We start from the raw sequence: 114,199 nt of genomic DNA, 5'->3' as shown, positions 1-114,199 counted from the left end.
AGACGTCGGATGTCTCTTCGCGGCGCGAGGTACGCCCGGGGCGAGGTCGGGAGCCGACCCCGCTTCCGGCTTCCGGCTTCCGGCTTCCGGTTCCGGCTTCGGACTTGGGGCCGTGGGCTTCGGAAAACGGGGCAGCGGGGCGGGGGGCAGCGGGGAAACGGTTCGGCTATGCGGTGAGGCGCCGGAGCGAGGCGTGTCCGGGTGGGCCCCAGGTGGGCTTGCCGCCGGGGCGGCCGTGCACGCCGGCGTTGCCGATGGAGAGGCAGGCAAGGGCGCGGCCCACCGCCCAACCGCGGGCGCGTCGCAGGGTCGCGGCGTCCGGGGCCGGCCGGTAGGCGGCGTGGAAGCGGTCGGCGGCGCCGTCCGGCAGCAGAATCCACGCCGCTGCGAGGTCGACGGCCGGGTCGCCCGCGAAGAGGTCGCCGAAGTCGATCACGCCGGAGAAAGTGCCGTCCGTGGTAAGGATGTTGGCCGGATGCAGGTCGCCGTGGAGCCAGAGCGGCGGACCGTCCCACTCGGGCGCGGCGGCTGCGTCGTCCCAGACCGCGCGGACCTTGTCCGGGTCGGAGATCAGTCCCTCCTCGACGGCAGCGGCGAGCCCTCGCACGAAGCCCTCCGTGCTGTCGGCCAACGCTCCCCCGCGGCCCCGTCCGCTGGGCGCGCCCTCGGGCGCCGGACGGTGCAGGGCCGTCAGGAAGGCGGCCAGAGCGTCGGCCGCCTCCTCCCCGCGCGTGGCGGGAGCGCGGTCGGCGGGCTCGCCCGGCACCCAAGTGGTGACGATCCAGGGCCGCGGAAACCGCGCGGAGGGCTCACCGAGGCGCTGCGGAACGGGAACCCGCAGCGGAAGGCCCTCGGCGAGCGAAGGCAGCCAGGTGTACTCCTTGCGCAGCAACTCGTCCGCCGAGTCCGTCGCCCACGGCAGCCGTACGGCGAGGTCGTCACCGAGCCGCCACAGCTGGTTGTCCCAACCGCGCGCGCCGAGCCGTACCGGGTGATGGGCCAGGTCGGGGTGCTGGTCGCGGAGCAGCTCCCGGACCAGCTCCGCGGTGATCTCCGTGTCGGCGTGGGTCATGCGGGCCAACGATAGCCGGGTCCCGGTCCGCGACCGCCGGGCGCCGGCCCGGCCGCCCGACCACCCTGGTGCGTACGTACTCCGGGGGAAGCGGTGTTGGGGGTAGCGGCGTCGCGGGTGGCTTATTGGATTGCCGTCGCCGGGCCCGGTCGGATAGGAAGCGTGCATGCTACGGGGCGAAAAAGTCGGGCTCAGGGCCCGGCACGACGACGACATCCCGATCCTGCGGGCTGAGCTCTACGACGACGTGGTCAACTCCTCGCGGGCGGAAAGCGGGCCGTGGCGGCCGATCACGCCCGGCTCGAAGGACCCGCGGCTCGTGGTGGACGACACGGACCAGGGAAGCGTCCCGTTCTCCGTGGTGGAGTTGGGCGGCGGCACCTTGGTCGGCGCCGCGGCGCTGTGGGGCATCGACACCCATCACCGCTCCGCGCACATCGGCGTCGGGCTGCTGCCGTCATCGCGCGGCAAGGGCTACGGCGTCGATGTGGTCGCGACGCTGTGCCACTACGGCTTCATCGTGCGCGGCCTGCACCGGCTGCAGATCGAGACGCTGTCGGACAACACAGCGATGCTGCGCTCCGCCGAGCGCAACGGCTTCGTCCGCGAAGGAGTGCTGCGCGCCTCGGCCTGGGTGATGGGCGAGTTCCTGGACGAGGTGCTGCTCGGTCTTCTCGTCCAGGACTGGAAGCCGGACTCGCCGGGCGGCACAGCCAGGGCCTGACCGACGCACCGGTCAGCCACGGCCGTCCACCAGCGCCTGGACTCCCCGACACCTCTCCTCCGCACCGCACTTGCGGCACACCGCGCGCAGTACGTGACCGGCGTGAAAGCCCTCTGCTCTCCGTTCCCGCCCCTCACCGGGGCGGGGGCAGCGGGCGAACAGCGTTGCCACGCTGGGGCGTTCCGCCCCGAATTCCCCTCTCACTGCGCTGTGCCCGCCAACAGCCAGCGGTGGACGGGGACTTCGAGGAGGAGGCGGGTGCCGGCAGGGCGGGTGGGGGCGGCGACGTCCCAGGCGTACTTCTGCTGGAACGCGGCGACGACGCCGGGTGGGAACGGGGTGGAGATCAGCCGGGCGGTGCCCTCGGCGACGACCGGGACGCGGCCGTCCTCCAGGGCGAGGGAGACGCGCGGCTCGTGCCGGATGTTCCTGACCTTGACGGAGAAGCCGTCCGTGCCGATCCACCACCGTTCGGCCTCGTAGACGAACCAGACGGGCGTGACGTGCGAGGAGCCGTCCGGCCGTACGGTGCAGAGCCAGACGTTGCGTTCCTGGTCCAGGCGCTCGCGGACGGCCGGGCCGGGGTCGGTCGGTGGGTGAGCGTGCATCGGGCCATTGGATCAGCCGGCCGGGAGGACGGCATCGGGCGCGGGCTCGGACCAATGTCCTAGGCGGATGGGAGGATGTCACGCATGGTCTCGGTGGTGCAGAACGTGGCGATCGACTGTGCGGATGCGTACGAGCTGGCGCGGTTCTGGAGCAAGGTGACCGGGCGGCCGCTGAATCCGGAGGACCGGCCGGGCGACCCGGAGACCCAGGTGCTGCTGGCGGAGGGCCCGGTGCTGCACTTCAACCAGGTCCCGGAGCCGAAGGCGGTCAAGAACCGGCTCCATCTGTGTCTGCGCCCCGAGACCTCACGCGATCACGAGGTGGAACGGTTGCTGGGCCTCGGTGCCACCTTTGTCGCCGACCACCGCAACCCCGACGGCTCGGGGTGGGCCGTCCTCGCCGATCCCGAAGGCAACGAGTTCTGCGTCCTGCGCAGCGAGTCCGACCGAGCCGCGACGGGTTCCTGACGCTGCCCCGCCGTCCCGCCCGCCGGTTGCGTACGGCGGCAGCCGGTCGTGGGCTCCTCGTTCGGGACGCCGCCGGCGAGTTCCGCGGAGGTCTCAGCCGAGCTCGGTACGGATTCCCTGCGCTGCTGCCCATCGCCCGGAACGGCATCCATCGGGGTGGACGAGCCATGCAATGGAATGGGCAACGGAGTCCGGGGATCAGGCGATGGTGACATGGACACCGTTTCGCAGAAGTCAGCAGGCCACGACGAAGAGAAATCCCGGACAGACCATCAGCCTCGCTCAGGCGGTCCAACGGAATCAGGAACTGACCGAGCTCCCGGACGCCTACCAGCGCGACCGGGGCCTTACGCAGGCACGGCTGGCAATGGCCTACGCAGGAATCCGGGAGTACGACGAAGCCGCCGAACATGCCGCTTCATCGCTCAGCGTTGCGCGTGGTTCAGGCTCGGCGCGTACGATGCACGAGACCGTATCCGCGATCAACGCACTCGGGGCAGTCCATGCCTCGCCTGCCGTAACTGAACTGTTTGACGCAATGGGAGAAGATCCGGAGTTGTGGCGCGGTGAACACTCATGAGTTGGCAGCCATGCGGCGTGCCATTGCGATTTCCGCTCAGGGCTTGGGATCGACCAGTCCGAATCCGCCGGTTGGATGCGTCATCCTCGACCGCGAGGGACGAACGGTCGGCGAGGGATACCACGTCCACAAGGGGAATTCGCATGCGGAGGTAAATGCACTCACCGCCGCCGGGAGACACGCCGCGGGCGGAACGGCGCTGGTGACACTGGAGCCGTGCAATCACTACGGCCGGACGCCACCCTGTCGGGAAGCATTGATCCATGCGAACGTGGCCAGAGTTCTGATCGCTGTCATGGACCCCACTTCACGCGGTGAAGGTGGCGCCGCCCTCCTGCGCGAAGCAGGCGTCCAGGTGGAAACCAATATTCTTGAAGATGAAGCGCTGATTGTTCTGGGCCCCTGGCTGGCCGCACTGAACAGGGGCCGACCATTCGTGACATGGGTGTACACGGCCGGCTCGGATGGCCTGCCGAACTCGAACAATGAACGTGATGTGGCATTCGATGAAATGCGAGCACTCCGGGAATCATATGATCTTGTGGTCGGCGATGATGGGAGAATAGCAGAAGGAAGTCCAGCGGGACACGGCGAGGATTTCCGAACTCCTGTCGACTGGCCAAGCCGCGGCGCCGTCGACATATTGGGGGCTTTGGGCGAGACAGGAGCGCGGTCCCTGCTGGTTCACGGCGCGTCCGAACATGCGACCGCCTTCAACGCAGCGGGCGCCGTGGACCAGGTGATTGTCTACCTGCCCAGCACAGCACCCTCGTGGTCTCCCGAATGCGGCCACCTCACCGCTGTCCCAGAGGGCTACCGGATATCCGACGTCACTCGCCGGGGAAACCATGTGCGCGTAGTCGGGCGAAGGGTCTGACGATTTCCAGTCGACGCCGCCGACACGTTTCCGGGCGTGGTTCCAGTCGGCGAATTCAAGGAGTCGACCCGCCCGTAGCACGCCTTCCGCCCCAGTCGCGGCGCGAGTGCTTCCCTCCCTGCCGCGCTGGAGAGCCGGAGCGAGGGGGCACCCCGGTCGGCTCGTCCCCGCCGCGAGGCTTGACGCGCTCCGCTGCTCAACCGCCCGGCTGATGCTCCGTCGCAGTACGCCCGTACCCCGACGCCCCGTTGCGCTGCACCGCCGTCGACGGCAACCGGCTCCCCTGGTTCGCGCCCAACACAGAGGTCGCCGGCTCGCCAACCTGCCCCCACCCACGAAGTTCCGCACCCCGCAAGCACGGAGTCTCCATCAGCGAACCGACGAGGGCTCATGAAGGATCGAGGCTAGGACAAACCTAGGACGAGTCCAGGACTCGTGAAGCTAGCTTCGCCTCACACCGGATCGACTCCGGTGATCCGCGGGGCGGGTCACCGTGAAGGGAGCGCGATGAACAGAAGGTCACAGGTGGCAGCCGCGGTGGGTGTCATCGCTCTCGTGGGGGTCGGCGTGGGGACGACGCCGGCCGGTGCCGCCGATCACGGTGCGGCAGCGTCACACGCCCCGCCCACCATTACCGTGTCTCCGGAGATGGCCGCCGCAGCAAAAGCCGCCGCTGCCGCCGGGACGAACTACATCGGCAACGACAGCCTCCTCGGCCTCGGTGTCATGCACATCCAGGACGGTGTCTACACCCAGGGCTCCTACGACGCCGTCCTGCCGGCGGATTCGTACACGAATGGTGTGTTCGGATGGGCCAACGCGGCCGGCTGGTACCTGGGCCCGGGCTACTGCTCCGCGCAGCTCCGGTCGGACGACGGCGGGGTCACCTGGCACCCGCAGAATCCCAACCTCGGCCCGGGGCAGCACTTCATCGGCTCCACCACGGACTACGTCGTCGCGATGTACCGCTGCTGAGCTGAGCCGTGTGCGCTGAAATCTCCGCGGACGCAGAGCCGTTGCGCTCGCGGGAGCGCCTCCTGGTCGTGCTTGTCGGCGTCCGGACGGCGTTTCGGTCGGGGGGCTTCCCTCGGCGCCGGTGCCCAGGTGCGGGCCCTGCGGGGCCGGCTCCTAACGGGGGGCACTTGTCGCCGCGCCGCCGGGGAGCAAGCCCCCGACCGAGCTCTCCTTGCTGGTGCCCCCGGAAAGGGAATGCCCGGCGCGCACGTGAACGGCAGACTGGCCCGATGACCGCGACGGATGCCAAACCCGAACTCCACCTCTACCTCCAGTCCGCCCGGGACGCCCTGTTGTGGAAGATCGAGGGCCTGTCCGAGTACGACGCCCGCCGCCCGTTGACGCCGACGGGCACCAATCTCCTGGGCCTGGTCAAACACGTGACCGCCGCGGAGTCGGGCTACCTCGGTGACACCTTCGGGCGGCCGTCCGGCACGCTCGCGCCCTGGATGGACGAGAACGCCGAGCCCACGGACGACATGTGGGCCACCGCCGAGGAGTCACGCGCGCTCATCGTGGACAACTACCGCCGGGCGTGGGCGCACGCCGACGCGACGATCGAGGCGCTGCCGCTGGACACGGTCGGCACGGTCCCGTGGTGGCCGGAGGGCCGTGGCGAGATCACGCTGCACCATGCCGTGGTCCGCGTGATCTCCGACACCCACCGGCACGCCGGCCACGCCGACATCCTCCGCGAACTCCTGGACGGCAGCGTGGGGATGGCCGCGAACAACCTCGACGTGCCCCAGAACGAACCGGCTTGGTGGGAACGCCACCGAAACCGCCTGGAACAGGCCGCGGTCCAGGCCGCGGCCCAGGCCGAAGCCGCACAGGCCCCCTCCCCCACGTCCCCCACCGGCCCTGTGGCGTAAGGCCGTTGGGGATCGAGAACCCCAACACGGATTACCCGCGCCTCAGTCCGCGTCCCCGAGGTCCGTCCCGGAGAGCAGGAGCAGGTCCAGGAGGCGATCCAGGTCCCGCTCTCCGGGCTCGCCGCCGAGCACCGGGCCCAGCGCGACGAGGGCGCCGCGCAGCCGCTCCCGTACGAGCGCGACGTCCAACCGGTGCTTCGCGGCGAGCCGTTGCGTCACCTTCCGCGCCCGCGGCGAGCGCAGCAACCGGTCCGCGAACTCCGCCGGCACCGGCGCCCCCGTACCGCCGCCCCCGCCCCCGCCGACACGCGCACCCGCACCGCCGCCCCCGCTCTCGTCGATCAGGGCCAGCTCCAGCCGGGCACCGAGCGCCCCCGCCAACTGGTGCAAGGCCGCCATCGTCGGATTGCCGCGCCCGTTCTCCAAGTTGGCGATGTACGGCACCGACAGGCCGGCGTCCATCGCCACGGACGCGATCGTCCGTCCCGCGGCCTTCCGTCGGGCCCGCAGCCCCCGCCCCAGCTCGATCCCGTCCATGCCGACCCCACGAACTATTCCATCAGAACACTGTTGCCAAGAAGTATCCTAGCGAAATACATTGCCGGGCGTGAACCCGCCCGCCACGCCCGAAAAGCCCGACCGGCCCGCCACATCCGCCACCCCCGAGACACCCATCCTCACGCACCCCGGATTCCGCCTGCTGTGGGCCAGCGGCACCATCTCCGGCCTGGGCTCCTGGCTGCTCGTCGTCGCCCTCCCCTTCCGGGTCTTCCAGCTCACCGGCTCACCCGCGGCCACCGGGCTCACCCTCGCGCTGGAATCCCTCCCGGCACTGCTGATCGGCCCCTGGGCCGGCGCGCTGCTCGACCGCCGGCACCTGGCCCGCGCGATGTGGCAGGCCGACCTGGCGAGCGCCGCGGCCGTCGCGCTGATCCTTCCGGCCGGCGGTGCGGGACGCCTCTGGCTGATCTACCTGGCCGTGCTCGGCGAGAGCCTCGCGACCACCGTCTTCCGACCGGCCGCCCGCGCCCTGACCCCCGCCGTCATGGGCACCGGCCCCGAACTCAACGCCGCGAACTCCCTCACCGCGCTCACCGGCAGCGTGCTCCGGCTGGCCGCGCCGCCCCTCGGCGCCCTCCTGCTGGCCGGCCCCGGCATCACCGCGGTGCTGCTCATCGACATCGCCAGCTATCTGGCGTCGGCCTGCCTCATCGCGAGGCTCAGCCGCCGCATCCCCGCACCCGTCCCCGCAGCCGCCCGCCACCCCAAGGCGCCGACGGCACACCGCACCACACCCGCAGAGCGCCCCGCGGAACTCCGCACCGACCTCCGCGCGGGCCTCCGCCACGTCGCCGCGACCCCGCTCCTGCGCGGTCCGCTGCTCGGCAACGGCGTGTTCCTCACCGCGAACGCCGCCCTGACCGTGCTCCTCGTCCCGTTCGTCGTCGGGCGCCTGCACGCCCCGGGTTACGCCGTCGGCTACCTCGTCTCCGGCCTGGGCGCGGGCTACGTCATCGGGTCCGCCGTCAGCCGCCGCGCCCTGCTCGCACTCGGCATCCGCCGGGTCCTCGGCGCGACTCAACTCGCCAACGCGGCCGCCTACTTCGCCCTGTTCAACGCGCCGACCCTGCCGCTCGCCGTCGCCGCCGCGGTGCTCATCGGCCTGCCCGGCAGCATGCTGCTCATCTCCGTCGAGACCCACGTCCAGCGCACCGCCCCGCCCGGCATGCTCGCCCGCGTCGGCGCGCTGTTCTTCGCCGCGGACTCCCTCGCCGCCGTCGTCGGCGCGCTGGGCGCTCCCGTCCTCGTCGCCGCACTCGGGCTGCCCGCCGCGCTCAACGCCATCAGCGCCTTCGCCCTCCTCGCGGTCCCCGTCACCCTGACGTCCCTGCCCGCGCCGACCCCGCGGGCCGACCCGACACCCCCGCCCGGCCCCGCACCCCCACCCGACCGCGCACCCCCGCCCGGCAAGCCACTACGGTGACGGCTGCGTCAGCATCCGCCAGCCCGGCGCGTACGTGCCGTGCAGCACCAGGGACGCCGCGCCCACCGCCCCCACCGCCTCGCCGATCACGCTGCGCTCGACGGCGACGCGGCGGATCGCCCGGGCCACCGAGGTCGTGTTGACGGCGGCTTCGACCTCCTCGCACATGATCGCCTCGATGCCGCGCAGCGCCTCCCCGCCCAGCACCACCCGGTCCACGTCGAGGAGGGCGACCGCGCCCCTGGCGGCCTGGCCGATACGGGCGGCGGCGATCCGGATGACGTCGCAGGCCGCGGGATCACCGCGGCGGGCGGCCCGGCACAGCAGCTTCCAGTCCGCGTGCACGGACGCGTCGGCGAGGGCGAGCCCGAGCCGCTCGGCGACCGAACGGCCGTGCCGCTCCCGCAGATCGGCCAGCACCGCGGACGGACTCACGTACGGGCCGAGGCAGTTGGTGCCGCCGCAGTGGCAGACCCGGTGGCCGGGTTCGACAGCCATGTGCCCGAACTCCCCCGCGTTGCTCGAATCCCCGTGCAGCACGGTGTTGTTGAGCACGATGCCGGCGCCGATTCCGGTGCCGAGGTAGACGAAGAGGAAGCTGCCGGCCCGGGCCCGGCCGCCGATCCAGCGTTCGCCTATGGCCGCGGCGGTCGCGTCGTTGTCCATCGCCACCGGCATCCCGGTGGCGGCGCCGAACATCTTCAGCAGCGGCACCCGGCCCCACCCGGGGAAGTTCGGCGGGAGCACCACGTCCCCGGCGGTGCCGTCGATCGGGCCGGGCGTGGCGATGCCGGTGCCCAGCAGCCGGGCCGGGTCCACCCGGGTCCTGGCGGTGAGCCGCTGCGCGGCGGCGGCCACCCGGGCCACCACGTCGGCCGGCTCGCCGGGGTGGACGAGCTTGACCCGGCGGGAGGCCAGCACCTCACCGGCCAGGTCGACCACGACGATCACCGCGGCGTCCGGATCGAGTTGCACCCCGACCGCGAAGGCCCCGTCGGCGCGCGGCGAGAGCAGGGTACGGCGTTTGCCGCCGCTGGAAGGGGCGTGCCCGGACTCCGTGATCAGGCCGGCCGCCAGCAGCCGGCGCACCACGTTGGAGACGGTCTGGCTGGTCAGCCCGGTCAGCGGCGCCAGTTCGACCCGGCTGACCTGCCCCGCGGTCCTGATCGCGTCCAGGATCACGGCCTGGTTGTAGCCCCCCACCCGGGGCAGGTTGGTTCCACCCTGCGTCACCGTGTCACGTCCTCTCCTCGCCGCGTCACGCCTCCCGCCCCGTGCTCAAGGCCCGCCTCGTGCCCAAGGCCGCCCCGTGCCCAAGGCGCGCCCCGTGCCCAAGGCGCGCCCCGTGCCCAAGGCCCGCCCCGGGCCCGGGCCCTCGCTCCGCCGACGGCGCCGCATCCCCATTCCGCTTCGCCCGCCGCACTCCCCCGTCCTGCCGCGCACACGCCGCCCGCAAGCCCGCGAACACGCCCGTCGCCACGCCGTTCCGCGCGCCCCGCGTCCGCTTCCGCACCCCCCGACGGCGGGAAGTTTACATGTCAGAAGCGTTGACTTACTCCATCCATTGGATTTAGCTTCGCCGACAACCAGGGCGCCGTCCGCCCTGTCTGTCATGGGGTTTCTCATCCGGGGCGCTCCGTGTCACACCCGCGACCCGCACCCGTCCCGCGCCCGCCAACACCGGTCGCGGGCCCCGTTCGGGCACTCCTCCGGAGGTTGAGCGTGCGCACGAGACTCACCGTTGCCACCGGCATCGCCGTTGTCACCGCAGTGCTGGCCGCGACCGCGTCAGGCTGCGGTTCCGGTTCCGGCAGTTCGGGCAAAACGATCAAGGTCGTTTACCAGAAGCAGCTGAACAGCAGCAACACGGTGCAGCCGAACTTCCTGGCCGGGCAGGTCAAGGCGTTCGAGAAGGCGAACCCCGGCACCACGGTCAAACTCGTGCCCGTCACCGCGAGCGAGAACGACTACTACACCAAGATCCAGCTGATGATGCGCTCCCCCGTGACCGCGCCCGACCTGGTCTACGAGGACACCGCCACCATCAACTCCGATGTGGCCAGCGGCTATCTGAAGCCGCTGGACAGCTACCTGGCGACGTGGAAGGACTGGAGCCAGTACGCGGCGGCGTCCAAGGCCGCGATGAAGTACGCCAAGGACGGCAAGACCTACGGCGTCCCGGACAACACCGACACCCGCGGCATCTGGTACAACAAGACGCTCCTCAAGCAGGCCGGGATAGCGCTGCCGTGGCAGCCCAAGACGTGGGCCGACGTGCTCGCCGCGGCCCGCACCATCAAGGCCAAGGTGCCCGGCGTCACCCCGATGAACCTCTACACCGGCACCGCCGGCGGCGAGCAGTCCTCCATGCAGGGCTTCGAGATGCTGCTGTACGGCACGCCGGCCGGCGGCAACTCCCTCTACGACGCGGCGCAGCAGAAGTGGGTGGTGGGCAGCTCCGGCTTCAAGGACTCGCTGAACTTCCTGCACACCGTCTACAGCGAGAACCTCGGCCCGAAGGTGCAGACGGCGCTCGGCGTCAACATCGGCGCCCAGGTCGGCACCGAGATGATCCCGCAGGGCAAGCTCGCCATCGACATCGACGGCTCCTGGATGCCCAACAACTGGATTCGCACCGGCCCGAAGCCGTGGCCGCAGTGGGAGACCACGATGGCCGAGACCGCGATGCCCACCCAGAACGGGCAGGGCAAGGGCAAGGTCAGCATGTCCGGCGGCTGGGCCTGGTCGATCCCGGCCAAGGCGAAGAACACCGATCTCGCCTGGAAGTTCCTCCAGTCGCTGGAGACCGAGTCGGCCTCGGCGCAGTGGAACAACGTCAACGCCACCATCCCGGTCCGCCAGGACGTCGCCGCCGACCCGAAGTACCTCAAGGCGCTGCCCACCAACGAGTTCCTCAGCTCGCTGGTCGCCGACACCTACTACCGGCCCGGCGTGCCCGCGTACACGCAGGTCTCCAGCGCCATCCAGAAGGCGATGGAGTCGGTGACGACCGGTCAAGCGTCCGTCGACAAGGCCGCAAGTACGTTCGACAACGATGTCAAGTCCGCCGTCGGCGCGAGCAACACCGTCCAGGGCGCCCAGTGACCTCCTCCACCGCCCCCGCCGCCGGCCGCAGGGGAGCCGGCGGCGGCAAGGCCGACCGCACGCCCCTGCCCGCCCCGGTCGCCGGGCTGCTGCGCGGCCTGCCGGTGCTGCCGTCCGTCGTGCTGCTGGCGGTGTTCCTCGCCGGACCGATCGGGTACTGCGTCTACTACGCCTTCACCGACATGCAGCTCACCGGCGCGTCGGGCACCCACTTCACCGGACTGCACAACTTCTCCCGCGCCTTCGGCGACCCCGACTTCACCAACGCGGTCGAGCTGACCCTGATCTTCGTGGTCGGCTCGGCGGTGATCGGGCAGAACACGCTGGGGCTGGCCCTGGCCGTGCTGATGGAGAAGGCGTCCAAGCCGGTGCGGTCCTTCACCAGCGCCGTGGTGATCTCCGCCTGGGTGCTGCCGGAGGTGGTGGCCGGCTACCTGATGTACGCGTTCTTCTTCCAGCAGGGCTCGCTCAACGCGATCCTGCACTTCCTGCACCTGCCGCAGCAGAACTGGCTCTACACGCTGCCGATCCTGGCGGTGTGCCTCGCCAACGTGTGGCGCGGCACCGCGTTCTCGATGCTGGTCTTCTCCGCGGCGCTCGGTGATGTGCCGCGCGAGCTGGTGGAGGCCGCGGAGGTGGACGGCGCGAACCCGTGGCAGCGGCTGTGGCGGGTGACGCTGCCGGTGATCCGGCGTTCGATCCTGACCAACCTGATGCTGATCACGCTGCAGACGCTGTCGGTCTTCGGCCTGATCTACACGATGACCCGCGGCGGTCCGGGCAACAAGACCGAGACGCTGCCGATCTTCATGTACCAGCAGGCGTTCCAGAACAGCCTGATCGGCTACGGCACCGCGATCGCGCTGGTGCTGCTGGTGGTGGGGGCGCTGTTCTCGGCGGTGTACATCCGGATGCTGAAAGTCGAGGAGGGGTGACGAGCGAGGCCCCGCAGTGGCCGGCCGACGAAGGAGGTCGTCCGCGAAGGGGACGAGGAGGAAGCCCGACCGATGGAAGAGGAGAACTGATGGCCGTCACCGACAGTCCGCCGATCGCGGCGGCGCCGGCCGCGGACCGTACGCGTCCCGGGCGCTCCCGGCGGAACCGGGCGCGGGCCAGCCGGGGCACGATCAACGTCGTCCTGCTGCTGTTCTCCGTGCTGTACCTGGTGCCGCTGCTGTGGATGGTGCTGGCGTCCTTCAACGCGCACGCGTCGTTCAAGCTGTCGGTGCCGTCGCCGACCACCGCCAACTTCCGCCATGTGCTCACCTACGACACGACGTTCCGCCCGATGCTCAACGGCCTGCTGCTGTGCGGCGGCGGCACCCTGGTCTGCGTGGTGTGCTCGATCCTGGCCGCCTACCCGCTGTCCCGGTTCCGCTCGCGGCTGCGCCGGCCGTTCCTTTACACCATCCTGTTCAGCACCGGGTTGCCGATCACCGCGGTGATGATCCCGGTCTACAGCATGTTCGTGCAGGTCAACCTGATCGACTCGATGCCGGCCACCACGCTCTTCCTGGCCGCGTCCGCGCTGCCGTTCGGGATCTGGCTGATGAAGAACTTCATGGACGGCGTGCCGGTGGTGCTGGAGGAGGCGGCCAGGATCGACGGCGCCAACTCCATGCAGGTGCTGTGGCGGATCGTGCTGCCGCTGATGTGGCCGGGGGTGATCGTGGTGACGATCTTCACCTTCATCAGCATGTGGGGGAACTTCTTCGTCCCCTTCATCCTGCTGCTGACACCGGAGAAGCTGCCCGCCTCGGTGAGCGTCTTCAACTTCCTCAGCGCCCACGACTACACGCAGTACGGGCAGTTGTCCGCGTTCTCGATCCTGTACTCGATTCCCGTCGTGATGCTCTACCTGGTGCTCGCCCGCCGGCTGGGCGGCGGCTTCGCGCTGGGCGGCGCGCTCAAGGGCTGACCCGAGTCCGATTCGACCCGCCCGGCCGACCCCGGGCACGCACCCACCGAGAGGGAGGGCCCCCTTCCATGCACAGCGACCCCGCCAGCACCGAGGAGCGGCTGCACCGCGTGCTGAACCAGCGCCTGCGCCCTGCCGTCCATGCCCGTACGGTGCCGCTCACCGTCGAGGTCTGGCACGTGCCGGGCGAACCGGTGCCGGTCAGCGCCGGGTTGGCCGCCGAGTACGCTCCGGCGCGGGTCGGCGACCGGTGGGGGCCGGCCTGGTCGACGAGCTGGTTCAAGCTCAGCGGCAGGGTGCCGGAGGGGTGGGCCGGGCTGCCGGTGGAAGCGGTCGTCGACCTGGGTTTCGGCACCACCGAGCCCGGCTTCTCCACCGAGGGCCTGGCCTACCGGCCGGACGGCACCGCGGTGAAGGCGCTCAACCCGCGCAACACCCATCTGCCGGTCGCGTCCCCGGCCCGCGGCGGCGAGGAGGTGCTGTTCTACGTCGAGGCCGCCGCCAACCCGGTGGTGATGCACACCGGCCCGGACCAGCTCACCTTCGGCGTGACGTCCGCGGGCGACCGGGCCGGCTGGCTGGCGGACGGCGGCGACGACAGTGACGGCGGCGGGGGTACGGACCGCGGGGGGCGCCCGCCGGCCGGTGAACCGCTCTACCAGCTACGGCGGTCGGACCTCGCGGTCTTCGACGCGGGCGTCTTCGAGCTGGTCCAGGACCTGGACGTGCTCGGCGAGTTGATGCACGAGCTGCCCGAACAGTCCACCCGGCGCTGGCAGATCCTGCGGGCGGTCGAGGACGCGCTGGACCTGGTCGACCTTCAGGACATCGGCGGCAGCGCGGCCGCCGCGCGCAAGGCGCTCATCCCCGCGCTGGCCGCACCGGCCGGCACCGGTGCGCACCGGATCTCGGCGGTCGGCCACGCGCACATCGACTCGGCCTGGCTGTGGCCGCTGCGCGAGACCGTGCGCAAGGTGGCCCGGACGGTCTCCAACGTCACCGAACTCATGGACGAGCACCCGGAGTTCCGGTTCGTGATGAGCCAGGCGCAGCAGCTGGCGTGGCTGAAGGAGCACCGGCCGGAGGTGTACGCGCGGGCTCAGGAGAAGGCGAAGACCGGGCAGTTCCTGCCGACCGGCAGCCTGTGGGTGGAGCCGGACACCAACATCACCGGCGGCGAGTCGCTGGTACGGCAGTTCGTGCACGGCAAGCGGTTCTACCTGGACGAGTTCGGCCTGGAGACCGAGGACATGTGGCTGCCGGACACCTTCGGCTACAACGCGGCGCTGCCGCAGCTGATGAAGCTGGCCGGGGTGCGCTGGTTCCTCACCCAGAAGATCTCCTGGAACACCACGAACGCCTTCCCGCACCACACCTTCTTCTGGGAGGGCATCGACGGCACCCGGATCTTCAGCCACTTCCCGCCGGTCGACTCCTACAACAGCGGTCTGACCGGGGCGGAGCTGGCGCACACCGAGCGCAACTTCCGGGACAAGGCGCACACCCACCGCTCGCTGGTGCCGTTCGGCTACGGGGACGGCGGCGGCGGGCCCACCCGGGAGATGCTGGCCCGGGCCTCCCGGCTGGCCAGCCTGGAGGGTTCGCCGCGGGTGAGCGTGGAGGGGCCGGCCGAGTTCTTCCCGAAGGCGTTCGCGGAGTACCCGCAAGCGCCGGTGTGGGTGGGCGAGTTGTACCTGGAGTTCCACCGCGGCACCCTGACCAGCCAGCTCGCCACGAAACAGGGCAACCGGCGCAGCGAACACCTGTTGCTGGAGGCCGAGTTGTGGTCGGCGACAGCCGCGCTGCGCACCGGCGCGCCGTATCCGTACGAGGCGCTGGACCGGTTGTGGAAGACGGTGCTGCTGCACCAGTTCCACGACATCCTGCCGGGCACGTCGATCGCGTGGGTGCACCGGGAGGCGGAGCAGACGTACGTCGAAGTGGGGCGTGAGCTGCGGGAGTTGGTGGACACCGCGCAGCGCGCGCTGGCCGCGGCCGACGACGGCGGCGAGGGCGGCGAGGTGGTGTTCAACGCGGCGCCGCACGCCCGGGACGGGGTGCCCGCGATGGGCGCCGCCCTCCGCGCCGCCGGCCCGGCCACGGTGCGCCCGGTGCCGTCGGGCGACGGCTTCGTCCTCGACAACGGCCTGGTGCGCATCACGATCGACGGCCGCGGCCTGATCACCTCGGCGTACGACATCCCGGCCGAGCGGGAGGCGCTGCCGCCGGGTGCGACCGCGAACCTGCTCCAGCTCCACCAGGACTTCCCCAACCGCTGGGACGCCTGGGACCTCGACGCCTTCTACCGCCACAGCGTGCGCGACCTGACCGACGCCGACTCGGTGGCCGCGTTCGAGGGCGGGCCGGACGGCGCCGGCGGCGGGGTGCGGGTGGTCCGCGGCTTCGGCGACTCACGGGTCGAGCAGGTGCTGGCCCTGCGCGAGGGCAGCCGGCAGGTGGACATCGAGACCGTGGTCGACTGGCACGAGCGGGAGAAGCTGCTCAAGGCGGCCTTCCCGCTGGACGTGCGGGCCGCGCACTCCACCGCGGAGATCCCGTTCGGCCACGTGGAGCGGCCCACGCACGTCAACACCAGTTGGGACGCGGCCAAGTTCGAGGTGTGCGCGCACCGCTTCCTGCACGTCGGCGAGCCCGACTGGGGCGCCGCGCTGGTCAACGACTCCACCTACGGCCACGACATCACCCGCGATGTGCGGGAGGACGGCGGCACCACCACCACGGTGCGGTTGTCCCTGCTGCGCTCGGCCCGCTTCCCCGACCCGGAGCAGGACCAGGGCCGGCACCGGCTGCGGTACGCGTTCGTGATCGGCGCCCGGGTCCCGGACGCGATCCGCGAGGGCTACCGGCTCAACCTGCCGGAGCGTACGGTGCCGGGCGCGGCCGCGGTGGCGCCGCTGGTGGCCGTGGACCACGAGGGGGTCGTCATCACCTCGGTCAAGCTCGCCGACGACCGGTCGGGGGATGTGCTGGTGCGGCTGTACGAGGCACACGGAAAGCGGGCCCGGGCCACGCTGACGCCGTCGTTCGCCCTCGCGTCGGTGGCCGTCACCGACCTGCTGGAGCGGCCGGTCACGGACGACGGGAGCTGCGCGGCGGCGGGTCCCGAAGTGCGGCTGACGCTGCGGCCGTTCCAGATCCTGACGCTGCGGCTGACCCCTGGGCGGCCCTGACCGGTGCTGACCGGGCCCATGTGCGGGGCGCCGGCCGGGGTCCTCCCCGGCTCCGGGCGGCGCCCGTCCCCGGGTCGCGGGAACGGTGCCGCGCGGGCGGCCGGCCTCGGCTCTTCCGGCCTCAGCGATTCAGCGTTTCAACGCTTCAGCGTTTCCGCCGTGACGTTGCGGCGTGACGTTCCGCCGTGACGTTTCGGCGTCACCGCTTGGACGCCATGCGGACCCGTTTCTCCCCCGACTCACGCACGATGAAGCGGGTGAGCAGCACCACCGAGCGCGGCGCGGAGTGGTCGCCGGCGATCCGGGAGAAGAGCACGTTGGCCGCGGTGCCGCCGAGCGCCACCGGGTCCTGGCTGACCACGGTCAGCGGCGGGTCGAGGCGCTCCGCGAGCGGCAGGTCGTCGAAGCCGACCAGGGCCAGCGGCGTGGTGTGGCCGGCGTCGAGCACCCCGAGGGTGATCAGGTCGTTGCTGGTGAACAGCGCGGTCGGCGGGTCGGGCAGGTCGCGCAGGGAGGCGACGGCGGCGCCGGCCGACTTCCTCGTGCGCAACCCGTGCCGTACCAGGGTCTCGTCGATCGGCAGCCCGTGGGCGGCGAGCGCGTCGCGGTAGCCGGCGAACCGCTCGGCCTGCGTCCATATGTCGTACCGGTCGCCGAGGTAGGCGATGCGGGTGTGGCCGTGGCCGAGCAGGTGGGTGACCGCGCGCTGCGCGCCGGCCTGGTTGTCGACGGTGACGGTGTCCACCTCCAGGCCGTCCGCCGGGCGGTCCACGCACACCACCTGGGTGCCGGCCGCCATCGGCTGCTTGAGGAAGCCGTGGCTGCCGATGGTGGGCACCAGTATCAGGCCGTCCACCTGGCGGGCGGTGAAGGCCGCTATCACCTCACGCTCGCGATGCGGCTCGTCGTTGGTGCTGCCGACCAGCACCACGTAGCCGCGGCGGTGCGCCTCGTCCTCCACCGAGCGGGCCATCAACGCGTAGAAGGGGTTGGCGAGGTCGTCGACGACCAGGCCGATGGTGGAGGTGCCGAGGTTCTTCTGGCGCAGGTGGCGGGCGTTGTCGTTGCGCTGGTAGCCGAGCTTGCGGACGGCGCGCTCGACCCGGGCCGCGGTGGAGGGCGACACCCCGGACTCGCCGGAGACGACACGGGAGACGGTCATCGGACTGACTCCGGCGGCGCGGGCCACGTCCTTCATCGTCGGGCGCTTCACGGCTCTCCTCATCGGGCGCTCCCGGGCCGCCGGCCCTGGCCCGGGGCCGCCGGTGGTGATGGCGCGGGCGGCGTTTCCCGCCCGGCCCGCCATCATGACAGGGCGCGCCGGCGGACCGTCGCCTGCCTCCCCCGCGGACGGCACCGGGTACGGAACGGGGTGCGGCACGGGGTGCGGCAGTGGATAGGGCGCCGGGTGCGGCGGCCCGCCCGGGTGCCCGCGGCGGGGCACCGGGCGGGCGGCCGCTCACGGAGGGCCTCGCGGTCAGCAGCCCGCCTTGTAGAGGTACTTGCTCACCGACGGCGAGTTCAGGTTGGCCTTGGTGATGGCGACCATGTCGGTGCCGATGGAGGCGGTCACCTTCTTCTTGTCGATGGCCGCGAGCGCCTGGTCGACGCCCTCGGTGCCGATCTTCGCCGGGTCCTGGGCGACCAGGACGTCCAGTGTGCCGTTCTTCAGCGAGGTGACCTCGTCGGGTTCGGCGTCGAAGGCGGCGACCTGGACCTTGCCCTGCTTGCCCGCGGCCTGCAGCCCGGTGGAGATGCCCTGCGCGGTGTTGGTGTTGCCCGCGAAGACACCGCCGAGGTCGGGGTGCGCGGCCAACGTGGACTGGATCTGCGAGGCCGCGGTGGCCGGCAGGTCGTTGTCGTAGAGCACCGGCAGCAGCTTGATGTTCGGGTGGTTCGCCTTCATCTCCTCGTCGAAGCCCTTGGTGCGCTCGTCGGTGGTGGACACCCCCGGCTTGACGCTGATCACGATCGCGGAGCCCTTGTCCCCCATCAGCTGCGCCAGCGCCTTGGCGGCGGCGCGACCGCCGGCCACGTTGTCCGAGGAGATCCGGGACACCCCGATCGAGGCGTCGCTGACCGTGGTGTCGACCAGCACGATCTTGGTGCCGCCGTTCTGCATCTGGGACAGCGACGGGGTCAGCGCGGCGGTGTCCACCGGTGCGATGAGCAGCCCGGCGGGGTGCTTGGCGGCGACCGAGTCGATGATCGGGCGCTGCACGGACACGTCCCACTGCGCGGAGCCGTTGACGGTCAGCTTCACGCCGCGCTTCTTCGCCTCCTGCTGGGCCGCGCAGGCCATGGTGATGTAGAACGGGTCGCTCTTCACCCCGGTGATCATCTCCAGCGACTTGCCGCCGGAACCGGAGGACCCGCCGCCGCAGGCCGCCGTGGTCGCGGCCACGAGCGCGAGGACCGCGCAGGCCCCCACGAGCGTCGTGGGTCTGCTGATGTGCCGCATGCTGGACCTCTTTCTGTGCGTGAGCCGGGCTTGCTGCGGATACGGGCCGCCGGAGAAGGGTCCGGCCGCGGATACGGACGCGGGTACGGCCTCCGGCGCGGTCGCGGTTACGGCGCAGGGTCGGTCGCGGACACGGCTTGGGGTCGGTCGCGGATACTGCCTCGGGTACGGCTTCGGGCCGGCCGCGGGTACGGCTTCGGGTCGCTCGCGAGTTCAGGCGCGCTCGCGCCCGCGCCTGCGGAACTGGTCGAGATAGACCGCGGCGACCAGCACCACGCCGATCGCGACGTCCTGCCAGTACTGCTGGACGCCCATGATGATCAGCCCGGTGCTGAGCACCGCCGGGATGAAGACGCCGATCAGGGTGCCCAGTACGGTGCCGCGCCCGCCGAAGAGGCTGGCGCCGCCGAGCACGACCGCGGTGATCACCGTGAGGTTGTCGGTGGCGTGCCCGGCGATGGAGGTGGTGCCGAAGTAGGCCAGCCACATCACGCTGCCTAGCCCGGACAGCAGGCCGACCAGGGCGTAGACCTGCACCAGGTGCCGGTCGACGTTGATGCCGACCCGGCGGGCGGCCTCGGGGTTGGAGCCGATGGCGTACGTGTAGCGGCCGAAGCGGGTGAAGGCCAGCACCAGCCCGAAGACCAGGGTGGTGGCGAAGGCGATCACGACCAGCCAGGGGATCTGGCCGAAGAGCTTGCCGAAGCCGACGGCGTGCTGGAGGTGGCCCGAGACGGCGCCGGTGGGGTCCTGGCCGCCGGTGATGATCTCGGCGATGCCCAGCGCGGCGCCGAACCCGCCCAGCGTGACGATCAGCGGCGGCACCTTCGCCTTGGCCACCAGCCAGCCCTGCATCCCGCCCCAGACCAGGCCGGTGGCGAGCGCGATCACCGTACTGACCGCGATGGTGCCCCAGCCGGCCTTCGCGCCGCCGTGGTGGATGGTGTACTCGGCCGACAGCACCGCCGACAGCACCAGCACCGACCCGACCGACAGGTCGATGCCGGCCACGATGATGACGTAGGTCATGCCGACCGCGAGCACCAGGTAGATGGCCGCGTTGGTGGCGATCTGCGTGACGTCGTAGCTGGTCAGGAAGGTGCTGGGGCGGGCCGCGGTGAAGAACACCACGAGCAGCAGCAGCACGCCGAAGGTCCACACCTCGTTGACGTCGGCGAGCCGGCGCAGCCAGGGCGGTACGCCGCGCCCGCGCGGCCGGCCGGTGGGAGCGGCCGTGCCGTCCTTGACGGGGGTTCCCGCGCTCATGCCGCGCCCTCCTTGCCGGCCGCGTCCAGCGCGCCGGTCATCGCCCCCACGAGTTCCTCCACGGTGGTGTCGGCGGCGGTGAACCGGGCCACCCGGCTGCCGAGCCGCAGCACCTCCACCCGGTCGGCCACGGAGAGCACTTCGGGCATGTTGTGGCTGATCAGCACCACGGCGATGCCGCGGTCGCGGACCCGTCTGACGGTGTCGAGCACCCGGCCGCGCTGGACGACGCCCAGCGCCGCGGTCGGCTCGTCCATGAAGATGATCCGGTTGGCGAAGGCGACCGCGCGGGCGACCGCCACGGACTGCTTCTGGCCGCCGGACAGCGCCGCCACCGGCACGCTCACGTCCCGCAGGTCCACGCCGAGTTCACGGAACGCGGCGACCGCCGAGCGGCGCATCGCGGCCCGGTCCAGCACGCCGAGCCGGCCGAGCAGGCCGCCGCGGTACAACTCCCGGCCCAGGTGCAGGTTGGCGGCCGCGTCCAGGTCCTGGGCGAGCGCGAGGTCCTGGTAGACGGTCTCGATGCCGTGGCCGCGGGCGTCCAGCGGGCTGGTGAGCTGGACCGGCACGCCGTCCACCAGCACCTCGCCCTCGTCCGGCCGGATGGTCCCGGAGAGCGTCTTGACCAGCGTGCTCTTGCCGGCGCCGTTGTCACCGATCAGCGCGACGACCTCGCCGGGGTACGCGGTGAAGTCCGCGCCCTGGAGCGCGTGGACGTGCCCGTAGCGCTTGGTCACCTTCCTCGCTTCGAGCAGGGGCTCTGTCATCGCGACCGCCTCCGGGTGCCCTTGGTAACGTTCCCAGTTTTCCGTGAGTGTGGGCGCGACCTGACGGCATGTCAATATCCCTGGCAGTAAACGCGATCGGGCCCGAACTCCCTGGATTTCCGGGGAATCAGCCACTGCCCGCACGGGTCTTGACAGGTCGGCGGCGACGGCCGGACACTGCCCCGCCGGCTGGTAACGTTCACTTGCTCGGGGAACGGCCGCGGGGCCCGGGCGCGCGGACAAGACGCGCCCGGGCCCCACGGCCCGCCTGCTCACCGCCGGTCGGTCAGGACGGCAGCCGCCACTGCTGGTTGGAACCGCCGTTGCAGTCCCACAGTTCGAGCTGGTTGCCGTTGGTGGTGTCGCCCTTGGGGATGTCCAGGCACCTGCCGGACACCGGGTTGTAGAGGGTGCCGATCTGCGGGAGCCACTGCTGGTTGCCGCCGCCGTTGCAGTCCCACAGCTCCACGAGGGTGCCGTTGGCGGTGCCGTTGGCGGTGGCGTCCAGGCACTTGCCGTTGATCTGCACGGTGCCCGCGCCGGCGCCGCCGGGCGCGGGGACGGTCCAGTTCTGGGCACCGCTGGTGTTGCAGTCGTAGATCTGGACCGCGGTGCCGTTGTCGGACGAACCGGTGTTGTCGTCCAGGCACTTGTCGACCCCGGCGCCGGAGACGATGTGACCGGTGACGGTGCCGGTGCTGCCGACCGGGGTGACGGTGAGGTTGTCGAACTGGTCGGTCTGGTAGCCGCTGGTGCCCAGGCCCACCATGCCGGTGGCGTACGAGGTGTCGCTGGCCGATCCGACGGTGTTCCCGTCGACGGCCGCGGTGAGCGTGCTGCCGTTGACGGTCAGCGCGAGGTGGTGCCAGGTGCCGGTGCCCAGCGCGGTGGTGGTGCCGGAGGCCAGGGTGGTCCTGCTGCCGCTGGAGCTGTTGCGGAGGATCGACCAGGCGCCGGTGTCGGAGACCTGGAGGTAGTAGGCGTCGATGTTCGCCGGGTTGAAGCCGGCCTGGTTGCCGACCCTGGCGAGGAGTTGCACCGCGCCGGGCTGCCGGATCAACGTGTCGGCGGCCACCGTGTAGTCGGCCCAGCCGGGTCCGCCGCCGAAGGTGTAGGGCGCGGAGTCGCCGTCCCACTCGATCGGCTTGGTCGCGGCCTGCTGGGTGACGCAGTTGCCGGAGCGGCCGCCGGCGCAGCCGGTGACCTCGAAGGCGCCCTGCTGCTGGGCGAGGTAGGCGGGCTGCTGGCCGGCCTGGTCGCCGTCGAAGCCGTCGGAGTACGGCAGCGGTTGGGGCTTGGCGGCCGGCCCCTGGGCGGTGCCCTTGCCCTGCCCGGTGGTGGTGGTCAGGGTGTAGACGTAGCCGGGCTGGACGGTGAGCGAGTAGGCGCCGCCGGACGGGGTGAGGGTGGACTGCTGGACGAGGTTGTCGCCGGAGGTGGCGCTGTTCACGTTCGTCGCCCACACGTGCACCGCTCCGGTGGAAAGGCCGCCGGAGACCCGCACGTTGACGGTCTGCGCCGCGGTGGCGGTGGTGGCCTCGATGACCGTGGAGTAGTCGCTGCCGCTCGCGGACTTCAAGGTGACGAAGCTGCCGTTGGACTCGTTGCCGCCGAGGTAGCCGGAGCCGGCGTCCACGAACTTCCAGCCGGGCGAGGTGAACTGGGTGATCTGGGCGGTGGCCCACAGGTTCTTGCCGACGCTGTAGGCGCCGGAGTAGGGCTGGTTGGCGAGCACCAGGCCGTCGGTGTCGTACGGCAGGTTCGGGTAGACGGCGGCGGCCACCGGCCAGTTGATGTAGGCGGTGAGCTTGCCGTCGATGTAGCCGCGGGTGAAGGAGCGGATCAGCGCGGGCGCGCCGGAGTCACGGTCCTGGGAGCCGTTCTCGCTGGCCCACAGCGGCTTGCCGGTGCCCACCGCGGTGCTGGTGCTGGGGCAGGTGTCGGCGCTGCCGCCGTCGCCTCCGGCGCACGGGTAGTGCGCGCCGATGACGGAGACGCTGGCGGCGAAGGCGGAGTCGGACGCGACGTCGTTCGCCACCGACCAGTCGCTGTCGGCCCCGACGATCCGGGTGCCGGAGTAGCCGTTGCTGTCGAGGGCCGCGCGCAACTGCTCGTACCAGGCGACGTTGTAGCCGCGTTCGTTCCAGCCGCCGAGGTAGTCGATGGTCAGGCCGTGGGACTTGGCACAACCGAGCCAGTCGACCAGGTAGTTGACGGTGTCGGTGGACCAGAAGTTGCCGCCGCCGAGGTAGCCGGGGGCGCCCCAGGCCAGGCCGTAGAGCTTGATGCCGGGGTTGCGGGCCTTGGCCTGCTCCATCAGCCACCACTCGTAGCCGGTGGTGCAGTCGACGGCGCCGCTGGTGTGCTCGTGGCTGGACTCCGAGCCGTCGGTGGAGTTGGTGTCGCCGCCGATCTCGACCTTGAAGATCTGCAGGTCGGCGCCGTAGCCGGGCTTGAAGAGGTAGTCGAGGATCTGCTGTTGCTGGGCGGCCGGGTAGTCGGTCAGCAGCCGGCTGTTGCCGCCTCCGCCGCTGATCGCGCCGATGCCGTCGAAGGTGCGGCCGCCGCTGGTGCCGTCGACGGAGATGGTGGTGGCGGTCGCGGCACCGGCCGGCGCGGCGACCGGGCCGAGGCCGAGGGCGGCGAGCACCGCGAGGACGACGGCCGCGACCACCGTCCGGAGCGGGGAGCCGAACAGGGCGTATCTGCGCATGGGGGGTTCCTTTCGGATGGGGGCGAAAGGGTGCAGAGGTGAGCGTTTCGGCGGCCGCCGTGTGGGGAAACGTTCGGATAAGTGGGGAGAGTTGATCAGAAGTCAGCAGAACCAAGCGCGTGAACATGACACTGCCGTGCCCGGGTGAAGTCAAGGGATCGGACCGAAGTGCCCTCGCGTCCGGCCGCCGCGCATCGGCCACCGCGCGGCGGCTCCCGCGCCCGCCACGGCGTCGGCAGGCCGTGGCGCCGGGCCACGGCCTGCCGGGTACCGCTGGGGTGCCGCTGGGGTACCGCCGGCGTTCCTACCTGGGCACGGTGGTCGTGGCGATCCGGCCGGCGTAGCGCTGCGTCCAGGCGGCGTCGGCGTCGGCGGTGACGACCACGTCGTAGTAGCCCTCCTGGGTCGGCCAGCTGACGACCTTCGTCTTCCCGCGGGCCACCGTGACCTGCTGGGTGCGGCCGAGGTAGTCGTGCGGGGTGAGCGTGTAACGCACCGGCTCGGTGCCGTCGTTGTGCAACGTGAGCCTCACCTGAGCCTCGCGCCGGGCCTCGCCCTTCACCAGGTCGACCACCACCCGCGGAAGGGCGGCGTGCCCCTTGCCGGCGGGCGCGACCCGGCCGGCGAAGGAGCGCACGAAGCCGTCGTTGGAGTAGATCGAGAACGCGTACTCGCCGCCGGTGGCGTTGGCGTCCCAGGTGTACTCGCGCGGCTTGTGCGCGGTGACGGTGAACGGCGTGCTGGTGAACGCCTGGTACCTGTCGGGGAAGACCTGGAAGCTCAGCGCCTTGTCCTTGGGGCCGCCGGTCAGGGTCATCGTGGCGGTGACCTTCCCCGTCGCCGGGTTCACCGAGACCGTGGCGTGCGGGTGGAAGCTCAGCGGGCGCGGCTTCATGTGGCCGGCGGCGACCGACACCGGCTGCTCGGCGAGCGGGTCCGGGAAGGTGGCGGGCCCCGGCTGCGGGTGGGCGAAGTCGAGCGCGCTGGTCAGATCGCCCGCGATCGAGCGCCGCCAGTCGCTGATGTTGGGGCTGCGGAACGGCTTGCCCAGATGGGCCGCCCAGGTCTCCAGGAACGTGATCGTCGAGGTGTGGTCGAAGACCTCCGAGGCGACGTGCCCGCCGCGGGTCCACGGCGAGACCAGCAGCATCGGCACCCGCGCGCCGAAGCCGAGCGGGTAGTCGCCGACGTACTCGCGCGCCGTGCCCGCCTCGGGCCACGGCGGCAGCACGTGGTCGAACTTCCCGTCGTTCTCGTCGTAGTTGAGGATGAAGAGGGTGTGGTTCCAGATGTCGGGGTTGCTCTGCAGGCTGTCGAGCACCTTCTTGACGTAGCGCTCGCCGTGCTGGCTGTCCGCGCCCGGGTGCTCGGACCAGCCGTACGGCGCCACGATCCAGGAGACCGCCGGCAGCGGGTGCTCCGCGCCGGGCTGACAGGAGTCGTGGAAGTTCTTCAGGACCGCGTCGAGGTTCTGGTCGGAGTCGTCGTCCGGCGCGGTATGACCGGCGTAGTACGTGGCGTTGCCGCGCCAGATCAGGCCGGTGCCGGGTCGCAGCTTCGGGTCGTCGGCGTTCAGCCCCTCCGGGTCGAACCCCTTGAAGTACTTCAGCTCGTTGTCGCCGTAGTCGCCGACCCAGGAGCTGATGTAGCCCTGCCGTCCGTCGCCGCTGTTGTCGGAGTACAGCCGCCAGTCGATGCCGGCCTGCTGGAGCTGCTCGGCCACCGTGATCCAGGGACGGGAGTAGTTCGACTCGTCGACGTTGCCCGTCTCGCTGTTGGCGGTGCCGCTCCACAGGTACTTCCGGTTGGGGTCGGTCGGCCCGAACTCGGAGCAGAAGTACTGGTCGGCGATGGTGTACTGAGCGGCGACCGAGTGGTAGAAGCCCATGTAGCCGTCGCTGTGGTAGTTCATGCAGCTGGCGCCGTTGTGCCGCACCCACTGGTCCCAGGTGCGGTGGGCGACGTCGCCCCAGGCGCCGTGGTCGTTGCCCCAGGCGCCGTCGTCGACCTGCGGGGTGACGAGGTTGCCGTTGCCGTCCTTCTGCTGGAAGACGGTGGTGCCGTCCTGGAAGCGCAGCGCCTGCTTGTCGTTGAAGCCGCGGACGCCGGGGAACGCGCCGAAGTAGTGGTCGAGCGACCGGTTCTCCTGCATCAGGATCACCACGTGCTTCAGGTCGGACATGTCGCCGTGGAAGCCGTGCGGCTTTCCGTGCGCCGGCTTCGCGGCGCCGTGGGCGCCCGCCGGCTTCGCGGCGGCCTGGGCGCTGCCCGCCGCGGCGGTCCCGCCGAGCACGAGCGTCCCCGCGGCGACGCCGGTGCCCTGGAGGAACCGGCGGCGGCTGGCGCCGGCCGTCGCGGATTCGTCGCCAGGCTCGGACTCGGGCCTCGGGGTGATCGGATCGCGGTCCATGAAGCTCCTTACACGGGTGTGAACACTCGGAGATCGGGACCGGAGGCAGCAGCCCCCAGCCCGCTCATCGAAGCGAGCGGACACCAACTCCGGGTGAACATCCGCCAAGTGACGACCAGCAGTTTGGCAAAGTTGGCTATACAACTTGCCTCGGCGACAGGAATGCCGGCCCGACGGCACCACCCGGTGGCCGGATGGTGCGATCCGGAGCGCACCGAGGTCTTTACGGCGATGACATCGATGGACTACAACGGCAGTCATCCGATGTTCATGGGCACCGTCGCGAGGCGAGCGCGATGGCTCCCGTCAACTACGCCTAGGTGATGGCGTATTCATCGGAGCACTGCTGGAGCACCGAGGAACGAACCCAAGCCGGACGCTCACCAAGCGTCGTGCAGCCCTGGAGGGCAACGTGCAGGTCATCTCCCGTAGTCGAAGAGCTCCGTCACGGCGGGGTCTCGCCCTCTGGTCGGCGCTGCTCGCCGCGCTGGCGAGCAGCGTGCTGGCCGGCGCGGCCGGCGCGCAGGCAGCCACGGCAGGCACGGCAGGCACGGCAGGCACCGGAAAGGGGACCGCGGCCGGCACCGCCTGGCGGCAGGGCGCGTTCCACCTCGACCCGACCGGCGTGGCGTCCCGCTCCGACATCGTGCTCGGCTCCCCCGACACCGACCCGACCGCGTCGATGCCGCTGGGCAACGGCTCGCTGGGCGTGGCGGCCTGGGCGGCCGACGGCTTCACCGCGCAGCTGAACCGGTCCGACACCATGCCGGACCGCAAGTCGCCCGGGCAGCTCACCATCCCCGGCCTGTCGGTGATCTCGCACGCCGCCGACTTCCACGGCCGGCTCGACGTCAGCGACGGCGTGTTGCGCGAGTCCGGCGGCGGCATGTCGCTGAAGGCATGGGTGGCCGCCGGCAAGGACGAACTGGTCGTCGACGTCTCCGGCGCCGACCCGTCGATCGCCCAGACCGCCTCGATCGACCTGTGGTCGCCCCGCAAGCCGGCCGCGGCCGTCACCGGCCGCACCGGCACCCTCGCCGAGACCTGGGTGGACGGCGGCTCGGGCGGCAGCGGCAAGACCTTCGGCACCCTCGCCGCGCTCACCGCCGGCGGCCGCCAGGTGAGCACCACCGTGGCGGGCCCGACCCGGATCAGCACGAGTTTCAAGCCGAACGCCGACGGCACCTTCCGCGTCGTGGTCGCCGCCCCCGGCTGGGCCGGCGGCACCGCCACCCGCACGCCCGCGACGACCGCCGCCGCGGTGATCGGCGGCGACGCGACCGCCCGCGAGACGTCCCTGCTCGCCGCCCAGGACCGGTGGTGGGACGGCTACTGGACGCACTCGGGCCTGGTCGAGATGGACTCCGCCGACGGCAGCGCCGCCTACATCGAGAACCTGCGCACGCTGTACCTCTACGAGGAGGCGGCGTCGATGAAGAAGGGCATCCTCCCGGGCAGCCAGGCCGGCGAGGCCGACATGTTCGCGTGGGACAAGGACAAGCAGACCTGGACCCCGTCCGCGTACTGGCTGTGGAACCTGCGCACCCAGATCTCGGCGAACATGTCGTCGGGCAACTACGCCCTGAACACGCCGATCTTCGACATGTACGCCGACGACACCCCGCAGATCGAGGCGTGGACGAAGACCGCGATGGGCGGCCTGCCGGGCTCCTGCGTACCGGAGACGATGCGCTTCAACGGCAACGGCGGCGACCTGACGCCCGGCGCCAACGCGTCCTGCAGCGAGGCCAGTTCGCCGAACTGGAACGCGCTGGACATCTCCAGCGGCCCCGAGGTCGCGCTGTACATGTGGGAGCAGTACCAGGCCACCGGCGACAAGGCCGCGCTGAAGAAGTACTTCCCCTTCATGAAGTCCACGCTCGCCTTCCAACTGGCGTACCAGACCGTCGGCAAGGACGGGCTGCTGCACGCCGACGCCAACGCGCACGAGACGCAGTGGGCGGTGCAGGACCCGACCACCGACATCGCCGTCGACCGGACCCTGTTCCCGATCATCACGCAGGCGGCGCAGGCGCTCGGCACCGCGAAGACCACCGACGCGGCACTGCTCCAGCAGGTCGCCAAGGCCGAGACGCAGATCCCGCCGTACCCGCGCACCGACCAGGCCACCCGGACCCAACTGCTCAACCCGGACTACTCGCAGGCGCAGACGCAGGCCGCGGACGCCACCGGGACCGACATGATCGCGATCTCCTACGAGCCCGCCGCCCAGCGCCGCAACGGCGAGAACATCGAGCTTGAGCCGCTGTGGCCGTGGAACACGGTCAGCGACCAGGACACCGACCTCTTCGCGCTGGAGCAGCGTTCGTACGACCACCGGCCCAACAAGGGCGGCAACGACTGGTCGATGGACGCGATCGACGCGGCCCGGCTCCAGGACCCCGCCGAGGTGCACGCCGACCTCGTCTCCATCACCGAGGGACACCAGGTCTACCCGAACGGCTTCGCCGACCTCGGCAACAGCGTCGGCTACCAGCCCTACATCGAGCAGGAGTCGGGCGTCGCGACCGCGGTCGACGAAGCGCTCGCGCAGGACTACGACGGCATCGTCCGCTTCGCACCGGCCTGGCCGAGCGACTGGGACGGCAGCGGCAGCGTCTACCTCCAGCACCAGAACAAGGCCGACGTGCAGGTGCAGGACGGCAAGCTGGTCACCGCCGCGATCGAGGCGGGCAGCACCGGCACCCTGAAGGTGAAGAACCCCTGGCCCGGTCAGCGGGTCGAGGTCGTGGACGGCCGCACCGGCCGCACCGTGGTCAAGGCCGGCACCGCCGCTTTGCTCGACGTGCCGGTCCACAAGGGCGGTTCGTACCTCGTCCAGCAGGTCGCCGCGCCCACCACGGCCCTGCCGTACCGTCCGGTCACCGGCAGCGCCCCGACCGCGGCACGCCACCTCGGCGGCGTGCAGATCGGCCTCGACCACGCCACCACCTCCGGCACGTCCACCGTCGGCACCGTGCTCGGCGACAGCAACGCCTCCTTCGGGCTGACCCAGCTCGACGACACCGGCTCGGCCGGCGCCACCACCACCGCCGGCACCGTCGCCGGCCTGACCGCGCGCACCACCGGCACCGGCACCAACTCCACCGGCAGCGACCTCTACTTCGGCATCGCCGACGACACCGCCGCCACCGCGACGTACGACGCGAAGGTGACGGTCTCCTACTACGACGCCGGCACCGGCACGCTCGCGCTCCAGTACGACGCCGGCCCCCGCCACCCCTACCAGCAGGCGGCCACCACCGTGGCGCTGCACGACACCAAGACCTGGAAGACGGCCGAATTCACGCTCTCCGGCGCCTACTTCGGCGGGCTGCAAAGCGCCGGCGCCGACCTGCGGCTGCACTCGGCCACCCCGATCACCGTGCACAGCGCGGCCGTTGCCGTCACCGGCGCGTGGGTGCCGGACCGGCGCGCCTTCCCGCCGGCGCCCGCGATCACCACCCCGCGCGACGGCGGCACCGTGAAGCTCGACGCCGCGCTCGCAGGCACGGCCGTCCCGAACGGCACCGTGACGGTGCACGAGGGCGACCGCACGCTGTGCACCGGCACCGCCGACGCGGGCGGCGCGTGGAGCTGCGCCCCCGACGGCGGGCTCACCGCCGGGCGGCAGACCGCCACCGCGACGGTCACCGACCCGACCGGGCTGACCGGCGACGCCTCGGCCGCGGTCGGCTTCGACGCCTCCGACCTGCCGCCCGGCACCGCCGTGGTCGGCGCGGTGGTCGGCGCCACCAACCACGCCTACGGGATGAGCGAGGACGAGACCCCCTCCGGCGGCTTCGACGGCCCGACCACCGCCGCGGTCGTCGACGGGCTGTCCGCGCGCACCAGCACCGACTCCAACATCTACTTCGACATCGACGACACCGTCGCCCACGCCGGCTTCTACACCGCCGAGTTCACCGTCTCCTACTACGACCAGGGCGCCGGCTCGTTCAACGTGCAGTACGACGACGGCACCGCCAACCCCTACAAGTCCGCGCCCGCCATCGCCCTCACCGGCAGCAACACCTGGAAGACCGCGACGGTGACCGTGGCGGACGCCTACTTCGGCGGGCAGCAGCACTCCGCCGCCGACTTCCGGCTGCGCAACGGCGGCGGGCAGGTCACCGTGCACAGCGTCGCGGTGAAGATCACCGGCGACGGGGTGCCCGACACCGCCGCCTTCGCCCCGCCGGTCACCCTCACCTCCCCCGCGCCGGGCGCGACCGTCAGCGCCACCCCGGCGCTGGCCGGCACCAGCGAGCCCGACGCCCAGGTCACCGTCACCGCCGAGGACTCCACGCCCGTCTGCGCCGCCACAGCGGCCGACGACGGCACCTGGACCTGCACCCCGTCCCAGGCCCAGGCCCTCACCGCCGGCCCGCACACCCTCACGGCGAGCGCCAAGGACCCGACGGGCACCCCCGCGAAGGACGCGGACGTGGCGGTCACCGTCCAGTAGGCAGCCGCCTCGCGCACACAGCAGCGGTGCCGGTCGAACCCGACCGGCACCGCTCGTGCGTTCCCGGGGCCGCTACCAGGCGGAGTGCTCCGTCGCCTGGTCGGCGATGCGCCAGGTCATGGTGGGCAGGCCGTCACGGTCCCACTCGTAGTGTTCGAGGAGGGTGGTGCGCTCGTCGAAGACCCGGCTGACGGCGAGCACGCCGTTGGGGTGCCAGTCCTTGAACTCGCCGACCACCTGGCCCATCCGCAGCGAGCCCTTCGAGCGGAGGGTGCCGTCCGGGTACCACTCGACGGTCGGGCCGTCGGGCACCCCCTCGCGGTACGTGCTGAGCGCGACCCGGGCCTCGCCGGCGAACTCCTCCACCTCTCCGGTGTACAGCTCGTTCCGATACACGACGCGCAGATCCTCGTCCTTGCCGACGTCCGGATCGTCGAAGTTGATGCGCTGCACCGGCCTCACTCCTGTCCCAGTCCCCTTTTTCCGTTCCGCCCCGCGCCACCCGTGCGGCGGCGGTCCTCCACGCCGTCGCCGGGCGGAGAACCGTACCGGACCCTGCCTGGCCCCCAGTATGGCGGCCCCGCGGGGCCCCCGACGCCGCGCCGGCGGCCGATTCGCCCGACAGGCGCAAAGCGCCCCGGAACGCGCGGTCACACGTCCTTGGCCGGGGCGGTCCTGGCGAGCCACTCGGCCGCTTCCGAGGCGGGAAGGGCGGCTTCGAGGACGAGGTCGCCCGGCATGTTGGAGAAGAGGCGGCCGGCCGGCCAGGCGCGTTCGTACGGCGGGGGGTCGAGGACGAGGAGGCGCACGCCGTCGACGACGGGGATGTCGGCGGGGATGCCCTCGTTCCAGATCCAGGTGCCGTCAGGGGCCACCAGGTTGAACGAGCCGGTGGTGTCGGTGTCGCCGGTCCCGGCGCGGCAGACGGCCACGGCCAGGTTGCTCGGCGCGGTGCCGGGGACGTGGCCGCCGCCGACGAGTTCGCCGGCCAGCAGCGTGTGCAGCTGGAAGTTGTCGCCGAGGCCGCTGATCCGGACCCGGTAGCCGGTGCCGCTCTCGCGGTGCAGCACCACCAGCGGTTCGTCGTCCAGGACGGCGAGCATGTACCGCAGGTACTTCAGGCCGCCGCCGGTGGCGTCGCCGACCCGCTCGGCGGCGTCGATCAGCGCGGCGCGGTCGGGCAGGGCGAGCCGGACCGGCTTGTGGTTGAGGACCGCGACCGCGGCCATCTCCCACTGCGGCAGCGTCCACCACGCCTCGGTGGCGGGCTGGCCGACCCGGTCGAAGACGGCGTCCTCGGGGTCGGAGTGCTCCGGGTCGGGCAGGTCGCCGCCGCCGGTGGCCGCCCACCGGGTGGTGAACTCCTCGGCGCCGGCGAGGGCTTCGCCGACCCCGGCCAGCACGGTCGGCGCGCAGGCGAGCGGGTCGGCGCCGCGCTCCACGGCCGCGCCGATCACGACCGCGACCACCGACCGCGGCCCCGGCGGCACTTCGGGCAGAAGCGTCGCCAACCGGGGTGCCACGGCGGCCAGTTCGGCGTCGTCGGCGTCGTGGAAGGTCTGCTGGAGCAGCCCGAACGCGTCTCCCGACGCCTGGGAGTCGCGGGCCCGCACGGCTGCCTCGAAGTCGGCGACCGCACTGCTGAAGGTGGCTTGTCCGGAGTTCACCCGCGCAGCCTATCGGCCGGGCCGGACACCACGGCCGCGATGCCCGATCCCCGGCAACTGCCCGTCCCGGTCAGGGCTTCGCGGCGGCGAAGCGGCCGAGGGCGGCCACGGTCAGCGCCTCGACGCCCGCGCCGAGGGTGGGGTCGATCAGCGGCGCGAAGCGCGGGGAGTGATTGCCGGGCAGCTGGTCGAAGGTGCCGTCGGCCAGCGCGTCCAGCACCCTCTGGGTCTCCAGGCCGCCCCAGAACCAGAAGACCGTCGGCACCTGCGCGGCCGTACCGAACCGGCCGACGTCCTCGCTCGCGGTGACCAGCGGCATCGGCAGCATCCGGTCGGCGCCGAAGTGCCCGGCGAGGTCGGCCACCACCGCGCGGGTCGCCTCCGGGTCGCTGACCAGCACCGGCGCCGGGGTGTCCCAGGTGATCTCGGGGTCCCGGGTGGCGCCGCCGGCCAGCGACTCCCCGCGCGCGACCCGCTCCACCGCCGTCCGCAGCAGCCGCCTGATCTCGTCGTTGTACGACCGCAGGCTGATGCCCAGTTCCGCGGTGTCGGGGATGACGTTCTCCTTGCTGCCCGCCTGGAGCCGGCCCACCGTGACCACCGCGGACTCCTGCGGCGGCACCTCGCGGGCGACGATCCCCTGCAGCCGCAGCACGGTCGCGGCGGCCATCACCACCGGGTCCACGGTGCTCTCGGGCCGGGCGCCGTGGCCGCCCCGGCCGAACAGCCGGATGACGGCGGTGTCGGCGCCGGCCATCACCGTGCCCTCGCGGTAGCCGATCCACCCGGCCGGCAGCGGGCCGACGTGCTGGCCGAGCACGATGTCGGGGCGCGGGAACCGCTCGAACAGGCCGTCCTCGACCATCGCCTGCGCGCCGCGCATCCGCTCCTCGGCGGGCTGGAACACCACCAGCAGCGTGCCGGACCACTCCGCCCTCGCCCCGGCCAGCACCGTCGCCGCGCCCGCCAGGCACGCGGTGTGCATGTCGTGGCCGCACGCGTGCATCACCGGCACCTGCTCGCCGTCCTCGGCCCGCGCCCGTACCGTGCTCGCGTACGGCAGGCCGGTCTCCTCCCGCACCGGCAGCGCGTCCATGTCGGCGCGCAGCATCACCGTCGGCCCCGGGCCGTTGGCCAGCACCCCGACCACCCCGGTGCCCCCGACACCCGTCGTCACGTCGTACCCCGCGGCCGCGAGCAGCTCCGCCGCCTTTGCCGCGGTCCGCCGTTCCTGGAAGGACAGTTCCGGGTGCGCGTGCAGGTCCTTGTACAGCTCGGTGAGGCGGGGCAGCAGCCCCTCCTCCCACCCGTCGGGCATGAGCGGCATGGGGCTCCTCCTCGGTCGACACGTCAACCTGTCGATGCGGAGCGTACCCGCCGGTACGGTGGGTGCCGTGGCGACGACTCGACCGGATGACGCCGAGGCGCTGGCGACCGGGGCGCTCGACTGGCTCCTGGGGTGCTCGCGAAGTACCGCGGACGGGGACCCGGGCGGCGGTCAGGGTACGGACCCGGGCGGAGGCACCGGCGGGGGTCTGGCCTGGACCACCAGGCCGAGTGACGACGAGCTCAACCCCACCCTGTACAGCGGCACTTCGGGCATCGTGCTGGCCCTCCTGGAGGCGCGCGGGCACTTTCTCGACGACCGTTACGGCGACGCCGCCGTGCGCGGTGCCCGCAGCATCGCCGCCGCGGTCGGGGAGTGGGAGCTCAGCTCGCTGTACTTCGGCCTGACCGGGATGGCCGTCGCGCTGCGCGCCGTCCACGACGTGCTGGGCGACACGGCCGCGGGCGCCGCCGCCGACCGCGCCCTGGACCGGGTGCGCGCCCGGTTCGACGGGACGCGCTGGGGACCGCAGTTCGACCTGCTCGGCGGCAACGCCGGAATCGCCCTCGGCGCGCTGGCGACGGGTGACGTCGAACTGGCCGTGCTCGCGGTGACGCCCTACCTGCGCACGGCGGAACCGACCCCGGCCGGCGTCCACTGGGAGACGCGGGTCGGAAGGGCCGCCCGGCAGCACCACCTCTCGCACGGCACGCTGGGCGTCGTCCACGCCCTGGCCTCCGTCGGCCGGGCCGCGAGCCGCCCCGACCTGGTCGAACTCGCGGCAGCCGGCGCCTCGGACGTCGTGGCCCGCAACGAGGCCGGCCCGGAGGGCTTCCTGGTCCCGCACTCCGACCCGCAGGACCAGCCGGACCGTATCGAGCGGTACAGCTACGGCTGGTGCCAGGGCCCGGCCGGCGACGCGCAGGTCTTCCGCCTGCTGCGGGAGGTCCTCGGCGACCCGGCGTGGTCGGCGCTCGCCGACCGGTGCTGGTCCACCGTCACCCGCTCCGGCCTGCCCGAGCGGTCACGGCCCGGCTTCTGGGACAACAGCGGCCGCTGCTGCGGGACGGCGGGGGTGCTGGCGCTCGCCTGCGACCGGCACGTCGAGGAAGGCACGGGGCTCGCGTTCGCGGACGTGCTCGTCGCGGACCTGGTCTCCCGGGCGACCGTGGACGCGGGCGGCGCCCGCTGGTCGAACGTCGAGCACCGGGCCACTCCGAGCGCGCTCGAACCGCTGACCGGATGGGCGATGGGCAACGCGGGCATCGTCCGTGAACTGCTCCGCTGGGTCCGCGCCGGCACGGGCCGCGACCCGGCGTACGCGGTCACCTGGCCCGACCACCCGCCGGCCCGCAACGCCCCCGGCGGGAAAGGCTAGTTCGGGCTCGGAGCGTGGGCGGCGAGGAAGGGCAGCAGGTGGGCGAGGGTCCGCTGCGGGTCCTCCAGCATCGGTGAGTGGCCGAGGCCGGGCAGCAGTTCGACCCGCGCGCCCGGAACCGCCGTGCAGTCGGCGGCGGAAGACGGCCGCCAGCGGTGGTCCTGCTCGCCGAAGAGCACCAGCAGCGGCTTCGCCAGGGCCGCCGGTCTCGCCGGGACCGCGCGCCGCCGCAGGAACTCCTCGGAGCCCCGCCCGGTCGCGACCGTCCCGTGCAGGGTCATGGCCCGCGCGTCGTCCACGATCTGCAGCGGGATCGCGTAGCCGGGGCGGCTGAAGCCCGTGCTCAGCGCGCGGCGGATCAGACCGTCGGTGCGGGCCCGCCACAGGAGCGGCCCGAGGACCGGAGCGAGCACCAGCCGCCCCGCGAGCCCGTCCGGGATGAAGGCGTCGTGCCGTGGCCGGTGTCGATCAGCGCCAACGCGCCCACCAGGCCGGGCCGTTCGTCGACGAGCGCGGTCACCACCAGGCCGCCGGTCGAGTGGCCGATCCCGACCGCCCGCCGCCCGTCCCCGTCAGCCCTCCGGGGTGACGAACTCGGGCTGGTCGAGGATACGGAGCCAGCTGCCGTCAGGCTGGCGCCGGACCACCTGGGCGCGGGCGCCGGCCCCGTCCCGGGGAGCCGTGGAGGTGAGCGCGACATCCCCGTTGACGAGCGTCGGCAGCGGCTCCTCGGGCGCGAAGTGCGGCCGGTTCGCCAGCACCTTCGCCCAGAGCGCCCTGATCGCCTCGCGTCCGACGGTCTGCCCGCCGGGCGGATACGCCAGCACCGCGTCCTGCGCGTAGAGGGCGGCGACCCCGTCCGCGTCACCGGCGTTGGACCGTTCGACGAACAGGCGGGTGATGTCCTCGGGGCGCATCGCCTTGGCGTACTGGGGCATGGCGTTCTCCTCTCGTACGGCTGCTGCGTGGTGGTTCCGCTTCCGTGTCCACCTCCCAGCGTGGTCCGGCCACGGCCAGAAGTCCAACACATGGTGGTGATGCGAGCTAGAATCAGCAGTCATGGACCTGAGGCAGCTGGAGTACTTCGTCGCGGTCGCGGAGGAGCAGAACTTCACGCGGGCCGCCGAGCGTGTCCACATCAGCCAGTCCGGGGTGAGCGCGCAGGTCCGCCGCCTGGAGCAGGAGTTGGGCGCGGAGCTGTTCGACCGTTCGGCGCGCGCCGTGACGCTCACGGTCGCGGGCAAGGCCGCGCTCGCACACGCGCGGGCCGCCCTCGCGGCCGTCGGCGCCGTGACGCAGGCCGTCGGCGAGGTCACGGAGGTGATCCGCGGGCGGCTCGCGGTGGGGATGGTCATCGGCTGCACCCTCACCCCGCTGTTCGACGCGCTCGCCGGTTTCCATCGCGCGCACCCGGGCGTCGAGATCGCGCTGCTGGAGGAGAACTCCGAGCGGCTGGTCGAGCAGGTGCGGTCCGGCGCGCTCGACCTCGCGCTGGTGGGGACGGCGAGCGCCGCGCCCGACGGGTTGGAGGCGCTCACCCTCATCAGCGAGCGGCTGGTCGCCGCCGTACCGCCCGACCACCCGCTGGCCGGGCGGCGGCGGCTCGCGCTGCGCGACGTCACCGCGTACCCGATCATCTGCATGCCGCCCGGGACCGGGCTGCGGACCGTCTTCGACCGGGCGTGCGCGGCGGGCGGGCTGCATCCGGTGATCGCCTTCCAGGCGAGCGCGGCCGACGCGATCGCGGACCTCGCCGCGCGCGGGCTCGGGGTGGGGGTGCTCAGCGCGTCCATGGCCGAGCGCTATCGCGACCGGCTGGTCGCCCACCCCCTCGACGGCGCCGCCGCCCCCACCCATCTCTCCCTCGTCTGGCGCCCGGCCCCTCCGCCCGCCCTGTGTGCCCTTCTCCCGTACACCCGGCGGGCGTTCAGCCGACCCGCGAGCACCTGACGCGCGCCGAATGCCCGAACGCCCCGCGGTCCGGGGCTCCTCGCGGCCGCTCAGGCGATGGTCGCCGGGGTGTCCCGCAGGGTGACGCTGGCGTGGCTCTCCTGGAAGCTCTGGTCGGAGACCAGGGTGAGCCGGGCCGTGGACTGGAACTCCGGCAGCGTGGCGGAGCCGCAGGAGACCATGGTCGTCTTGAGTTTGGCGATGGTCAGGGCGAGCCCTTCGTCGAGGTCGCCGGCGTAGGGGACGTAGCCGTCGACGCCTTCCTCGAAGATCAGCCCCTCGCCGCCCTGGCCGTAGCGCTGCCAGTTGCGGGCCCGGTTCGAGCCCTCGCCCCAGTACTCCTTCACGAAGCCGTCACGGGTGGGGAGTTTCGCGCCGGCGGCCTGGTCGAAGCGGGCGAAGTAGCGTCCCATCATGACGAAGTCCGCGCCCATCGCCAGCGCCAGGGCCACGTGGTAGTCGTGCACGAGTCCGCCGTCGGAGCAGATCGGCACGTACGCGCCGGTGCGGTCGCGGAAGGAGTCGCGGGCCGCGGCGACGTCCAGCACCGCGCTGGCCTGGCCGCGTCCGATGCCCTTCTGGTCGCGGGTGATGCAGATCGAGCCGCCGCCCACACCGACCTTGACGAAGTCCGCGCCGGCCTCGGCGAGGAAGGTGAAGGCTTCGCCGTCGACCACGTTGCCGCCGCCGGTCGGGATCTCCGGGTAGTGCTTCTTCACCCAGGTCAGGGCCTGCGCCTGCCAGTCGCTGAAGCCGTCGGAGGAGTCGAAGCACAGCGCGTCGGCGCCCGCTTCGAGCAGCGCGGGGACGCGCTCCTGGTAGTCGTGGGTGTTGATGCCCGCGCCCACCCGCAGCCGCTTGGCGGAGTCCACGGCCTGGTGCGGGAAGCGCTTGTTGTCGGCGTAGTCCGACCGGAACACCAGGTGTTGCAGCCGGCCCTCGTCGTCCAGCACCGGCAGGCAGTCCAGCCGCTGGTCCCACAGCCGGGCGTTGGCCTCGGAGAGCGTGATGTCGGCGGCGGCGTGCGGCAGTTCGGCGATGGCGGTCATCCGACCGCTCACCGGCCCGTCGAGGTCGTGCCGCTGCGGGTGGAAGTCGCGGGAGGTCACCAGCCCGAGCAGCCGGCCGGTGGCGGTGCCGTCGTCGGTGACCGCGGCGGTGCTGTGCCCGGTGCGGTGCATGATGGCGACCAGGTGGCTCAGGCTGTCGTCCGGGCGGACGTTGGTGTCGCTGGTGACGAACCCGGCCTTGAAGTTCTTCACCTGACGGACCGCCGCGGCCTGGTCCTGGACCGACTGGTTGTGGTGCAGGAAGCTCAGCCCGCCGTTGCGGGCGAGCGCGATCGCGAGCTCCGGGGTGCTGACCGCCTGCATGATCGCGGACGTGAACGGGGACCCCAGTTCGATCGCCGACCGCTCCCCCACGCGATGCCGCACCAGCGGCGTGGACAGGTCGACCGTCGCGGGCGAGCAGTCGGTCCGGGTCCGGTTCGGCAGCAGCAGGAACTCGTTGAACGTCCTTGAGACCTCGGCGATGATCTGTGCCACGCGTTCCTCCTGACCCGTCGGCGCGGGCCCGGCTGCCCGGCCGTGACCTGGCACCTTATCGGCTGCCCCACCCCCGCACGAATCGCCTGCCCGGACCCGCCGTTGCGGCCTGGACCGGGGTCCGGGTCAGGCCGGGGCGGGGGCGGTGCGGAACGCGTCGGCGTGACGTGCGCACCAGTCGGCGAAGGTGCGGGGGCGGCGTCCGAGCAGTCGCTGGACGGTGTCCGTACGGAACCCGACGGTGTCGGCCCGCATGAGGGCGAGGCTCTCGGTGACGGCGTCGGCCAGCGCCGGGGGCGCCCCGTGCGGGAAGCGGGACCGTACGGCCTCGGCCGGGGTGGCGGCGGCGCGGACCTCGATGGCGCGGCCGACCGTACGGGAGATGACCTGGACCTGCTCGGCGACGGTGAAGGTCTCGTCGCCGGTGAGGGCGTACTCCCGGCCCTGGTGGCCGGCTTCGGTCAGGGCGAGGGCGGCGACCTCGGCGATGTCCGCGGGGTCGATCGGCGCGTGGCGGCCCGGGCCGATCGGGTCCAGGACGTAGTTGCCCGCACGGAGGGTGGGGAGCCAGTCGAGCGCGTTGGTCATGAAGCCGCCGGGGCGCAGGAAGGTGGCGGGGATGCCGCAGGCGCGGACGAGCAGCTCGCGCTCGTGGTGCCAGCGCCCCATCGCGGGCATCGGGTCGAAGCCGACGTGGAAAGAGGACAGGTGCACGATGTGGTGCACCCCGGCGGCCTCAGCGGCGGCGAGGGCCGCGGCGGTGTAGTCGGTGCCGATGCCCTGGGTGAGCAGGAAGAGCCGGTCGACGCCGGCGAACGCGGGGGCCAGCGTGGCGGGTTCGCCCAGGTCGCCGACCGCGCGCCCGGCGCGCTCGGGCAGTCCGGCGGCGCGCGCGGGGTCGCGGACAAGGATGCGTAGTTCCGCTTCCCTCGCGTCGAGTTCACGGACGAGCGCCCGGCCGATGTTCCCGGTGGCACCGGTGACCAGTATCATCATGGCTCCTCAAAGTCGTTTGCCGTCTAGCGAATTCAGAAAGACGTTAGCCGGTGAATGATTAGCCGTCAACTGATCTGCGTGCGGCGGGCGTTGGCTCCCGCACCCCACCGAAGGGCCGCGATGTCGGAGTTCCTGGACCTGCACGGCCGTACGTCGAAGGCGCTCCGGGCCCTGGCCGACGCGGCCATGCGGCGCCATGGGCTGCACGTCGGCCAGAACCACCTGCTCGCCGCGTTGTGGGAGCGGGACGGCCGTACGCCCGGCGAGGTCGCCGCCGCGCTCAACGTCACGACACCCACCGTCGTCAAGATGGCCGACCGGATGACCGCCGCCGGGCTGCTCACCCGTCGCCGTGACGACCGCGACAACCGCCTCGTCCGCCTCTGGCTCACCGACGCCGGGCGCGCGCTGCGTGAACCGGTGGAAGCGGAAAGGCGGTTGATCGAGGAGAAAGTCACCGCCGGCCTCACCGAGGCCGAACGCGAAGCCCTCCTCAGCGGCCTGGCGAAGGTCCTCCGAGCGGCACGCGAGCTGTCGCGCGAGGCGGATGATCAGGACGGCGGACCGAGGGACGGCGCCTGACCGGAGGACGGCGGACCGAAGGGTGCCTGGCCGAAGGGCGCCTGGCCCTCACCAGTAGGTGAGGAGGAGATGGTTGAGCAGGAGGGCCAGGACGGCCTGGGCAGCGAGCCAGGCACGGCGGTCGGGGGCGGGGAGGAGCGCCGCGGTGGCGGGCAGCCAGAGGGTGAAGGGCAGCCAGATCCGCTCGGTCTCCGCCTTGCTCATGCCGGAGAGGTCGGCGGCGAGGAGCGCGAGCAGCATGGCGCAGGGCAGGAGGAGGACCGGGTCGAGCCGGGAGGGCCCGGAGAACCCGGAAGCCCGGGAGAAGCCGGTGACCCGACCGAGCCTGGCGAGCCCAGAGGGCCGTGCGGGCTCGGAGGGGCGGCGCGGGGCGCGCAGCGCGCCCGGACCGGCGGCGAGCGCGCGGCGCAGGCCCGCGAAGGAGGCGAGGCCGGCGGCCGCGAGAACGGTGCCGAGGTCGCCGAAGAGCCAGTAGGAGTACGGCCGGTCACCGCCCGCCCCCTGGTAGTAGCGGATCTTGAGCAGGCGGTAGGCGTCCCACCAGTCGAAGCCGGCCAGGGTGAAGCAGACCGGCACGACGAGGGCGCCGAGCAGGAGCAGCGGGAGGGGCCGCAGGGTGCGGGTGGACCAGAGCAGGGCGACGACCGGCACGACCAGCAGGGTCAGCCCGTAGGAGAGGTAGAGCGCGAGCCCGAGCAGCAGCCCGCTGCCGAGCGCGGCGGCGGCCCGCCGGGACCGCGATCCGGCGGTGGCGGCGAGCGCCGACAGCGCCAGCGCCCAGGCGGCGACGGCGGCGAAGTAGCCGTCCGCGGAGGCGCCGACCCACACCGCCCCGGGGGTGAGGACGAGGAAGGGCGCGGCGGTCCGCGCGGCGCGCTCCGAGCCGAGCGCGCGCAGGGCGACCAGGACGGCGGCGGCCACCGACGCGCCCGTGGTGATGACGAACGCGCCCGCCCAGGCGCCGCCGCCCAGCCCGATCCGGTCAAGACCGACGAAGGTCATCACCGCGGCGGCCGGGTGCCCGGCGACGTGCGCGTTCCAGTTGCCGGGCGAGCCGATGAGGATGTGGTGGGTGAAGTCCCGCAGCGTGGCGCCCGCGTGGCGGAAGCGCGGCACCTCGACGAGGTACTCGTTGCGGGTGGTGAGCCGGTTCGCCACACCGCGCCGCCACCCGTCCACGAGCGCGAGCGACCACGTCCAGGCCATGGCGGCCGCCCACGCGGCCCACGGCAGCGCCCGCCACGGCAGCCGCTCGGCGAGCCGGGGCCCGTAGCCGACCGCGAGGACGGCGACCGCGACGGCGGCGGGGGTGCCGGGGCCGACGTGCGGGTCCCAGGTGGCGAGCAGCGGCGGCCAGGGCGCGTGCAGCTTGCCGGTACGGTGCTCGATCCGGGTGCCGACGACGGCGACGACCGCGAAGAGCACGAGTCCGGCGCCGGCGGCGGCGAGGTCCCGGCGGCGCCCGGCCGCGGGCGCCGCGACGGGTCCGGCAGGGACGGCGGGGTCGGCAGGCACGGCGGGAACAGCGGGTTCGCCGGGTTCGCGCGGCGGTTCGGCGCCGGGCTCGTGCAGGTTGGAGGGCGTGTCGGAGGGCGTGAGGGTCACCCTCCTCACCCTAGGCAGCGTGACCGGTCGCGCCCCGGCCCCGCACCAGGACGTCAGACTTTCGTCATACGTCGCAGCCCCGGTTCCGGCACCGCACGGACCTACAGTCCGGGCCATGGAAGTCCCCTCCGACCCCACCCCGGACCGGCCCGAGCAGCCTCCGTCAGCGCAGCCGCCGCCAGCGCAGTCATCCTCCGAGCACCCGCCGCCGAAGCAGCCGGCCGCGCCGCAGCCGCCGCCCGGGCCCACCCCGCCCCGCGCCGCCGACGCACCCGCCTCCGGCCCCCGCCCCGCCGACGACGCGACGCCCACCCCCACCCCCACCCCCACCTCGCCCCTCGCCCGCCTCAACTCCCTCCTCCCGCAGGGCCCTTGGCGCAGCCCCCTGCGCGGACCCTGGCTCACCTCCGTCTTCGGTGTGGTCCTGCTCGTCGGCATCCCCGTGCTGTTCGTCACCGGCCTGCTGTCGTACGCCGCCTACAACCCGAACCTGTCGCCGGTCAACGACAAGACCCCGGGCAAGGGCCTGCTGGGCTTCTACCTCTTCTCGTGGCCGACGCATCCGTACTGGCTGTACCGGGTCGACCAGGGCGTGCACGTCACGCTCGGGATCGTGCTGGTGCCGGTGCTGCTGGCGAAGCTGTGGTCGGTGGTGCCGAAGCTCTTCACGCTGCCGCCGGTCCGCTCGCCCGCGCACGCGCTGGACCGGCTGTCGCTGCTCCTGCTGGTGGGCGGCGGGATCTTCGAGTTCGTCACCGGCGTGCTGAACGTGCAGCTGGACTACCTCTTCCCCGGCTCGTTCTACCCGCTGCACTTCTACGGCGCCTGGGTCTTCTTCGGCGCGGTGGCCGCGCATGTCGCGCTGCGGCTGCCGAGGACCGTACGGGCCCTGCGCAGCCGGGACTTCAGGGCCGAGCTGCGCACGCCGGCCTCCCGTACGGTGCCGGAGGCCGCCGACGACTCCGGCCTGGTCTCCACGCATCCGGCGGCGCCGACGATGTCGCGGCGCGGGGCGCTGGGCCTGGTCGGGCTCGGCTCGGTGGCGCTGTTCGTGGTCACCGCGGGCCAGAGCATCGGCGGGCCGCTGCGCGAGACCGCGCTGCTGGCGCCGCACGGCCGAGACCCGGGCACGGGCCCGAACGGCTTCCCGATCAACAAGACCGCGGCGCTGGCGCACATCCGCCCGCAGGACGTGGGCGAGGGCTGGCGGCTCGTGGTGCACGGCGCCGGCAACGGCCGGCGGGTCTCGCTGACCCTCGACGAGCTGCGGGCGATGGCCCGGCACGGCTCGGCGCTGCCGATCGCCTGCGTCGAGGGCTGGTCGACGTCGGACCAGCACTGGGAGGGGGTGCGGCTGGCCGACCTCGCGGCGCTGGTCGGCCACCCCACCGACCCGCCAGGGGTGTTCGTGGAGTCCGCGCAGCTGTCCGGGTCCTTCCGGGCGGTCGCGCTGCGCGCCAACCAGGTCCGCGACCCGCGCTCGCTGCTGGCGCTGCGGGTCAACGGCGCGGAGCTGTCCCACGACCACGGCTATCCGGCCCGGATCATCGTGCCGAACGCGCCCGGGGTGATGAACACCAAGTGGGTACGCCAACTCACCTTCGGCGCCACGACCTTCGGAGCCCGCGCATGAACGGCCGCATGCCGCACCGCCGTACGCCAACTCCCCTCCGTCGTGAGCCGGTTGCCCGCCGCCGTACGCCGGCTTCACCGCGCCGCGGTCCGATCGAGCGGTTCCGGGCGCTGTACGGCGCCTCCCCCGCACACCTGCTGATCCTCCTCGCCTCCTTCGCGGTCTGCGGGTACGCCGCGGAACGGCTGCTGGAGCGGGACTGGTTCGACGTGGCGAAGTGGGTGGTGGGCGCGGCACTGCTGCACGACCTGGTGCTGCTGCCGGCGTACGCGGTCGCGGACTGGGCGCTGCACAAGGCGCTGGGCGCGCGGCGCTCCGGCCCGCGCAACGCCGTCATCGACCACGTCCGGGTGCCCGCCTTCCTGTCCCTGCTGCTCCTGCTCGTGTACTGGCCGCTGATCAGCGGGGCCAGGACGCACTACGCGGCGGCGACCGCGCTGGACCCGGACGTCTTCCTCGGCCGCTGGGCGCTGATCACCGCCGCGCTCTTCGCGGCCTCCGGGGCGGCGTTCGCGCTGCGCCGGTGGCGGGCGGCGCGGCGGCCCGGGCGAGGACCGGCGCGCGCGGACCCGTCCGGATGAGGACGCGGAAGCGGAAGCGGGGTCCTTACGGACCTGTGACGCCCCCGCGCGCGGCCGCCCGCGAGCCGGGCACGGACCCTAGGGTCGGCGCCATGCGCGTACTCGTCACCGGCGGCGCGGGCTTCATCGGCTCCCACATCGTCGCCGCCCTCACCGCCCGCGGGCACGAACCGGTCGTCCTCGACGCCCTGCTGCCCTCCGCCCACCCGGTGCCTCCCGCGCTGCCGCCGTTGCCCGCCGCGCGGTGGCTGCACGCCGACGTACGGGACGGCGCGGCGGTCGCGGGCGCGCTGCGAGGCGTGGACGCGGTGTGCCACCAGGCGGCGATGGTCGGCCTCGGCAAGGACTTCGCGGACGCGCCGGCGTACACCGACTGCAACGACGTCGGCACGGCGGTCCTGCTCGCCGCGATGGCCGCGGCCGGGGTGCGCGACCTGGTGCTCGCCGGTTCGATGGTCGTCTACGGCGAGGGCCGCTACGACTGCGCGCGGCACGGCCGGGTCGCGCCGGGCCCGCGCGCCGCCGGGGAGCTGGCGGCGGGCCGCTTCGAACCGCCGTGCCCGGTCTGCGGCGCGCCGCTGGCCCCCGGGCTGGTCGACGAGGACGGGCCGACCGACCCCCGCAACGTCTACGCGACGACCAAGCTCGCCCAGGAACACCTGGCCGCGTCCTGGGCGCGCGCCACCGACAGCCGTGCGGTCGCCCTGCGTTACCACAACGTCTACGGTCCCGGCATGCCGCGCGACACCCCGTACGCCGGGGTGGCGTCCTTCTTCCGCTCGTCCCTCGCCCGCGGCGAGGCGCCGCAGGTGTTCGAAGACGGCGGCCAGCGGCGCGACTTCGTGCACGTCCGCGATGTCGCGGCAGCCAACGTCCTTGCTCTGGAGGCGGTTTCGGGCCGCCCGCCGGGCACCTTCCGCGCCTACAACGCCGGCAGCGGCACCCCGCACACCGTCGGCGAGATGGCCCGCGCCCTGGCGGACGCGCACGGCGGCCCGGCCCCCGTGGTCACCGGCCGGTTCCGGCTCGGCGACGTCCGGCACATCACGGCGTCCTCGGCGCGGCTGCGCGACGAGATCGGCTGGCGCCCGCAGGTCGAATTCCTTGACGGGGTACGGGAGTTCGCGCACGCCGGGCTGCGCGGTCAGGCCCCGGCGGCGGCTCGTGCGGCGGCGGAGCGGACCGGTGCGCGATGACGACCCTGCTGGTGATCGCCAAGGAACCGGTGCCGGGCCGGGTCAAGACCCGCCTGACGCCCTATCACTCTCATGACGAGGCGGCGCTGCTGGCGCGGGCCGCGCTCACGGACACGCTGTCGGCGGTGCTGCGCACTCCCGCGACGCGCCGGGTGCTGGTGCTGGACGGTGCGCCCGGGCCGTGGCTGCCCCCGGGGTTCGAGGTGGGGCCGCAGGTGGCGGGCGGGCTGGACGAGCGGCTGGCGGCGGCGTTCGGGATGTGCCGGGGCCCGGCGGTGCTGGTGGGCATGGACACCCCTCAGCTCACCCCGGAGCTGCTGCGGCCCGCGGTGGAACCGTTCGCCTGGCGGGAGTGCTCGGCCTGGTTCGGGCCCGCGGCCGACGGCGGGTTCTGGGCGCTGGGCCTGGCCGACCCCGACCCGGCGCTGCTGCGCGGGGTGCCGATGTCGAAGCCGTGGACCGGGCGGGCCCAGCGTGACCGGCTGCTCGCGGCGGGGCTGGCCGTCCGCGATCTGCCGGTGCTGCGCGACGTGGACACCGCGGCGGACGCGAGGGAGGTGGCCGCGCTCGCGCCCGGCACCCGCTTCGCGCGGACGCTGGCGGCGCTGGCCGCGACGAGGCGGACCGCGACGGGGCAGGCCGCGACCGGTCTCTCCGGTGCGGAAGCCCCGGGCGCGGGCCCGGGAAGGGCTACGGCTCGAAGCGGTACCCCATCCCCGGTTCGGTGATGAGGTGGCGCGGCCGGGCCGGATCGGGTTCGAGCTTGCGGCGCAACTGCGCGAGGTAGACCCGGAGGTAGTTGGTCTCCGAGCGGTAGGAGGGGCCCCACACCTCCTGGAGCAGCTGTGTCTGCGTGACCAGCCGCCCGGGGTTGCGGACCAGGACTTCGAGCAGGTGCCACTCGGTGGGGGTGAGCCGTACGTCGGCGCCGCCGCTGCCGTGCACCTTCTTCGCGGCCAGGTCCACCGTGAAGGCGTCGGTGACGACCACGGCCTGGTCGTCGGCGCCCGCGCCGGTGCCGGGTTCCGCGCGGCGGACCGCGGCACGCAGCCGGGCCAGCAACTCGTCCATCCCGAACGGCTTGGTGACGTAGTCGTCGGCGCCCGCGTCGAGCGCCTGGACCTTCTCCTTGGAGGCGTGCCGGGCCGACAGCACGATGATCGGCACCCGGGTCCAGCCGCGCAGCCCGCGGATCACCTGGGCGCCGTCCATGTCGGGCAGGCTCAGGTCGAGCAGCACCACGTCGGGGTTGTGGGCGGCGGCCAGCCGCAGCGCGCCCGCGCCGTCGGGCGCGGCGTCCACCTCGTAGTGGCGGGCCCGCAGGTTGATCACCAGCGCCCGCACCAGCTGGGGTTCGTCGTCCACTACCAGGACCCGGGTCATCGTTCGGGCACTGCCTCTCGCAGATCGGGGTCGGGGGTGGCGCCGGGCGCGGTGGGCAGCGTGAAGACCATGCTCAGGCCGCCTCCGGGGGTGTCCTCGGCGGTCAGGGTGCCGCCCATCGCCTCGGTGAAGCCGCGGGCCACCGCCAGGCCGAGGCCGACGCCCGTACCGGCCGGGGGCGCGTCGCCGTAGCGCTGGAACGGTTCGAACACCAGGTCCTTCGCCTCCTCCGGTACGCCCGGACCGCGGTCGATCACCCGCACCTCGACCCGGGTGCCGTCCGGCAGCGCCAGCGGGTCGGCCCTGATCACGACCGGGGCGCCCGGCGGGCTGTACTTGACGGCGTTCTCCACCACGTTGGCGACGGCCCGCTCCAGCAGTCCGGTGTCGGCGCGCACCAGCGGCAGCGCCTCCGGCACCTCCAGCCGTACGGCGTCGGCCGGCACTTCCGCGAGCGCGGCCGGCACCACCTCCTCCAGGGCGACGTCGCGCAGCAGCGCGTTGACCGCGCCGGTGCGCAGCCGGCTCATGTCGAGCAGGTTGCCGATGAGGTGGTTGAGCCGGTCGGCGCCGGTCTCGATGCCGGCGAGCAACTCCGCCTCGTCCTCGGCGCTCCAGTCCACCTCGTCGGAGCGCAGCGAGGTGACGGCCGCCTTGATGCCGGCGAGCGGGGTGCGCAGGTCGTGCGAGACCGCGGCGAGCAGCGCGGTGCGGATACGGTTCCCCTCGGCGAGCCGGCGCGCCCGGGCGGCCTGCTCGGCCAGCCGCCTGCGCTCCAGCAGCGCGGCGGTCTGCGCGGCGAACGCGACCAGCACCCGGCGGTCCTGGGCCGGCAGCACCCGCCCGTTCAGCGCCAGCACCAGCCGCTCGCCGGCCGGCACCTCCACGTCGGCCCCTTCGGGTTCCACCGCGGGATTCGGCCCGACCGAGGCCGCGGTACGCCATCCGCCCTGCCGCCCCGGCCACCCCGCGCCGCCCGCCCGGCCGGCCCCGCCGGGCGCCGGTGCGGCCTGGCCGCCCCCTCCCGCGCTGCCGGGGGGACCCGAGGCGCCCGAGGCACCGATCCGCCGGCCCGCGTCCGCCCGACCGCCCCGGCCCCCGCTGCCGGCCGCGGGCGCCGCACCCTCGTCGTCAGGGCCGCCGTCCGCGTCCGCCGCGGTGGCGCCCGCGAGTCCGTCAGGGGCGCCCCCGCCGGAGGCGTCCACCGGGCCGGAAGCGTCCGCGTCGTGGTACTCCAGCAGCGCCGCGGACTCCATCGCGAAGGTCTCGCGCACCCGGTCGAGCAGCGCGGTGATGCTGTCGGTGCCGTCCTCGCCGCGCAGGACGGCACCGGCGAGGTAGCCGAGGATCTCGGTCTCGGCGCGGCTGCGGGCGGCCTGTTGGGCGCGGCGGGCGGCGAGGTCCACCACGGAGGCGACCGCGATCCCGACGGCGACGAAGATCACCAGGGCGAGCAGGTTCTGCGGGTCGGAGATGGTGAAGGTGTGGGTGGGGGGCGCGAAGAAGTAGTTGAGCAGGAGCGAGCCGAGCAGGGCCGCGGCGATCGCCGGGAAGACCCCGCCGACCAGGGCGGCGGCGACCGTGAGCGTGAGGAAGAGCAGCAGCGGCGTGGTGAGCCCGGGCGAGCCGGAGCCGGCGCGCAGCGCGAGGGTGAGCAGCGGCGGCCCGCCGAGGCCGATCAGCCAGCCGCCGACCGCGCGGGCCCGGCCCAGGCCGATCGGCAGCCGCCCGGGCAGCCGGGGCCGGCCGCCGGCGACGTGCTCGTGGGTGACGATGTGCACGTCGATGTCGCCGGACTCGCGGGCCACGGTGGCGCCGACCCCGGGCCCGAGGACGTACTGCCAGGCTTTGCGGCGGCTGGAGCCGAGCACGATCTGGGTGGCGTCCACGCCGCGCGCGAAGTCGAGCATCGCGGCGGGGATGTCGCCGCCGACCACGGAGTGGTAGCTGCCGCCGAGGTCCTCGACCAGCCGGCGCTGCCCGCCGAGGTCGCCCGCGGACGCGCCGACCAGGCCGTCGGAGCGCACCACGTGCACCGCGAGCAGTTCGCTGCCGGACCCCTTCGCCGCGATCCGGGCGGCCCGCCGGATCAAGGTGGCGCCCTCGGGGCCGCCGGTGAGGCCGACCACGATGCGCTCGCGGGTCTGCCAGGTCTGGGCGATGCCGTGCTCGGCGCGGTAGCGCAGCAGGTACTCGTCGACCCGGTCCGCGGTCCACAGCAGCGCCAGTTCGCGCAGCGCGGTGAGGTTGCCGGGCCGGAAGTAGTGCGACAGGGCGGCGTCGACCCGGTCGGGGGCGTAGACGTTGCCGTGCGCGAGGCGGCGGCGCAGCGCGTCGGGGTCCATGTCGACCAGCTCGATCTGCGCGGCGCGCCGGACCACCTCGTCGGGCACGGTCTCCTGCTGCCGCACCCCGGTGATGCCCTCGACGACGTCGCCCAGGGACTCCAGGTGCTGGATGTTGACGGTGGAGACCACGTCGATGCCCGCCCGCAGCAGTTCCTCGACGTCCTGCCAGCGCTTGGCGTGGCGGCTGCCGGGCACGTTGGTGTGGGCCAGCTCGTCGACGAGCGCGACCTTGGGGCGGCGGGCCAGCACCGCGTCGAGGTCCATCTCGGTGAACTCCGCGCCGCGGTGCGCCACGCGGCGCCGGGGGACGGACTCCAGGCCGGCGAGGAGTTCGCGGGTGCGGGGGCGGCCGTGGTCCTCGACGTAGGCCGCGACCACGTCGGTGCCGCGGGCCAGCCGACGGTGGGCCTCGCCGAGCATGGCGTAGGTCTTGCCCACGCCCGGGGCGGCGCCGAGGTAGATCCGCAGACTGCCGCCGTGCGACGTGGCCACCGGTACCTCTCCCTCTCGCTCTCGCGTATCCACCGCCTTCGCGCTCCGCGGGCACCTTCGAGCATAGGGCGCCCGGCGCCCGCGCATCGCGCGCGACCAGCGGGAGTGCGGCGCCCTCGGCCGCGTCCCGCCCGGCCGGCCACGGCGCCCTCCGCGGCGGCCCGCCCGGCCGGCGGGGCACCAGACCGAAACGCGTTAAGGACGCGCTAAGATCCCCGGCCCGCACCCCCGAATGTCCGATTCGCCCCGACTCCGTGCAGTAGTGATAGGGAAGCCCGCCCACCCTTTCGAATTCCCGAACGGACTGCCCATGCTGTCGTCCACCACCCGGCCCGCGACCGCGGCGCTCCCCGAGAGCCACGGGTACCGGGTGAAGAAGCACCTGCTGGGCAAGCCGCTGGTCACCGAGCAGCTGAAGGGCGAGCGGCTGTCCAACCCGATCGCGCTGGGCGTGCTCGCCTCGGACTGCATCTCCTCGATGGCGTACGGCTCCGAGCAGATGCTGGTGGTGCTGATCCCGGCGATCGGCGTCGCGGCGTTCACCGCGCTCATACCCCTGACCGCGGCGATCCTGTGTGTCCTGCTGCTGCTGACGCTCTCCTACCGCGACGTGGTCATGGCCTACACCCGGGCCGGTGGCTCCTACGTGGTGGCCCGGGAGAACTTCGGACCGCGGATCGCCCAGGTCGCCGCGGTCGCGCTGCTGATCGACTACATCGTCACCGTCGCGGTCCAGGCGGCGGCCGGCACCGACGCGCTGGTGTCGCTGATCCACCTGCTGTGGGGCGACGCCCGCCTGACCGCCCTGGACGACAACAAGCTCTTCATCACCATCGGGGTGGTGCTCCTGCTGTGCTGGGGCAACCTGCGCGGCATCCGTGAGGCGGGCCGCTCCTTCGCCCTGCCCGCCTACCTGTTCATCAGCGCGATGGCGCTGCTGATCATCACCGGCTTCACCCGCTTCCTGCTCGGCGACCACTCCCGCATCGACGTGCACACCCCGGGCATGGTCGGCCTCGGCACCGACACCCACGGCTTCTTCTACGGCGCGTCGCTGCTGATCCTGCTGCGCGCGTTCGCCAACGGCGGCTCGTCGCTGACCGGCCTGGAGGCGATCTCCAACGGCGTCAGCGTCTTCCGCAGCCCGCAGGGCCCCAACGCCCGCCGCACCATGGTCGCGATGTCCTGCATCCTGGGCACCGGCGTCCTCGGGGTGTCCCTGCTCGCGCACATCACGCACGCCACGCCGTACGTCGCGCAGACCCCGACCGTCGTCTCGCAGGAGGCGAGTTGGGCCTTCGGCGGCAACTGGTACGGCACCGCGGGCCTGGTCTTCGTGCAGCTCGCGACCGCGCTGATCCTCTACATGGGGGCGAACACCTCCTTCAACGGCTTCCCGTTCCTGGCCAGTTTCGTGGCCGAGGACTCCTTCCTGCCCCGCCAGCTCACCCGGCGCGGCCACCGGCTGGCCTTCTCCAACGGCATCATCGTGCTGACCGTGGTGTCGCTGACGCTGCTGATCGCCACCAAGGGCAGCCTGAACGCGCTCGTCGGGCTCTACGCGATCGGGGTGTTCTCCGGCTTCACCATGGCCGGCGCCGGCCTGGTCCGGCACCACTGGAGGTCGCGTGACGGCAGGTGGCGGGCGAAGCTCGCGCTCAACGGCCTGGCCTGCGGGGTGTCGCTGCTGGTCGCCCTGATCTTCGCGGTGACCAAGTTCACCGAGGGCGCGTGGGTGGTGGTGCTGGTGTTCCCGATCGGCGTGTGGGCGCTGATCAAGGTGAACAAGCGCTACCGCGAGGAGGCCGCCGCGCTGGCTGCCGCGCCCGCCGACGCCACCCAGCCGCGCGCCGACAGCCAGGTGATGTACATCCTGGTGGACCGGGTCGACCTGGCCGTGCTCAAGGCGATCCGCTACGCCCGCGCGCTGCGGCCGACCGAGATCCGGGCGGTGCACGTCATGGTCGACGCCCAGGAGGCGAAGCGGCTGGCGGCGCAGTGGAACCGCACCGAGGTCGGCGACCTGCGGCTGGAGATGGTGGAGTGCCCGGACCGCCGGATCAGCCGCGCGGTGCTCGAACTGGTCGACCGCCGCATCCGCGAGCAGCGCGCCCAGGTCACCCTGCTGATCCCCGAGCGCAACTACTCCCCGATCCTCGGCCGTCTGCTGCACCGGCGCACCGCCGACCACATCGCCCGCGCGGTCGGCCGGCTGCCCGACGTCGTGGCCACCATCGTCCCGTTCGACGTGGCCGAGCCGCACGAGGAGCGGGCGCCCGACGGTTCGGCCGCCGCCCGCCGCCCGTGACCGGGGTTGCCCTGCTGGAGCCGGGCAGGGTGCCCGCGGGCGGACCGGCGGCGGAGCAGGCCCGCGCGGTGAAGGAGTCGACGCCCGGGCCGGCCGCGGGGCGCCCGGGGGGCGCGCCGCGGGCGTAGCGTGTCCGGATCGCGCACCGACCCGGAGGGAACAGCGTGATCGAGGAGTTGACGGCCTTCGTGCGCGCCCGCATGACGGAGGACCTGACGTACGCGTGGGGCGGCGCCGTCGCGGGCGGGCAGTGGACGGCCGACGGGCCGCGCCTGGTGGTGGACGGCGGCGCCGCGTTCGAGATGGCGGCGCCGCTCGCCGCGCACACCGCCCACCACGACCCGGCGCGGGTGGTCCGCGCGGTCGCCGCCAAGCAGGCGATCGTCGCCAGGTGCGAACGCCACCTGGCGCAGGGCGCGCCCGGGCTCGACGCCCGCGACAGCGAGCTGCTCGTCGTGCAGATCCTCGTCGCGCTGGCCGCGGAGTGGGTGTCCCACCCCGACTACCGCGCCGAGTGGAACGGCTCCCCCGCCGGCGGAACGTAACCCCCTCCCCGGGCTGACGGCCGTGCGCGCGGCCCGGCACATCCACCGATCCCCTGAGGCGATATGCCGTATATCAGGCGCCGTAGGAGTACCCGGCGCCGGCACGCCGTAGGCAACCTGCCGTACGCCGCCTGGCACTTCGCACCCCTTTGGCCCGGGGGTGGCGCGGATACGGCAGTGGGCCGCTCCGGGTCGATCGGAGCGGCCCACCGCGACGCGCGGCCGTCGTATGCCGGACGGTCGGCCGCGCGCGTCTCACCACCGGTACCAGCGGCCCCTCCCGGAGCCGGACCCCGGCCGGATCAGGAATCCGAGCAGCCACAGCACCAGCACGACCACCGCGACCCACCAGAGGATCTGCACGGCGAATCCGAATCCGAACAGAAGCAGTGCCAGCAAGAGCACAACGAGCAACGGTCCCATGGTTACCAGCCTCCTGGACGACCGTGTGCCCCCGTTCCGCCTCCGCACTCCGCTCCACGGGCCCCGGGTCGGCGGTGGCCGTCATGCGCTATGTTCGATGACCATGTCGCCGAACAGCCAGCCCGCCCAGCGCCCCGCGGCCCCGCCCGCCGAGGCGCTGCGGGTGATCAACTTCGACCTGGCCCGCGGCCAGCGCTTCGGCGAGCACGAGCACACCACGCACCAGCTGGTGTGGTCCCCGGCGGGCGTGCTGACCGTGGACATCGCGGACCACTCGTGGGTGCTGCCGCCGACCCTGGCGCTGTGGATACCCGCCGGGGTCCCGCACACCACGGGCGCCACCCGCCCGGCGCGGATGCGCAGCGTCTACCTGCTGCCGGACCGCTGCCCGGTGCGCTGGACGCAGCCGACCGTGGTCGGGGTGCCGCCGCTGCTGCGGGAGTTGATCACCCACCTGGGCGCCCCCCACCTCGGCGCGGAGCCGCGGGCCCGGGCGGAGGCCGTGCTCTTCGACCTGGTGCGACCGGTCACGGTGACCACGATCGAGCTGCCGATGCCCAAGGACGGGCGGGCCCGCAAGGTCGCCGAGGCGCTGCTCGCCCGCCCGGCGGACCACCGCCCGCTGGAGGAGTGGGGCCGGGAGGTCGGTGCCAGCGCCCGCACCCTGGCCCGGCTGTTCAGCGCCGAGACCGGGATGTCCTTCGGCCGCTGGCGGACCCGGGCCCGGCTGCGGGCGGGGCTCGAACACATGGCGGCCGACCGCCCGTTGGCGGCGGTCGCCCACCACGTCGGCTACACCACGCCCAGTTCCTTCATCGCCGCCTTCCGCCAGGAGACCGGCCGCACCCCCGGCGCGTACTTCACCGCGCGCTGAGCCTCCGCGCCGGGCCTCCGCGCCGGGCGTCACAGCGAGCCGAGCGCCTTCTCGAAGTCGCCGAGGGCCGCGATCGCGTCCTCGTAGCCGCCGGGCAGGAAGTAGACGCTGCCGAAGAGGTGGCCGGCCTTGGTGGCGGCGAGTTGCCGGAACGACTTCTGGGCGAAGAGCTTGGGGCCGAGGTTGGCGGGCTTGCCGTCGTTGGTCGTGTAGTAGAAGATCGCGTCGGCGTCGGAGAGCTTGCCGGTCACCAGCTCGTAGGAGACGGACTGCTGCTCGGCGAGCCGGGTGCTGCCGGTGGCGAAGACGGCGCCCGCGTCCGCGAGGATGCCGCCGATCGGCGAACCGTGCCCGTACAGCCACCAGTTGCCCTCGTCGAAGCCGCCCTGGAGCAGGTCCCATCGGGTGCGGGCGAGCACGGCGGCGTGCGCCTTCTTGATGGCGGCGGCGCGCTCGGTGTAGCGCTGCTTGAGCTTGGTCAGGGCGTCGGGGACGCCGAGGACGGTCGCGGTCTGGTCGGACATGTCGCGCCAGGGCGCCTTGGACTTGCTGAACGGGAGCAGCACGGTGGGGGCGAGCGCGGTGAACTGGTCGTAGGGGAGGTTCGCCTGGGCATCGATGCCGATGATCAGATCGGGCTTGAGCGCGGCGACCTTCTCCACCTGGATGGCGCCGCCGACGCCGTCGGAGACCTTGGGTATCGCCTTCCACCGGGTGAGGTCGCGCGGCGGGACGTACTCCTCGCCCGCGTTGAAGACGCCCGCCGGGGCCAGCCCGAGGTCGAACATCGCGGCCATCGGGAAGTCGTTGATCGCCACCACGCGCTTGGGCGCGGCCGGCACCTTCACCGGCCCCTTGGCGGTGTCGACGGTACGGGTGCCCGAACTTCCCTTCGACGCCTTGCCGGAGCCGCCCTCCGAGCCCGAACCGCCGCCGTTGGAGCCGCAGGCGGCGAGCCCGAACAGCGCGGCGCCGGCGGCTCCCGCGGTCAGCAGCCCGCGCCGGGTCGGACGGCCGGCGAGGCGGCCGGTGGGCTCGCCGTCGGATGCGGCGGCCGGCTCGGCGAGCGGGCGGGGCGGCAGGGACATCGGGACCTCCGGTACGGCGACAGGCACGGCCGGCGAGCGGACCAAGCCAGAACTTAGGGTGACCTAACTTTGGCTACCCTAAGTGGAATCTCCGGCGGCGAGATCTCCGCTCGGACGCCCGATAGCGCCAGCCCGACAGCGACGCGGCGGATCGACGGGGCCGCGCAGCCGCCCCGCGAGCGGTCAACGCGCCGTCCGCACAAGCCCTTTCGGCCACCCGGCCCCGCCGGACGCACCCGGCGCCGGCGACCGCGAGGCGACGAGAACCCCGCGCGCGGTGTCCGTCCAGCGACACAGAACGACCGTCCATCGCGGGATGGACGCCGCCTCATGAGGCGGCACGCGGAGGGCGGGTGCGGTCGGCCGTGAAGATTTAGGTTAGCCTCCCCTTACTTCCCGGGGAGGGAAGTCCGCCGAGGAGAGCCCCATGAACGTCTCGCGCGCCCGAGTCGGGCCCGCCCCGGCCGCCGGGTCCGGTGGGTCCGGTGGGTCTGCCAGGCCCGCCGGAACCGTCCGGCGCGCCCCCGCCCCCGCCCCGGCCTCGGTCCCGGGGCGCCGGCGCGCCACCGCCCTGTCCGCGGGGCTGCTCGTCGCCGCGGCCGTACTCACGCTCGCGGTCGTGGCCAGCCTCGCCATCGGCGCCAAGTCGGTGCCGCCGGGCACCGTGTGGGACACGGTGTTCCACCACGACCCGAACAACGCCGACCAGGTCATCGTCACCTCGCTGCGCCTGCCGCGCACCGTGATCGGGCTGCTCGCCGGGGCCGCGCTCGGCCTGTCCGGCACCCTCATGCAGGGCCTGACCCGCAACCCGCTCGCCGACCCCGGCCTGCTCGGCGTCAACTCCGGCGCCTCGCTCGCCGTCGTCACCGCGATCAGCGTCTTCGGGGTGACCTCCTTCACCGGCTACGTGTGGTTCGGCTTCGTCGGTGCCGCGGCCGCCGCGCTGCTCGTCTACGCCGTCGGGTCGCTCGGCCGCGAGGGCGCCACCCCGGTCAAGCTCGCGCTCGCCGGCGCCGCGGTCAGCGCGGGCCTGTCCTCGCTGACCACCGCCGTACTGCTCACCGACACCGCGACGTTCGACCAGTTCCGGTTCTGGGAGGTCGGCTCGCTGGCCGGACGCGGGCTGTCCACCGCGTACCAGGCCGGGCCGTTCGTCCTGGTGGGCGCGGTGTGCGCGCTCGGCTCCGGGCGCCTGCTCAACACCCTCGGCCTCGGCGACGACGCCGCGCGGGGCCTGGGCCAGAACGTGGCGGCCGCAAGGCTGTTCTGCGCGCTGTCGGTGGTCCTGCTCTGCGGCTCGGCCACCGCCCTGGCCGGGCCGATCGCCTTCGTGGGCCTCACCGTGCCGCACACCGTGCGCTTCTTCACCGGGCCCGACCACCGCTGGATACTGCCGTACTCGATGCTGATCGCCCCCGCCCTCCTGCTCGTCTCCGACGTGGTCGGCCGCGTCGCGGCCCGCCCGGGCGAGATCCAGGTCGGCATCGTCACGGCCGTGATCGGGGCGCCCGTCCTCGTCGTCCTGGTACGCCGCAGCCGATTGGCGGGACTGTAGATGGCAGCGAACGCCTCCGGCGGCAGCCGGACCGGCCTCCCCTCGCCGCGCCCGGCGGCCACGGGAACGGGACCAGGAACGGGAACGGGAACGGGAACGGGAACGGCCGCCATCGGAGCGGTCGGCGCGGGCTCGGCTCCCGGACGGGGCGTCTCCGCGGAGGCGCTGCGGGCCGTACGGGCCGCGCGCAGCCGGCCGCGGGTGCGGGCGAGCGCGGTCACGCTCGCCATGGCGGTGGTGGTCTTCGCCCTGTTCTGCGCGTCGCTGTCGGTGGGGAGTTTCCGTATCCCGGTGCTGGACGTGCTGCGGACGCTGGGCGGCGGTGGTAACGCCGGGACCCGGTTCATCGTGGTGCAGGTGCGGATGCCGCGCGCGATGACGGGAGTCGCGGCGGGTGCGGCCTTCGGGCTGTCCGGGGCGGTCTTCCAGTCGCTGATCCGCAATCCGCTGGCGAGTCCCGACGTCATCGGGATCACCGCGGGCGCGAGTGCCGCGGCCGTGATCTCGATCGTGGTGTTCTCGCTGTCGGGCACGGCGGTGTCGCTGACCGCGGTGGCCGGGGCGCTGGTGACGGCGCTGCTGATCTACCTGCTCGCGTGGCGCCGGGGCGTGACCGGCTACCGGCTGGTGCTGGTCGGTATCGGGGTCGCGGCGGCGCTGTCCAGCGTGGTCTCCTTCCTGCTCACCCGCGCCGACGTCTACACCGCGCAGCAGGCGCTGCTGTGGCTGACCGGCAGCCTCGACGGCGCGGACTGGCCGCGGGCGCGCGGGGTGCTGTACCCGCTGGTGGTGCTGCTGCCGGCCGCGTTCGTCGCCGCCCGCACGCTGCCCGCGCTCGGCCTCGGCGACGACGCCGCGCGGGGGCTGGGCGTCCGGGTGGAGCGCGGCCGGCTGGGGCTGATCCTCGCCGGGGTCTGCCTGGCCGCCGTGGCCACGGCGGCCGCCGGGCCGGTCGCGTTCGTCGCGTTCCTGTCCGGGCCGGTCGCCCGCCGGCTGCTGCACGGCCGCGGTCCGGCGCTGGTGCTGTCCGCGCTGACCGGCGCCGCCCTCATGCTCGGCTGCGACTTCGCCGGGCAACACCTGCTGGGGCCGACCGAGTTCCCGGTCGGCGTGGTCACCGGGGTGCTGGGTGCGCCCGCCCTGCTGTGGCTGCTCGCCCGCGCCAACCGTGTCGGCCAGGGAGGCTGAACCCTTGAGCAACACCGATACCGACGCCGATACCGACGCCGACACTGACGCCGCGGCCGGAGCGACGGCCGACAGCGCGGCCGGTGCCCCCGCCGGCGGTACCGCCGACACCACCGCCGGCGCCACGACCCGTGCCGCGACCGGCGACCGGGCCCGCGCCGACCGGGACGCGGCTGCACCGGACGCGACCGCCCCGGACGCGACCGGACCGGACGCGACCGCACCGGACGTCCCTGGCCGCGCCCTCGCGGACCCGCCGAGTTCGCTCGCCGCCAGCGAGGTGCACCTGGGGTACGAGCAGCGGACCGTGGTCCGCGGGGTGAGCGTCGAGATCCCCACCGGTCAGGTCACGATGATCGTCGGCCCGAACGCCTGCGGGAAGTCCACGCTGCTGCGGGGCCTGGCCCGGCTGCTCACGCCGAGCGCGGGCGAGGTGCTGCTCGACGGCCGCAGCATCCACTCCCTGCCGACCAAGCAGGTGGCCGAGCGGCTCGGAATACTCCCGCAGACGCCGATCGCGCCGGACGGTATCCGGGTCGTGGACCTCGTGGGGCGCGGCCGCTACCCGCACCAGGGGTGGTTCCGGCGCTGGACCGCCGCCGACGACGAGGCGGTCACCGAGGCGCTGGCCGCGACCGACACGCTCGATCTCGCGGACCGCTCGGTGGACGAGCTCTCCGGGGGGCAGCGGCAGCGGGTCTGGATCGCCGTCGCGCTGGCCCAGCGCACCGGCGTGCTCCTGCTCGACGAGCCCACCACGTATCTCGACCTGCCGCACCAGGTCGAGGTCCTGGACCTCGTCACCGACCTCAACCGCGAGCGCGGCGCCACGGTCGTCACCGTCCTGCACGACCTCAACCTCGCCTGCCGCTACGGCGACCACCTCATCGCCATGAAGGACGGCGAGATCTGCGCGGAGGGGGCGCCGCGCGAGGTCGTCACCGCGGAGACGGTCCGCGAGATCTTCGGCATCGACTGCAGGGTCGTCTCCGACGAGGTCTCGGGCACCCCCCTGGTCCTCCCCATCGGCCGCCACCACGTGCTCCGCTAGGCCCTGTCCGACCATGACGGTTCCGGTCCGCTTCCGGCCACCGGCGCGGGGCCGGGAGCGGACCGGAACCGTCGCGGCAGGGGGCCGCGGGGCGGGGCACCCCCCGAATGGGCGCGCCGTCGTCGGCTGCCCGCCCGTGAGCGGGTACTGCTGACGTACCCGAGCCGCAAAGGACCCCCATGCCCACCGGTCTGAACGACGAGGAACTGTCCGCGCTGGACGCCCACTGGCGTGCGGCGAACTATCTGGCCGTGGGCCAGATCTACCTGCTCGACGGCAACCCGCTGCTCAAGGAGCCGCTGCGCCCGGAGCACGTGAAGCCGAGGCTGCTGGGCCACTGGGGCACCTCCCCCGGCCTGAACCTGGTGCACACCCACCTGAACCGGGTGGTGAAGGCCCGCGACCTGGACGCGATCTGCGTGTGGGGCCCGGGCCACGGCGGTCCCGCGGTGCTGGCGAACTCCTGGCTGGAGGGCAGCTACAGCCGCACCTACCCCGACATCAGCCGGGACGGCGCCGGAATGGGCCGGCTGTTCCGCCAGTTCTCCTTCCCCGGCGGGGTGCCCAGCCACGTGGCACCGGAGACCCCGGGGTCGATCCACGAGGGCGGCGAGCTGGGCTACGCCCTGTCCCACGCCTACGGTGCCGCGTTCGACAACCCCGGTCTGCTGGTGACCTGCGTGATCGGCGACGGCGAGGCCGAGACGGGACCGCTGGCCACCTCCTGGCACGGCAACAAGTTCCTCGACCCCCGGCACGACGGCGCCGTGCTGCCGATCCTGCACCTGAACGGCTACAAGATCGCCAACCCCACCGTCCTGGCCCGGCTCCCCGAGGACGAACTCGACGCGCTGCTGCGCGGCTACGGCCACGACCCGATCCACGTCATCGGCGACGAACCCGCCGCGGTGCACCGTGCGATGGCCGCGGCGATGGACACCGCGCTGGACCGGATCACCGCGCTCCAGGAGGCGGCCCGTACGGGTGGGGACCCGGCGGCGGACGGCGTCGACCGGCCGCGCTGGCCGATGATCGTGCTGCGCACCCCGAAGGGCTGGACCGGCCCGGCGGTGGTCGACGGCCTGCCGGTCGAGGGCACCTGGCGCGCCCACCAGGTCCCGCTCTCCGAAGTCCGCACCAACCCCGAACACCTGCGGCAACTGGAGGAGTGGCTGCTGTCCTACCGCCCCACCGAGCTCTTCGACGACGCCGGCCGCCCCCGCGAGCAGGTGCTGGCCTGCGTGCCGTCCGGCGACCGGCGGCTGGGCGCGAACCCGCACACCAACGGCGGGCTGCTGCTGCTCGACCTGCCGGTCCCCGACCTGGACGAGTTCGCGGTCGCGGTCGAGCGGCCCGGCACCGACATGCACGAACCGACCCGCGTGCTGGGGCAGTTGCTGGAGCAGGTGATGGCCGACACCGCGCAGCGCCGCGACTTCCGGATCGTCGGTCCCGACGAGACCGCCTCCAACCGCCTCGACGCGGTCTACGCCGCCTCGGGCAAGTCCTGGCAGGAGCGGCTGGTGGACACCGACGAGCACCTCGACCGGCACGGCCGGGTGCTGGAGATCCTCTCCGAACACACCTGCCAGGGCTGGCTGGAGGGCTACCTGCTCACCGGCAGGCACGGCCTGTTCTCCTGTTACGAGGCGTTCGTCCACATCGTCGACTCCATGGTCAACCAGCACATCAAGTGGCTGCGCACCACCCGCAGGCTGCCGTGGCGGCGCCCGATCGCCTCCCTCAACTACCTGCTCACCTCGCACGTCTGGCGCCAGGACCACAACGGCTTCTCGCACCAGGACCCCGGCTTCATCGACCACGTCCTGAACAAGTCCCCCGAGGTGGTCCGCGTCTACCTCCCGCCGGACGCCAACACCCTCCTGTCGGTCGCCGAACACGCCCTCAAATCACGGGACTACGTCAACGTCATCGTCGCCGGCAAGCAACCCTGCTTCGACTGGCTGACGATGGACGAGGCCCGCGCGCACTGTGCCCGCGGCGCGGGCATCTGGGAGTGGGCCGGCACCGAGGACGGCACCCGCGAACCGGATGTCGTGCTGGCCTGCGCCGGCGACGTGCCCACCCAAGAGGTGCTGGCCGCCGCCCAGTTGCTCCGCCACCACCTGCCGCAGCTCGCGGTGCGCGTCGTCAACGTCGTGGACCTCGCGCGTCTGCTGCCGGAGAAGGAGCACCCGCACGGTATGTCCGACCCGCAGTACGACGCGCTGTTCACCGCCGACCGGCCGGTGATCTTCGCGTACCACGGCTACCCGTGGCTGATCCACCGGCTCGCCTACCGCCGTACCGGCCACCGCGACCTTCATGTGCGCGGCTACAAGGAGATCGGCACCACCACCACGCCGTTCGACATGGTCGTCAGCAACGACCTCGACCGTTACCGCCTGGTCATGGACGTCATCGACCGCGTGCCGGGGCTTGCCGTACGGGCCGCACCCGTACGGCAGTTGATGGAGGACACCCGGCTGCGGCACCGGAGCTGGATTCGGGCTCACGGCACCGACCTGCCGGAGGTGGCCGACTGGCGGTGGGACGGCTGAGGGTACGCACCGCCGCGGGTGCGTTGCCGCTCGCCGTCAGGGGGTGGCGGGAGGCGGGGAACGGGTGGTGCGGGCGGGCTGGTTGGCGGGGGGTCGCTGGGGCTCCGGTGGCGGGGTTCGAGACTGCATATTTACGGCGCCTGCGGGTGATTCCGATCATTACTGTCTCTCCTCGCGCCACAAATATACGAACGTCTCGAACCCCGCCCCCTTCGCCCCCGCTTGCTCCCTCCAGGGCTCCAGGGGCCAGGGGGCTCCACGGGCCGGGGCTCCACGGGCTGGGGCTCCCGGGCTGGGGTTCGTGGTTCGGGGGGTGGTGGGCTCCGCTGGCGGGGTGGGGTTCAGAGGGGGTGGGTGGTTCGGGGGGGTGGTGGGAGCTGACTCCGCGCTCGGCGAAGCTGACACGGTGGCGGGAGGCAAGAAGGCAGGTGGCGGGGGGTGGGACCCGGGGGCGGCGGGCCGGGGGGTGCGGGGCGGGGGCGCCCGCGGGCGTACTCCTGTGGGGGTAGTGGGGGGCGGGATACCCGCTCGGGAGGTGGGGGGAAGTCGGTCCTCGGCGGGACGATCGCGGCGGCGTGGCCGGAAACGATGGTCGGGTGTCCGGGCGCCGGGTGCCCGGGGTGACGACCGTTGAGAGGGGAACCCACCATGAGGGCCGCAGAGTTGGGGGCGGGCGCCGGGCCGGGGGCCGGTGGTCCGGGAGGGGGGCGCCGGGGGGTGCGGCGGCTGCCGTGGCTGGTGCTGGCGCTGTGGATCGGGGTGCTGGCCGTGGCAGTGCCGCTGGCCGGCCGGCTCGGGGACGTGCAGCGCGACAGCGTGGTGGACTATCTGCCGGCGAGTGCCGACTCCACCCAGGTCGCCAAGATCCAGCAGGAGTTGCCGGGTGGTGAGGCCACCGACCTGGTGATCGTCTACCACCGTGACGGCGGCCTCACCGCGGCGGACCGCGATACGGCCGGCCGGCAGACCGCCCGGCTGGCGCGTACCTACCGGCTCGGCGGTGACGCGGCGCCGACGGGTGTGCCGTCGAAGGACGGCAGCACGCTGATGTACCCGGTCTCCAGCACCCAGCCCGGCCAGGACTCCGATGCGAAGCGGAAGTTCGTCGACGGGGTGCGGGACATCACCACGGGCGGGCACGGGCTGACGGTGAAGGTCGGCGGACCGGGCGGGCTGGACGCCGACGCGGCGGAGGTCTACGGCTCGCTGGGCGGTCCTCTGCTCTACACCACCGTGCTGGTGGTGGCGGTGCTGCTGATCCTGATCTACCGCAGCCCGGCGCTGTGGCTGGTGCCGCTCTTCGCGGCCGGCGCCGCGGACGTGCTGTCGATGGCGGTGACGTACCTGCTCAACCGGGCGTTCGGGATCACCGTCAGCGGCCAGAGTTCGGGGGTGATGACGATCCTCGTCTTCGGTGTGGGCACGGACTACGCGCTGCTGCTGGTGGCCCGCTACCGCGAGGAACTGCGGCGCACCGCCCGGCCGTACGACGCGATGCGCACCGCGCTGCGCCGGTGCGCCCCGGCGGTCCTGGCGTCGGCCGGCACCGTGGCCGCGGGCATGCTGTGCCTGCTGGCGGCGGACCTCAACAGCAGCCGCGGCATGGGTCCGGCCGCCGCGGTGGGCGTGCTCAGCGCGCTGGCGGCGATGGTGACGCTGCTGCCCGCGCTGCTGGTGCTGCTGGGACGGCGGCTGTTCTGGCCGCTGGTGCCGGAGCCGGGCACCGAGCCGCAGCAGCGGCGCGGCGGCTTCACGGCGATCGGCGGGCTGGTCGGTCGCCGGCCGGTGGCGGTGCTGGTCTCCGGCGTGGTGCTGCTCGGCGCGCTGGCGTTGGGCGTGCTGCACCTGCCGGGCAGCGTGAAGCAGCAGGACAGCTTCGCCACCCGGCCGGACTCGATCGTGGCGGCGCAACTCCTCGCCAAGGCGTATCCGGACCAGGCGAGCCAGCCGATCACGGTGATCTCGCCGGCCGGTGCGGCGGCCGCGGCCGAGCGGACCGCCCGCGGCACCGGCGGCGTGGCGGAGGTCCGGCCTGGACGCACCGGCGGCGGCTGGAGCGAGTTCTTCGTCACCGCCGACAGCCCGCCGCAGTCCGCCGCCGAGACCGCGACCATCAGGCAGTTGCGGTCTGCGCTGCACGGCTCCTACGTCGGCGGGCCCAGCGCTCAGCAGATCGATCTGCGGTCCACCAACAGCCGGGACCGCGCGATCGTGGTGCCGATCGTGCTGGCGGCCGTGGTGCTGATCCTCATCCTGCTGCTGCGCAGCCTGGTCGCGCCGCTGCTGCTGGCCGCCGCCGTGATCGCGGTGTGGGGTTCCGCGCTGGGCGTCGGCGGGCTCGTCTTCGGGCCGGTCTTCGGCTTCCACGGCACCGATCCGGGGCTGGCGCTGCTCAGCTTCGTGTTCCTGGTCGCCCTCGGCGTGGACTACGGCATCTTCCTGATGCACCGGATGCGGGAGGAAGCGCTGCACGGCGCGCCGCCGCGGCAGGCCACGCTCGGCGCGCTGCGGACCACCGGCGGGGTGATCACCTCGGCGGGGATCGTGCTGGCGGCGACGTTCTCGGTGCTGGTGAACATGCCGCTGGTGCAACTGGCCGAGTTGGGCTTCGTGATCGCGGTCGGGGTGCTGCTGGACACGTTCGTGGTGCGGACGTTCCTGGTGACGTCGGCGTCCCTGCTGCTGGGACGGCGGCTGTGGGCGCCGGGCACGCTCGGCCGGGTCCGCCCGCAGCACGGCGGACCCGGCGACGGTGCCGGCGGTGATGCGGGTGCCGGCGGCAACGACTCTGCCCGCGGCGGCCGTTCGCAGGCGACCGGGGGCGCGGACGGCGAGGGGGCGGCCGGCACCGAGCAGCCCGCACCGGCCGCCGGCTGACGCGATACGGCCGGCACGTCGATCGTCGCACGCCACCGGGCGGGCGCCCACCCCGTGAGGGGGCGCCCGCCCCGCGGTACGCGCCAGGGCACCGCACCGCCCGCCGCACGGCGGGCCCGTCAGCGCGGCGAAGGAACGGCTCCTCCGGTCGGCGCTTCGGCCCCGGTCACCGTGATGCCCGGGCCTGTGCGCGCAGGGCGTCCGCGACCGCCCGGAGGAAGGTGGCGTACGCGCCCGGGGCGGGCGGGAGTTCGGGGTTCCAGGGCAGCACCTGGGCGGTGAGGGAGAGCCGTTGCCAGGCGGGGACGTCCGCGAGCGCGGACAGCGGCGCGGCGTTGGCGCGGGTGTCGGCGAGGACGACGCCCGCGCCGCCGACCGCCGCCAGGGCCTGATCCCAGTCCACAGTGCGCCAGTTGACGCCGGGACCGCGGCCGGGGTCGGCCATCCGCACCCCGAGGTCCGCGAGGTGCCGTAGCTCCGGCCAGGTGTCCGGCCGGGCCAGGTGCACCTGTTCGGGCCCGCCCGGCGACAACGCGACCACCCGGGCGGTCCCCTCGCCGACCGCCAGGGCCCGTAACTCCTCCTCGGCGAGGGCCAGTTCGCCGCCGGCGGCACCCGCTTCCGCGCCGAAGGCCGTCGCCAGGTCGGCGAAGTGGCCGAGTATCGTCCGCAGCGACGCGTCGCCGCCGACGCCGAGCGCGACCACCGGTACGCCCGCCGCCTCGGCCACGGACTCCGCGAGGGCGTACGGCGCCTTCCCGTCGTAGGTCACGTCCACCACCACGTCCGGGCGCAGTTCGCGCAGGGCGTCCGGCGCGACGTCCGCTCCCCCGCCCAGGTAGGCGACTTGGCGCGGGTCGAGCCCGCCGAGCTTCGCCGGGTCGGCGTCCGCGCCGCTGTCGTGGCCGGACCCGTAGACCGCCACCGGCCGCACGCCGTACTCCCACAGCGCCGCCCCGGCTCGTACGTACGCCACCACCCGCGGCGGCGCACCCGGCCCGGACGAGGTGCTGCCCCGGTCGTCGGTGAACTCCCAACCCGCCTGCCGCGCACTGCCGTTCGTCATACGGTGCCCCCTTCGCGATCCGCGCGGAGCTTCGCGGGCCCCGCCGCGTGCTCTCCACCCTGCGCTCCGACCGGCCGCGCCACAAGGGTGCCTGCAGCGGGTGGTGCGGGGGGCGGCCAACAGGGGCACGGCGAAAGGGAGTTCGACGGGCAGGGGGCCGCGGTCAGGCGGCGGACGACGTGAAGTAGTCGCCGTGCTCCAGGTCTTCCAGCAGCGTCGGGTGAGTCGGCGTCCAGCCGAGCAGTTGCCGGGTGCCGTCGCTGGAGACGGGCGCGTCGATGCCGAACACCCGGGCCATGAAGGGGTTCCCGAAGTGCTCGGCCGCCTCCTCGGGTGCCAGGGAGGCGGTGGGCAGGCCGAGCATCCGTCCGATCGTCTCGGCGATGCTCCTGAAGGCGACGCCGCCTTCTGCCGCGCCGTGCAGCACGCTGCCCGCGGGAGCGGACTCCAGCGCCAGCCTGAACAGGCGGGCGGCGTCGGCCCGGTGGACGGCGGGCCAGCGGTTGGCGCCGGTGCCGATGTAGGCCGAGGTGCCGGTCTTGCGCGCGGCGGCGACCAGCATCGGGACGAACCCGTAGTCGCCGGGACCGTGCACGGTGGGCGCCAGCCGGACCAGGCTCGCGCGCACTCCCCGCGCGGCGGAGTCCAGGCACGCCTGCTCGCCCGGGATGCGGAAGGCCGCGATCGAGGCGGGGTCGGGCGCGTCCTGCTCGCCGCTCACCCGGCCGACGGGCATCACCAGCGTGCCGGAGGTGCTGACGAACGGCTTGCCCGAACCCGTCAGCGCCCCGCCGAGCGCCTCGATCGCGGTGCGGTCGCGCCTGATGAGGTCCTCCGGGTCGGCGAAGTCGCCGCCGAAGGCCATGTGCAGGACGCCGTCCGCCGCCTCCGCTCCTGCCCGCAGGCTGTCGAGGTCCTCCAGCGAGCCGCGGTGCGCGGTCGCGCCGAGCCCCTCCAGGCGCGCGGCCGAGGCGTCGGAACGCGCCAGGCCGGTGACCTTGTGCCCGGCCGCGACCAGTTCGGCGACGACGGTCGGTCCGGTCAGCCCGGAACCTCCGGTGACGAAGACATGCACGATGAACTCCCTTGAGCCGTTCGGCACTGCTCCACGTAGTGACAGGGACTGTCGCTACGGCCTTCAACGTAGCACGTAACGTCAGAGACTGTCGCTACGCCGTGGATGCCGATCCGTCGATCCGTCGCCCGCCACCGCCCCGTCGACCCGTCGACCCGGCGATCCGGCGACCCGGCGATCCGCCGGCGCCCCGCCGCGACGAGGGGGCCCGACCGCCTTGACGTCGGCTTCTGCCGGTATTGGCCTATGCTGCTGGGATGCCACGGGATGGACGGCCGGCGCGCCTACGACTCCAGCAGGCCGCTCTCGACCTGTACACGGAGCGCGGCTTCGACCAGGTCACCACCGCCGAGATCGCGGCGCGCGCGGGCGTCACCGAGCGGACCTTCTACCGGCACTTCGCCGACAAGCGCGAAGTGCTCTTCGGCCAGGAGGACTTCCTGCGTGACGCACTGGAGCGCGCCGTCGCGGAGGCGCCCGGCACCCTCGGTCCGCTCGCGACGGTGCTGTGGGCGTTCCGCCGGATCACCCCGCTGCTGGAGGACAACCGGCCGCTCTCCGAGCCGCTGCACCAGCTCACCACCGCGACCCCGGCGCTGCGCGAACGCGAACTCGCCAAGACCGCGTCCCTGGCCTGCACCATGACCGCGGCGCTGGGCCGGCGCGGCGTCGACGACCGGTGCGCGTCGCTCGCCGCCCAGACCGCACTGGCCGTCGCCGGGCAGGCGACCCACCTGTGGATCGAGCAGACCGCCCGCCCTCTCGACCACTTCCTCGCCCAGGCGATCGACGACCTGAACTCGCTCTGCGAGACGGACGACCTCCCGAAGGACACGCACACCAGCGCCTGAACCCCCCTGGACGCAGCGCTTCGAGCGCACCCCGCCGCGCGCCTCGGCGGGCTGCGGTCCGCGGCGGTCAGCCCGCGCCGAGCACCCGCCCCCGGCGCCGAACGGCTCCCCCGTAGCCCTGTACGGATGGTTCCACCGGGTCCTCGGACCGGCGCCCGAGGAGCCCGCGCGCTGGCTGCGCTTCCTGGCACGCGTCCCGTGATCGAGGTCCCCTCCCCTGCCGAGGTGGACCGCCTGGAGAGCCTGTGTGGGGGCAACTCCTGGCCCACCACAGTCGCGAGGCGGCACACCTGGCGGCTCTCGGCGCGGTGCGCCCGCCCGAGGAGTCCTGGCGCCTGCGGCGGGGACAGTACCTCGATTGGCTACGGGAACCCCTCGCCGCGGTCCCGGTCGCCCGCGACGGGACCGCGTGCTGGGCTACGCGTGCGTGCGGGTGGTCGACGCTCCGGGGTCCTGGCAGTGGGGGGGACCGGGTCGGCGTGCGGGAAACGCTCGTGGTCCACGACGAGGCGCGCGGCGCCGGGATCGGGCAGGCCCTCGTCGGGGCCGCGCGTACGCGTCTCGCCGGGTCGGGCGTCCAGGTCATGAAGATCTCCGTCATTGCGGGCAACGCCGGCGCCCTGCGCTTCTACCAGCGGGAAGGCGCCGTCGACTTCGCGCAGACGCTGGTCATGCCCGTCTCGGGGTGACGGCGCGGACCGGGCCGCCGCCGCGATACCGGGCCGGCTCCGGCGCCCTCATGACGGAGGGCGCCGTCGCCACGGTCGCCGGGCGGCGAGCGGGCCGGGCGCGGTCCGGGGTGCGGGCCCGACCGCCGTCGGGGCGGACGGGCGGCGGGAGGGGGCGAAGATCCGTGGGCGGGTGGCCGGTTCGGCGGGGCCGCTCGCGTACGGTTCGGGCGCGGCTGGTGGCGTGACGGCCGGGCGCGGGCGGCGGGTGGGGGCCGCGCCCGGGCGGCCGAGGAGGACACCGGCCAGGACGAGTGGCAGGCCGGCGAGTTGGCGCGCGGTGAGCGGCTCGTGGGCGACCGCGGTGCCGAGCAGCACCCCGGTCACCGGGTTGAGCAGCCCGACCAGGCCGACGGTGGCGGCGGGCAGGTGCCGCAGCGCCGCGAACCAGGCCGTGAAGGCGACGGCGGTGGCGATCACGGCGACGTACCCGAAGCCGAGCAGCGCCCGGGCGCCGAGGGCGGGCGGCGCGCCCTCGAAGACCGCGGCGAAGGGCAGCAGAAGCAGGCCGCCGGCGAGCAACTGCCAGCAGGTGGAGGCCAGTACGTCGACTCCTGCACCCCAGCGCTTGGCGAGCACGTAGCCGAGCGAGGACAGCAGCATCGCGCCCACGGAGGCCGCCACGCCCAGCGGGTCGGCACCGTCCGAGCCGCCCCACAGCATCAGGCAGACCCCGCCGATGCCGACGGCGGCGCCCAAGAGGTGTGCGGCGCGCGGGCGTTCGGCGATCAGCGGCCAGGCGATCAGTGCCATCACCAGGGGCGAGGCTGCCATGACGGTCGCGGCGGTGCTCGTCGGCAGGCGCTGCGCGGCGAGGTAGACCAGGGCGAAGAAGCCGCCGGCGTTGAGCACTCCGAGCAGGGCCGACCGCCACCACCACGCGCCGCGCGGGAGCTTGCGGCGCAACGCGAAGAGCAACAGCCCGGCGGGCACCGCCCTGATCGCTCCGCCGTACAGCGGATCGCCCGGGGGCAGCGCCGCCTTGGTGACGTAGTAGTTCGCACCCCAGGCCACCGGGGCGACCGCCGCGAGCAGCACCCATCGCATATTGGCTTCCATGGAAGATACTATGCCTTCCACGGAAGCTATAGTGAAGGCATGCCCGCGCACCCCGCAGAACCGGCCGGCCCGGCCGGCCCCGGTGACCCCGGTGACCCCGGTGACCCCGGCACCCGCCGGCCCCTGGACCACATCGGCCGTATCCAGGCCGCATGGGCCCGCGAGCGGCCCGAGATCGACGTCTCGCCGCAGGGCGTCATCGGGCGGCTGCACCGCGTCGCCGGGCTGCTCACCGAGCAGTTGTGCGTCGTCTACCGCCGATTCGGCCTGAGCGAGGGCGAGTTCGACGTGCTCGCCGCCCTGCGCCGGGCCGGCCCGCCGTACGAACGCGCACCCGGTGAACTGGCCGCGCACACCATGGTCACGACGGGCGCGATGACGAAGCGGATCGACCGGCTGGAGCGCGGCGGCCTCGTCACCCGCCGCCGCGCCTCCGACGACGGGCGCGGTCGCGTGGTCGGACTCACCCCGGCCGGGCGCGAGTTGATCGACCAGGCGTTCGCCGAGCACATGCGGAACGAACGGCGCCTGCTGGACGCGCTCCCGCCCGGCGACGCCGCCCACCTGGAGGCCCTCCTGACCTCCTGGCTCGCCGAGATCGAGCCCCCGCGCGACGCGTAGGACGGCAGCGGCAGGCACGGAAGGCCGGCGTCCGCGATCGTGCGCGCCGGTGGCATCCTTGGGCGGTGTTCTCCTCCGACCGCGTGGGCGCCGTGTTCTTCGATGTCGACGGCACCCTCGTCCCCGGTACGAGTTCGTCGGTCTTCCTGGCCGGATTCCTCGGCCACCGCGACGAGTTGGCCGAGGCCGAGGCCGCATACGCCTGCGGCGCCCTGGACAACCGGCAGGTCTCCGAGCTGGATGCCGCGGGCTGGGCGGGCACACCGGAGGAACGGGTCTCCGACTGGCTCGACGGGCTTCCCCTGGTCACGGGCATCGCGGAGACCGTGGCCTGGTGCCGGCGGAACGATCTGCTGCCCGTGCTGGCGACCCTCGCCTGGTCGCCGGTCGGCGGCCACCTGGCCGAGCGATTCGGCTTCCACGCGTTCTGCGGGCCACGGCTGGAGACCGCGGACGGCCGGTTCACGGGCCGGGTCGCCCGTCACTTCGACGAGCACGACAAGCGGGACTTCGCCCGCGCGCAGGCACGAGAGTCGGGGCTGTCCCTCCGTTCCTGCGCAGCCGTCGGGGACAGCCGCTCCGACCTGCCGCTGTTCGCATCCGTCGGGTTGAGCGTGGCGTTCAACGGCTCGGCGGGCGCGCGGGCGGCGGCCACCGCCACCGTGGACGACGGCGACCTGCGCAGCGTGCTTCCCGTCCTGGGCCGCCTGTTCACGGCCGCTCGCCGATGACCGTCGATGGCCGCCGACGGCCGCTGCGAGGGCGGGCACCGGGTGGCGGTGCGCGGCGAAACGCGAGCAGGTCGCCTCACGCGGCCGCCGCGCGGCGCGTCGCCGAACGGGGCCGTACTGGGCCGGGCTGAGCCAGGCCGACCCGCAGCCCGCTCCGCACCCCGGGGTGGATCGATTCGGAAACGTGATCGGTCCCGATCAGGAATCATCGTTGGACGCGGGCCGTATCCGTCCTGCATGCTTCCTGGCATGACGACGCACATGCTCGCGGAGAGGCCCGGCCGGCACGGCCCGGCCCTCGGTGTCGCGTTCGTCGAGGTGCCCGCGCCGGCCGGTTCCCCGCTGCTCACCCAGCGCAGGGTCATCGACTTCGGCACCGGCACCTCCGCCGGCTGTCGCCGCGGCTAGCCGAGCCCTTCCACGGCAGCGGGCCGACCGCCAGGCCCGGCACGCGGGTGACCCAACCCGCGTCCGTGGTGCGGCCGTTCCCGCGCCTCCCGCCACCGCAGCGGTACGCGTCACCGCAGAGCCGTACGCGTATCCACCCCGCCCCGTTCCCCGGCACCCCTGCCCCGTCGCGTTGCCGCGTGCCCCGAGCGCCGCGCGGTCCGCGCGCCCCTGCCCCAAGGACACCGCCATGAGCTCCGTGAGCACCGTTCCCGACCCCACGTCGTGGGAGATCCCGCCGTCGCTGAACCCGCGCGGCACCGTGCTGCTGCTGCCGGGCCGCGGCGAGGACCCGCGGCTGTACGAGCGGTTCGGCGCGCGGATCGCCGCGGACGCCTACCGGGTGCGGGCGGTGGCCGACCCGAGCAGGTGGCCGCGGGAGGCGGCGCGTCAGGTGAAGGAGGCGCTGGCGGAAGGGGAGCCGGCGAAGCCGCTGGTACTGGCGGGGTCGGACGCGGGCGCGCTGTTCGCGGTGGGCCTGGTGGCGGCCGGCGAGGTGGAGGTCGACGCGCTGGTGCTGGCCGGGCTGCCGACGAAGGACGTGGCGGCGTCCCAACCCGCCGACTGGTCCGAGGAGTTGGGCTCGCGCACGGCATGCCCCACCCACCAGGGCCGGCTGGCCGAGCCGGGGCGGCTGGAGCGCGGCGCGCTGTACGCGCCGCTGCCGCGGGAGTGGTACGACCGCGCGGACCTGTCGAAGGTCTCGGTGCCGGTGCTCGGTCTGCACGGCGCGGCCGACCCGGTCAGCCCGCCGGCCGCCGCGCGCACGGCGTACGCGGCCGCGCCCCGCGCGGAGTTGGTGACCCTCGCCGACGGACGGCACGACGCGTTCAACGACCTCTCGCACCGCACCGCCGCCGCGACCGTGGTGCTGTTCCTGGAACGGCTGCGGCTCGGCGCGGACTTGGCGCCCATCGCGATCTCCGAAGAGCTGCCCCGATGAGCGGCGGCGCGGCCGGACCGGCTGCGACTCCCGTGCGCTACGTGGTCATCGGCGCGGGCGCGGTGGGCGTCACGCTCGCCGCCGGGCTGCACCGCACGGGCGCCGACGTGCTGCTGGTGGCCCGCGGCCGGCAACTCGCCGCGCTGCGCTCGGGCCGGCTGCGGCTGGTGCGGCCGGACGGCGAGCACACGGTCGACGTGCCGTACGCGGCGGGGCCGCGGGAGGTCGCGCTGACCGGCACCGACGTGCTGGTGCTCGCGGTGAAGGCGCAGGACGCAGAGCAGGCCGTGGCGGAGTGGGCGTGGCGCCCGGTCGCGGTCCGCGACGGCGGTACGGAGCCGGCCGCGCGGGTGCTGCCGCTGGTCACCGTGCAGAACGGCCTGGACGGCGAGCGGGTGGCGCTGCGCCGCTTCGCGCACGTGCTGGGGGCGAGCGTGTGGGTGCCGGCGGTGTACGTCGAGGACGGTGTCGTGGTCTCGCCCGCCGCGCCGACCGAGGCGGCGCTGTGGCTGGGCCGCTACCCGAGCGGGACCGACCACCCGGCGCTGGAGCGGCTGGCGGCGGACCTGCGGGCCGCGTCGTTCGCGACGCAGGTCGTACCGGACATCGCCGGGTGGAAGGCGGCGAAGCTGGTCGGGAGCGTGCAGAACGTGCTCGACGCGCTCTACCGGCCGAGCGAACTGCGCGACCGAGTTGCGGAGTTGCTGGCCGATGAGGCCCGTACCGCGCTGGTGGCGGCCGGGCTGCCGCCGGTCGACCGCGAGGCGCGCAGCACGCTGGACCTGTCCGGCTTCACCCTTCACGACATCCCCGGCCACCCGCGCGGCGGAAGCTCGACCTGGCAGAGCCTGGCCCGGTCCGGTTCGCTCGAAGTGGACTTCCTCAACGGCGAGGTGGTGCTCCTGGCGCGGCTGGCCGGTGCGTCGGTGCCGGCGACGGCGTACCCGGCGACGGCGTCGGTGCCGGCGGGGGCGACGGCATACCCGGCAGCGAACGCGGCGCTGCTCGCGCGTGCCCGGCAGGCCGAGGCCGACGGCACCCCCGCCGGTTCGCTCAGCGACGCGGACCTCGCCGCGACCGTGCCGGGGCTGCACCCGCCGGTCCTGGTCGGCGCGAAGGAACTGGCCGCCGAACTCGCCTCCGAGCAGCCGCCGTTGCTGCTGGACGTGCGCTGGGCGCTGGGCGACCCGGACGGCCGCGCGCACTACCAGGAGGCCCATATCCCCGGTGCCCGCTACGTGGACCTCGACACCGAACTCGCCGCGCCCGCAGAGTCGTTGAAGGGCCGCCATCCGCTGCCGGACCTCGCCGACCTGCAACGCACCGCCCGGGGATGGGGGTTGCGCGCCGGGCGGCCGGTGGTGGTGTACGACGACGCGGGCGGCCTGGCCGCGGCGCGTGCCTGGTGGCTGCTGCGGTGGGCGGGCGTGTCCGACGTCCGCGTGCTCGACGGCGCGCTCGGCGCGTGGCGGGCGAGCGGGGAACCGCTCGCCGGGGGTGACGAACCGCCCGCCGAACCCGGCGACGTGGTGCTGCGCGCCGGCCGGCTGCCGGTGATCAGCGCCGAGGAGGCCGCGGAACTGGCCGAGGACGGCGTGTTGCTGGACGCCCGCGCGGGCGAGCGCTACCGCGGTGAGACCGAGCCGGTGGACGCGCGGGCCGGGCACATCCCCGGCGCGGTCAGCGCGCCGACCGCCGAGAACCTCGACGGCGAGGGGCTGTTCACCGATCCGGCCGCGACCCGGCGGCGCTTCGCCGCACTGGGCGTCGGAGCGGGCACGACGGTGGGCGTGTACTGCGGCTCCGGAGTGACGGCCGCGCACCAGATCGCCGCGCTCGCGTCCGCCGGCATCGACGCGGCGCTCTACCCCGGTTCGTGGTCGGCCTGGTCCGCGGACCCTGACCGGCCGGTGGCGACCGGACCGCGGCCGGACGGCGCCGCGGCCGATGCGTCGTCCCATGCCGAGGCCGAGCCCGAGCCCGAGCCCGTTGCCGTTGCCGTTGCCGTTGCCGTTGCCGTTGCCGAGTCCGAGTCCGATGCCGACGTCGCACCCGAACGCGTCGGCCCCGAAGGGGGATTGCGATGAGCACGAGTGAGATGTCCCGCCCGCCGAACGCCGCGACGGCCGGCACCGGGTATCCCGCCACGCCTGACGCCGGCGCGCGCCTGTCGAAGGAGCCGCCGGAGGACACCGGCCCCGTCGCACCGCCCGCGAACGACGGCGGCCGGAGCGCCGAGAGCAGCGGAGACGTGGAGACGATCCGGCCGGCCCACGAGCGACGCCGCCGCCAGGTGCCGCGGCCCCTGCGCCGGGCCTCGGGCCCGGTCGGCGCGCTGCTGCTGTGGTGGCTGCTCAGCGCGACCGGGGTGCTCTCGCCCGACACCCTCGCCTCCCCCGTGCGGGTCTTCCACAAGGGCTGGGACCTGGCCGCCGACGGCCAACTCGGCTCCGCGATACGGGTGTCCACCCAGCGCGTGATCGAGGGCTTCCTGATCGGCGCGGTCGCGGGCACCGCGCTGGCCCTGCTCGCCGGGCTGTTCCGGCTCGGCGAGGACCTGATCGACTCCACCGTCGGCATGCTGCGCGCGCTGCCCTGGGTGGGCCTGATCCCGCTGTTCATCGTCTGGTTCGGCATCGACGAGAAGCCCAAGATCGCGCTCGTGGTGATCGCGGTGACCTTCCCGCTGTACTTCAACATCTACGCCGGAATCCGCGGCGTGGACCCCCAACTGGTCGAGGCGGGCACGGTGTTGGGCCTCAACCGCTGGGGCCAGATCCGGCACATCGTGCTGCCGGGCGCGCTGCCCGGCGCCCTGGTCGGCCTGCGCTACGCCCTCGGCAGCGCCTGGCTCGCCCTGGTCTTCGCCGAGCAGATCAACGCGAGCAACGGCATCGGCTACCTCATGAACAACGCCGAGCAGTTCTTCCAGACCGACGTGATCGTGGTCTGCCTGGTGGTCTACGCGGTGCTCGGCCTGGTCAGCGACCTGATCGTGCGGCTCTGCACCAAGTACCTGCTGTCCTGGCGCGCATCCTTCGACGGAGCATGACGATGACGACTCCCACCACACAGACTCCCCCGACCACGGACACATCAAAGGCCCGCACCGTGAACGGGACCGGCACCGGTTCCCGCCCCGACACCTCCGTACGCGTCCGGGGCCTGGTCCGCGCCTTCGACCGGCGCCGGGTCGTCGACGGGCTCGACCTCGACATCCGGCCGGGCGAGTTCGTCGCCCTGCTCGGGCACAGCGGGTGCGGCAAGAGCACCCTGCTGCGGGTGCTGGCCGGCCTCGACCGCGACATCGAGGGCACCGTCACGGTGCCGCGGCGCCGCGCGGTCGCCTTCCAGGCGCCCCGGCTGCTGCCGTGGAAACGGGTGTGGCGCAACGTCGTCCTCGGCCTGCCCGGCCGTGCCGACCGCGCGCTCGCCGAGCGCTACCTCGCCGAGGTCGGCCTGACCGAGCGTGCCGCCGTGTGGCCGAAGACGCTCTCCGGCGGAGAGGCGCAGCGCGTGTCGCTGGCCCGCGCGCTGGTACGGCAACCCGACCTGCTGCTGCTCGACGAGCCGTTCGGCGCGCTCGACGCGCTGACCAGGACCAACGCCCAAAGGTTGGTGGGCGAGTTGTGGACCCGGCACAACTGCGGGGTCCTGCTGGTCACCCACGACGTGGAGGAGGCCGTACTGCTCGCCGACCGGGTGCTGGTCATGCGGGACGGCCGGATCGCCCACGAGGCGGTGGTCGACCTGCCCCGGCCGCGCGACATCGGCGCACCCGAGTTCGTCGCTTTGCGTACGTCGCTGCTCGCCCGCCTCGGCGTCGGCCCGCACGACCCGAACGACCCGACAGACCCCGCAGACCCCGCAGACCCCGCAGACCCGGCAGGCCCGGCCGACCTCGCGGACCCGGCCGACGCGTAGCCCCCGGTCCCGCCCCTACCGCCCCCTTGGACCCCACAGCGGCTCCCCGCGCCAACTCCCGTACTCCGCACCGGCGTACGCCGAGCCGTCCTGCCCGCTCCCACTCGACACCCGAACCCGGCACCCGAACCCGCGGCACCCCGTACCCGTATCCCGCGCTCCACGAACCCCGAGGACAGCCATGCCCCGCCCCCTTCCGCGGCTCCTCGCCGCGGCCGCAGCCGTCACGCTCAGCCTCACGCTCCTCGCGGCCTGCGGCGACGCGAAGAAGACGGACACCGACGTCAAGGCCGCGTCCGGCGGCACCGACCTGTCCGGCGTGACCTTGACGCTCGGCGACCAGGCCAACGGACTCCAGACCCTGCTCAACGCGGCCGGCACCCTCAAGAACACCCCGTACAAGGTGAAGTGGGCCGAGTTCCAGGGCGCGGCGCCGCTGTTCCAGGCGATGCAGAGCGGCCAGGTCGACACCGGCAGCGCCGCGGACCTGCCCACGCTCCAGGCGGTCAGCGGCGGCCTGAAGATCAAGCTGGTGGCCGCCTCGTCGGCGGACGGCTCCGGCACCGCGATCCTCACCCAGCCCGGTTCCGCGGTGCGGACGGTCCAGGACCTCAAGGGCAAGGACGTCGTGATCTCCTCGGCCAAGGGCAGCATCGCCGAGTACCTGCTGGCGAAGACCCTCACCGACGCGGGCCTGAAGTACTCCGACGTCCACGTGCAGTACCTGCTGCCGACCGCCGCGCAGGCCGCGTTCAACGCCAGGAAGATCGGCAACTGGGCGACGTTCGGCATCTACCAGGACATCGCCGTGCAGAAGGGCGCGAAGATCGTGGTGGACGGGCGGGACGGCCGGACCAGCGGGATCGGCTTCATCTCGGCCGCGCAGTCGTCGCTGACCGATCCGGCCCGCAAGGCGGCCATCGCCGACTTCCTCGGCCGGCTCGCCGAGGCGTACGCGTGGGCGGCCGCCCACCGCGACCAGTACGCCCAGGTCTTCGCGCAGAAGAACGGCGTGCCCCTGGACGTGGCGAAGACCGTGGTGGGGCAGGGCGCCGACTCCCTGGTGCCGGTCTCCCCCGCCGTCACCGCCAAGGTGCAGGCCGTCTCGGACCTGATGCACACCATCGGCTCGCTCCCCACCGACGTGAAGGTGGCGGGCACCGTCGACACCTCCGCGTTCCCGCACGCCCTCGCGCCCACGACTGCCACGACGCCCACCGCGAGCACTTCCGCGAACCCGAACGCGAACGCGAACCCGTCCGCGACCTCGTCCGCCGCCGCGACCCCCGCCAACTGATCGGAGCCCAGGCCATGCCCGTCGAGTTCATCAGCGCCACGCACACCACCAACACCACCGAGGCCACCGCCGGCGGCCGGCACGCCGGCTTCGACGTCGACTACACCCGCCGCTTCGTACGGGCCCTGGACGACGGCGGTTTCGACTGGACGCTGGTCGCCTACAGCTCCGCCAGCGTCGACGCCGAGCAGATCGCCCAGTTCGTCGTGAACAACTCCGAGCGGGTCAAGCCGATGCTCGCGCACCGGCCCGGCTTCGTCTTCCCCACCCGGGTCGCCAAGGCGCTCGCCACCATCGACCGGATCGGCAAGGGACGGCTCGGCCTGCACATCATCTCCGGCGGCAACGACACGGAGCAGGCCCGCGAGGGCGACTACCTCACCAAGGTCCAGCGGTACGCCCGCTCCGAGGAGTTCATCCAGGTGCTGCGCCAGGTGTGGGCGGCGACCGGGCCGATCAGCCACGCGGGCGAGTACTACCGGTTCGAGGGGTTCGCCACGGACATCAAGCCGTACCAGGACGCCATCCCCATCTCGGTCGGCGGCTCCTCACGGGAGGCGTACGAGGTCGGCGGGCGGCAGGGCGACATCTTCGGGCTGTGGGGCGAACCGCTCAAGGAGACCGCCGAGCAGATCGCCGCCGTCAACGCCGTGGCCGACGCGGCGGGCCGCCCGCACCCGCGGATCTGGGTCTCGTTCCGCCCGATCGTGGCCGCCACCGACGAACTCGCCTGGGAGAAGGCGCACCGCATCCTCGGGCAGGTCAAGGAGACGGTGGCGGCGACCCCGAAGGGCGCGCGCTATCCCGCCCCCGGGGACGGCCGCCCCGCGAACGTCGGCTCGCAGCGGCTGCTCGACGTCGCCGCGCGCGGCGAGCTGCACGACCGCGCGCTGTGGACGCCGCTGGTCACCGCGACGAACGCGGCGGGCAGTTCCACGGCACTGGTCGGCAGCTACGAGACGGTGGCCAAGGCGCTGCTGGACTACGTCGACATCGGGTGCGAGCTGCTGTCGATCCGCGGGTACGACCCGCTCAACGACGCGATCGACTACGCGCGGTACGTCCTGCCCCTGGTCCGCCAGGAACTCGCGCACCGGGGTACGCCCGTCGCCGCGTGACGGGGTGCCCGGGAGGAACCGCGCGGCGAGGCAGCCCCGATCGGACGAAGGAGTGACCATGGACAGCCCCGACGGCGGCGGGTCAGACGCGGTGGGCCAGCAGGTCGCGGACCGCGCCGGCGGTGGTCCCGGCCAGCCACGGCGGGGCGTCGGCCCGGGTGCGCAGGTGCAGCAGTTCGGGCGGCACCGGCGGCAGGTCGTCACGCCGCTGGAGCCCTTCCGGGGGCGGGCCGACGTCGGCGAGCAGACCGACGCCGAGGCCGCCGCGGATCGCGTTCATCACGCCCGCGAGGTAGGCCGCCTCCACGACGACCGCCGACGACAGGTCGTGCTCGGCGAGGGTGTCCAGCGCGCGCCGGCGGATCGTACAGGGGTGGTCGATGACGACCACCGGGATGGGCGTGCCGGCCGCCGGCATCCGCCAGTTCGGGGCGGAGAACCACGACAGCGGAAGCACGCCGGCCGGGACGCTGTCGCTGCCGCGGGCATCGCCGATGAAGACGGCCACGTCGATGCCGCCGCGGTCCAGGCCGTCGTTGAGCTGGGCGCTGCGGTCCAGCCGGAACCGTACGCCGCGGCTGGGGTAGTGCTCCTTGAGCACGCCGGTGATCGCGGGCAGGATGCGGTCGGCGGCGTGCTCGGTGGAGCCGACCACGAGGGTGCCGGCGCCGTTGCCGCCGCGGCCGAGCCTGACCAGCGCCTCGTCGTGGGCGGCGAGGATCTTCCGCGCCTCGGCGAGCAGGGTCTCACCGGACGGGGTGAACCGCGTGACGCGCCCGGCGCGTTCGACCAGCGGCCGCCCCACCGCCTTCTCCAGCCGCCGCACGTGCTGGCTCACCGCGGACTGGGACATCCCGATCGCCGCGGCCGCGCGGTGGAAGCCGCCGCAGTCGGCTATGGAGGTGAAGGTGCGCAGAGCGGCGATGTCCAGTACGTCGGCCATCTCGCGAGCGTATCAACCTGCGGTTTCAGCAACCTTGCAGCGATATGTCCGCGCTCCGAACGGCGACCGGACGACCCGGCCCGGCCCGGCCCGGCCGACCCGTCCGACCTGACCCGACCCGGCGACCCGACCGGCCCGAATTCCGAGCAACCCGCGACCCTGGGAGAAGCATGACCGCCGAGACCATTGCCGGCACCGCCTCTGGAACCGCCTCCGACACCGCCCCGGGCACCGCTGACGTGCCCTCGATACCCGAGCAGTTCAGGACCGCCTTCCGTGGCCATCCGGCCGGGGTGGTGGTGGTCACCGTGCCCGGCGCCGGCCGGCCCGCGGGCTTCACCGCGACCTCGGTGGCCTCCCTCTCCCTCGACCCCGCGCTGCTCTCCTTCGGCATCTCGGGCACCGCGTCGAGCTGGCCGCACCTGCGGGACAGCGCGACCGCCGTGGTGCACTTCCTGGCCGCCGAACACGAGCACCTGGCCCGGCGGTTCGCGACCAGCGGCATCGACCGGTTCGCCGCGCCGACCCGGTTCAGCACGCTGCCGGGCGGCGAACCCGTGCTCGACGACGTGTCCAACTGGCTGCTGGTCGACATCGAGGCGCGGGTCCCGGCGGGCGACCACCGGCTGGTGATCGGCCGGGTGACCCGCGCCCATGTCGGCGTCCAGCAGCGCCCGCTGCTCTATCACGACGGCCGGTACCACACGCTGTGAGCGGGCGGGCCGAGAAGGTCGGGTGGGCCCGGCTCACTCCGACGGCGTCGCCGGGGGCGTCGGGTGCGCCGGGTGCGCCGACCAAGCGCCGCCGATGGAGAGGTTGTTGACGTCCCGGGCCTGGACGACCGGACTGTTGTACGCCGTGCCGCTGAACGTGTTGTGCACCACACTGATCGAACCGCTCCCGGCCGGCGATCCGAACTCGTCCAGCAGCGCGCGCAGTTCGGCCGCCGCGGCGGGGTCGGCACGCAGGACCCGCCGCAGCCGGGCGCGCCACTCGTCGGCCACGTCCGCCGCCGTGTCGGTGTCCCCGGCCTGCTGAGCGGCCACCAACTCCGCCCGCGAGGAATCCAGTTGGCCGCCGACCGTACCGCCCTCGCCGCCCCGGGCGAAGAAGGCGGCGATCCGCCCGCGGACCTGCCCCCACGCGTCGGAGACCATCAGCCCCACCAGCGAGGTCGCCCCCGAAGCCGCGAGAGCGGTGAGTTCCGCTTCCACCCGTTCCACCCCGTCCCGTCCGGTCCGCCGCCGTGCCGCCCTTCCACGGTAGGACAACGCCGCCCGGGCCGCCGGGGTTCGCCGGGAGTGCCGCGGGCCCGCCGCCGCGCCGGGTTCGCGATACTGCTCCGACAGGCAGGTACGGCGAGGCTGCGGGCGAAGGGCACGGGATCGATGGCGCGGGACACGGAACCCGAGGAGGCGGGCGGCGCGGGCGGCGAAGGCGGCGCCGGCGGGCTGGCGCGGGTGGCCGCCGAGGCGGGCGTGTCCGTGTCCACGGTCTCGAAGGTGCTGCACGGGCGCTCGGATGTCGCCTCGCGCACCCGGGCGCGGGTGCAGCGGCTGCTGGAGCAGCACGGGTACGGGACCGCGCCGCGCGGGCGGGCCGTACCGACCGCGCTGGCGGCCGGCGGGCTGATCGACTTCGTGATCGGGGAACTGGACGGTCCCTGGGCGGTCCAGCTGGTGCGCGGAGCCGAGGAGGCGCTGCACGCGGTCGGCATGGGCCTGGTGGTGTCGGCGGCGCACGAGAGCGAGAGTGGGCAGGCCCGGAACTGGCTGGAGGCGCTGGCCAACCGGCCGACTCGAGGCGCGATCCTCGTCGTGCCCGGGCTGACGGACGCGCAGCGGGTCGAACTGGGGCGGCTGGGGCTGCCGTTCGCGCTGATCGCGCCCGCGGAGGAGCCGCCGCCCGGCGTGCCCTGGGTGGGGGCGACCAACTGGCCCGGCGGGCTCGCGGCCACCCGGCACCTGGTCCGGCTGGGGCACCGCAGGATCGCGGTGATCGGCGGGCCCCCGGACCGGCTCGCCTCGCGCGCCCGCGTCGACGGGTACCGCTCCGCGCTCGACGAGGGCGGGCTGCCCTTCGACCCCGAACTGGTCCGCTACGGCGACTTCTCGCACGGGCCCGCGTACGAGCACGCGCTCGACCTGCTGCGCCTTCCGGACCGCCCCACCGCGATCTTCGCCGGCAGCGACCAGCAGGCACTCAGCACCTACCGCGCCGCCGACCGCCTCGGGCTGCGCGTGCCGGCCGACCTGAGCGTGGTCGGCTTCGACGACCTCGACTTCGCGGACTGGGTCACCCCGCGGCTCACCACCGTGCGCACCCCGCTGCCGGAGATGGCCGCGGTCGCCACCCGCATGGTCCTCCAACTCCTCGCGGGCCAGGTCCCCGAGACCACCCGCGTCGAAGTGGCCAGCGAACTCGTCCTCCGCGACAGCACCGCTCCCCCCAGGGTCCCCTGACCCCCCGGGCCGCCTCGCCGCTCACGGGACCGCCTGCCGCTGGGTGGCCGCTCGCACCGTTTCCCGCGGCCCGGGGGGATGGTGCACCATCACCCGCGTGGCCGGGCGCACCGTGTGCGGAGCCGCCTCAGGCAAGCGCTGCCGGTGGTCGATGTGCGGGTGTGCGTGTGTGCGTGTGTGCGTGTGTGCGGGGAGAGTCGGCTCACCGATCTCGCGCCGGCGGATCTGACGGGCTCGCCTCGGACCTCAGGCGGCCGGCGCGGCGTCCCGACCGTGAGGTGCGGCCCGCGCTGGTGGCGGCGCGGGCCGACTGGCTCGCCCATACGGCTCCCCGGACCCCGGGCGCATGCGGCGGCGCGCGGTACGCGTTGATCGCGCGGCCCTCCCCCGGAGCTTCGCCGGGGGCGCCGGGGGTCAGGGGTGGGGAGGGAGGACGCGGGTGCGGACTTCGGCGAGGGCGAGGCGGGTGCCGGCCGGGCCGGGGGCGGTCGCGGAGAGGACGACCTCGTCGCCGTCGTGGAGGAAGGACCGCTGGGAGCCGTCGGGGAGGCGCAGCGGCTCCTCCCCGTTCCAGGTGAGCTCGATGAGCGCGCCGCGGGTGTCGCGCTCGGGTCCGCTGACGGTGCCCGACCCGAAGAGGTCCCCGGTCCGCAGGCTCGCCCCGTTCACCGTGAGGTGCGCCACCATCTGCGGGTAGGTCCAGTACATCGTGGCGAACGGCGGCCGCGCGACGAGATGCCCGTTCAGCCGTACCTCGATCGCGATGTCGAGGGCCGACGGCCGCGCGGCGCCGTCGTCGAGGTAGGCCGGCGGGCGGGGGTCGCGCGGCGGCGGGGAGGTGCGGGCGTGCCGCAGCGCGTCGAGCGGAGTCACCCACGCGGAGACGGACGTGGCGAAGGACTTCCCGAGCATGGGGCCGAGCGGGACGTACTCCCACGCCTGGATGTCCCGCGCCGACCAGTCGTTGAGCAGGCACAGCCCGAAGACGTGGTCGTCGGCGTCCGCGAGCGCGACCCGCTCGCCCTGCGCGGAGGGCGCGCCGACCACGAAGCCCACCTCGGCCTCGATGTCCAGCCGCAGCGAGGGCCCGTAGGAGGGCACCTGCTCGCCGGGCTCGCGGCGCTGCCCGCAGGGCCGTACGACGTCGGTGCCGGAGACCACCACGGTGCCCGCCCGGCCGTGGTAGCCGATCGGCATGTACTTCCAGTTCGGCGGCAGCGCGTCGGCGCCCGGGCGGAAGATCCGGCCGACGTTGGAGGCGTGGTGCTCCGAGGCGTAGAAGTCGGCGTAGTCCGCGACCTCGAACGGCAGGTACGGGACCGTGTCCGGGAGCGGGACCAGGCAGGGCGCCACGGCGGCGCGGTGCCGCTGCTCGGTCAGCCACGCGGTGACCTCGGCCCGTACCCGCGTCCAGGCCGGCCGGCCCGCGGCCAGCAGCGGGTTCAGCGACGGCGCGGCCAGCAGCTCGGCGAGGTCGGCGGGCGCACCGGTGGCGCGGGCGGCCGCACCCGCGTCGAGTACGTGCTCCCCGTAGCGGACCCCGAGCCGCCGCCGGGGGTCGCCGGCGGTGCTGAAGACGCCGTACGGCAGGTTGTGCACCCCGAACAGCGCGTCGTGCGGGAGGTCGAACGGGTCGGCGGGGCTCAACGGACCTCCACGGGCGGCCGGCGGTGATCACACGGCGCGCTCGCGCGACGTGATCATGCAAACGCCCCGAGGATACCGCCGGGCCTCGGGCCTCGGGCCTCGGGCTCCGGGCGGGCCCGGCCCGGCTCCGGTGCCGTAGGCGGGCACGGCTCGGCGCCCGCGCGGTGCGTGCGCCGAGAACGGGTTTGGAGCTGCCCGCACCGCAAACGTAAAGTTCGCCCCAATGACCGGGCGGGGAACGCGGGGCCCGGCACCCACGGGGATCACACGGAGAGCAGCGGTTTCATGACGGCGACCACACAGGACCTGGACCAGACCCCGGACCCGGACCGGTTCCGGGCCCCGGAGCAGTTCCCGGCCCAGGGCGCGGCCCCGGATACGGCCCCGGGCACCGACCCCTACGCCGCCGAGCCCCCGCAGGCCCCCGGTATCGACCCGGCCCGCCTCGCCCAGTGCCTCGCCGTGCTCGCCGAGCTGGACGACCTCCCCGTCGACCACCCCGACGCCGTCGCCGTACGCCGGGCCACCGCCGGGATCTACCGCACGGTGAAGCAGCGCCGCCGCCAGGAGCGCCGAGCCGCCAAGACCGCCAACGACAAGGCCGTCACCGAGGCCACCGCCACCGGCGCCGCCGACCGGATCGACGACGAGACGCTCGGCATCCAGCTCAGCACCTCCGTGACCACCGAGATCGCCGGCATCCTGGAGCGGCCCCGCTCCTGCTACGTCTGCAAGACCCGCTACGTCGAGGTCGACGCGTTCTACCACCAGCTGTGCCCGCCGTGCGCGGCCGAGAACCGGGCCCGTCGCGACGCCCGCACCGACCTGACCGGGCGGCGCGCCCTGCTCACCGGCGGCCGCGCCAAGATCGGCATGTACATCGCGCTGCGGCTGCTGCGCGACGGCGCCCACACCACCATCACCACCCGGTTCCCGAACGACGCGATCCGCCGCTTCAAGGCGATGCCGGACAGCGCCGACTGGCTGCACCGGCTCAAGGTCGTCGGCATCGACCTGCGCGACCCCGCCCAGGTGGTCGCGCTCGCCGACTCGGTGGCCGCCGCGGGCCCGCTGGACATCCTCATCAACAACGCGGCCCAGACCGTACGCCGCTCCCCGCGTGCCTACAGCGAGCTGGTCGCCGCGGAGTCCGCGCCGCTGCCCGCGGGCGAGCTGCCCGCCGCCGAGGTGTTCGGCGAGTTCGGCTCGGGTGCGCGGACCGCGGCCGCGCTGCCCTCGCCGCGCGGCGAACTGCTCACCCCCGACGAGGTCACCGGCCTCGCCCTGGTCAGCGGGTCCGCCTCGCTCGCCCGGATCGAGGCGGGCACCGCGATCGACGCCGGCGGCCTCGTGCCCGACCTCGACCCCACCAACACCTGGGTGCAGACCGTCGGCGAGGTCGACCCGATCGAGCTGCTCGAAGTCCAACTGTGCAACGTCACCGCGCCGTTCGTGCTGATCAGCCGGCTGCGCCCGGCGATGGCGGCGGCCACCGCCCGGCGCAAGTACGTGGTCAACGTCTCCGCCATGGAAGGGCAGTTCAGCCGCGGCTACAAGGGCCCCGGCCACCCGCACACCAACATGGCCAAGGCCGCGCTCAACATGCTCACCCGCACCAGCGCGCAGGAGATGCTGGACACCGACGGCATCCTCATGACCGCCGTGGACACCGGGTGGATCACCGACGAGCGGCCGCACCCCGACAAGGTCCGGCTCGCCGCCGAGGGCTTCCACGCCCCGCTCGACCTGGTCGACGGCGCCGCCCGCGTCTACGACCCGGTGGTGCGCGGCGAGCAGGGCGAGGACCTGTACGGCTGCTTCCTGAAGGACTACCGCCCGTCGGCGTGGTGAGCCCGCGCCGCGGATGAGGGCGCGGCCTACGCTGGCCGGGTGGCCCTCTTTGTCATCGAGCGCACCAGCGCCCTGCCGCCGGCCGAGGCGTGGCGGCGGCTCACCACGTGGGAACGGCACTCCGCCACGGTGCCGCTGACCCGTATCGAGGTGCTGACCCCGCCGCCGTCGGGGGTCGGCACCGCGTTCGTGGCGCGCACCGCGGTCGGCCGGGCCGGTTTCGCCGACCCGATGCGGGTCGAGGTGTGGCAGCCGCCGGGGGGCGACGGGCACGGGCGGTGCCGGCTGGTGAAGACCGGGCGGGTGGTCGTCGGCTGGGCCGAGATCGAGGTGGGGCCGGCGGCCGGCGCCACCCGCACCGGCTCCCGCGTGTGCTGGCGCGAGGACCTGCGCGTACGCGGGCTGCCGGGCGCCCTTTTCGACCCGGTGACGTCCCTCGCCGGGCGGTTGGTCTTCGGCCGGGTCCTGGACACGCTGCTCGCGGGGCGCCCCTGAGCTTCCGGGGCGGCGGCGCCGACTTCCCAGGACGGCGGCGCCGACTTCCCGGGACGGCGGCGCGGAGGGCCTTCCGGAGAGCCTTCGCCGGTCGCGTCGATGAGTTCCGCCGACCGGAGCGGTCTACCCCGGTGTACGGCACCCGGCCGCACGCGCACACCCGCGCCGCACCCTGGAAGCAGGCCCCATGTCCACCAAGATCTTCGTCAACCTCCCGGTCAAGGACCTCTCCCGGTCGATGGGCTTCTTCACCGGCCTCGGCTTCACCTTCAACCCGGACTTCACCGACGACAAGGCCGCGTGCATGGTCATCAGCGACGACATCTACGCGATGCTGCTGACCGAGCCCTATTTCCGGAAGTTCACCGGCAAGGCCGTCACCGACACCGCGACCTCCAGCGAGTCGATCGTCGCGCTCCTCCTCGACACCCGGCAGGACGTCGACCGGATCGCCGAGGCGGCCCTCGCGGGCGGCGGCCGGACCGCCGAGCAGACCAACGAGAACAGCCCGATGTACACCCGGTCCTTCTTCGATCTCGACGGCCACCACTGGGAGTTCTTCCACGCCGCCGGCGCGTAGACCGAAGGGAGCGGAAAGCAGCGCCGCCGCCCGCCGGCAGGCGGTCCCGCGACCGGCGGAACGCAGCTGCCCGGGAGGGGCGGGCGCGGCGCGCTCGCGCAATACGCTTGTGCCGCGCGCAGGAACGTTCCGCGCGGGGGTGTCCACACACGAGGGGGGATCGGGCCGTGCCCGTTGCAAGAGGAGTGAAGATAGGCATCATCGGCGCCGTCTGCGCCGGGATGTTCGGCGTGGCCGGCTACGGCGCCTACAACATGTACACGGCGCTGGACGGCTCGGGGGGTGGCGGGGGCACGCACACCGTGGCGAACACGGACCCGACGTCGGCCCCGAAGCCGCCGACGGCCCAGCAGGTCGCCGACACGGCCCACACGTTCCTGACCGCGTGGGCCGCCGGCCAGACCGCGAAGGCGGCGGCAGCCACGGACGCGGCGGACGCCGCGATGACCGACCTCACCGACTTCCAGCAGCAGGGCCACGTCACGTCGGTGGCGATCAGCGGCATCGCCCCGACCACCGGTGCGTCCGGGGGAGCGTCGTTCACGGTCACCGCGCGCCTGTCGTACGACGGCATCACGTCCACCTGGACGTACGCCTCGGCGCTCACCGTGGACCGCGACTCCACCGGCGACGTGGCCGTCACGTGGAAGCCCTCCGTGCTCAACCCGGCGCTGGCGGACGGTGACTCGGTGGTCACCGGGACCGCGAAGTCGCCCGGGGTCGATGTCACCGACCGGCACGGCAAGGTGCTCACCGGCAAGAGCTACCCGTCACTGGCCCGCATCATCGAGGACCTCAAGTCCCGCCACGGCGACCAGGTCAAGGGCGGCACCGCGGGCATCGAGACCTACGTGCAGCACAGCGACGGGTCTGCCGGGAAGGTGCTGAAGGTGCTGCGCAAGGGCAAGAGCAAGAAGCTCCCGACGACGCTGGACGCGGGCGTGCAGGCCGCCGCGGAGAAGGCGGTGAAGGGGAAGAACGGCGCCGGGGTCACCGCGCTCGACATCTACGACGGCACCATCCTGGCGGTCGCCAACAGCGACCCGGGCGGCACCGACATCGCGCTCCAGGGCGCGGACGCCCCCGGCTCCACGATGAAGATCGTCACGTCCGCCGCGCTGCTCGAACGCGGCATGGGGCCCGACTCGCCCGCCCGGTGCAAGAGCACGGACAACGTGGCCAACGGCCGTATGTACAAGAACGACTCGCCGAGCCTGCAGAACGCGAACGCCGATCTGCGCTGGGACTTCGCGAACTCCTGCAACACCGGCTTCATCACGCAGGCGCCCAAGCTCGGCGCCACCGGACTGCGGGACACCGCCGCCCAGTTCGGGCTCACCCAGCCGTGGAACATCGGCACCGCCACTCCGAACGACCAGCCGAGCTTCCCCGACGGCAGCGGGCCCGACGAGCTGACCTCCGAGATGATCGGGCAGGGCAAGGTGGTGGCGAACCCGATGATCATGGCGTCGGTCGCCGCCACCGCGGCCACCGGCAGCTTCCACGAGCCGCGGATCGTGGCCGCGAGCATGATCGACGGCCGGATCTCCGCGGCCGGCGTAGGTTCCCGGGTGTCGGGCGATCTGCGGCAGTTGATGCGCGCCGCCATCACGAACGGCACCGCCACCGGCGTCATGAGCGGCTTCGGCTCCGACTCGGGCGCGAAGACCGGCTCGGCCGAGGTCGACGGCCAGGCCGCCACCAACGGCTGGTTCACCGCGTACGCGGGCGGCGTGGCGGTGGCCGCGGTCGTCCACGACGCCGGGTTCGGCAACACCTCCGCGGGGCCGATCGTGGCGCAGGTGCTGCGGGCGTCCTGACCGGCGAGGCCGTACCGGCGGCGCGAACCGGCCCGCGCCGCCCGTACGGTCAGGCCAGCGCGTCGCCGTGCAGGAGGAGCAGCGTGACGGCGGTGACCGCCATCGCCAAGGTGGTGAGGAACGGCAGCCGGCTGTGCGGGCCCGCGCCCGCGGTGCGGACCGTGGCGACCGCCAGCACGCCGGTCACGGCGAGCGCCGCCCACCCGGCGCGACCGGCCGGCCCCGGCGGGCCGAAGACGAGGACTGCGGCCGCGGCCAGCAGCGGCACCGGGGCGAGCAGGCGGCTGCGGCGCCGCCCGATCCGCTGCGGCAGGCCGCGCACGCCCGCGGCCAGGTCCGCGTCGATGTCCGGCAGCACGTTCGTGACGTGGGCGCCGACGCCGAGCAGCGCGCCCGCCGCGACCGCCCAGCCCGGCGGACCCGGGTGCCCGGGCAGGCCCAGCGTCACGAACGCGGGCAGCAGCCCGAACCCGACGGCGTACGGCAGCCACGACAGCGCGGTGCGCTTCACGCCCAGGTTGTACGCCCATGCCGCCGCGACCCCGGTCAGGTGCGCGGCGCCGGCCGCCAACCCGCAGGCCAGCGAGGCCACGACGCACACGGCGAGCGCCCCCGCGGCCGCGGCCGCCGCCATGCCGCGTGTCGGCGCCCCCGCCGCCAGCGGCTTGTCCGTGCGGCCCGCCGCCCGGTCCCGTTCGACGTCCACGACGTCGTTGCACCAGCCCACCGACGCCTGACCGCTCAGCACCGCCGCCGCGACCAGCCCGCAGCCGCCCGCACCCCGCCCCGACGCCCCGGCGAGCGCCGTCACCAGCACCGTCACCGCCACGGTCGGCTCGGGATGGGACGCCTTCACCAGCCCCCACGCCACCCCGCCCGTACCCGCACCCGCGTCGACCGCCACCCCACCACGCTAGGCGGCGGGGCTCCCGTACGCCGTGACGGCTCGCCGTCACCACGGCTCACGCCCTCCGTGGGAGTACCGCTCCCCCGGCCCCCGCACCGGCCGCCAGGTTCCGGAACGGCGGAACGGGGCAGCCCGGCGGGTTGATACGGCCACGTTTGGACGGATTTGACGCCGTCCTTCCTATGCTGAGGCAATGAGCCGAATCGTGGGCGTCCACGCGGTGCTGCCGCCGTACCGGTACCCGCAGCACGAAATCAGGGATGCCCTCGTGGAGATGGGAGCGGTGGGCCCGGAGGGCCGGGGCGTGCTGGACCGTATCCACGCGGCGTCCACGGTGAAGTACAGGTACCTGGCGATGCCGTTGGAGCGGTACCGCACGTTGGGCGGGTTCGGCGAGGCGAACGCCGCTTACGTCAGCGCGGCGACGGAGTTGGCGCAGGAGGCCGTCAGGGGCGCCCTGCACCGCGCGGACATCGCCGCCGCCGACGTGGAGTTGGTGGTGTCGACGTCGGTGACGGGCCTTGCGGTGCCGTCGATCGAGGCGCGGCTGGCCGCCCGGTGGGGGCTGCCCGCGCACGTCAAGCGCGTCCCGATCTTCGGGTTGGGCTGCGTCGCGGGAGCCTCGGGGCTCGCCCGGGTGCACGACTACCTCGAAGGGCACCCGCACGGCGTGGCGGTGCTGCTCTGCGTGGAGTTGTGCTCGCTGACGGTGCAACGCGGCGACCCGTCCGCCGCGAACGTGGTGGCGAGTTCCCTCTTCGGCGACGGCGCCGCCGCGCTGGTGGCGGTCGGCCGGGAGCACCCGGCGGCGCGGGCGCGGGGCCCCGAGCGGGGCCCGGAGACGGTGGCGACCCGCAGCCACCTCTACCCGGACACCGAACGCCTGCTCGGCTGGGACATCGCCGACAGCGGCTTCCGGATCGTCCTGGGCAGCGACCTGCCGGACACGGTGCTGCGCCATCTCGGCCCGGAGGTCAGGGAGTTCCTCACCGACCACGACCTGAAACCGGCGGACGTCACGGGCTGGATCTGCCACCCGGGCGGCCCGAAGGTGCTGGAGGCGGTCCGGGAGACCCTCGATCTGCCCGCGCGCGCCCTGGAGTTGACGTGGCGCTCGCTCGCGGAGGTCGGCAACCTCTCCTCCGCGTCCGTGCTGCACATCCTGCGCGACACCCTGGACCGGCGCCCGCCGCTGCCCGGGACCCCCGGCCTGATGCTCTCGATGGGCCCGGGCTTCAGCTCCGAACTCGTCCTTCTCCGTTGGTAGGCCGCCGATGACCTCGTTCGCCCCGTCCACCGCGTACACCGTGCTGGTGCTGCTGGTCGCCGTCGAGCGGCTGGCCGAACTGGCCACCGCGCGGCGCAACGCGGCGTGGAGCCATGCCCGCGGCGGCGTCGAGCACGGCCGCGGCCACTACCCGGTGATGGTGCTGCTGCACACCGGTCTGCTGGCCGGGTGCCTGGTGGAGACCGGGTGGGGCGGGCGGCCGTTCGTGCCCGCGCTCGGCTGGCCGATGCTCGTACTCGCGCTGGCCGCGCAGGCGTTGCGCTGGTGGTGCATCCGCACGCTCGGGCCGCGCTGGAACACCCGGGTGATCGTGGTGCCGGGGTTGCCGCTGGTGGACGGCGGACCGTACCGGTGGATGAGCCACCCCAACTACCTCGCGGTCGTCGCCGAGGGCGCGGCGCTGCCGCTGGTGCACGGCGCCTGGATCACCGCGATCTGCTTCACGCTGCTCGACGCGCCACTGCTCGCGGTCCGGCTGCGCTGCGAGAACGCGGCGCTGGCGCTCGCCCCCGACGCGGCGCCGGCCGTCGCGGTGGCCGCGCCGTGATCGACCTGCTGGTCGCCGGGGGCGGGCCGGCCGGGCTGGCCACCGCGATCCACGCGGCGCGCGCGGGGCTCGACGTGGTGGTGGCCGAGCCCCGGCCGGGTCCGGTGGACAAGGCGTGCGGCGAGGGGCTGATGCCCGCGGCCGTACACGCGCTGGCCGACCTCGGGGTGGCCGTCGGCGGGCGCCCGCTGCGCGGCATCCGCTACGTCGACGCCCGGTACGAGGCCGAGGCGCACTTCCGGGCCGGGCCCGGGCGGGGGGTGCGGCGCACCGAGCTGCACGCGGCGCTCGCCCACCGGGTCGCCCAACTCGGCGTGCCCGTGCTGCCGTTGCGGATCGACGCGGTACGGCAGGGCCCGGACGGGGTGACCGCGGCCGGACTCGCCGCGCGCTACCTCGCCGCCGCGGACGGGCTGCACTCCCCCATCCGGCGCGCCCTGGGCCTGTCCGGACCGCCCGATCCCGCGCCTGCCCGCTACGGCCTGCGCCGGCACTTCGCGGTGCCGCCGTGGACCGACTGCGTCGAGGTGCACTGGTCCGCCCGCGCGGAGGCGTACGTCACGCCCGTCGGGCCCGACCTGGTCGGCGTCGCCCTCCTCACCTGCGACCGCGCGCCCTTCGACCACCACCTCGCCGCCTTCCCCGCGCTCGCGGCCCGCCTGCCGCCCACCGCGGCGACCCCGGTGCGCGGCGCCGGGCCCCTGCGGCAGCCGGTCCGGGCCCGCGCCGCGGGCCGGGTCCTGCTCGTCGGCGACGCCGCCGGCTACGTCGACGCCCTCACCGGCGAGGGCGTCTCCCTCGCGGTGCGCGGCGCCGCGGAACTCGTCCGCTGCGTGCGGTCCGACCGGCCGGAGGCGTACGAACGCGCGTGGCGCGCGATGTCGCGGCGGCACCGCGCCCTCACCACCCTGCTGCTGCGGGCCCGCGGCAACCCGGGGACGGCCCGGCGCATCGTGCCCGCCGCGGCGCGCTTCCCGGCGCTGTTCGCGGCCGTGGTGAACCGGCTCGCGTGAGGCGCCCGGTGCTGCGCCGCCCGCCGACGGCGCGCCCGGGCGGACCGGTCCGGCTCGGTTCGAACCGCTTCAGCCCACCCCGTAGCTCGACGAGGAGAAGCCGGGGACCGAGTAGCCGTTGAGCACCCACAAGGGCGCGGTGTACCACAGGAGCGCGACCCCGACGAGCAGCAGGGAGCCCATGACCGGGAGCAGGAACCCGGGCAGCCGCTTGCTGCGGACCACGATCACCTTCGCCACGAACGCCCCGTAGAAGGCGCACCCCGTGAACGAGTGGATCGCCACGCGGGGGGAGCTGGTCTCGATGCCGTAGGTGACGAGGCAGTGGAACGCGATCGGCAGGGAGAACAGGAAGAGGAAGTAGCCGAGCACGCGGTGTCCGGTGCGTACCGGATGCGGCGCGGCCCGCACCCCGGGGATGCGGCCGAACATCCACAGCGCGAGCCCGTACTGGATGAGGACGAGGCAGAGCAGCGCGCTGCCGAGCCGGGCCTTGAGGTCGACCGCGTCGGTGCCGTGCTGCCCGTAGATCCCGCTGTTGTAGTCGGGGGTGTGTTCCTTGCCGAACGCGTAGATCCCGAAGCCGACCGCGATGGGGACCAGGACACCGAGAGCCAGGAGTGCGGCGCGGGCGCCGGGGCCGCGCCGCTCCTCGTGGGGCTCGCCCGCCATCCGGCTCAGCTCGTGACCTGCTTGCCCTTGGCGTTCACGACGTACCACAGGGCGCCGAACTGGTTGAGGCCCTGCCCGTTGGTCTGGCCGGCCTTGGTGTCGCCGACGTAGTAGTACAGCGGGTGGCCGTTGTAGCTGACCTGCGTGGCGCCGCCGGAGCGCTTGGCCGTGCCGAGCAGCGACTTGTCCGCGCCCTTGCCGGGTTTGGCGGCGCCCTTGGTGGTGAGCAGGGGCGGCCAGGCCGCGGCGCAGGCACCGGTGCAGGTGGAGACGTTCTTCTGCTTGTCGGCGTCGAACAGGTAGAGCGTGCGGCCCTTGGCGTCGACCAGGATGGCACCGAGCTTGCCCTCGGTCTTGGTGGCGACGGTGGCCTGCCCCTTCGCGATCGCCGCGCTGGCCGTGGCGGAGGCGCTGGCCGCCTTGGAGGACACCTTGGCGGACGCGCTGGCCGCCTTGGACGACGCGCTGCCCCCGGAGGAACCGCCGCTGGACGCCGAACCGGCGGCTGAGGTGGCACTGCTGCCGGACGAGCAGCCGGTCAGCACGGCGGCAAACAGGGCTGCGGCGGCACAGGTGGCCGCCCTGGCGGTGCGCTTCATCAGGGGCTCCGAGAGGTGAGCTGGGCGATTTGCTCACAGCGTCGCGCCCGGCCGCCGCGCGCCCTGCTCCCGGCGCACGCACGCGCCGCCGAGACCACCCTTCCGGCGGATTCCCGCAGCCGGCGTGCCCTGGATGGAATCGCGCCGGCCCGGCAAGCGTTGACGTCGGTGGACAGTTGTGATGACCACGAGTGGGAGGACCGAGATGGCCGCGCAGACGCAGAGGGCCGTACTGGCCGGCGGGTGCTTCTGGGGGATGCAGGACCTGATCCGCCGGCAGCCGGGCGTGACCGCGACCCGGGTCGGCTACACCGGTGGCGACGTGCCGAACGCCACCTACCGCAACCACGGCACGCACGCGGAGGCGATCGAGGTCCTCTTCGACCCCGAGCGGACCGACTACCGCGCGCTGCTGGAGTTCTTCTTCCAGGTCCACGACCCCAGCACGAAGAACCGCCAGGGCAACGACATCGGCCTCAGCTACCGCTCGGCGATCTACTACGTGGACGACGAGCAGAAGCGGATCGCCGAGGACACCATCGCGGACGTGGACGCCTCCGGTCTGTGGCCGGGCAAGGTGGTCACGGAGGTCGAGCCGGCCGGCCCGTTCTGGGAGGCCGAGCCCGAGCACCAGGACTACCTGGAGCGGTACCCCGACGGGTACACCTGCCACTTCCCGCGGCCGAACTGGAAGCTGCCGGCCCGGGCCAGGGGCTGACCGCGGACACCGCGAGAGGGCGGGGCCGCCAGGCCCCGCCCTCTCCCCGGCGTGCGTGCTCAGGACGCGTACGCCTCCAGTTCCACGATCCGTGAGTACGTGACGCCCTCGTTACTGGCCAGGGTCACGATGCGCAGGGCGGTCGCGGTCTGCGCGGCGAAGGTCGAGCTGACCTCGCCCGCGGTGTTGCCGCGTACCTGGGCGGCGGTCTGCCAGGCGCCGTCGACCTGGAGTTCCACGTCCCAGGCGGACAGTCCGTAGCCCGCGGCGGGGTACTTCACCGAGTCCAGGGTGTACAGGTCCACCCGGCCGACGGAGACGGGCGCGTCGAAGGTGACCTGGAGCCAGTCGGGGAAGCTGCCCTTGGTGGAGTCGTTCCACCCGGTGGTGGTGCCCCAGTCGGCGGAGTCGCGGTCGCCGTCCACCGCGCCGCAGGCCGGGTAGTGCGGCAGGTTCTCCGAGGACGCGGAGACCGGCATGTAGCGCACCAGGTTGCCGGTGTCGTTCACCGGCGCGGGCTCGACCTGGACCGGCAGCGACAGCTGCTGGTCGCCGGCGTGCACGGTGATCGTGTACGCGCCCGGCGGGGTCGTCCGCGGCGCGCTGACGTCGATCTCGACCTTCAGGGTGTAGCCGGACGGCAGGTAGCTGGAGACCAGCGACCGGGAGACCGTCAGCGGCGCGGGCGCGTCGATGAACGCGTCGGCGTACACCGCGGAGCTGCCCGCGTTGCCGAACCGGAGCTGGAAGCCCTGGACCGCGCAGGGCACCGGGTCGACCAGCACGTGGTCGACGTCGGAGCCGAGGGTGAGCTGCTGGGCGGCCCCGGCCTTGGCGGGCGCGGCGGCCAGCGCGGGCGCCACCGCACCGAGCGTCACGAGCATGACAACAGCGGCGACGACGGCGAGCGCGCGGCGGCGCGCCGACCCGAGGAACGTCTTCGGCATGGTCTCCCCCTACGCCGGGTTCAGGCCGGGGTGCCCGGCCTCGACGGTGAACTTCCTGATGGTGCTGATCGGCGCGCCGACCCGGTCGATGTACGGCACCGCCCGGTAGGACGCGTGCAGTTCGTGCGGGGTCAGCTCGACCACGATGTAGCCGCGCCGCTCGTTGACGAGCTTCAGGTGCGGGTTGTGGTCGAGGAAGTTCTGGCCGTTGGCGGAGACGTCCACGCCGTTGCCGCCGCTGCTGATGGAGGTGCCGACGAGTTCCACGCCGATGGTGGGCGAGTCGGGGTCGTCGAAGTCCCGCTTCATGTCCATGGCGTAGGCGGCGTGCACGTCGCCGGTGACCACCACGGGGTTGCGGGCGCGCAGCCCGGCCAGGCCGTCGAGGATGCGGGTCTGCTCGGCGGTGTAGCCGTCCCACGCGTCCATGTTGAAGGTGGGGGTGCCGGCGGCGTCCAGGTCCATCCGGCTCATCACCACCTGGTTGGCGAGCAGGTTCCAGGTGGCGCGCGAGGCGCGCATCCCGTCGAGCAGCCAGCGCTGCTGCTGGGCGCCGGCGAAGGTGCGGGCGGGGTCGTCACGGCCCGGGTTGTCCGGCTTCCACAGGTCGCCGTCGGCCTGGTCGGAGCGGTACTGCCGGGTGTCGAGCACGTTGATCTCGGCGAGCCGGCCGAAGGTGAAGCGGCGGTAGAGCAGGTAGTCCGGGCCCTGCGGCGCGGGGGTGCGCAGCGGCATGTGCTCCCAGTAGGCGCGGTAGGCACTGGCCCGGCGGACGGTGAAGTCGTCGATCGGGTCGAGGCTCTTGGAGTACAGGCCCGCGTAGTTGTCCTGCACCTCGTGGTCGTCCCAGGTGCCGATCCACGGCGTGTTCTGGTGGGCAGCCCGCAGGTCGGGGTCGGACTTGTAGAGCGCGTACTGGAGCCGGTAGCGGTCGAGGGTGTCGGCCTCGGTGCGGAACTGGTCGGGCACCGGGTCGGTGGTGTTGCGCAGACCGCCGGCGGCGGAGATGCCGTACTCGTAGATGTAGTCGCCGACGAAGAGCACCGCGTCGACGTCCTCGGCGGCGAGGTGGGCGTGCGCGGTGTAGTAGCCGTCCGGCCAGGACTGGCAGGAGGCGACGGCGAATCTGAGTCGGCCGGGGTGGTCCCAGGGCGCGGGGGCGGTTCTGGTCCGGCCGACCGGGCTGAGGTGGCCGTCGACCTTGAACCGGTACCAGTAGTGCCGGCCGGGCTGGAGCCCTCGCACGTCCACGTGCACGCTGTAGCTGTACTCCGGCTGCGCGGTCGCGGTGCCGGAGCGCAGCACGTGCCGGAACCGCTCGTCGGCGGCGAGCTGCCACTGCACGTCGACCGCGTGGTACGGCATGCCGCCCAGCGGTTCGTACGGCTGCGGGGCGAGCCGGGTCCAGATCACCACCGCGTCCGGCAGCGGGTCGCCGGAGGCGACGCCGAGGGTGAACGGGTCGCCGGGCAGCGGGGTGGCGGCGCTCGCCGCTTCCGCGTGCGCGACGTTGACCCCGAAGGCGAGTGCGGTGGCCGCACCCGTCACGGTGAGGAACCGCCGCCGGGTCTGCCGTGCCGCCTGCCGTGGGAATTCGTCGGATGTCACGTGTCGGGCTCCTTCCAACGTCCGGCGGCCGGCCGGAATTCCGGCGGCCGCCTGTTCATTAGCAAGGTGCCATATGGACGCCGAACGACCTCTCATCGAGCGGAAGATGACCGGAAACCGTCCGAACGCCCTTCCGCGGCGCATTGTTTACGCGTCCTCACATGCGGAATTCATTCGGCCGTTTGGCGGAACGAAGGGTGCCGCCGGGTGCGGATCGCACCCGGCGGCACCGGGGAAGGCGGATCAGGGCGCCAACGCCCCGGGTTCCCGGCTCAGGACGGGAAGACCGGGGCCGGCCAGCCGCCGCAGTACGGGGTGCCGTCGATCCCGGAGTTGCCGCCGCCGTCAGTGACCGCGAAGTTGTTCCCCTCGCAGTTGTAGACCGGCGAGGAGGCGCCGATCCCGGTCGCGGTGACACCGGTGAACGTCGCGGCGCCGCCGGTCTGCTCCTGGAGCGCGAACGTCCCGGCCCCGCTGATCGTCACGTTGTTCAGGCTCACCCCGCTGATGGTGCCCTCGACCCACTGCACGGCCTCGTACGGGCTCTGCTTGATCAGCAGGTCGGAGACGTTGATCGGCCCGGTGATGGCGCCCTGGCTGCCGTCGAACCACAGCGCGCCCACGCCGAACTGCCAGTTCGGGTCGAGGCTGCCGTCCCGCACCAGCGTGTTGTCGCTGATCGTGGTGGTGCCGACCGGCGTGGAGGTGAAGCGCTGCCCGACGTGGATGCCGCCGCCCTGCGTCAGCCCGGTGTCCTGCACCAGGTTGCCGCTGACGGTGTTGTCGTGGCCGCCGTAGATCGCGATGCCGTTGGCGAGCATCTGCAACTGGACGGTGTTGTCGGAGATGGTGTCGTTGGCGTCGGCACCGAGCGAGGAGTCCGCCCAGGTGGCGATGCCGTCGTCACCGGTGTTGCGGATGTCGCTGTTGGTGACCGTCGAATTGGTCACCCCGCCGTGGAAGTTGATGCCGTCGGCGGTGGTGTCGCGGATGCGCATCCCGCTGAAGCTCAACTTGTCCATCGGGCCGTCCATCCACGCCCCGACCTTCATGTGGTCGATCCACACGTCCGACACCGACGAGTCGCTCATCGCGCCGCCGATCCCGTTCACCTGCGCGTTGTCGTCGCGCTCCTGGACGTCGCCGAAGATCGCGAAGTCCTTGAGGTGCACGTTGCTGCTGGGCGACGGCGCGGAGTTGCCGTAGAAGCCGGGAGCCGCGCCGGTGACGGTGGAGTACCACATGCCGGCGCCCGCGACGGTGACGTTGTTGACGCTGATGTGGCCCGGGACCTTGAAGGTGCCCGGCGGAATCCACACGGTGCCGCCCGACCCGGCCGCGCTGACGGCGGCGTTGAACGCGTCCGTGGAGTCGGCCGCGCCGGTCGGGTCGGCGCCCTTGTCGACCACCGACACAGACCCCGAGGGCTGGGACTGTGCCGCGGCGACCTGTTCGAAGTCGGCGAGGTCGAGGGTGTAGGAGGACGCGCTGTCGCCCGCGTCGACCTGGAACTTGAAGGTGGTGCCGGCCGGATACGTCGTGTCGAAGAGCCGGTGCGCCTCGTCGTAGAAGTGATGCGGGTTGCTGCCCGGCGAGTTGGTGAACGGGTAGCTGCCGTAGTACCAGGAGTACGCGTTCGTCAGCGTGAAGTCCGGCTGCTTGGTGCCGTCGACGTACAGCGACAGCGGCGCCGTGTACACCGAACCGTCCGCGGAGTCCGGGATGCTGTACCGGAAGTCGATCGAGTTCGTGGCGACCGGCGTGGTGAACGTGACGTACTTGCCCGAGCCCTGCAGCGTCACCGCCTTGCGGTTCGACGCCTCGTCGGCCAGCTGGCCCTGGGCGTAACTCGGGCCGATCACCGAGCCGTTGGTGGCGGAGTCCTCCGCCTGCACCTCGCTGTAGGGAAGGCTCGCGCCGCTGCCGCCGGTCGCGGCGGCGAACGCCGGAGGGGCGCTCAGCGCGAGCGCGCCCGCCGAGGCGAGCAGCGCGGCGCAGCCGCCGAGGGCGGCCGCCCGCCGGAGACTTCGAAGGGGTTGGGACATGTCTTGCTCCTTTCCGCACACCGCCCCGTCGGCTCCACCGGCGGCACCGCGCCCGCCTCACGACGGCGGACAGGGTGGGACTCAAGGAGCCAGAGGGAGTCGAGGGAGCAGAGTGGCGTGGGTCACGACGCAGAGGACCGTAACCCCTGGGATACAGAGCCGCAATATCCGAATCCATTTTCGTTGATTCCTTGCAGTGGCTTGCAAGAGTGCGCGCACGACGTCGGGGTGAGGGTGTGGTGAGGCCCGCGTGCGGGTCCGTGAGGGGAGTGTGCGGGGTTTGCGCGCGAGCCCGGGCGGGGATGCGGTGGCGGGGTTCCGGCGCGTCGCGAACCGGCAGGTCGGACGGCCGCTCGGGTGGAATCGGGCGACCCGGTCGCGGGCCGGCCGTCACGGGGACGGCGAAGTGCGCGACCGCGGTGCTACGTTGCCGCGCATGGTCGAAAGCATCACAGCGAGGCAGTTCCACGAGGCGGCCGGCGTCGATGACTGGCGGGTGCTCTTCGCGGGGGCGAGCGCGCACTTCCGCACCGGGTCGTTCGCGACCGGCGTCAAGCTGGTGGACGCGATCGGCGCCCTGGCCGACGCGGCCAACCACCATCCCGACGTGGACCTGCGCTACCCGGGGGTGACGGTGCGTCTGACGACGCACGAGGTCGACGGGTTGAGCGAGCGCGACGTCGAACTGGCCCGGCAGATCTCGGCGGCCGCGCGGGAACTGGACGTGCCGGCCGACCCGACCGCGCTGAAGTCCGTCCAGGTCGGGATCGACGCCCTCGTCGGCTCCCGGGTGATGCCCTTCTGGCGCGCCCTGCTCGGCTACCGGACGGCGAGCGAGGTGGACCTGGTGGACCCGGGCGGCAGCGAACCGCCGTTCTGGTTCCAGACGATGGACGCGCCGCGCACGGAGCGCAACCGCCTGCACATCGACGTCTCCGTCCCCCACGACCAGGCCGAGGAGCGGATCGCGGCGGCGATCACCGCCGGCGGCCGGCTGATCTCCGACGCGCACGCGCCCGCCTGGTGGACGCTGGCCGACCCGGAGGGCAACGAGGCGGACGTCGCGACCTGGATGGGCCGCGACTGAGTCCTGCCGTCAACTCTGCCCCCGGGCCCTGCCGTCCGGCACGCGCCCGGCACCTGCGGGACACCTGCCGGGCGAAGGGTCCGGCCGACACGTTCGGCCGGACCCTCGTCAGGTCCGTCAAGTCCGGCCGCCGGGCGGGTCGCACGTCAGGTCCGGCGGGGCCGCCGTCGCAGGACGTCGGCGAGCACCGTGGTCACCAGCTTGTCGACGGCGGCCGTGGTCGGCGGGTCGGGGTCGCGGTCGGGCTCGCGGTCGGAGCCAGGGCCGGAGCCGGAGTTACGGTCGAGGTCGAGGTCGGAATCGCGGTCGCGCTCGCGGTCGCGGTCCGCGAACAGGAGATGCCCGCCTCCGACCAGGGAGAGGGTGAGCGAGTCGATGTCGGCGTCGGCCGCGATGCGGCCCACGGCGCGCTCGTCGGCCAGGTAGGCGGAGACCGCGGTCGCGACCTGGGCGAGGATCGCGATGCCGCCACCGGGCCTGGCCTGCCGCAGCCGCGCGCGCAGCTCGTCCCGGAAGGTGATGAGCGGGATGATCGCCACCGGAACCGGCCCGAACAGGGCGGTCAGCGCGCCGGTGAGGTTGCCGGCCACGGTGCCGGTGCCGACGGCCTCGCGCAGCGCACGCGCCTGCGTGTCGAGCTGTGCGGCCCGGTCGAGCACCAGCTCGGTGAGGAAAGCGTCGAAGTCGGCGAAGTGCCGGTGCAGGACGCCCTTGGCGCAGGCCGCCTCGTCGGTGACGGCCCGGCTGGTCAGCCCGTTCGGGCCGTCCCGCAGCAGCACGCGTTCCGCGGCGTCGAACAACTGCTGCCGCGCGTCGCGCAGGTGTACCCCGGTCGGCACGTACCGATCCTCTCGTCCGCCGGTCACCCGGCATCCGTTGGCAGATGGGCGCTTGCCCACTAAAGTGAACGCATGCCCACTCTACCGCGAGAGCAACCGGAACCGGCCCCGCTGTACCAGGCTCGGCAGATGGCCGAGTCCTTCGGCACGGACCCGCGACGGTACGACCAGGCCCGGCCGCCCTACCCCGACGACCTGGTGGCGCGGATCGCCGCCGGGAGCCCGGGGCCCGACGTGCTCGACATCGGCTGCGGCACGGGCATCGCGGCCCGCCAGTTCCAGGCGGCCGGCTGCACCGTGCTCGGGGTCGAGCCGGACGCGCGGATGGCCGGCTTCGCCCAGACCCGCGGCCTGCCGGTCGAGGTGGCGGCCTTCGAAGCCTGGGAGCCGGCCGGCCGGGCGTTCGACGCGTTGATCGCCGCCCAGTCGTGGCACTGGGTGGACCCGGCCGCCGGCGCCGCGAAGGCGGCCCAAGTCCTGCGTCCGCAAGGGCTCCTGGCGATCTTCGGGCACGTCTTCGAGCCGCCCGCCGAGGTGGCCGAGCCGTTCGCCGCCGCCTACCGCAGGGTGGCGCCGGACTCCCCGTTCAGCACCCAACCGGCGCGACGCCCGCTGGAGGTGTACCAGGCGGGGTACGCCAAGATCGCCGACACCATCCGCGGGACCGGGCGGTTCGACGACCCGGAACACTGGCGGTTCGACTGGGAGCGGCCCTACACGCGCGACCAGTGGCTGGACCTGCTCCCCACCACCGGCGGCCTCACCCGGCTCCGCCCCGACCAACTGGCCGAGATCCTGGGCGCGGTCGGCCACGCCATCGACGCCCTGGGTGGCGGTTTCACGATGCGCTACACCACTCTGGCGACCACGGCCGTCCGCGCCGGCACCCCGTGACCCGCCGCTGAACGACGGATGCCCGCGACGCGGACCCCGCCTACCGCAGGCCGTCGAGGAACTCGATGACACGCTGGGTGAGCGACTCGGCCGCGGCCTGGTCGTAGGACGGCAGCGAGGAGTCCGCGAACAGGTGCTGCTTGCCGGGGTAGAGGAACAACTCGGCACGCTCGGTGGCGGCGGTCAGCTCCTTGGCGGCGTCGAGGTCGCCCTCGTCGGCGAAGAACGGGTCGCCGTCCATCCCGTGCACCTGGACCGGGACGTCGGCCGGCCATGCCTCGCCGAACTCGGACACCGGGAGGCAAGCACTGATCAGCAGAGCACCCTTCGCCCCGGCGCGGGTCTGGGCCAGGCGCTGGGCCGGCATGACGCCGAGGGAGAAGCCCGCGTAGACCACCTCGCCGCCGAGCGGCGCGGCAGCGGCGACGCCGCGTTCCAAGACGGCGCCGAACCCCGTCCGGCTCGCGTAACCGACGCCCTGTTCCAGGGTGTCGAAGGTATGCCCCTCGTAGAGGTCCGGCACGTGGACGGTGTGGCCTGCCCGGCGGAGTTCGGCCGCGAACGCCTCGACTCCGGGCGTCAGCCCCTGGGCGTGGTGGAACAGCACGACCTCGGCCATGGCTTGCCTGCTTTCGACTGGTGAACGATCCAAATTTCTCGAACGATCGGCGATGCTAGTCTCATCGGACCATGGCGAGCAACACTCCCGACTACGACCTCGACGAGACGATCGAGCTCACCACCGCCGCGCAGGTGCGGGCCATCAGCGACCCCCTGCGCACCACCATCCTCGGCCTGCTGCACGAGCGCGCCGCGACCGTCACCGAGCTCGCCGCCGCGGTCAAGCGACCGAAGAGCACCGTCGCGCATCACGTCGGAGTCCTGGCCAAAGCCGGTCTGCTGCGCGTGGTACGGACCCGCCGGGTCCGGGCGATCGACGAGCGCTACTACGGCCGCACCGCCCGGATGTTCTTCGTCGGCCTCGGCCGGCAGACGGCCGACGGCCCGCTGCCGCCCGACTTCAACGATTTCGAGGTGGCGGCGAAGGAATCGGCCGCGGCCTACGAGCTCGGGCAGTTGCGCGGGTTCATCCGGCGGGCCCGGATCTCGGAGGAGCGGGCGGCCGAGTTCTGGGAGCGCGTCGAGCAGGTGATCCACGAGTTCGACACGCTGCCGCGTTCCGGTGAGACGGTCCACGGGTTCGCCGTCGGCCTGTATCCGATCCCCGACCACCCGACGCTGCCGCCGCCTCCGGGCACCGGCGAACAGGGCTGACGCGTCGGCCCGCCCCTCCGGCTGCCCCGGTCCGCGCGCCCTTCCCCCTCGGGTCACCGCGAGCCGCCGGCCACGTCGCCGTGGCCGTACGAGCGCGGGGGCGGCTCAAGAGGACTCACCAGACGTCGCACCTTGCGGAAGAGCGGCCACGACGCTTTGCAAAGCGTGCTACTTTGCAAAGGATTCGGTCGGGCGGGACGTGAAGGGCGTTGGCGGCCATGGCAGTTGGGCTCGGGGGCGGCGCATCCGCGCGGGAGCAGGCACGGGAGCAGGCACGGGCACGCGTACGGGTCCAGGGCCGGCCGGTCGCCTCGTATCCGCGTGTCGCTCCCGAGGTCGAGCGCGGCACGGTGCGTCGTATCACCGTCGTCGGCGAGGAGGTGCTGGCGCGGCCCTGCCGCGAGGTCGTGGAATTCGGCGGCGCGGTCCTGGCCCGGCTGGTCGACGACATGTTCGCCACCAACCACGTCGCCGTCGGCGCGGCCATCGCGGCCAACCAAGTCGGCGTGGACCTGCGGCTGTTCGTCTGGGACATCACCGACGAGTGGGGAGTGCGGCACGTCGGGCACATCCTCAACCCGGTGCTGGACGAGGTGCCGGCCGCGCGCCGCCGGCTCGTGGAGGAGCCGGAGGGCTGCCTGTCGGTACCGGGGCCGTATGTGCCGCTCGCCCGGCCGGACCGCGCGGTGGTGCGCGGGCGCGACAAGGACGGCGCCCCTCTCACGGTCGAGGGGCGCGGCTACTTCGCCCGCTGCCTCCAGCACGAGACCGACCATCTGCACGGCCACCTCTACCTCGACCGGCTCGCCGCGCGCGAACGCAGGTCCGCGCTACGGGAGATGGCCGCGGGCAAGGACGCCGTGCTCGCCCGCCGCGTCGCCAACGCCGCGCGCCTGGGCAAGGAGTATCCGCGGGAGCCGCCGGCGCAGGGGCGTTGACGCGGAGGCCGGCGGGAGGTCGGCGAGCAGCGCTCGGTGGGACGGTGGGCGAGCAGCGCGCGGCAGGAGTGGCGCGCGGCACCCGGCACCAGGTGTCAGTGCGCGGCGCGCGGCAGCGCCCCGTCGAGGATGGCCGCGCCGAGCGGCGTGACCGCGTGGATGACGTTGCCGCCCTCGCGGCGGCTGACGACGAGCCCGGCCTCGCGCAGCGCCTTCGCGTGCTTGCTGGCGGAGGCCGCGGAGGTCTCCAGGCGGCAGGCGAGTTCGCCGTTGGTCGCGGGGGCCAGCAGCGCGCCGAGGGCCCGGGCGCGGGTGACCCCGAGCAGGCGGGCCAGCGCGTCGGCGTGGTGCGCGCGGCCCACGCCGGGACCGGCGCGCAGGGTGTGCTCGACCGGGTGGACCAGCACCGGCGGCAGGTCGGCGTCGGCCATCGCCACCGGGGTGCGCCAGCAGAACCACGACGGGATCAGGTACAGACCCCGGCCGTGTAAGTGCAGGTCGCGGTCCTCCGGGTAGGTCAGGTGCAGCACGGGCGGCTCCCACCGCCCGACCGGCTTCAGCGCGCGCAGCAACTCGTGCGCCCCGCCGTCGAACACGGCCCGGGCGCGGCCGGCGCGGTCCGCCGCGACGCCCTCCGCCACACCGGTCCAGTCGGGTGCGATCACCGCGTCGTGGACACCGCGGAAGGCGTCCGCGATCTCATCCAGCCGGTCCTGCTCCCCCAGGGCCAGCCCGCGCAGCCACCCGGCCGCCGCGGCCGGCGGCGGGCAGGTCCGCGCGAGCGCGGCGGTCTCGGCGCGCAGCCGGCCGCGTGGGGTACGGCGCAGCGCGTCGATGCCCTCGGCGAGCCCGTCGGCCGCCTCGACGGGGTTGAGGAAGTCCGGGAAGTAGGGTGCGCCGGGCGGGGCCAGCATCGCCAGCAGCCGGGCCGTCGGCGCGAGCCCGCGCCGGGTGATCTCCGTGCGCGCCCGGGCCCGCCAACGCGCGTAGACCAGAGGAGTGCGGTCCCGCCCGATCAACTGGTGGAGGCCGAGCAGGGTCTCCCACAGCGGGTCGGGGGTCCTGGCCACCCGTAACCGGGCAAGATCGGCAGGACTGAAGTGAATTCGCAACATTGCTCCCCCAAGCAACAGCAAACACATGTGGTTGCGACCTTCAATTACCCCAGGGGACGACAGCATACGCACCGGCGGTTCCCGGGAGATTCCCGGGCGATTCCCCGCGCCGTCACCTACGCGCCGTCACCTACCCACCGCCACCTGCGCAGCCGCGGGCAGGCACCTCGGCGCACTTCCACGCGTACACCGCCACCCGTACACCGCCACCCGCGCACCGCCACCCGCGCACCGTCACATGGCGAGTTCGCCGCGCCGGTACACCGCGTTGAACGCGAATCCCGCGTCCGCCACGTTCCACGCGCCGCCCTGCTCGCGGTCGAGCACGGCGAGCACGCCGACCACCGTGGCACCGCACTCCGCGACCGTGCGGGCGGAACGGATCGACTCCGCGCCCGTGCTCACCACGTCCTCGACGATCAGCACCCGGTCCGCCGGCGCCAGCCTGCCCTCGATGAGGCGCCCGGTGCCGTAGCCCTTCGAGCGCTTGCGCACGATCACGAACGGCAGCCCGGTGCGCAGCGACAGCGCCGTGGCGAGGGCGACGCCGCCCAGTTCGGGCCCCGCGAGCACATCGACGCCCTCCGGTACCCGCTCGGCCAGGAAGTCGGCGACGCGGCTGAGGAGTTCGGGCCGGGTCTCGAAAAGGTACTTGTCGAAGTAGAAGCCGCTCTTCTCTCCCGAGCTGAGCACGAACTCGCCACGCAGGAGCGCGACATCGATGATCCGCCGCCCCAACTCCGCTTTCGCCGTTTCGCCCACGTCGTTCGCGGAGTCTCCAGCAGGCCGCACGATTCGTCCACCTCATCCGTCCGGCGAAAAAATTCCCCGCACCCTAACACGGCTCCACCACGCCCGAATTGGCCCGCGCGCGTCCTCGACCGCGCCCATCCGCCTTTGGCCGGCGGTCATTTCAGGGCGGTGCGGATGGTCTCGCGCAGCCAGCGCTGAGCCGGGTCGGAGTCGAGGCGGGCGTGCCAGAGGAGCCGTACGTCGAGCTCGGGCAGGTCCGCGGGGAGCGGGAACCAGCGGATGCCGAGGGCCCGGCCGTACTGCTCGGCGAGGCGTTGCGGGACGAGTCCGACGTAGCCGCTCGACGCGACGAGCAGCGAGGCGACCGCGAAGGTGGGCACGACGGCGGCCACGTGCCGGCGCAGTCCTGCGGCGTCGAGCGCGTCGTCGAGCGGCCCGCGGGTGCGCCCCCGGCGGGACGCCGAGACGTGGGGATGCCGGCACAACTGCGCGAGGGTAGGACGCCGGTTGCGGCCCAGCGGGCTGTCGGCGCGGACGATGCCGACCAGCCGTTCGCGGTAGAGCACGGCCGCGCGGATGTCGGGGGCCGCCACGTCGCCGACGCCGATGTCCAGGTCGACCGAGCCGTCACGCAGGGCCTCGACGCTCTCGCTGCCCTCGCCGACGAAGCGCAGGATCACGCCAGGGGCGACCGCGGACGTGGCGTCGACCACCGCGGCCGCGAGGGTCGCGGCCACGCCGTCGTTGATCCGGATCGTGAAGGTGCGTTCGAGTTCGGCGATCGGGACCTCGCGGTCGCCGCTGATCAGCGCCGACGCCTCGTCGAGCAGCGACCGCACCCGCGGCGCGGTACGCAGCGCGAAGGGCGTCGGCGCCATCCCCCGGCCGGCCCGCACCAGGATCGGGTCGTCCATCGCCCGCCGCAGCCGGCCCAGCGCCCGGCTGGTCGCCGGGATGGACAGGTGCAGGCGTTCGGAGGCCGCGGTGACGCTGCCCTCCTGGAGCAGCGCGTCGAACACGCGCAGCAGGTTCAGATCGAGCCGCTCGGACATGGTTTGCAGTCTACGCAACATCTTCTTGTGAAAGTTGCGTGGCACGGAGGGCCGCGGCTTCCGTAGCGTCGCCGCCATGCCCAGCAACGAAACGATCCGCCGGCACGCGCCGGCCTCCGGCGACCGGTCGTCCGGTCCCGCCGCGCGGCGCGGCCTGACAGCGGTCATGTGTGCCTGCGTCGTCCTCGTCGTCGGCATGGTCGCCGCGATCAACCTCGCCGTCCCGCCGCTGGCCGCGAGCGGGTTGCACCCGTCCGCGTCGGCGCTGATCTGGATCGTCGACACCTACGTGGTCGTCTTCGCCTGCCTGGTGATCCCCGGTGGGGCCGCGGGCGACCGCTTCGGGCGCAAGGGCGTCCTGCTCGCGGGGCTGGCGCTGTTCGCGGCGGGCGCGCTGGTCTCCGCGGTGGCGCCGGACGTGCCCCTGCTGCTCGCGGGCCGGGCGGTCACGGGGGTCGGCGCCGCCGCCGTGCTGCCCAACACGCTCGCCGTCCTGCTGCACGCGGTGCCCGCCGAGCGCAAGGGGGCGACCATCGCCACCTGGGCGTCAATGACCGGGATCGGCGGGGTCGTCGGCAACGTCGGCGGCGGCGCCGTCCTGTCGGGTGGGTCGTGGCGCTGGCTGTTCGCCGCGGCCGTCCCGATCGCGCTGCTGCTCGCCGCGCTCGCGGCCCGCGCCGCGCCCGTCTCGCCGCGCCACGACCGCCGGCTCGACCCGCTCGGCGCGGCCCTGCTCGTCGCCGCGTCGGTCGCCCTGCTGCTCGGCATCGTGCAGGGGCCGGAGGAGGGCTGGGGCAGCCCGCTCGTCGTCGCCGGATTCGCCTGCTCCGCCGGGCTGTTCACGGTGTGGACGCTCGTCGGACTGAGGGCCGAGCACCCGCTGCTCGACCCGCGGCTGCTGCGCGTCCCGGCCCTGCGCAGCGCCTGCCTGGGCATGGTGGCCGTGTTCTTCGGCATGTTCGCGCTGTTCTACGTCAACGCGTCGTTCCTCCAGTACGGCAAGGGGTTCGGCGTGCTGCGGACCGGCCTGGGCATCATCCCGCTGACCGTCCCGATGGTCCTCGCCGCACGGCGGGTCGGCCACCTGGCGCGGCGGATCGGCCTCGACGCCACCCTCGCGCTCGCCTTCGCGTGCGTCGGCGGCGGGTTGCTCGGGCTGTCCACGAGCGATGCGCGCACGCCGTACGCCGCCTATGCCGGCTGGCTCCTGGTGACCGGGGTCGGGGTGACGCTGGCGCTGCCGACGCTCTCCGGCGCGATCGCCGGTGCGCTGCCGCCGGCCCAGGCCGGGGTGGGCGCCGGACTGCAAGCCACCACCCGCGAGTTCGGCAGCGCGCTCGGGGTCGCCGTGATCGGCACGGTGCTCACCGCGCGGTTCAGCGCCGCGCTCCCCGCGGACATCCGCGCCGGCGGGCATCCGCACACCGTGGCGCAGGCGCTCGCCACCGCACCGCCCGACCGCGCCCACGACGTCGTCGCGGCCTTCGTCTCGGGCGCGGACGCGGGGCTGCGGGTGATCGGCGTGAGCGTGCTCGTCCTCGGCGGGCTCGTCGTCCTGCAGTCGCTGCTGTCCGGCCGCGGTGACCGCCGCACGGGCCGCCCGGGGGTGCGGCGCTGAGCTGGGGCCATGCCCTACCCGCCCCGACCGCCGCGTTCGCCCACTCCCCCGTTCCTGCGTCCCCACGTTTCCACGGCGCGCGCCCCGCACGGGCCGCCCGCAGCACCGACCCGCGGCAGCACGCCGCGGACCTACCCGAAGGAAGAACGACATGCGCGTATTCGTCACCGGAGCGACCGGATGGATCGGCACGGCCGTCGTCGGCGAACTGCTCGACGCCGGACACGAGATCACCGGCCTCGCCCGCTCGGACGCCTCCGCCGCCACGCTCGACGCCAGGGGCGTCCGGGTGGTCCGGGGCGACCTCGACGACCTGGACGGCATCCGCGCCGCGGCCACCGCGGCCGAGGCCGTCGTCCACCTCGCCAACAAGCACGACTTCGCCGACCAGGCGGGCACCAACAAGACCGAGCGCGGCACCGTACAGGCCGTGGCCGACGCCCTCGCCGGCACCGGCCGGCCCTTCGTCCTCGCCTCCGGCCTGGCCTTCCTCACCCCGGGCCGGGTCGCGACCGAGCAGGACGGATCGCCGTTCCACGGCGTCGACTCCCTGCGCGGCGGCAGCGAGAACCTCGCGCTGGAGTACGCGGACCGCGGGGTCGGCACGGTCGTCGCCCGGTTCGCCCCCACCGTGCACGGCGCCGGCGACCCCGGCTTCCTGGCCGCGCTCGTGGCCACCGCGCGGGCCAAGGGCGTCTCTGCCTACATCGGCGACGGCACCCACCGCTGGGCGGCGGTCCACCGCGGCGACGCGGCCCGCGTCGTACGGCTCGCCCTCGACCGGCAGGTGCCGGCCGGCACCACCCTGCACGCCGCCGCCGAGACCGGCATCCCGACCCGGCGGATCGCCGAAGCGGTCGGACGGGGCCTGGGCCTGCCCGTCGTCTCCGTCCCGGCCGGCGAAGCAGCCGAGCACTTCGGCTGGCTCACCAAGTTCTACGGAACGGACATGGCCGCGGGCAGCGACGCCACCCGGACGCTGCTCGGCTGGACGCCCGACGGCCCCACCCTGATCGAGGACCTCGACAGCGGCTGCTACTACCGCTGACCGGCCGTCACATCCGTGACTCCCACCCGCCCGCGGCCTCCAGGCCGCGGGCGGCCGGCGTCCGCCCCCGGGCCGTTCCGGGCCCGAACTCCCGCCGGGGCCAAGCGGTTTCACCGCCGAGGTCTGTCACCACTCCGAGTGTTGTCATGTTCACGCCATTGCGCCATCCGGTAACAGCCGGGGCCTTCCACGCCCCCCGCCCCCGGCGCCAGCATCACTACACCGGCCTGGTCGGCCAGCCTCCCCCACAACCAGACGGGCCACGGACGGCAGGCCGACTCCCCCCACCACCCTCGCAACTCCCACACCTTTGGAGTTCACCGGATGCACAAGTTCCGCACCGCAGCCCCCACCAGGGCCGCCGCCGCCGCGCTGCTCGCCCTGTCCTGCGCCTCCCTCGCCGGACCCGCCAGCGCCGCCGCCCCCAGCGTCGAGTTCGGCGCCCACCACTTCGCCCAGCCGCTGCACGGCTTCTCCGGCGACAGCAACTGGGGCGGCTACATCGCCCAGGGCTCGTTCAGCAGCATCTCCGGCTCGTGGACGATGCCCCAGGTCACCTGCAACTCCTCGAACGACCTGTACGCGCCGTGGATAGGCATCGACGGCTACGGCTCGCAGACCGTCGAGCAGACCGGCGTCCAGGTGGACTGCTCCAGCGGCGGCCCCGAGTACTCGGGCTGGTACGAGATGTACCCGGCCTCGCCGGTGTACTACAACGAACCGGTGGACGCCGGCGACGTGTTCACCGCCAGCGTGGTCGACAACGGCGGCGGCTCCTACAGCCTGAAGCTGGCCGACACCACCAAGGGCTGGTCGAAGACCACGCAGTCCTCGCTCAACGCGTCCGACGCGAGCGCCGAGGCCGTGATCGAGTCGCCCACCGGCAGCTACCCGTCCTTCAACGAGCAGGACTTCAGCGGCATCACCGTCGACGGCCAGTCGTTCGACGCCTACAACCCGCAGGCCATCGACAGCGGCCCGTACACCGAGACCGCCCTCAACGGCGGATCGTTCTCGATCATCCCGGGCTGACGTTCCGTCAGTTCTCGTCGGGGCCGGACGCGTTCGCTCGCGTCCGGCCCCGACGCGTCTGCGCCGGGCGGGATGAGCGCGGGGCGACGTCCAGCGGGGTGTGCACCGCGTCCGTGTACGGCTCCGTGTACGCGTCCGTGTACGCGTCCGTGTACGCGTCCGGCGCGGACAGTGCCCGGACGTTCGGCAGGGCGCCGGCGATTGTCGACCAGGGTGTCGCGGCGGCCGAAGGTCATGGCGGGGTGGTGGGCCGCTTGTCGCCGTACCGGCGGGGGTCGAACAGGTCCGGGCCCTGGGCCGGGCGGGCGTGTCCGTCCCTCCGTGGCTCGGCCGCGGGCCGTTGCGCCGCGTCGCGGCCGCGGGCGGTGCGTACGACGGGGTGGCTCTGGGCGGCGAGCGCGCGGGCGACGGCGAAGCCGGGTCCCGCCGGACGGCCGGTTTCCGGTGCGGGCGCCGGGCCTCGGCGCGTCGAGGCCACCGCCGGGCCGATGCCCGACCGCCCGTCCCGCTGACCTGGGACCCTCCGGCTGGTCGGGCGGGTTGTCGCGTTTGGTAGCGTGCGCTTGCCGTGGTGCACGGGAAACCGGTGGAGAAGCCGGTGCGGCCCTCGCCACTGTAGCCGCGGAGTTGCGCGGCCCTCGCCGACCGTGCAGACGGTCGGGGCCACTGGGCGGGACCGAGACGGGTCGCCTGGGAAGGTCGGCCGCGGAGCGTTGACGTGGAAGCCAGGAGACCGGCCACGGCGCGACATCTTCCACGAGGGTTTGGAGAACACGTGCCGACCAGCGCGCTGCACCCGTTCCACCGCAACGATCAGCTCATACGCCGGCGGGCGCGCCCGAGACCCGACCGCGCCCCGCGCCCGCGCCGGGCCCGCGCCGCCCGGCTCGCCGCCTCCGCCACGGCCCTGCTCGCCCTCGGCGCCCTGGGCGCCTGCACGGGAGCACCCGCCGCGAAGGGCCCCGCCACCGCCACCGGGTCCGGCCACCCCGCCGCGGTGACCGTGCGCAGTTGCGGCGCCGCCACGGCCGTGTCCACACCCCCGAAGCGCCTGGTCACCCTCAACGAGGGCGCCACCGAAGTCGCGCTGGCCCTGGGCCTCCAGACGCGGATGGCGGGCACCGCCTACCTCGACGACACGATCCCGGCCCGGTGGAAAGCGGCCTACGACTCCGTGCCGGTGCTGAGCAAGGAGTACCCGACCAAGGAGAAGCTGCTCGCGGCGCACCCCGACTTCCTCTACGCCTCCTACGCCAGCGCCTTCACCGGCAAGGTCGCCGGCACCCGGGCCGAACTGGATGCCGAGCACATCCCCTCCTACCTGTCGCCGTTCGGCTGCGCCGACAGCAAGCAGGTGCCGGCCGCGTCCTTCGCGGCGGTCTGGGGCGAGCTCACGGACGTCGCCAAGGTCTTCGGGGTGACCGCGCGGGCCACCGCCATCGAGCAGCAGCAGAAGAAGACGCTGGCCGGCCTGGCCGCCCAGGGCGCGGGCAGGGGCCTGAACGTGCTCTGGTACGACTCCGACACCAAGACCCCCTTCGTCGGCGCCGGCCACGGCGGACCGCAGCTCATCCTCGACGCCGTCGGCGCGCACAACGTCTTCGGCTCGCTGCCGGGCGGCTGGCAGAGCGTCAGCTGGGAGAAGGTGGCCGCCGCGAACCCGGACGCGATCGTCCTCGCGGACGCCGGTTGGGACACCGCGAAGTCGAAGATCGCCTACCTGGAGCACGACCCCGTGCTGAGCCGGCTGACGGCCGTCCGCAAGCGGGCGTTCGTCGTCGTACCGTTCTCGGAGTCGACGCCGGGCGTGCTCCTGGCCGACGGCGCGGCCCAAGTCTCGGCGGGACTGGCCAAGCTGCACCCCGCGTCGTGACGGCGGCCGACCCGCCCACCGAACGCCCGGCCGACCCCCCGACCGAACCGCTCAACGAGCGCTCGGCGGGATCGGGGCGCGCGGCGGGACCGGGGCGCGCGGCGGTGGCCCTCGCCGTTGCCGCCGCCGCGCTGCTGGCGATGTGCCTGCTCGGCCTCGCCGTCGGCTCGGTGCACGAACCGCCGCGGGTGGTGGCCGACGTCGTGCTGCGCCGGCTGGGCATGGGCGACCACCACGTCACGCTGCTGGACGACCAGATCGTCTGGCAGTTGCGGCTGCCGCGCGTGGTCGGCGCCGCCGCCACCGGCGCCGGGCTCGCGGTCTGCGGCGCCGTCCTCCAGACGCTGACCGGCAACGACCTCGCCGACCCGTACCTGCTCGGCATCTCCGACGGTGCCGCGGTCGGCGCGGTCACCGTGCTGGTGCTGGGCGTCGGCGCCTCCGGCGCGGCTGCGGCCCTCGCGCTGCCGGCGGCCGCCTTCGCCGGCGCGCTGCTCGCCGCCGCCGTGGTCATGGCCCTGGCCGGCGCGGGTTCGTGGGCGCTGCCGGGCAGCAGGACCGTCCTGGCCGGCATCGCGGTGGGGCAGATGTGCGCCGCCTACACCTCGTTCGTGGTGCTGGTGCTCGGGGACCGGGACGCTGCCCGGGGCGTCATGGAGTGGACGCTGGGCTCGGTGGCCGGGGTGCGCTGGCACACCGCGCTGTTCCTGGCCGCGGTCGCCGTCGCCGGCACGGCGTTCATGATCGCGGCGGCCCGGGACCTGGACGCGTTCGCCTTCGGGGAGACCGCGGCCCGCTCCTTCGGGGTCCCGGTGGAACGCGTCCGCTGGCTGCTGGTGGGCACCGCCGCGCTGATGACCGCGTGCCTGGTGGCCGAGACCGGGGTCATCGGGTTCGTCGGCCTGGTCGTGCCGCACGTCGTCCGCCTGCTGTGCGGGCCGCGGCACACCGTCCTGGTGCCGGTGTCCGCGCTGCTGGGCGCCGCGCTGCTGGTCGGCAGCGACGTCGTGGCGCGGTCGGTGCTCCCCGACCGGGAGATCCCGGTCGGCGTGGTCACCGCCGGGCTCGGCGCGCCGTTCTTCGGGTGGCTGCTGTGGCGGCAAGGGCGCGGCGCCGCGGCGGGAGGACGGGCGTGACCGCGGGGCGGCCGGTCGCGCTGCGCTGCGAGGGAATCGCGGTACGGGCCGGCGCCGCCACCCTGCTGTCGGACGTGGGCCTCGGCTTCTCCCCCGGCCGGCTGACCGGGCTGCTCGGACCCAACGGCGCCGGCAAGACCACGCTGCTGCGGGCCCTGGCGGGCCTTCGCCGGCCCGACGAGGGCCGCGTCCTGCTGGACGGCGGGGACCTGTACGCGCTGCCGGCCCGCCACAGGGCGCGGCGGCTGGCGTTCATGGAGCAGCAGGCCGACACCGGGCTGCCACTGACGGCCCGTCAGGTGATCGAGCTGGGCCGGACCCCGCACCGCGGCCGGTGGCCGGTGCCGCCGGGCGCGGCGGCGGCCCGCGAGCGCGGCGCGGTGGCCGCCGCCGCGACCGCGGCGGCCGTCGGCGGCCTGCTCGACCGGAGCTGGTCGTCCCTGTCCGGCGGCGAGCGCCAGCGGGTCCAGCTCGCGCGGGCCCTGGCGCAGCAGCCCGAGGTGCTGCTCCTGGACGAGCCCACCAACCACCTCGACCTGCGGCACCAGTTGGGCTTCCTCCAGACGGTGCGCGGGCTGGGTGTCACCACGGTCGCGGCACTGCACGACCTCGAACTCGCCGCCGCCTACTGCGACGAGGTCGCTGTCCTGCTCAACGGCCGGCTGGTCGCCCACGGACCGGTGGCCGAGGTGCTGACCGCGGAGCTGATCGGCCGCGTCTACGGGGTGGACGCGACGGTGGAACGGCACCCCCGCCACGACCGGCCGCACGTCCGGTGGAACGGCGTGCTGCGTGAGGAGTCCACGTCGTGAACGGTGACGGCAGCGCCCTGGTCCTGGTCGGCATGTCCGTGCTGGAGGCCGGCCGCCGGGCCGAACTGCTGGACCGGGCCCGCCGGTCCGGGGCGACGATCGCGTTCCTCCAGCAGGGCGAGCCGTCCTTGTCGGCCGAACTGGCCCGGCTGGCCGACGCGGGGGCCGAAACGGTCGTGCTGGTCGGTGTCCGGTGCGGCGACACCGGCCCCGGCCCGTCCTGGCTGCGCCGGGTCGCCGCCCACTGGTGGCGCGAGCACGGCGGGCGCCGCCCGGACGTCCTGGTCGCCACCCGGCTCGCGGAGGGGCTGGACGCCGTGGACGCCGTCGCGTCCTCGGTCCGGCCGATCACCGGCGAGGAGCCCGGCCTGACCTCCACGGCGTGGGAGGAGGTGACCGGCCACCGGCACCAGGTCCTGGTGTGCCGCGGGCCGCGCTGCACAGCGAAGGGCGCGGACGCGACGCTGCGTGCCCTGGTGGGCGGGCTGGGCGAGCACGGCCTCGGCGACGACGACGTCCTCGTGGTGCAGACCGGCTGCCAGTTCCCCTGCAACCAGGCCCCCGTGCTCAGCGTGCAGCCGGACGACGTCTGGTACGGGCACGTGGACCCGGCCGCGGCCGGGACGATCGTGACCGAGCACCTCCTGGCCGGCCGGCCGGTCGCGGCGCACCGCCTCCCCCGGCGCCGCGCGGCGGCTGCGGAGGCGCCGGAGGCGCCGGAGGACTTGACGGACCCGGGCGACTGACGGCCGGGGACCACGGCGGCCCCGAGGTCGCGGCACCCTCGTCCGGAACGAGGCCCGAACACGGCGCCGCCGCAGGTCAGTTCGCCCCGGCCTCACCGGCGTCACCCGCGCCGAGCCCACGGAAGGCGTCGAGGAAGGCGCGCGGACCACGGCGGCCCCGAGATCGCGGCACCCGCGTCCGGGACCGGCCCGAACACGACGCCGCCGCAGGTCAGTTCGCCCCGACCTCACCGGCGTCACCCGCGCCGAGCCCACGGAAGGCGTCGAGGAAGGCGCGCGGACCACGGCGGCCCCGAGATCGCGGCACCCGCGTCCGGGAC

At 73.6% G+C, this 114,199-nt stretch carries 98 protein-coding genes and 1 riboswitch; of the genes, 59 read left to right on the top strand and 39 right to left on the bottom strand.

Annotated elements, in window-relative coordinates:
• Positions 1-166: 166 nt before the first annotated feature.
• On the bottom strand, positions 167-1,072 hold the full coding sequence (locus AB0399_RS08095; RefSeq protein WP_329371118.1) for an aminoglycoside phosphotransferase family protein: 906 nt from the start codon (positions 1,070-1,072) through the stop codon (positions 167-169).
• Between the two features lie 166 nt (positions 1,073-1,238).
• On the opposite strand from AB0399_RS08095, the gene AB0399_RS08090 reads away from it, so the two are divergent.
• On the top strand, positions 1,239-1,796 hold the full coding sequence (locus AB0399_RS08090; protein ID WP_366410653.1) for a GNAT family protein: 558 nt from the start codon (positions 1,239-1,241) through the stop codon (positions 1,794-1,796).
• Between the two features lie 200 nt (positions 1,797-1,996).
• On the opposite strand, the gene AB0399_RS08085 is transcribed toward AB0399_RS08090, so the two are convergent.
• Positions 1,997-2,404 carry a pyridoxamine 5'-phosphate oxidase family protein gene (locus AB0399_RS08085; protein ID WP_366410652.1) on the bottom strand — a complete coding sequence of 136 codons (408 nt, stop codon included), beginning with the start codon at positions 2,402-2,404 and terminating at the stop codon, positions 1,997-1,999.
• A gap of 84 nt (positions 2,405-2,488) precedes the next feature.
• Between AB0399_RS08085 and AB0399_RS08080 the strand changes: the two genes are divergently transcribed.
• The 5 genes from AB0399_RS08080 to AB0399_RS08060 all read left to right on the top strand — a co-directional run bounded on the left by AB0399_RS08080 (position 2,489) and on the right by AB0399_RS08060 (position 6,215).
• Entirely contained in the window at positions 2,489-2,872 is a 384-nt protein-coding gene (locus tag AB0399_RS08080; protein ID WP_366410660.1) for a VOC family protein, read from the top strand.
• Between the two features lie 172 nt (positions 2,873-3,044).
• On the top strand, positions 3,045-3,452 hold the full coding sequence (locus AB0399_RS08075) for a hypothetical protein (protein ID WP_366410651.1): 408 nt from the start codon (positions 3,045-3,047) through the stop codon (positions 3,450-3,452).
• Complete coding sequence (gene ribD, locus AB0399_RS08070) at positions 3,439-4,329, top strand: bifunctional diaminohydroxyphosphoribosylaminopyrimidine deaminase/5-amino-6-(5-phosphoribosylamino)uracil reductase RibD (RefSeq protein WP_366410650.1); 891 nt, start codon at positions 3,439-3,441, stop codon at positions 4,327-4,329. The genes AB0399_RS08075 and ribD overlap by 14 nt, the downstream gene beginning before the upstream one ends.
• 648 nt (positions 4,330-4,977) lie before the next feature.
• Entirely contained in the window at positions 4,978-5,304 is a 327-nt protein-coding gene (locus AB0399_RS08065) for a hypothetical protein (protein ID WP_366410649.1), read from the top strand.
• Between the two features lie 269 nt (positions 5,305-5,573).
• On the top strand, positions 5,574-6,215 hold the full coding sequence (locus AB0399_RS08060) for a DinB family protein (RefSeq protein ID WP_366410648.1): 642 nt from the start codon (positions 5,574-5,576) through the stop codon (positions 6,213-6,215).
• A 42-nt stretch (positions 6,216-6,257) separates the two neighbouring features.
• Here AB0399_RS08060 and AB0399_RS08055 read toward each other — a convergent pair whose 3' ends face one another.
• On the bottom strand, positions 6,258-6,752 hold the full coding sequence (locus AB0399_RS08055) for a helix-turn-helix transcriptional regulator (protein ID WP_366410647.1): 495 nt from the start codon (positions 6,750-6,752) through the stop codon (positions 6,258-6,260).
• Positions 6,753-6,822: 70 nt separating this feature from the next.
• Here AB0399_RS08055 and AB0399_RS08050 point away from each other — a divergent pair, with 70 nt between their 5' ends.
• Positions 6,823-8,199, top strand: coding sequence for an MFS transporter (locus tag AB0399_RS08050; protein WP_366410646.1), 1,377 nt, complete (start codon positions 6,823-6,825; stop codon positions 8,197-8,199).
• Here AB0399_RS08050 and AB0399_RS08045 read toward each other — a convergent pair.
• Entirely contained in the window at positions 8,191-9,432 is a 1,242-nt protein-coding gene (locus tag AB0399_RS08045; protein ID WP_329371107.1) for an ROK family transcriptional regulator, read from the bottom strand. The two genes, AB0399_RS08050 and AB0399_RS08045, sit on opposite strands and share 9 nt — an antisense overlap.
• A gap of 489 nt (positions 9,433-9,921) precedes the next feature.
• On the opposite strand from AB0399_RS08045, the gene AB0399_RS08040 reads away from it, so the two are divergent.
• The 4 genes from AB0399_RS08040 to AB0399_RS08025 all read left to right on the top strand — a co-directional run bounded on the left by AB0399_RS08040 (position 9,922) and on the right by AB0399_RS08025 (position 16,413).
• Positions 9,922-11,304: an extracellular solute-binding protein gene (locus tag AB0399_RS08040; RefSeq protein WP_329371105.1), complete on the top strand. Its 1,383-nt coding sequence runs from the start codon at positions 9,922-9,924 to the stop codon at positions 11,302-11,304.
• 65 nt (positions 11,305-11,369) lie between these two features.
• On the top strand, positions 11,370-12,239 hold the full coding sequence (locus tag AB0399_RS08035) for a sugar ABC transporter permease (protein WP_329374409.1): 870 nt from the start codon (positions 11,370-11,372) through the stop codon (positions 12,237-12,239).
• A gap of 89 nt (positions 12,240-12,328) precedes the next feature.
• Positions 12,329-13,222, top strand: a complete 894-nt coding sequence (locus AB0399_RS08030) for a carbohydrate ABC transporter permease (RefSeq protein ID WP_328462139.1) — start codon at positions 12,329-12,331, stop codon at positions 13,220-13,222.
• Between the two features lie 68 nt (positions 13,223-13,290).
• Positions 13,291-16,413: a glycoside hydrolase family 38 C-terminal domain-containing protein gene (locus AB0399_RS08025; RefSeq protein ID WP_366410645.1), complete on the top strand. Its 3,123-nt coding sequence runs from the start codon at positions 13,291-13,293 to the stop codon at positions 16,411-16,413.
• Positions 16,414-16,612: 199 nt separating this feature from the next.
• Here AB0399_RS08025 and AB0399_RS08020 read toward each other — a convergent pair whose 3' ends face one another.
• The 6 genes from AB0399_RS08020 to AB0399_RS07995 form a co-directional block, all read right to left on the bottom strand.
• Positions 16,613-17,626, bottom strand: a complete 1,014-nt coding sequence (locus tag AB0399_RS08020) for a LacI family DNA-binding transcriptional regulator (RefSeq protein WP_329371100.1) — start codon at positions 17,624-17,626, stop codon at positions 16,613-16,615.
• 264 nt (positions 17,627-17,890) lie between these two features.
• A complete protein-coding gene (locus AB0399_RS08015) occupies positions 17,891-18,874 on the bottom strand; it encodes an ABC transporter substrate-binding protein (RefSeq protein WP_329371098.1) in 984 nt (327 codons plus the stop codon).
• Positions 18,875-19,087: 213 nt separating this feature from the next.
• Positions 19,088-20,140, bottom strand: coding sequence for an ABC transporter permease (locus AB0399_RS08010; RefSeq protein ID WP_366410644.1), 1,053 nt, complete (start codon positions 20,138-20,140; stop codon positions 19,088-19,090).
• Entirely contained in the window at positions 20,137-20,910 is a 774-nt protein-coding gene (locus AB0399_RS08005; protein WP_329371094.1) for an ATP-binding cassette domain-containing protein, read from the bottom strand. Before AB0399_RS08005 ends, AB0399_RS08010 begins: the two co-directional genes overlap by 4 nt.
• Positions 20,911-21,196: 286 nt before the next feature.
• Positions 21,197-23,623 carry a ricin-type beta-trefoil lectin domain protein gene (locus AB0399_RS08000; RefSeq protein WP_366410643.1) on the bottom strand — a complete coding sequence of 809 codons (2,427 nt, stop codon included), beginning with the start codon at positions 23,621-23,623 and terminating at the stop codon, positions 21,197-21,199.
• Between the two features lie 304 nt (positions 23,624-23,927).
• A complete protein-coding gene (locus tag AB0399_RS07995) occupies positions 23,928-26,033 on the bottom strand; it encodes an alkaline phosphatase family protein (RefSeq protein ID WP_366410642.1) in 2,106 nt (701 codons plus the stop codon).
• Between the two features lie 412 nt (positions 26,034-26,445).
• Here AB0399_RS07995 and AB0399_RS07990 point away from each other — a divergent pair, with 412 nt between their 5' ends.
• Positions 26,446-30,501 carry an Ig-like domain-containing protein gene (locus tag AB0399_RS07990; protein ID WP_366410641.1) on the top strand — a complete coding sequence of 1,352 codons (4,056 nt, stop codon included), beginning with the start codon at positions 26,446-26,448 and terminating at the stop codon, positions 30,499-30,501.
• A 72-nt stretch (positions 30,502-30,573) separates the two neighbouring features.
• Here the strand turns inward: AB0399_RS07990 and AB0399_RS07985 are convergent, their stop codons facing one another.
• From AB0399_RS07985 to AB0399_RS07975, 3 genes are all read right to left on the bottom strand, one after another.
• Complete coding sequence (locus AB0399_RS07985) at positions 30,574-30,954, bottom strand: hypothetical protein (RefSeq protein ID WP_328462155.1); 381 nt, start codon at positions 30,952-30,954, stop codon at positions 30,574-30,576.
• Positions 30,955-31,151: 197 nt separating this feature from the next.
• Complete coding sequence (locus AB0399_RS07980) at positions 31,152-32,168, bottom strand: hypothetical protein (RefSeq protein ID WP_366410640.1); 1,017 nt, start codon at positions 32,166-32,168, stop codon at positions 31,152-31,154.
• 70 nt (positions 32,169-32,238) lie between these two features.
• Positions 32,239-33,495: an amidohydrolase gene (locus tag AB0399_RS07975; RefSeq protein WP_366410639.1), complete on the bottom strand. Its 1,257-nt coding sequence runs from the start codon at positions 33,493-33,495 to the stop codon at positions 32,239-32,241.
• A gap of 67 nt (positions 33,496-33,562) precedes the next feature.
• Between AB0399_RS07975 and AB0399_RS07970 the strand changes: the two genes are divergently transcribed.
• Positions 33,563-34,873, top strand: coding sequence for a lanthionine synthetase LanC family protein (locus tag AB0399_RS07970; RefSeq protein ID WP_366410638.1), 1,311 nt, complete (start codon positions 33,563-33,565; stop codon positions 34,871-34,873).
• Here the strand turns inward: AB0399_RS07970 and AB0399_RS07965 are convergent.
• Positions 34,870-35,286 carry an alpha/beta fold hydrolase gene (locus AB0399_RS07965; RefSeq protein ID WP_366410637.1) on the bottom strand — a complete coding sequence of 139 codons (417 nt, stop codon included), beginning with the start codon at positions 35,284-35,286 and terminating at the stop codon, positions 34,870-34,872. The two genes, AB0399_RS07970 and AB0399_RS07965, sit on opposite strands and share 4 nt — an antisense overlap.
• A gap of 159 nt (positions 35,287-35,445) precedes the next feature.
• Positions 35,446-35,811, bottom strand: a complete 366-nt coding sequence (locus AB0399_RS07960) for a nuclear transport factor 2 family protein (RefSeq protein WP_366410636.1) — start codon at positions 35,809-35,811, stop codon at positions 35,446-35,448.
• Between the two features lie 121 nt (positions 35,812-35,932).
• On the opposite strand from AB0399_RS07960, the gene AB0399_RS07955 reads away from it, so the two are divergent.
• Positions 35,933-36,823 carry a LysR family transcriptional regulator gene (locus AB0399_RS07955; RefSeq protein WP_366410635.1) on the top strand — a complete coding sequence of 297 codons (891 nt, stop codon included), beginning with the start codon at positions 35,933-35,935 and terminating at the stop codon, positions 36,821-36,823.
• Positions 36,824-36,873: 50 nt separating this feature from the next.
• Here AB0399_RS07955 and AB0399_RS07950 read toward each other — a convergent pair whose 3' ends face one another.
• Together AB0399_RS07950 and AB0399_RS07945 are read right to left on the bottom strand one after the other, a co-directional pair.
• The gene (locus AB0399_RS07950; protein WP_366410634.1) at positions 36,874-38,370 is read right to left on the bottom strand and encodes an IMP dehydrogenase; all 1,497 of its coding nucleotides are present in this window, start codon (positions 38,368-38,370) and stop codon (positions 36,874-36,876) included.
• A 126-nt stretch (positions 38,371-38,496) separates the two neighbouring features.
• Entirely contained in the window at positions 38,497-39,366 is an 870-nt protein-coding gene (locus tag AB0399_RS07945) for an NAD(P)H-binding protein (protein WP_366410633.1), read from the bottom strand.
• A 120-nt stretch (positions 39,367-39,486) separates the two neighbouring features.
• Here AB0399_RS07945 and AB0399_RS07940 point away from each other — a divergent pair, with 120 nt between their 5' ends.
• The gene (locus tag AB0399_RS07940) at positions 39,487-39,948 is read left to right on the top strand and encodes a MarR family winged helix-turn-helix transcriptional regulator (RefSeq protein ID WP_366410632.1); all 462 of its coding nucleotides are present in this window, start codon (positions 39,487-39,489) and stop codon (positions 39,946-39,948) included.
• A gap of 48 nt (positions 39,949-39,996) precedes the next feature.
• On the opposite strand, the gene AB0399_RS07935 is transcribed toward AB0399_RS07940, so the two are convergent.
• Complete coding sequence (locus AB0399_RS07935) at positions 39,997-41,463, bottom strand: hypothetical protein (protein WP_366410659.1); 1,467 nt, start codon at positions 41,461-41,463, stop codon at positions 39,997-39,999.
• 205 nt (positions 41,464-41,668) lie between these two features.
• On the opposite strand from AB0399_RS07935, the gene AB0399_RS07930 reads away from it, so the two are divergent.
• From AB0399_RS07930 to AB0399_RS07915, 4 genes are all read left to right on the top strand, one after another.
• A complete protein-coding gene (locus tag AB0399_RS07930) occupies positions 41,669-43,186 on the top strand; it encodes a molybdopterin-dependent oxidoreductase (protein ID WP_366410631.1) in 1,518 nt (505 codons plus the stop codon).
• Complete coding sequence (locus AB0399_RS07925) at positions 43,183-43,767, top strand: hypothetical protein (protein WP_366410630.1); 585 nt, start codon at positions 43,183-43,185, stop codon at positions 43,765-43,767. Before AB0399_RS07930 ends, AB0399_RS07925 begins: the two co-directional genes overlap by 4 nt.
• A gap of 92 nt (positions 43,768-43,859) precedes the next feature.
• Positions 43,860-44,963 carry an NAD-dependent epimerase/dehydratase family protein gene (locus tag AB0399_RS07920; RefSeq protein WP_366410629.1) on the top strand — a complete coding sequence of 368 codons (1,104 nt, stop codon included), beginning with the start codon at positions 43,860-43,862 and terminating at the stop codon, positions 44,961-44,963.
• Positions 44,960-45,691, top strand: coding sequence for a DUF2064 domain-containing protein (locus AB0399_RS07915; protein WP_366410628.1), 732 nt, complete (start codon positions 44,960-44,962; stop codon positions 45,689-45,691). The genes AB0399_RS07920 and AB0399_RS07915 overlap by 4 nt, the downstream gene beginning before the upstream one ends.
• On the opposite strand, the gene AB0399_RS07910 is transcribed toward AB0399_RS07915, so the two are convergent.
• A complete protein-coding gene (locus AB0399_RS07910; RefSeq protein ID WP_329371059.1) occupies positions 45,654-46,346 on the bottom strand; it encodes a response regulator in 693 nt (230 codons plus the stop codon). The two genes, AB0399_RS07915 and AB0399_RS07910, sit on opposite strands and share 38 nt — an antisense overlap.
• A complete protein-coding gene (locus tag AB0399_RS07905; protein ID WP_366410627.1) occupies positions 46,343-49,186 on the bottom strand; it encodes a DUF4118 domain-containing protein in 2,844 nt (947 codons plus the stop codon). The genes AB0399_RS07910 and AB0399_RS07905 overlap by 4 nt, the downstream gene beginning before the upstream one ends.
• Positions 49,187-49,496: 310 nt before the next feature.
• On the opposite strand from AB0399_RS07905, the gene AB0399_RS07900 reads away from it, so the two are divergent.
• A complete protein-coding gene (locus tag AB0399_RS07900; RefSeq protein ID WP_328462181.1) occupies positions 49,497-51,494 on the top strand; it encodes an APC family permease in 1,998 nt (665 codons plus the stop codon).
• A 164-nt stretch (positions 51,495-51,658) separates the two neighbouring features.
• Positions 51,659-52,039, top strand: a complete 381-nt coding sequence (locus tag AB0399_RS07895; protein WP_366410626.1) for a DUF6221 family protein — start codon at positions 51,659-51,661, stop codon at positions 52,037-52,039.
• Positions 52,040-52,294: 255 nt separating this feature from the next.
• Here the strand turns inward: AB0399_RS07895 and AB0399_RS07890 are convergent, their stop codons facing one another.
• Positions 52,295-52,462, bottom strand: coding sequence for a hydrophobic protein (locus AB0399_RS07890; protein ID WP_328462185.1), 168 nt, complete (start codon positions 52,460-52,462; stop codon positions 52,295-52,297).
• A gap of 97 nt (positions 52,463-52,559) precedes the next feature.
• On the opposite strand from AB0399_RS07890, the gene AB0399_RS07885 reads away from it, so the two are divergent.
• The gene (locus AB0399_RS07885) at positions 52,560-53,336 is read left to right on the top strand and encodes a helix-turn-helix transcriptional regulator (protein WP_366410625.1); all 777 of its coding nucleotides are present in this window, start codon (positions 52,560-52,562) and stop codon (positions 53,334-53,336) included.
• Between the two features lie 29 nt (positions 53,337-53,365).
• Here AB0399_RS07885 and AB0399_RS07880 read toward each other — a convergent pair whose 3' ends face one another.
• Positions 53,366-54,424, bottom strand: a complete 1,059-nt coding sequence (locus AB0399_RS07880; RefSeq protein WP_366410624.1) for an ABC transporter substrate-binding protein — start codon at positions 54,422-54,424, stop codon at positions 53,366-53,368.
• Positions 54,425-54,851: 427 nt separating this feature from the next.
• Here AB0399_RS07880 and AB0399_RS07875 point away from each other — a divergent pair, with 427 nt between their 5' ends.
• The 5 genes from AB0399_RS07875 (at position 54,852) to AB0399_RS07855 (ending at position 63,659) form a co-directional block, all read left to right on the top strand.
• Complete coding sequence (locus AB0399_RS07875) at positions 54,852-55,982, top strand: iron chelate uptake ABC transporter family permease subunit (protein ID WP_366410623.1); 1,131 nt, start codon at positions 54,852-54,854, stop codon at positions 55,980-55,982.
• Positions 55,983-57,170, top strand: a complete 1,188-nt coding sequence (locus tag AB0399_RS07870; RefSeq protein WP_366410622.1) for an iron chelate uptake ABC transporter family permease subunit — start codon at positions 55,983-55,985, stop codon at positions 57,168-57,170.
• A 280-nt stretch (positions 57,171-57,450) separates the two neighbouring features.
• Positions 57,451-58,221 carry an ABC transporter ATP-binding protein gene (locus tag AB0399_RS07865; protein ID WP_329374406.1) on the top strand — a complete coding sequence of 257 codons (771 nt, stop codon included), beginning with the start codon at positions 57,451-57,453 and terminating at the stop codon, positions 58,219-58,221.
• Between the two features lie 179 nt (positions 58,222-58,400).
• Positions 58,401-60,782: a phosphoketolase family protein gene (locus AB0399_RS07860; RefSeq protein ID WP_366410621.1), complete on the top strand. Its 2,382-nt coding sequence runs from the start codon at positions 58,401-58,403 to the stop codon at positions 60,780-60,782.
• Between the two features lie 726 nt (positions 60,783-61,508).
• The gene (locus AB0399_RS07855) at positions 61,509-63,659 is read left to right on the top strand and encodes an MMPL family transporter (protein ID WP_366410658.1); all 2,151 of its coding nucleotides are present in this window, start codon (positions 61,509-61,511) and stop codon (positions 63,657-63,659) included.
• A gap of 166 nt (positions 63,660-63,825) precedes the next feature.
• On the opposite strand, the gene AB0399_RS07850 is transcribed toward AB0399_RS07855, so the two are convergent.
• On the bottom strand, positions 63,826-64,725 hold the full coding sequence (locus tag AB0399_RS07850; RefSeq protein ID WP_329371042.1) for an ABC transporter substrate-binding protein: 900 nt from the start codon (positions 64,723-64,725) through the stop codon (positions 63,826-63,828).
• 163 nt (positions 64,726-64,888) lie between these two features.
• Positions 64,889-65,800 carry an SDR family oxidoreductase gene (locus AB0399_RS07845; RefSeq protein ID WP_366410620.1) on the bottom strand — a complete coding sequence of 304 codons (912 nt, stop codon included), beginning with the start codon at positions 65,798-65,800 and terminating at the stop codon, positions 64,889-64,891.
• 257 nt (positions 65,801-66,057) lie between these two features.
• Between AB0399_RS07845 and AB0399_RS07840 the strand changes: the two genes are divergently transcribed.
• The gene (locus tag AB0399_RS07840) at positions 66,058-66,651 is read left to right on the top strand and encodes a TetR family transcriptional regulator (protein ID WP_366410619.1); all 594 of its coding nucleotides are present in this window, start codon (positions 66,058-66,060) and stop codon (positions 66,649-66,651) included.
• A 245-nt stretch (positions 66,652-66,896) separates the two neighbouring features.
• Positions 66,897-67,340 carry a GNAT family N-acetyltransferase gene (locus AB0399_RS07835; protein ID WP_366410618.1) on the top strand — a complete coding sequence of 148 codons (444 nt, stop codon included), beginning with the start codon at positions 66,897-66,899 and terminating at the stop codon, positions 67,338-67,340.
• A 48-nt stretch (positions 67,341-67,388) separates the two neighbouring features.
• On the opposite strand, the gene AB0399_RS07830 is transcribed toward AB0399_RS07835, so the two are convergent.
• Positions 67,389-68,438, bottom strand: coding sequence for an EamA family transporter (locus AB0399_RS07830; RefSeq protein WP_366410617.1), 1,050 nt, complete (start codon positions 68,436-68,438; stop codon positions 67,389-67,391).
• A 39-nt stretch (positions 68,439-68,477) separates the two neighbouring features.
• On the opposite strand from AB0399_RS07830, the gene AB0399_RS07825 reads away from it, so the two are divergent.
• The 9 genes from AB0399_RS07825 (at position 68,478) to AB0399_RS07785 (ending at position 77,519) form a co-directional block, all read left to right on the top strand.
• The gene (locus AB0399_RS07825) at positions 68,478-69,059 is read left to right on the top strand and encodes a MarR family transcriptional regulator (protein WP_366410616.1); all 582 of its coding nucleotides are present in this window, start codon (positions 68,478-68,480) and stop codon (positions 69,057-69,059) included.
• 65 nt (positions 69,060-69,124) lie between these two features.
• Positions 69,125-69,790 (top strand): HAD-IB family phosphatase, encoded by a 666-nt coding sequence (locus AB0399_RS07820; protein WP_366410615.1) that lies wholly within the window; start codon positions 69,125-69,127, stop codon positions 69,788-69,790.
• A gap of 249 nt (positions 69,791-70,039) precedes the next feature.
• Entirely contained in the window at positions 70,040-70,198 is a 159-nt protein-coding gene (locus AB0399_RS07815; RefSeq protein WP_366410614.1) for a hypothetical protein, read from the top strand.
• Between the two features lie 229 nt (positions 70,199-70,427).
• Positions 70,428-71,180 (top strand): lysophospholipase, encoded by a 753-nt coding sequence (locus tag AB0399_RS07810; protein WP_366410613.1) that lies wholly within the window; start codon positions 70,428-70,430, stop codon positions 71,178-71,180.
• A complete protein-coding gene (locus AB0399_RS07805) occupies positions 71,177-73,267 on the top strand; it encodes a rhodanese-like domain-containing protein (protein WP_366410612.1) in 2,091 nt (696 codons plus the stop codon). The genes AB0399_RS07810 and AB0399_RS07805 overlap by 4 nt, the downstream gene beginning before the upstream one ends.
• Positions 73,264-74,232 (top strand): ABC transporter permease subunit, encoded by a 969-nt coding sequence (locus AB0399_RS07800; RefSeq protein ID WP_366410611.1) that lies wholly within the window; start codon positions 73,264-73,266, stop codon positions 74,230-74,232. The genes AB0399_RS07805 and AB0399_RS07800 overlap by 4 nt, the downstream gene beginning before the upstream one ends.
• Positions 74,205-75,104 (top strand): ABC transporter ATP-binding protein, encoded by a 900-nt coding sequence (locus AB0399_RS07795; RefSeq protein ID WP_366410657.1) that lies wholly within the window; start codon positions 74,205-74,207, stop codon positions 75,102-75,104. The genes AB0399_RS07800 and AB0399_RS07795 overlap by 28 nt, the downstream gene beginning before the upstream one ends.
• A 181-nt stretch (positions 75,105-75,285) precedes the next feature.
• A complete protein-coding gene (locus AB0399_RS07790; RefSeq protein ID WP_366410610.1) occupies positions 75,286-76,401 on the top strand; it encodes an ABC transporter substrate-binding protein in 1,116 nt (371 codons plus the stop codon).
• 14 nt (positions 76,402-76,415) lie between these two features.
• Entirely contained in the window at positions 76,416-77,519 is a 1,104-nt protein-coding gene (locus tag AB0399_RS07785; protein WP_366410609.1) for an LLM class flavin-dependent oxidoreductase, read from the top strand.
• 82 nt (positions 77,520-77,601) lie between these two features.
• Here the strand turns inward: AB0399_RS07785 and AB0399_RS07780 are convergent, their stop codons facing one another.
• A complete protein-coding gene (locus AB0399_RS07780; protein ID WP_366410608.1) occupies positions 77,602-78,462 on the bottom strand; it encodes a LysR family transcriptional regulator in 861 nt (286 codons plus the stop codon).
• 170 nt (positions 78,463-78,632) lie between these two features.
• Here AB0399_RS07780 and AB0399_RS07775 point away from each other — a divergent pair, with 170 nt between their 5' ends.
• Positions 78,633-79,175, top strand: a complete 543-nt coding sequence (locus tag AB0399_RS07775) for a flavin reductase family protein (protein WP_366410607.1) — start codon at positions 78,633-78,635, stop codon at positions 79,173-79,175.
• A 33-nt stretch (positions 79,176-79,208) separates the two neighbouring features.
• Here the strand turns inward: AB0399_RS07775 and AB0399_RS07770 are convergent, their stop codons facing one another.
• Positions 79,209-79,676: a hypothetical protein gene (locus AB0399_RS07770; protein ID WP_366410606.1), complete on the bottom strand. Its 468-nt coding sequence runs from the start codon at positions 79,674-79,676 to the stop codon at positions 79,209-79,211.
• A gap of 174 nt (positions 79,677-79,850) precedes the next feature.
• Here AB0399_RS07770 and AB0399_RS07765 point away from each other — a divergent pair, with 174 nt between their 5' ends.
• Positions 79,851-80,924 (top strand): LacI family DNA-binding transcriptional regulator, encoded by a 1,074-nt coding sequence (locus tag AB0399_RS07765; protein ID WP_329371012.1) that lies wholly within the window; start codon positions 79,851-79,853, stop codon positions 80,922-80,924.
• A 414-nt stretch (positions 80,925-81,338) separates the two neighbouring features.
• Here the strand turns inward: AB0399_RS07765 and fahA are convergent, their stop codons facing one another.
• Complete coding sequence (fahA, locus tag AB0399_RS07760) at positions 81,339-82,571, bottom strand: fumarylacetoacetase (protein ID WP_329371009.1); 1,233 nt, start codon at positions 82,569-82,571, stop codon at positions 81,339-81,341.
• 285 nt (positions 82,572-82,856) lie between these two features.
• On the opposite strand from fahA, the gene AB0399_RS07755 reads away from it, so the two are divergent.
• From AB0399_RS07755 to AB0399_RS07740, 4 genes are all read left to right on the top strand, one after another.
• Complete coding sequence (locus AB0399_RS07755; protein WP_366410605.1) at positions 82,857-84,422, top strand: SDR family NAD(P)-dependent oxidoreductase; 1,566 nt, start codon at positions 82,857-82,859, stop codon at positions 84,420-84,422.
• A gap of 39 nt (positions 84,423-84,461) precedes the next feature.
• Positions 84,462-84,917, top strand: a complete 456-nt coding sequence (locus AB0399_RS07750; RefSeq protein WP_329371005.1) for an SRPBCC family protein — start codon at positions 84,462-84,464, stop codon at positions 84,915-84,917.
• 187 nt (positions 84,918-85,104) lie between these two features.
• Complete coding sequence (locus tag AB0399_RS07745; protein ID WP_366410604.1) at positions 85,105-85,497, top strand: VOC family protein; 393 nt, start codon at positions 85,105-85,107, stop codon at positions 85,495-85,497.
• 185 nt (positions 85,498-85,682) lie between these two features.
• On the top strand, positions 85,683-87,317 hold the full coding sequence (locus tag AB0399_RS07740; RefSeq protein ID WP_329371001.1) for a penicillin-binding transpeptidase domain-containing protein: 1,635 nt from the start codon (positions 85,683-85,685) through the stop codon (positions 87,315-87,317).
• Positions 87,318-87,366: 49 nt separating this feature from the next.
• Here the strand turns inward: AB0399_RS07740 and AB0399_RS07735 are convergent, their stop codons facing one another.
• Complete coding sequence (locus tag AB0399_RS07735) at positions 87,367-88,221, bottom strand: UbiA family prenyltransferase (protein ID WP_366410603.1); 855 nt, start codon at positions 88,219-88,221, stop codon at positions 87,367-87,369.
• Between the two features lie 196 nt (positions 88,222-88,417).
• Between AB0399_RS07735 and AB0399_RS07730 the strand changes: the two genes are divergently transcribed.
• Genes AB0399_RS07730 through AB0399_RS07720 form a run of 3 tightly spaced genes read left to right on the top strand, consistent with a single transcriptional unit; the run spans position 88,418 to position 91,072 of the window.
• Entirely contained in the window at positions 88,418-89,491 is a 1,074-nt protein-coding gene (locus AB0399_RS07730) for a 3-oxoacyl-[acyl-carrier-protein] synthase III C-terminal domain-containing protein (RefSeq protein ID WP_366410602.1), read from the top strand.
• Between the two features lie 7 nt (positions 89,492-89,498).
• Entirely contained in the window at positions 89,499-90,059 is a 561-nt protein-coding gene (locus AB0399_RS07725; RefSeq protein WP_366410601.1) for an isoprenylcysteine carboxylmethyltransferase family protein, read from the top strand.
• The gene (locus AB0399_RS07720; protein ID WP_329370992.1) at positions 90,056-91,072 is read left to right on the top strand and encodes an NAD(P)/FAD-dependent oxidoreductase; all 1,017 of its coding nucleotides are present in this window, start codon (positions 90,056-90,058) and stop codon (positions 91,070-91,072) included. The genes AB0399_RS07725 and AB0399_RS07720 overlap by 4 nt, the downstream gene beginning before the upstream one ends.
• Before the next feature lie 69 nt (positions 91,073-91,141).
• Here AB0399_RS07720 and AB0399_RS07715 read toward each other — a convergent pair whose 3' ends face one another.
• Together AB0399_RS07715 and AB0399_RS07710 are read right to left on the bottom strand one after the other, a co-directional pair.
• A complete protein-coding gene (locus tag AB0399_RS07715; RefSeq protein WP_366410600.1) occupies positions 91,142-91,744 on the bottom strand; it encodes a DUF6529 family protein in 603 nt (200 codons plus the stop codon).
• A gap of 5 nt (positions 91,745-91,749) precedes the next feature.
• The gene (locus AB0399_RS07710; RefSeq protein WP_329370989.1) at positions 91,750-92,343 is read right to left on the bottom strand and encodes a hypothetical protein; all 594 of its coding nucleotides are present in this window, start codon (positions 92,341-92,343) and stop codon (positions 91,750-91,752) included.
• Positions 92,344-92,548: 205 nt separating this feature from the next.
• Here AB0399_RS07710 and msrA point away from each other — a divergent pair, with 205 nt between their 5' ends.
• Positions 92,549-93,061, top strand: coding sequence for a peptide-methionine (S)-S-oxide reductase MsrA (msrA, locus tag AB0399_RS07705; protein ID WP_329370987.1), 513 nt, complete (start codon positions 92,549-92,551; stop codon positions 93,059-93,061).
• A 59-nt stretch (positions 93,062-93,120) separates the two neighbouring features.
• On the opposite strand, the gene AB0399_RS07700 is transcribed toward msrA, so the two are convergent.
• The 3 genes from AB0399_RS07700 to AB0399_RS07690 form a co-directional block, all read right to left on the bottom strand.
• Positions 93,121-94,008: a discoidin domain-containing protein gene (locus AB0399_RS07700; RefSeq protein WP_329370985.1), complete on the bottom strand. Its 888-nt coding sequence runs from the start codon at positions 94,006-94,008 to the stop codon at positions 93,121-93,123.
• 9 nt (positions 94,009-94,017) lie between these two features.
• Complete coding sequence (locus tag AB0399_RS07695; protein WP_366410599.1) at positions 94,018-95,616, bottom strand: alkaline phosphatase D family protein; 1,599 nt, start codon at positions 95,614-95,616, stop codon at positions 94,018-94,020.
• A 272-nt stretch (positions 95,617-95,888) separates the two neighbouring features.
• Positions 95,889-97,661: a glycosyl hydrolase family 28-related protein gene (locus tag AB0399_RS07690; RefSeq protein WP_366410598.1), complete on the bottom strand. Its 1,773-nt coding sequence runs from the start codon at positions 97,659-97,661 to the stop codon at positions 95,889-95,891.
• Between the two features lie 436 nt (positions 97,662-98,097).
• On the opposite strand from AB0399_RS07690, the gene AB0399_RS07685 reads away from it, so the two are divergent.
• The gene (locus tag AB0399_RS07685; RefSeq protein WP_329370980.1) at positions 98,098-98,748 is read left to right on the top strand and encodes a VOC family protein; all 651 of its coding nucleotides are present in this window, start codon (positions 98,098-98,100) and stop codon (positions 98,746-98,748) included.
• Between the two features lie 146 nt (positions 98,749-98,894).
• Here the strand turns inward: AB0399_RS07685 and AB0399_RS07680 are convergent, their stop codons facing one another.
• The gene (locus tag AB0399_RS07680) at positions 98,895-99,587 is read right to left on the bottom strand and encodes a TetR/AcrR family transcriptional regulator (RefSeq protein WP_366410597.1); all 693 of its coding nucleotides are present in this window, start codon (positions 99,585-99,587) and stop codon (positions 98,895-98,897) included.
• 72 nt (positions 99,588-99,659) lie between these two features.
• Here AB0399_RS07680 and AB0399_RS07675 point away from each other — a divergent pair, with 72 nt between their 5' ends.
• On the top strand, positions 99,660-100,481 hold the full coding sequence (locus tag AB0399_RS07675; RefSeq protein WP_366410596.1) for a class I SAM-dependent methyltransferase: 822 nt from the start codon (positions 99,660-99,662) through the stop codon (positions 100,479-100,481).
• Positions 100,482-100,521: 40 nt separating this feature from the next.
• Here the strand turns inward: AB0399_RS07675 and AB0399_RS07670 are convergent, their stop codons facing one another.
• Positions 100,522-101,100, bottom strand: coding sequence for a dienelactone hydrolase family protein (locus tag AB0399_RS07670; protein WP_366410595.1), 579 nt, complete (start codon positions 101,098-101,100; stop codon positions 100,522-100,524).
• Positions 101,101-101,171: 71 nt separating this feature from the next.
• Here AB0399_RS07670 and AB0399_RS07665 point away from each other — a divergent pair, with 71 nt between their 5' ends.
• Both AB0399_RS07665 and AB0399_RS07660 read left to right on the top strand, forming a co-directional pair.
• Entirely contained in the window at positions 101,172-101,756 is a 585-nt protein-coding gene (locus AB0399_RS07665; protein ID WP_366410594.1) for a winged helix-turn-helix domain-containing protein, read from the top strand.
• A gap of 218 nt (positions 101,757-101,974) precedes the next feature.
• Complete coding sequence (locus AB0399_RS07660; protein WP_366410593.1) at positions 101,975-102,694, top strand: peptide deformylase; 720 nt, start codon at positions 101,975-101,977, stop codon at positions 102,692-102,694.
• A 95-nt stretch (positions 102,695-102,789) separates the two neighbouring features.
• Here the strand turns inward: AB0399_RS07660 and AB0399_RS07655 are convergent, their stop codons facing one another.
• The 3 genes from AB0399_RS07655 to AB0399_RS07645 form a co-directional block, all read right to left on the bottom strand.
• On the bottom strand, positions 102,790-103,809 hold the full coding sequence (locus tag AB0399_RS07655; protein ID WP_329370968.1) for a transcriptional regulator: 1,020 nt from the start codon (positions 103,807-103,809) through the stop codon (positions 102,790-102,792).
• A 234-nt stretch (positions 103,810-104,043) separates the two neighbouring features.
• Positions 104,044-104,601 (bottom strand): orotate phosphoribosyltransferase, encoded by a 558-nt coding sequence (pyrE, locus tag AB0399_RS07650; protein ID WP_366410592.1) that lies wholly within the window; start codon positions 104,599-104,601, stop codon positions 104,044-104,046.
• A gap of 116 nt (positions 104,602-104,717) precedes the next feature.
• Positions 104,718-105,614, bottom strand: coding sequence for a LysR family transcriptional regulator (locus tag AB0399_RS07645; protein WP_366410591.1), 897 nt, complete (start codon positions 105,612-105,614; stop codon positions 104,718-104,720).
• 76 nt (positions 105,615-105,690) lie between these two features.
• On the opposite strand from AB0399_RS07645, the gene AB0399_RS07640 reads away from it, so the two are divergent.
• From AB0399_RS07640 to AB0399_RS07610, 7 genes are all read left to right on the top strand, one after another.
• Positions 105,691-107,232, top strand: coding sequence for an MFS transporter (locus tag AB0399_RS07640; protein WP_366410590.1), 1,542 nt, complete (start codon positions 105,691-105,693; stop codon positions 107,230-107,232).
• A 151-nt stretch (positions 107,233-107,383) separates the two neighbouring features.
• Positions 107,384-108,280 carry an SDR family oxidoreductase gene (locus AB0399_RS07635; RefSeq protein WP_366410589.1) on the top strand — a complete coding sequence of 299 codons (897 nt, stop codon included), beginning with the start codon at positions 107,384-107,386 and terminating at the stop codon, positions 108,278-108,280.
• A 324-nt stretch (positions 108,281-108,604) separates the two neighbouring features.
• Positions 108,605-109,312, top strand: coding sequence for a G1 family glutamic endopeptidase (locus tag AB0399_RS07630; RefSeq protein WP_329370954.1), 708 nt, complete (start codon positions 108,605-108,607; stop codon positions 109,310-109,312).
• Positions 109,313-109,848: 536 nt separating this feature from the next.
• Positions 109,849-110,069: riboswitch (cobalamin riboswitch) on the top strand.
• An 18-nt stretch (positions 110,070-110,087) separates the two neighbouring features.
• Positions 110,088-111,185 (top strand): ABC transporter substrate-binding protein, encoded by a 1,098-nt coding sequence (locus AB0399_RS07625; protein WP_366410588.1) that lies wholly within the window; start codon positions 110,088-110,090, stop codon positions 111,183-111,185.
• On the top strand, positions 111,182-112,321 hold the full coding sequence (locus AB0399_RS07620) for an iron chelate uptake ABC transporter family permease subunit (protein ID WP_366410587.1): 1,140 nt from the start codon (positions 111,182-111,184) through the stop codon (positions 112,319-112,321). Before AB0399_RS07625 ends, AB0399_RS07620 begins: the two co-directional genes overlap by 4 nt.
• Complete coding sequence (locus AB0399_RS07615; RefSeq protein ID WP_366410586.1) at positions 112,318-113,133, top strand: ABC transporter ATP-binding protein; 816 nt, start codon at positions 112,318-112,320, stop codon at positions 113,131-113,133. The genes AB0399_RS07620 and AB0399_RS07615 overlap by 4 nt, the downstream gene beginning before the upstream one ends.
• The gene (locus tag AB0399_RS07610) at positions 113,130-113,879 is read left to right on the top strand and encodes a (2Fe-2S) ferredoxin domain-containing protein (protein ID WP_366410585.1); all 750 of its coding nucleotides are present in this window, start codon (positions 113,130-113,132) and stop codon (positions 113,877-113,879) included. The genes AB0399_RS07615 and AB0399_RS07610 overlap by 4 nt, the downstream gene beginning before the upstream one ends.
• Positions 113,880-114,199 lie beyond the last annotated feature (320 nt).

It is taken from the genome of Streptomyces sp. NPDC088194 (assembly GCF_040702025.1).
In the GTDB taxonomy this organism is placed as follows: domain Bacteria; phylum Actinomycetota; class Actinomycetes; order Streptomycetales; family Streptomycetaceae; genus Actinacidiphila.
This window is presented reverse-complemented; position numbering and strand designations above follow the sequence as displayed.

Bases quoted from the DNA above. Each gene is read 5' to 3' on its own strand.
- AB0399_RS08095 (WP_329371118.1), bottom strand. From the start codon at position 1,072: ATGACCCACGCCGACACGGAGATCACCGCGGAGCTGGTCCGGGAGCTG.
- AB0399_RS08090 (WP_366410653.1), top strand. From the start codon at position 1,239: ATGCTACGGGGCGAAAAAGTCGGGCTCAGGGCCCGGCACGACGACGAC.
- AB0399_RS08085 (WP_366410652.1), bottom strand. From the start codon at position 2,404: ATGCACGCTCACCCACCGACCGACCCCGGCCCGGCCGTCCGCGAGCGC.
- AB0399_RS08080 (WP_366410660.1), top strand. From the start codon at position 2,489: ATGGTCTCGGTGGTGCAGAACGTGGCGATCGACTGTGCGGATGCGTAC.
- AB0399_RS08075 (WP_366410651.1), top strand. From the start codon at position 3,045: ATGGAATGGGCAACGGAGTCCGGGGATCAGGCGATGGTGACATGGACA.
- AB0399_RS08065 (WP_366410649.1), top strand. From the start codon at position 4,978: ATGGCCGCCGCAGCAAAAGCCGCCGCTGCCGCCGGGACGAACTACATC.
- AB0399_RS08060 (WP_366410648.1), top strand. From the start codon at position 5,574: ATGACCGCGACGGATGCCAAACCCGAACTCCACCTCTACCTCCAGTCC.
- AB0399_RS08055 (WP_366410647.1), bottom strand. From the start codon at position 6,752: ATGGACGGGATCGAGCTGGGGCGGGGGCTGCGGGCCCGACGGAAGGCC.
- AB0399_RS08030 (WP_328462139.1), top strand. From the start codon at position 12,329: ATGGCCGTCACCGACAGTCCGCCGATCGCGGCGGCGCCGGCCGCGGAC.
- AB0399_RS08025 (WP_366410645.1), top strand. From the start codon at position 13,291: ATGCACAGCGACCCCGCCAGCACCGAGGAGCGGCTGCACCGCGTGCTG.
- AB0399_RS08015 (WP_329371098.1), bottom strand. From the start codon at position 18,874: ATGCGGCACATCAGCAGACCCACGACGCTCGTGGGGGCCTGCGCGGTC.
- AB0399_RS08010 (WP_366410644.1), bottom strand. From the start codon at position 20,140: ATGAGCGCGGGAACCCCCGTCAAGGACGGCACGGCCGCTCCCACCGGC.
- AB0399_RS08005 (WP_329371094.1), bottom strand. From the start codon at position 20,910: ATGACAGAGCCCCTGCTCGAAGCGAGGAAGGTGACCAAGCGCTACGGG.
- AB0399_RS08000 (WP_366410643.1), bottom strand. From the start codon at position 23,623: ATGCGCAGATACGCCCTGTTCGGCTCCCCGCTCCGGACGGTGGTCGCG.
- AB0399_RS07995 (WP_366410642.1), bottom strand. From the start codon at position 26,033: ATGGACCGCGATCCGATCACCCCGAGGCCCGAGTCCGAGCCTGGCGAC.
- AB0399_RS07975 (WP_366410639.1), bottom strand. From the start codon at position 33,495: ATGCCGCTCATGCCCGACGGGTGGGAGGAGGGGCTGCTGCCCCGCCTC.
- AB0399_RS07960 (WP_366410636.1), bottom strand. From the start codon at position 35,811: ATGCCCCAGTACGCCAAGGCGATGCGCCCCGAGGACATCACCCGCCTG.
- AB0399_RS07955 (WP_366410635.1), top strand. From the start codon at position 35,933: ATGGACCTGAGGCAGCTGGAGTACTTCGTCGCGGTCGCGGAGGAGCAG.
- AB0399_RS07945 (WP_366410633.1), bottom strand. From the start codon at position 39,366: ATGATGATACTGGTCACCGGTGCCACCGGGAACATCGGCCGGGCGCTC.
- AB0399_RS07940 (WP_366410632.1), top strand. From the start codon at position 39,487: ATGTCGGAGTTCCTGGACCTGCACGGCCGTACGTCGAAGGCGCTCCGG.
- AB0399_RS07930 (WP_366410631.1), top strand. From the start codon at position 41,669: ATGGAAGTCCCCTCCGACCCCACCCCGGACCGGCCCGAGCAGCCTCCG.
- AB0399_RS07925 (WP_366410630.1), top strand. From the start codon at position 43,183: ATGAACGGCCGCATGCCGCACCGCCGTACGCCAACTCCCCTCCGTCGT.
- AB0399_RS07920 (WP_366410629.1), top strand. From the start codon at position 43,860: ATGCGCGTACTCGTCACCGGCGGCGCGGGCTTCATCGGCTCCCACATC.
- AB0399_RS07915 (WP_366410628.1), top strand. From the start codon at position 44,960: ATGACGACCCTGCTGGTGATCGCCAAGGAACCGGTGCCGGGCCGGGTC.
- AB0399_RS07910 (WP_329371059.1), bottom strand. From the start codon at position 46,346: ATGACCCGGGTCCTGGTAGTGGACGACGAACCCCAGCTGGTGCGGGCG.
- AB0399_RS07900 (WP_328462181.1), top strand. From the start codon at position 49,497: ATGCTGTCGTCCACCACCCGGCCCGCGACCGCGGCGCTCCCCGAGAGC.
- AB0399_RS07890 (WP_328462185.1), bottom strand. From the start codon at position 52,462: ATGGGACCGTTGCTCGTTGTGCTCTTGCTGGCACTGCTTCTGTTCGGA.
- AB0399_RS07885 (WP_366410625.1), top strand. From the start codon at position 52,560: ATGACCATGTCGCCGAACAGCCAGCCCGCCCAGCGCCCCGCGGCCCCG.
- AB0399_RS07880 (WP_366410624.1), bottom strand. From the start codon at position 54,424: ATGTCCCTGCCGCCCCGCCCGCTCGCCGAGCCGGCCGCCGCATCCGAC.
- AB0399_RS07875 (WP_366410623.1), top strand. From the start codon at position 54,852: ATGAACGTCTCGCGCGCCCGAGTCGGGCCCGCCCCGGCCGCCGGGTCC.
- AB0399_RS07870 (WP_366410622.1), top strand. From the start codon at position 55,983: ATGGCAGCGAACGCCTCCGGCGGCAGCCGGACCGGCCTCCCCTCGCCG.
- AB0399_RS07860 (WP_366410621.1), top strand. From the start codon at position 58,401: ATGCCCACCGGTCTGAACGACGAGGAACTGTCCGCGCTGGACGCCCAC.
- AB0399_RS07850 (WP_329371042.1), bottom strand. From the start codon at position 64,725: ATGACGAACGGCAGTGCGCGGCAGGCGGGTTGGGAGTTCACCGACGAC.
- AB0399_RS07840 (WP_366410619.1), top strand. From the start codon at position 66,058: ATGCCACGGGATGGACGGCCGGCGCGCCTACGACTCCAGCAGGCCGCT.
- AB0399_RS07830 (WP_366410617.1), bottom strand. From the start codon at position 68,438: ATGGAAGCCAATATGCGATGGGTGCTGCTCGCGGCGGTCGCCCCGGTG.
- AB0399_RS07825 (WP_366410616.1), top strand. From the start codon at position 68,478: ATGCCCGCGCACCCCGCAGAACCGGCCGGCCCGGCCGGCCCCGGTGAC.
- AB0399_RS07815 (WP_366410614.1), top strand. From the start codon at position 70,040: ATGACGACGCACATGCTCGCGGAGAGGCCCGGCCGGCACGGCCCGGCC.
- AB0399_RS07810 (WP_366410613.1), top strand. From the start codon at position 70,428: ATGAGCTCCGTGAGCACCGTTCCCGACCCCACGTCGTGGGAGATCCCG.
- AB0399_RS07805 (WP_366410612.1), top strand. From the start codon at position 71,177: ATGAGCGGCGGCGCGGCCGGACCGGCTGCGACTCCCGTGCGCTACGTG.
- AB0399_RS07800 (WP_366410611.1), top strand. From the start codon at position 73,264: ATGAGCACGAGTGAGATGTCCCGCCCGCCGAACGCCGCGACGGCCGGC.
- AB0399_RS07790 (WP_366410610.1), top strand. From the start codon at position 75,286: ATGCCCCGCCCCCTTCCGCGGCTCCTCGCCGCGGCCGCAGCCGTCACG.
- AB0399_RS07785 (WP_366410609.1), top strand. From the start codon at position 76,416: ATGCCCGTCGAGTTCATCAGCGCCACGCACACCACCAACACCACCGAG.
- AB0399_RS07780 (WP_366410608.1), bottom strand. From the start codon at position 78,462: ATGGCCGACGTACTGGACATCGCCGCTCTGCGCACCTTCACCTCCATA.
- AB0399_RS07775 (WP_366410607.1), top strand. From the start codon at position 78,633: ATGACCGCCGAGACCATTGCCGGCACCGCCTCTGGAACCGCCTCCGAC.
- AB0399_RS07765 (WP_329371012.1), top strand. From the start codon at position 79,851: ATGGCGCGGGACACGGAACCCGAGGAGGCGGGCGGCGCGGGCGGCGAA.
- AB0399_RS07755 (WP_366410605.1), top strand. From the start codon at position 82,857: ATGACGGCGACCACACAGGACCTGGACCAGACCCCGGACCCGGACCGG.
- AB0399_RS07745 (WP_366410604.1), top strand. From the start codon at position 85,105: ATGTCCACCAAGATCTTCGTCAACCTCCCGGTCAAGGACCTCTCCCGG.
- AB0399_RS07730 (WP_366410602.1), top strand. From the start codon at position 88,418: ATGAGCCGAATCGTGGGCGTCCACGCGGTGCTGCCGCCGTACCGGTAC.
- AB0399_RS07725 (WP_366410601.1), top strand. From the start codon at position 89,499: ATGACCTCGTTCGCCCCGTCCACCGCGTACACCGTGCTGGTGCTGCTG.
- AB0399_RS07715 (WP_366410600.1), bottom strand. From the start codon at position 91,744: ATGGCGGGCGAGCCCCACGAGGAGCGGCGCGGCCCCGGCGCCCGCGCC.
- AB0399_RS07710 (WP_329370989.1), bottom strand. From the start codon at position 92,343: ATGAAGCGCACCGCCAGGGCGGCCACCTGTGCCGCCGCAGCCCTGTTT.
- msrA (WP_329370987.1), top strand. From the start codon at position 92,549: ATGGCCGCGCAGACGCAGAGGGCCGTACTGGCCGGCGGGTGCTTCTGG.
- AB0399_RS07700 (WP_329370985.1), bottom strand. From the start codon at position 94,008: ATGCCGAAGACGTTCCTCGGGTCGGCGCGCCGCCGCGCGCTCGCCGTC.
- AB0399_RS07690 (WP_366410598.1), bottom strand. From the start codon at position 97,661: ATGTCCCAACCCCTTCGAAGTCTCCGGCGGGCGGCCGCCCTCGGCGGC.
- AB0399_RS07685 (WP_329370980.1), top strand. From the start codon at position 98,098: ATGGTCGAAAGCATCACAGCGAGGCAGTTCCACGAGGCGGCCGGCGTC.
- AB0399_RS07675 (WP_366410596.1), top strand. From the start codon at position 99,660: ATGCCCACTCTACCGCGAGAGCAACCGGAACCGGCCCCGCTGTACCAG.
- AB0399_RS07670 (WP_366410595.1), bottom strand. From the start codon at position 101,100: ATGGCCGAGGTCGTGCTGTTCCACCACGCCCAGGGGCTGACGCCCGGA.
- AB0399_RS07665 (WP_366410594.1), top strand. From the start codon at position 101,172: ATGGCGAGCAACACTCCCGACTACGACCTCGACGAGACGATCGAGCTC.
- AB0399_RS07660 (WP_366410593.1), top strand. From the start codon at position 101,975: ATGGCAGTTGGGCTCGGGGGCGGCGCATCCGCGCGGGAGCAGGCACGG.
- AB0399_RS07655 (WP_329370968.1), bottom strand. From the start codon at position 103,809: ATGTTGCGAATTCACTTCAGTCCTGCCGATCTTGCCCGGTTACGGGTG.
- AB0399_RS07645 (WP_366410591.1), bottom strand. From the start codon at position 105,614: ATGTCCGAGCGGCTCGATCTGAACCTGCTGCGCGTGTTCGACGCGCTG.
- AB0399_RS07640 (WP_366410590.1), top strand. From the start codon at position 105,691: ATGCCCAGCAACGAAACGATCCGCCGGCACGCGCCGGCCTCCGGCGAC.
- AB0399_RS07635 (WP_366410589.1), top strand. From the start codon at position 107,384: ATGCGCGTATTCGTCACCGGAGCGACCGGATGGATCGGCACGGCCGTC.
- AB0399_RS07630 (WP_329370954.1), top strand. From the start codon at position 108,605: ATGCACAAGTTCCGCACCGCAGCCCCCACCAGGGCCGCCGCCGCCGCG.